Source organism: Streptomyces varsoviensis, from assembly GCF_000718635.1.
Classification (GTDB): domain Bacteria; phylum Actinomycetota; class Actinomycetes; order Streptomycetales; family Streptomycetaceae; genus Streptomyces; species Streptomyces varsoviensis.
Genome location: NZ_JOBF01000004.1, coordinates 114,605 through 227,415, shown reverse-complemented (window position 1 = coordinate 227,415; position 112,811 = coordinate 114,605). Strand labels below are relative to the sequence as shown.

General features: G+C 71.4%; 102 protein-coding genes, 4 tRNA genes and 1 CRISPR repeat array (2 of these 107 running past the window's edge). Of the genes, 56 read left to right on the top strand and 50 right to left on the bottom strand.

Translation table 11 applies throughout. The annotated features are described in order from the left end of the window. On the bottom strand, positions 1 to 33 hold the 5' portion of the coding sequence (locus IF55_RS09785) for a helix-turn-helix domain-containing protein (RefSeq protein ID WP_030892828.1). 804 nt of this gene lie to the left of the window's left edge; the window shows 33 of its 837 coding nt (coding positions 1-33); the start codon lies at positions 31 to 33; its stop codon lies off the left edge, out of view. Between the two features lie 242 nt (positions 34 to 275). Between IF55_RS09785 and IF55_RS09780 the strand changes: the two genes are divergently transcribed. Both IF55_RS09780 and IF55_RS09775 read left to right on the top strand, forming a co-directional pair. Next, positions 276 to 683 (top strand): ATP-binding protein, encoded by a 408-nt coding sequence (locus IF55_RS09780; protein ID WP_030892831.1) that lies wholly within the window; start codon positions 276 to 278, stop codon positions 681 to 683. Continuing rightward, positions 680 to 988, top strand: a complete 309-nt coding sequence (locus tag IF55_RS09775) for a hypothetical protein (protein WP_030892834.1) — start codon at positions 680 to 682, stop codon at positions 986 to 988. Before IF55_RS09780 ends, IF55_RS09775 begins: the two co-directional genes overlap by 4 nt. A gap of 138 nt (positions 989 to 1,126) precedes the next feature. Here the strand turns inward: IF55_RS09775 and IF55_RS09770 are convergent, their stop codons facing one another. Continuing rightward, positions 1,127 to 1,348, bottom strand: a complete 222-nt coding sequence (locus IF55_RS09770) for a hypothetical protein (RefSeq protein WP_030892837.1) — start codon at positions 1,346 to 1,348, stop codon at positions 1,127 to 1,129. Between the two features lie 303 nt (positions 1,349 to 1,651). On the opposite strand from IF55_RS09770, the gene IF55_RS09765 reads away from it, so the two are divergent. From IF55_RS09765 to IF55_RS09755, 3 genes are all read left to right on the top strand, one after another. Continuing rightward, the gene (locus IF55_RS09765) at positions 1,652 to 2,143 is read left to right on the top strand and encodes a MarR family winged helix-turn-helix transcriptional regulator (protein WP_030892515.1); all 492 of its coding nucleotides are present in this window, start codon (positions 1,652 to 1,654) and stop codon (positions 2,141 to 2,143) included. 136 nt (positions 2,144 to 2,279) lie between these two features. Continuing rightward, positions 2,280 to 4,796, top strand: coding sequence for an MFS transporter (locus IF55_RS09760; RefSeq protein WP_482700564.1), 2,517 nt, complete (start codon positions 2,280 to 2,282; stop codon positions 4,794 to 4,796). A gap of 259 nt (positions 4,797 to 5,055) precedes the next feature. Continuing rightward, entirely contained in the window at positions 5,056 to 5,907 is an 852-nt protein-coding gene (locus IF55_RS09755; protein WP_030892521.1) for a YceI family protein, read from the top strand. A 72-nt stretch (positions 5,908 to 5,979) separates the two neighbouring features. On the opposite strand, the gene IF55_RS09750 is transcribed toward IF55_RS09755, so the two are convergent. The 6 genes from IF55_RS09750 to IF55_RS09725 form a co-directional block, all read right to left on the bottom strand. Next, a complete protein-coding gene (locus tag IF55_RS09750) occupies positions 5,980 to 6,855 on the bottom strand; it encodes a TetR/AcrR family transcriptional regulator (protein WP_030892524.1) in 876 nt (291 codons plus the stop codon). A gap of 95 nt (positions 6,856 to 6,950) precedes the next feature. After that, positions 6,951 to 8,510, bottom strand: coding sequence for an MFS transporter (locus IF55_RS09745; protein ID WP_030892527.1), 1,560 nt, complete (start codon positions 8,508 to 8,510; stop codon positions 6,951 to 6,953). Between the two features lie 108 nt (positions 8,511 to 8,618). After that, on the bottom strand, positions 8,619 to 10,841 hold the full coding sequence (locus tag IF55_RS09740) for a glycosyltransferase family 39 protein (RefSeq protein ID WP_051776255.1): 2,223 nt from the start codon (positions 10,839 to 10,841) through the stop codon (positions 8,619 to 8,621). Beyond that, positions 10,838 to 12,217 (bottom strand): bifunctional glycosyltransferase family 2/GtrA family protein, encoded by a 1,380-nt coding sequence (locus tag IF55_RS09735; RefSeq protein WP_048831809.1) that lies wholly within the window; start codon positions 12,215 to 12,217, stop codon positions 10,838 to 10,840. Before IF55_RS09735 ends, IF55_RS09740 begins: the two co-directional genes overlap by 4 nt. 39 nt (positions 12,218 to 12,256) lie before the next feature. Continuing rightward, on the bottom strand, positions 12,257 to 13,879 hold the full coding sequence (locus tag IF55_RS09730; RefSeq protein ID WP_245661134.1) for a sensor histidine kinase: 1,623 nt from the start codon (positions 13,877 to 13,879) through the stop codon (positions 12,257 to 12,259). A 125-nt stretch (positions 13,880 to 14,004) separates the two neighbouring features. Continuing rightward, on the bottom strand, positions 14,005 to 14,748 hold the full coding sequence (locus tag IF55_RS09725; RefSeq protein ID WP_030892537.1) for a response regulator transcription factor: 744 nt from the start codon (positions 14,746 to 14,748) through the stop codon (positions 14,005 to 14,007). A gap of 206 nt (positions 14,749 to 14,954) precedes the next feature. On the opposite strand from IF55_RS09725, the gene IF55_RS09720 reads away from it, so the two are divergent. After that, on the top strand, positions 14,955 to 15,875 hold the full coding sequence (locus IF55_RS09720) for a TIGR03620 family F420-dependent LLM class oxidoreductase (protein ID WP_048831808.1): 921 nt from the start codon (positions 14,955 to 14,957) through the stop codon (positions 15,873 to 15,875). Between the two features lie 21 nt (positions 15,876 to 15,896). Further along, on the top strand, positions 15,897 to 16,439 hold the full coding sequence (locus IF55_RS09715; protein ID WP_030892542.1) for an NADPH-dependent FMN reductase: 543 nt from the start codon (positions 15,897 to 15,899) through the stop codon (positions 16,437 to 16,439). A gap of 45 nt (positions 16,440 to 16,484) precedes the next feature. On the opposite strand, the gene IF55_RS09710 is transcribed toward IF55_RS09715, so the two are convergent. Next, a tRNA-Met gene (locus IF55_RS09710) sits at positions 16,485 to 16,558 on the bottom strand. A 109-nt stretch (positions 16,559 to 16,667) separates the two neighbouring features. On the opposite strand from IF55_RS09710, the gene IF55_RS09705 reads away from it, so the two are divergent. The 3 genes from IF55_RS09705 to IF55_RS09695 all read left to right on the top strand — a co-directional run bounded on the left by IF55_RS09705 (position 16,668) and on the right by IF55_RS09695 (position 19,458). After that, the gene (locus tag IF55_RS09705; RefSeq protein ID WP_030892545.1) at positions 16,668 to 17,459 is read left to right on the top strand and encodes an alpha/beta fold hydrolase; all 792 of its coding nucleotides are present in this window, start codon (positions 16,668 to 16,670) and stop codon (positions 17,457 to 17,459) included. A 504-nt stretch (positions 17,460 to 17,963) separates the two neighbouring features. Then, complete coding sequence (locus tag IF55_RS09700) at positions 17,964 to 18,854, top strand: DUF6551 family protein (protein ID WP_245661127.1); 891 nt, start codon at positions 17,964 to 17,966, stop codon at positions 18,852 to 18,854. Between the two features lie 262 nt (positions 18,855 to 19,116). Then, positions 19,117 to 19,458: a hypothetical protein gene (locus IF55_RS09695; RefSeq protein ID WP_030892552.1), complete on the top strand. Its 342-nt coding sequence runs from the start codon at positions 19,117 to 19,119 to the stop codon at positions 19,456 to 19,458. A 294-nt stretch (positions 19,459 to 19,752) separates the two neighbouring features. On the opposite strand, the gene IF55_RS09690 is transcribed toward IF55_RS09695, so the two are convergent. The 3 genes from IF55_RS09690 to IF55_RS09680 form a co-directional block, all read right to left on the bottom strand. Continuing rightward, positions 19,753 to 20,031 carry a hypothetical protein gene (locus tag IF55_RS09690; RefSeq protein ID WP_157854607.1) on the bottom strand — a complete coding sequence of 93 codons (279 nt, stop codon included), beginning with the start codon at positions 20,029 to 20,031 and terminating at the stop codon, positions 19,753 to 19,755. Positions 20,032 to 20,160: 129 nt separating this feature from the next. Next, positions 20,161 to 20,586, bottom strand: coding sequence for an ATP-binding protein (locus IF55_RS09685; protein ID WP_030892554.1), 426 nt, complete (start codon positions 20,584 to 20,586; stop codon positions 20,161 to 20,163). Positions 20,587 to 20,632: 46 nt separating this feature from the next. Further along, the gene (locus tag IF55_RS09680; RefSeq protein ID WP_030892556.1) at positions 20,633 to 21,040 is read right to left on the bottom strand and encodes an NUDIX hydrolase; all 408 of its coding nucleotides are present in this window, start codon (positions 21,038 to 21,040) and stop codon (positions 20,633 to 20,635) included. Between the two features lie 109 nt (positions 21,041 to 21,149). Between IF55_RS09680 and IF55_RS09675 the strand changes: the two genes are divergently transcribed. Further along, the gene (locus tag IF55_RS09675; RefSeq protein ID WP_030892557.1) at positions 21,150 to 21,938 is read left to right on the top strand and encodes a GntR family transcriptional regulator; all 789 of its coding nucleotides are present in this window, start codon (positions 21,150 to 21,152) and stop codon (positions 21,936 to 21,938) included. A gap of 518 nt (positions 21,939 to 22,456) precedes the next feature. On the opposite strand, the gene IF55_RS09670 is transcribed toward IF55_RS09675, so the two are convergent. After that, a complete protein-coding gene (locus IF55_RS09670) occupies positions 22,457 to 22,939 on the bottom strand; it encodes an NUDIX domain-containing protein (RefSeq protein WP_030892560.1) in 483 nt (160 codons plus the stop codon). A 112-nt stretch (positions 22,940 to 23,051) separates the two neighbouring features. On the opposite strand from IF55_RS09670, the gene IF55_RS09665 reads away from it, so the two are divergent. The 3 genes from IF55_RS09665 to IF55_RS39285 all read left to right on the top strand — a co-directional run bounded on the left by IF55_RS09665 (position 23,052) and on the right by IF55_RS39285 (position 25,007). Beyond that, on the top strand, positions 23,052 to 24,254 hold the full coding sequence (locus IF55_RS09665; protein ID WP_211269967.1) for a helix-turn-helix domain-containing protein: 1,203 nt from the start codon (positions 23,052 to 23,054) through the stop codon (positions 24,252 to 24,254). A 103-nt stretch (positions 24,255 to 24,357) separates the two neighbouring features. After that, complete coding sequence (locus IF55_RS40485; protein ID WP_030892564.1) at positions 24,358 to 24,705, top strand: DUF6415 family natural product biosynthesis protein; 348 nt, start codon at positions 24,358 to 24,360, stop codon at positions 24,703 to 24,705. Continuing rightward, the gene (locus IF55_RS39285; protein WP_157854609.1) at positions 24,702 to 25,007 is read left to right on the top strand and encodes a hypothetical protein; all 306 of its coding nucleotides are present in this window, start codon (positions 24,702 to 24,704) and stop codon (positions 25,005 to 25,007) included. The genes IF55_RS40485 and IF55_RS39285 overlap by 4 nt, the downstream gene beginning before the upstream one ends. Before the next feature lie 1,249 nt (positions 25,008 to 26,256). Here the strand turns inward: IF55_RS39285 and IF55_RS36240 are convergent. Next, positions 26,257 to 26,682: a GntR family transcriptional regulator gene (locus IF55_RS36240; RefSeq protein WP_030892567.1), complete on the bottom strand. Its 426-nt coding sequence runs from the start codon at positions 26,680 to 26,682 to the stop codon at positions 26,257 to 26,259. Between the two features lie 89 nt (positions 26,683 to 26,771). Between IF55_RS36240 and IF55_RS09650 the strand changes: the two genes are divergently transcribed. From IF55_RS09650 to IF55_RS09625, 8 genes are all read left to right on the top strand, one after another. Continuing rightward, positions 26,772 to 27,080, top strand: coding sequence for a hypothetical protein (locus IF55_RS09650; RefSeq protein ID WP_048831806.1), 309 nt, complete (start codon positions 26,772 to 26,774; stop codon positions 27,078 to 27,080). After that, positions 27,080 to 27,277 carry a hypothetical protein gene (locus IF55_RS09645; protein WP_030892571.1) on the top strand — a complete coding sequence of 66 codons (198 nt, stop codon included), beginning with the start codon at positions 27,080 to 27,082 and terminating at the stop codon, positions 27,275 to 27,277. The genes IF55_RS09650 and IF55_RS09645 overlap by 1 nt, the downstream gene beginning before the upstream one ends. Further along, positions 27,277 to 28,689: a cell division protein FtsK gene (locus tag IF55_RS09640; RefSeq protein ID WP_398243514.1), complete on the top strand. Its 1,413-nt coding sequence runs from the start codon at positions 27,277 to 27,279 to the stop codon at positions 28,687 to 28,689. The genes IF55_RS09645 and IF55_RS09640 overlap by 1 nt, the downstream gene beginning before the upstream one ends. A gap of 40 nt (positions 28,690 to 28,729) precedes the next feature. Then, complete coding sequence (locus IF55_RS09635) at positions 28,730 to 29,326, top strand: DUF2637 domain-containing protein (RefSeq protein ID WP_245661125.1); 597 nt, start codon at positions 28,730 to 28,732, stop codon at positions 29,324 to 29,326. Next, entirely contained in the window at positions 29,304 to 29,480 is a 177-nt protein-coding gene (locus IF55_RS40480) for a hypothetical protein (RefSeq protein ID WP_157857229.1), read from the top strand. Before IF55_RS09635 ends, IF55_RS40480 begins: the two co-directional genes overlap by 23 nt. A 106-nt stretch (positions 29,481 to 29,586) precedes the next feature. After that, positions 29,587 to 31,062: a replication initiator gene (locus IF55_RS09630; protein WP_030892791.1), complete on the top strand. Its 1,476-nt coding sequence runs from the start codon at positions 29,587 to 29,589 to the stop codon at positions 31,060 to 31,062. Next, on the top strand, positions 30,989 to 31,219 hold the full coding sequence (locus tag IF55_RS36945) for a helix-turn-helix domain-containing protein (protein ID WP_078643997.1): 231 nt from the start codon (positions 30,989 to 30,991) through the stop codon (positions 31,217 to 31,219). The genes IF55_RS09630 and IF55_RS36945 overlap by 74 nt, the downstream gene beginning before the upstream one ends. Next, complete coding sequence (locus IF55_RS09625; protein ID WP_030892788.1) at positions 31,219 to 32,490, top strand: tyrosine-type recombinase/integrase; 1,272 nt, start codon at positions 31,219 to 31,221, stop codon at positions 32,488 to 32,490. The genes IF55_RS36945 and IF55_RS09625 overlap by 1 nt, the downstream gene beginning before the upstream one ends. A 102-nt stretch (positions 32,491 to 32,592) precedes the next feature. Here the strand turns inward: IF55_RS09625 and IF55_RS09620 are convergent. The 3 genes from IF55_RS09620 to IF55_RS09610 all read right to left on the bottom strand — a co-directional run bounded on the left by IF55_RS09620 (position 32,593) and on the right by IF55_RS09610 (position 33,064). Further along, positions 32,593 to 32,665 (bottom strand) — tRNA-Arg (locus IF55_RS09620). A gap of 49 nt (positions 32,666 to 32,714) precedes the next feature. Further along, positions 32,715 to 32,909, bottom strand: coding sequence for a hypothetical protein (locus tag IF55_RS40475; RefSeq protein ID WP_030892786.1), 195 nt, complete (start codon positions 32,907 to 32,909; stop codon positions 32,715 to 32,717). A 65-nt stretch (positions 32,910 to 32,974) separates the two neighbouring features. After that, a tRNA-Ser gene (locus IF55_RS09610) sits at positions 32,975 to 33,064 on the bottom strand. Positions 33,065 to 33,278: 214 nt separating this feature from the next. On the opposite strand from IF55_RS09610, the gene IF55_RS09605 reads away from it, so the two are divergent. The 3 genes from IF55_RS09605 to IF55_RS09595 all read left to right on the top strand — a co-directional run bounded on the left by IF55_RS09605 (position 33,279) and on the right by IF55_RS09595 (position 39,394). Further along, a complete protein-coding gene (locus tag IF55_RS09605; RefSeq protein ID WP_030892783.1) occupies positions 33,279 to 33,728 on the top strand; it encodes an SSI family serine proteinase inhibitor in 450 nt (149 codons plus the stop codon). A gap of 292 nt (positions 33,729 to 34,020) precedes the next feature. Then, entirely contained in the window at positions 34,021 to 38,967 is a 4,947-nt protein-coding gene (locus IF55_RS09600; protein WP_048831805.1) for a PAS domain-containing protein, read from the top strand. A gap of 55 nt (positions 38,968 to 39,022) precedes the next feature. Further along, positions 39,023 to 39,394, top strand: a complete 372-nt coding sequence (locus tag IF55_RS09595; protein WP_030892775.1) for a cupin domain-containing protein — start codon at positions 39,023 to 39,025, stop codon at positions 39,392 to 39,394. Between the two features lie 62 nt (positions 39,395 to 39,456). Here IF55_RS09595 and IF55_RS09590 read toward each other — a convergent pair whose 3' ends face one another. The 12 genes from IF55_RS09590 to IF55_RS09535 form a co-directional block, all read right to left on the bottom strand. Continuing rightward, complete coding sequence (locus IF55_RS09590) at positions 39,457 to 41,193, bottom strand: long-chain fatty acid--CoA ligase (RefSeq protein WP_030892773.1); 1,737 nt, start codon at positions 41,191 to 41,193, stop codon at positions 39,457 to 39,459. 171 nt (positions 41,194 to 41,364) lie between these two features. Continuing rightward, positions 41,365 to 42,552: a serine hydrolase domain-containing protein gene (locus IF55_RS09585; protein ID WP_048831804.1), complete on the bottom strand. Its 1,188-nt coding sequence runs from the start codon at positions 42,550 to 42,552 to the stop codon at positions 41,365 to 41,367. 232 nt (positions 42,553 to 42,784) lie between these two features. Further along, positions 42,785 to 43,264: an ATP-binding protein gene (locus tag IF55_RS09580; protein WP_048831803.1), complete on the bottom strand. Its 480-nt coding sequence runs from the start codon at positions 43,262 to 43,264 to the stop codon at positions 42,785 to 42,787. Further along, positions 43,261 to 44,232 carry an MEDS domain-containing protein gene (locus tag IF55_RS09575; RefSeq protein WP_078643994.1) on the bottom strand — a complete coding sequence of 324 codons (972 nt, stop codon included), beginning with the start codon at positions 44,230 to 44,232 and terminating at the stop codon, positions 43,261 to 43,263. The genes IF55_RS09580 and IF55_RS09575 overlap by 4 nt, the downstream gene beginning before the upstream one ends. 268 nt (positions 44,233 to 44,500) lie before the next feature. After that, the gene (locus IF55_RS09570; protein ID WP_030892764.1) at positions 44,501 to 45,031 is read right to left on the bottom strand and encodes a SigE family RNA polymerase sigma factor; all 531 of its coding nucleotides are present in this window, start codon (positions 45,029 to 45,031) and stop codon (positions 44,501 to 44,503) included. Positions 45,032 to 45,373: 342 nt separating this feature from the next. Next, positions 45,374 to 46,501, bottom strand: a complete 1,128-nt coding sequence (locus IF55_RS09565) for a DUF1906 domain-containing protein (protein ID WP_245661124.1) — start codon at positions 46,499 to 46,501, stop codon at positions 45,374 to 45,376. Between the two features lie 227 nt (positions 46,502 to 46,728). Continuing rightward, positions 46,729 to 47,895 (bottom strand): lipid-transfer protein, encoded by a 1,167-nt coding sequence (locus tag IF55_RS09560; protein WP_030892760.1) that lies wholly within the window; start codon positions 47,893 to 47,895, stop codon positions 46,729 to 46,731. Further along, the gene (locus IF55_RS09555) at positions 47,892 to 48,425 is read right to left on the bottom strand and encodes a MaoC family dehydratase (RefSeq protein WP_078644031.1); all 534 of its coding nucleotides are present in this window, start codon (positions 48,423 to 48,425) and stop codon (positions 47,892 to 47,894) included. Before IF55_RS09555 ends, IF55_RS09560 begins: the two co-directional genes overlap by 4 nt. 26 nt (positions 48,426 to 48,451) lie before the next feature. Continuing rightward, positions 48,452 to 49,552, bottom strand: a complete 1,101-nt coding sequence (locus tag IF55_RS09550; protein WP_030892755.1) for an acyl-CoA dehydrogenase family protein — start codon at positions 49,550 to 49,552, stop codon at positions 48,452 to 48,454. 1 nt (position 49,553) lies between these two features. After that, on the bottom strand, positions 49,554 to 50,561 hold the full coding sequence (locus IF55_RS09545; RefSeq protein ID WP_078643992.1) for a bifunctional MaoC family dehydratase N-terminal/OB-fold nucleic acid binding domain-containing protein: 1,008 nt from the start codon (positions 50,559 to 50,561) through the stop codon (positions 49,554 to 49,556). An 83-nt stretch (positions 50,562 to 50,644) separates the two neighbouring features. After that, entirely contained in the window at positions 50,645 to 51,934 is a 1,290-nt protein-coding gene (locus IF55_RS09540) for an acyl-CoA dehydrogenase family protein (protein ID WP_048831802.1), read from the bottom strand. A gap of 292 nt (positions 51,935 to 52,226) precedes the next feature. Continuing rightward, positions 52,227 to 52,532: a hypothetical protein gene (locus IF55_RS09535; RefSeq protein WP_030892747.1), complete on the bottom strand. Its 306-nt coding sequence runs from the start codon at positions 52,530 to 52,532 to the stop codon at positions 52,227 to 52,229. A 321-nt stretch (positions 52,533 to 52,853) separates the two neighbouring features. Here IF55_RS09535 and IF55_RS09530 point away from each other — a divergent pair, with 321 nt between their 5' ends. After that, the gene (locus tag IF55_RS09530) at positions 52,854 to 53,972 is read left to right on the top strand and encodes a bifunctional DNA primase/polymerase (protein WP_063763924.1); all 1,119 of its coding nucleotides are present in this window, start codon (positions 52,854 to 52,856) and stop codon (positions 53,970 to 53,972) included. 232 nt (positions 53,973 to 54,204) lie between these two features. On the opposite strand, the gene IF55_RS09525 is transcribed toward IF55_RS09530, so the two are convergent. From IF55_RS09525 to IF55_RS09515, 3 genes are all read right to left on the bottom strand, one after another. Further along, on the bottom strand, positions 54,205 to 54,444 hold the full coding sequence (locus IF55_RS09525; protein WP_030882518.1) for a chaplin: 240 nt from the start codon (positions 54,442 to 54,444) through the stop codon (positions 54,205 to 54,207). A gap of 449 nt (positions 54,445 to 54,893) precedes the next feature. Beyond that, entirely contained in the window at positions 54,894 to 55,295 is a 402-nt protein-coding gene (locus tag IF55_RS09520; protein ID WP_030882515.1) for a hypothetical protein, read from the bottom strand. A gap of 209 nt (positions 55,296 to 55,504) precedes the next feature. After that, the gene (locus IF55_RS09515) at positions 55,505 to 56,065 is read right to left on the bottom strand and encodes a TetR/AcrR family transcriptional regulator C-terminal domain-containing protein (protein WP_030882512.1); all 561 of its coding nucleotides are present in this window, start codon (positions 56,063 to 56,065) and stop codon (positions 55,505 to 55,507) included. Between the two features lie 76 nt (positions 56,066 to 56,141). Between IF55_RS09515 and IF55_RS09510 the strand changes: the two genes are divergently transcribed. After that, on the top strand, positions 56,142 to 57,449 hold the full coding sequence (locus tag IF55_RS09510; RefSeq protein WP_030882508.1) for an FAD-dependent monooxygenase: 1,308 nt from the start codon (positions 56,142 to 56,144) through the stop codon (positions 57,447 to 57,449). A 38-nt stretch (positions 57,450 to 57,487) separates the two neighbouring features. Here the strand turns inward: IF55_RS09510 and IF55_RS09505 are convergent, their stop codons facing one another. From IF55_RS09505 to IF55_RS09490, 4 genes are all read right to left on the bottom strand, one after another. Continuing rightward, entirely contained in the window at positions 57,488 to 58,825 is a 1,338-nt protein-coding gene (locus tag IF55_RS09505) for a hypothetical protein (RefSeq protein ID WP_030882504.1), read from the bottom strand. Beyond that, a complete protein-coding gene (locus IF55_RS40000) occupies positions 58,825 to 60,237 on the bottom strand; it encodes a glycosyltransferase family protein (RefSeq protein WP_211269966.1) in 1,413 nt (470 codons plus the stop codon). Before IF55_RS40000 ends, IF55_RS09505 begins: the two co-directional genes overlap by 1 nt. Beyond that, positions 60,203 to 61,327 carry a Fe(II)-2OG oxygenase family protein gene (locus IF55_RS09495; RefSeq protein ID WP_157857228.1) on the bottom strand — a complete coding sequence of 375 codons (1,125 nt, stop codon included), beginning with the start codon at positions 61,325 to 61,327 and terminating at the stop codon, positions 60,203 to 60,205. The genes IF55_RS40000 and IF55_RS09495 overlap by 35 nt, the downstream gene beginning before the upstream one ends. A gap of 457 nt (positions 61,328 to 61,784) precedes the next feature. Next, on the bottom strand, positions 61,785 to 63,716 hold the full coding sequence (locus tag IF55_RS09490; protein WP_078643989.1) for a B12-binding domain-containing radical SAM protein: 1,932 nt from the start codon (positions 63,714 to 63,716) through the stop codon (positions 61,785 to 61,787). A gap of 198 nt (positions 63,717 to 63,914) precedes the next feature. Between IF55_RS09490 and IF55_RS09485 the strand changes: the two genes are divergently transcribed. The 7 genes from IF55_RS09485 to IF55_RS39270 all read left to right on the top strand — a co-directional run bounded on the left by IF55_RS09485 (position 63,915) and on the right by IF55_RS39270 (position 71,045). Then, positions 63,915 to 65,144 carry an MFS transporter gene (locus tag IF55_RS09485; RefSeq protein ID WP_048831801.1) on the top strand — a complete coding sequence of 410 codons (1,230 nt, stop codon included), beginning with the start codon at positions 63,915 to 63,917 and terminating at the stop codon, positions 65,142 to 65,144. A gap of 45 nt (positions 65,145 to 65,189) precedes the next feature. Further along, entirely contained in the window at positions 65,190 to 66,623 is a 1,434-nt protein-coding gene (locus tag IF55_RS09480) for a M1 family aminopeptidase (RefSeq protein ID WP_048831800.1), read from the top strand. 1,110 nt (positions 66,624 to 67,733) lie between these two features. Further along, positions 67,734 to 68,494: a CRISPR direct-repeat array (repeat unit 29 nt; unit sequence GGGTCCACCCCCGCGTGCGCGGGGACCAC). Between the two features lie 277 nt (positions 68,495 to 68,771). Next, a complete protein-coding gene (locus IF55_RS09475) occupies positions 68,772 to 68,981 on the top strand; it encodes a hypothetical protein (protein WP_030882487.1) in 210 nt (69 codons plus the stop codon). Between the two features lie 5 nt (positions 68,982 to 68,986). Further along, positions 68,987 to 69,520 (top strand): DUF6879 family protein, encoded by a 534-nt coding sequence (locus IF55_RS09470; RefSeq protein ID WP_030882484.1) that lies wholly within the window; start codon positions 68,987 to 68,989, stop codon positions 69,518 to 69,520. Then, entirely contained in the window at positions 69,517 to 70,359 is an 843-nt protein-coding gene (locus tag IF55_RS09465) for a helix-turn-helix domain-containing protein (RefSeq protein ID WP_030882480.1), read from the top strand. The genes IF55_RS09470 and IF55_RS09465 overlap by 4 nt, the downstream gene beginning before the upstream one ends. A 150-nt stretch (positions 70,360 to 70,509) precedes the next feature. Beyond that, entirely contained in the window at positions 70,510 to 70,872 is a 363-nt protein-coding gene (locus tag IF55_RS09460) for a hypothetical protein (protein WP_048831799.1), read from the top strand. Beyond that, positions 70,869 to 71,045 (top strand): hypothetical protein, encoded by a 177-nt coding sequence (locus IF55_RS39270; protein ID WP_157854363.1) that lies wholly within the window; start codon positions 70,869 to 70,871, stop codon positions 71,043 to 71,045. The genes IF55_RS09460 and IF55_RS39270 overlap by 4 nt, the downstream gene beginning before the upstream one ends. Positions 71,046 to 71,592: 547 nt before the next feature. Here IF55_RS39270 and IF55_RS09455 read toward each other — a convergent pair. Both IF55_RS09455 and IF55_RS09450 read right to left on the bottom strand, forming a co-directional pair. Next, a tRNA-Ser gene (locus IF55_RS09455) sits at positions 71,593 to 71,679 on the bottom strand. 81 nt (positions 71,680 to 71,760) lie between these two features. Then, entirely contained in the window at positions 71,761 to 73,572 is a 1,812-nt protein-coding gene (locus tag IF55_RS09450) for a S1C family serine protease (RefSeq protein WP_030882474.1), read from the bottom strand. Positions 73,573 to 73,809: 237 nt separating this feature from the next. On the opposite strand from IF55_RS09450, the gene IF55_RS09445 reads away from it, so the two are divergent. The 3 genes from IF55_RS09445 to IF55_RS09435 all read left to right on the top strand — a co-directional run bounded on the left by IF55_RS09445 (position 73,810) and on the right by IF55_RS09435 (position 76,676). Then, positions 73,810 to 74,640 (top strand): glycerophosphodiester phosphodiesterase, encoded by an 831-nt coding sequence (locus tag IF55_RS09445; protein WP_030882471.1) that lies wholly within the window; start codon positions 73,810 to 73,812, stop codon positions 74,638 to 74,640. 53 nt (positions 74,641 to 74,693) lie between these two features. After that, positions 74,694 to 75,446: an ATP-binding protein gene (locus IF55_RS09440; protein ID WP_398243498.1), complete on the top strand. Its 753-nt coding sequence runs from the start codon at positions 74,694 to 74,696 to the stop codon at positions 75,444 to 75,446. Positions 75,447 to 75,707: 261 nt separating this feature from the next. Further along, positions 75,708 to 76,676 (top strand): DUF5926 family protein, encoded by a 969-nt coding sequence (locus IF55_RS09435; RefSeq protein ID WP_030882466.1) that lies wholly within the window; start codon positions 75,708 to 75,710, stop codon positions 76,674 to 76,676. A 364-nt stretch (positions 76,677 to 77,040) separates the two neighbouring features. On the opposite strand, the gene IF55_RS35950 is transcribed toward IF55_RS09435, so the two are convergent. Together IF55_RS35950 and IF55_RS09425 are read right to left on the bottom strand one after the other, a co-directional pair. After that, positions 77,041 to 77,784, bottom strand: coding sequence for a hypothetical protein (locus IF55_RS35950; RefSeq protein ID WP_030882464.1), 744 nt, complete (start codon positions 77,782 to 77,784; stop codon positions 77,041 to 77,043). Between the two features lie 385 nt (positions 77,785 to 78,169). Next, positions 78,170 to 78,865 carry a bifunctional DNA primase/polymerase gene (locus IF55_RS09425; RefSeq protein ID WP_030882461.1) on the bottom strand — a complete coding sequence of 232 codons (696 nt, stop codon included), beginning with the start codon at positions 78,863 to 78,865 and terminating at the stop codon, positions 78,170 to 78,172. Positions 78,866 to 79,386: 521 nt separating this feature from the next. Between IF55_RS09425 and IF55_RS09420 the strand changes: the two genes are divergently transcribed. After that, positions 79,387 to 81,189: a PP2C family protein-serine/threonine phosphatase gene (locus IF55_RS09420; protein ID WP_078643978.1), complete on the top strand. Its 1,803-nt coding sequence runs from the start codon at positions 79,387 to 79,389 to the stop codon at positions 81,187 to 81,189. Between the two features lie 180 nt (positions 81,190 to 81,369). Then, positions 81,370 to 82,827 (top strand): aminopeptidase P family protein, encoded by a 1,458-nt coding sequence (locus IF55_RS09415; protein WP_030882456.1) that lies wholly within the window; start codon positions 81,370 to 81,372, stop codon positions 82,825 to 82,827. Positions 82,828 to 83,001: 174 nt separating this feature from the next. Here IF55_RS09415 and IF55_RS09410 read toward each other — a convergent pair whose 3' ends face one another. Then, positions 83,002 to 83,409, bottom strand: coding sequence for an anti-sigma factor antagonist (locus IF55_RS09410; RefSeq protein ID WP_078643975.1), 408 nt, complete (start codon positions 83,407 to 83,409; stop codon positions 83,002 to 83,004). Between the two features lie 388 nt (positions 83,410 to 83,797). Between IF55_RS09410 and IF55_RS09405 the strand changes: the two genes are divergently transcribed. Further along, positions 83,798 to 84,562 (top strand): GAF and ANTAR domain-containing protein, encoded by a 765-nt coding sequence (locus IF55_RS09405; RefSeq protein WP_048831798.1) that lies wholly within the window; start codon positions 83,798 to 83,800, stop codon positions 84,560 to 84,562. Between the two features lie 57 nt (positions 84,563 to 84,619). Here IF55_RS09405 and IF55_RS09400 read toward each other — a convergent pair whose 3' ends face one another. Further along, complete coding sequence (locus IF55_RS09400; protein ID WP_030882450.1) at positions 84,620 to 85,381, bottom strand: GAF and ANTAR domain-containing protein; 762 nt, start codon at positions 85,379 to 85,381, stop codon at positions 84,620 to 84,622. Next, complete coding sequence (locus IF55_RS09395; RefSeq protein WP_048831797.1) at positions 85,378 to 86,109, bottom strand: ANTAR domain-containing protein; 732 nt, start codon at positions 86,107 to 86,109, stop codon at positions 85,378 to 85,380. The genes IF55_RS09400 and IF55_RS09395 overlap by 4 nt, the downstream gene beginning before the upstream one ends. A 329-nt stretch (positions 86,110 to 86,438) precedes the next feature. On the opposite strand from IF55_RS09395, the gene IF55_RS39995 reads away from it, so the two are divergent. After that, positions 86,439 to 86,825, top strand: coding sequence for a hypothetical protein (locus IF55_RS39995; protein WP_063763920.1), 387 nt, complete (start codon positions 86,439 to 86,441; stop codon positions 86,823 to 86,825). Positions 86,826 to 86,880: 55 nt separating this feature from the next. Here the strand turns inward: IF55_RS39995 and IF55_RS09385 are convergent, their stop codons facing one another. Beyond that, positions 86,881 to 87,345 (bottom strand): ATP-binding protein, encoded by a 465-nt coding sequence (locus IF55_RS09385; protein WP_030882441.1) that lies wholly within the window; start codon positions 87,343 to 87,345, stop codon positions 86,881 to 86,883. A gap of 214 nt (positions 87,346 to 87,559) precedes the next feature. Between IF55_RS09385 and IF55_RS09380 the strand changes: the two genes are divergently transcribed. From IF55_RS09380 to IF55_RS09335, 10 genes are all read left to right on the top strand, one after another. Continuing rightward, positions 87,560 to 88,405: a hypothetical protein gene (locus tag IF55_RS09380; protein ID WP_030882439.1), complete on the top strand. Its 846-nt coding sequence runs from the start codon at positions 87,560 to 87,562 to the stop codon at positions 88,403 to 88,405. Between the two features lie 98 nt (positions 88,406 to 88,503). Continuing rightward, on the top strand, positions 88,504 to 89,268 hold the full coding sequence (locus IF55_RS09375) for a YcnI family copper-binding membrane protein (protein WP_048831796.1): 765 nt from the start codon (positions 88,504 to 88,506) through the stop codon (positions 89,266 to 89,268). A 300-nt stretch (positions 89,269 to 89,568) separates the two neighbouring features. Beyond that, positions 89,569 to 90,234, top strand: coding sequence for an SCO family protein (locus IF55_RS09370; protein WP_030882436.1), 666 nt, complete (start codon positions 89,569 to 89,571; stop codon positions 90,232 to 90,234). Beyond that, entirely contained in the window at positions 90,234 to 90,716 is a 483-nt protein-coding gene (locus IF55_RS09365) for a copper chaperone PCu(A)C (RefSeq protein ID WP_030882434.1), read from the top strand. The genes IF55_RS09370 and IF55_RS09365 overlap by 1 nt, the downstream gene beginning before the upstream one ends. Before the next feature lie 6 nt (positions 90,717 to 90,722). Beyond that, positions 90,723 to 92,696 carry a copper resistance CopC/CopD family protein gene (locus IF55_RS09360; RefSeq protein ID WP_030882432.1) on the top strand — a complete coding sequence of 658 codons (1,974 nt, stop codon included), beginning with the start codon at positions 90,723 to 90,725 and terminating at the stop codon, positions 92,694 to 92,696. After that, on the top strand, positions 92,696 to 93,949 hold the full coding sequence (gene efeB / locus IF55_RS09355) for an iron uptake transporter deferrochelatase/peroxidase subunit (protein WP_030882429.1): 1,254 nt from the start codon (positions 92,696 to 92,698) through the stop codon (positions 93,947 to 93,949). The genes IF55_RS09360 and efeB overlap by 1 nt, the downstream gene beginning before the upstream one ends. Before the next feature lie 260 nt (positions 93,950 to 94,209). After that, positions 94,210 to 95,154, top strand: coding sequence for a prephenate dehydratase (gene pheA / locus IF55_RS09350; RefSeq protein WP_030882426.1), 945 nt, complete (start codon positions 94,210 to 94,212; stop codon positions 95,152 to 95,154). 608 nt (positions 95,155 to 95,762) lie between these two features. After that, positions 95,763 to 97,040, top strand: a complete 1,278-nt coding sequence (gene serS, locus IF55_RS09345; RefSeq protein WP_030882422.1) for a serine--tRNA ligase — start codon at positions 95,763 to 95,765, stop codon at positions 97,038 to 97,040. Beyond that, positions 97,037 to 97,861 (top strand): HAD family hydrolase, encoded by an 825-nt coding sequence (locus tag IF55_RS09340; protein ID WP_030882419.1) that lies wholly within the window; start codon positions 97,037 to 97,039, stop codon positions 97,859 to 97,861. The genes serS and IF55_RS09340 overlap by 4 nt, the downstream gene beginning before the upstream one ends. A 351-nt stretch (positions 97,862 to 98,212) precedes the next feature. Beyond that, positions 98,213 to 98,920 carry a hypothetical protein gene (locus tag IF55_RS09335; RefSeq protein WP_048831795.1) on the top strand — a complete coding sequence of 236 codons (708 nt, stop codon included), beginning with the start codon at positions 98,213 to 98,215 and terminating at the stop codon, positions 98,918 to 98,920. Between the two features lie 76 nt (positions 98,921 to 98,996). Here IF55_RS09335 and IF55_RS09330 read toward each other — a convergent pair whose 3' ends face one another. Both IF55_RS09330 and IF55_RS09325 read right to left on the bottom strand, forming a co-directional pair. Next, on the bottom strand, positions 98,997 to 99,851 hold the full coding sequence (locus tag IF55_RS09330) for a rhomboid-like protein (protein WP_342668291.1): 855 nt from the start codon (positions 99,849 to 99,851) through the stop codon (positions 98,997 to 98,999). Continuing rightward, a complete protein-coding gene (locus tag IF55_RS09325; protein WP_030882411.1) occupies positions 99,848 to 100,852 on the bottom strand; it encodes an Lrp/AsnC family transcriptional regulator in 1,005 nt (334 codons plus the stop codon). The genes IF55_RS09330 and IF55_RS09325 overlap by 4 nt, the downstream gene beginning before the upstream one ends. A 132-nt stretch (positions 100,853 to 100,984) precedes the next feature. Here IF55_RS09325 and IF55_RS09320 point away from each other — a divergent pair, with 132 nt between their 5' ends. Then, the gene (locus tag IF55_RS09320; RefSeq protein ID WP_048831794.1) at positions 100,985 to 102,640 is read left to right on the top strand and encodes an MFS transporter; all 1,656 of its coding nucleotides are present in this window, start codon (positions 100,985 to 100,987) and stop codon (positions 102,638 to 102,640) included. Between the two features lie 220 nt (positions 102,641 to 102,860). On the opposite strand, the gene IF55_RS09315 is transcribed toward IF55_RS09320, so the two are convergent. Further along, the gene (locus IF55_RS09315; RefSeq protein WP_030882406.1) at positions 102,861 to 103,751 is read right to left on the bottom strand and encodes a LysR family transcriptional regulator; all 891 of its coding nucleotides are present in this window, start codon (positions 103,749 to 103,751) and stop codon (positions 102,861 to 102,863) included. A 381-nt stretch (positions 103,752 to 104,132) separates the two neighbouring features. Between IF55_RS09315 and IF55_RS09310 the strand changes: the two genes are divergently transcribed. Then, on the top strand, positions 104,133 to 105,626 hold the full coding sequence (locus IF55_RS09310) for an AMP-binding protein (RefSeq protein WP_030882403.1): 1,494 nt from the start codon (positions 104,133 to 104,135) through the stop codon (positions 105,624 to 105,626). Positions 105,627 to 105,995: 369 nt separating this feature from the next. Here IF55_RS09310 and IF55_RS09305 read toward each other — a convergent pair whose 3' ends face one another. The 3 genes from IF55_RS09305 to IF55_RS09295 all read right to left on the bottom strand — a co-directional run bounded on the left by IF55_RS09305 (position 105,996) and on the right by IF55_RS09295 (position 109,949). Then, positions 105,996 to 107,114, bottom strand: coding sequence for an aspartyl/asparaginyl beta-hydroxylase domain-containing protein (locus IF55_RS09305; RefSeq protein WP_157854359.1), 1,119 nt, complete (start codon positions 107,112 to 107,114; stop codon positions 105,996 to 105,998). Between the two features lie 85 nt (positions 107,115 to 107,199). Next, the gene (locus IF55_RS09300; RefSeq protein ID WP_048831792.1) at positions 107,200 to 108,552 is read right to left on the bottom strand and encodes an MFS transporter; all 1,353 of its coding nucleotides are present in this window, start codon (positions 108,550 to 108,552) and stop codon (positions 107,200 to 107,202) included. Next, positions 108,549 to 109,949, bottom strand: a complete 1,401-nt coding sequence (locus tag IF55_RS09295) for a cytochrome P450 (RefSeq protein WP_030882395.1) — start codon at positions 109,947 to 109,949, stop codon at positions 108,549 to 108,551. Before IF55_RS09295 ends, IF55_RS09300 begins: the two co-directional genes overlap by 4 nt. Before the next feature lie 396 nt (positions 109,950 to 110,345). On the opposite strand from IF55_RS09295, the gene IF55_RS09290 reads away from it, so the two are divergent. The 3 genes from IF55_RS09290 to IF55_RS09280 form a co-directional block, all read left to right on the top strand. Beyond that, positions 110,346 to 111,491 carry a LuxR C-terminal-related transcriptional regulator gene (locus tag IF55_RS09290; protein ID WP_048831791.1) on the top strand — a complete coding sequence of 382 codons (1,146 nt, stop codon included), beginning with the start codon at positions 110,346 to 110,348 and terminating at the stop codon, positions 111,489 to 111,491. Positions 111,492 to 111,644: 153 nt separating this feature from the next. After that, positions 111,645 to 112,355 (top strand): FadR/GntR family transcriptional regulator, encoded by a 711-nt coding sequence (locus tag IF55_RS09285; RefSeq protein ID WP_030882390.1) that lies wholly within the window; start codon positions 111,645 to 111,647, stop codon positions 112,353 to 112,355. 105 nt (positions 112,356 to 112,460) lie between these two features. Next, positions 112,461 to 112,811: the beginning of a CynX/NimT family MFS transporter gene (locus IF55_RS09280; protein ID WP_030882386.1), read on the top strand. 918 nt of this gene lie beyond the right edge of the window; 351 of the gene's 1,269 nt are visible here — the first part of the coding sequence; the start codon lies at positions 112,461 to 112,463; its stop codon lies off the right edge, out of view.

Here is a 112,811-nt window from a genome sequence, read left to right as displayed (position 1 = left end):
TTGGCGGGCGGTGACGATGGTCCTCGCTGGCATGTGCCTCTTCTCGACTGTGAGTTGAAAGTACGAGTATCTCTACCGAGGTTGCGAAGGGTGATACACCACCCCTACCGTATGTGACGCACCACACACGCTGCGATTCCGGGAGCCGGAAGCGCACCGCCCCGTCACGCCAGGACGGCCGCGGCCATGCCACCGCGCTCATCGAGCCTCATCGAGCCCCATCGACCTCGGTCGCAGTGCACCCCGACATCCCCCCTCACACTCGGAGTGCCCGTATGTCTGAAAACGACGCAGAACCATGGGAGTACACGCTTTACATCCCGCACGACCCCCGTTCGGTCACCGTCTGCCGCCGCGCACTGCGGCTGATCCTCGCTGCTCATGAGTTGCCGCACCTCACCGAGGTGGCGGAGTTGCTGGCTACGGAGCTGGTCGGGAACGCCGTGCGGCACACGAAGGGGCCCGCGGCCCTGGGGCTGCGCTGGGCGGGCGGGATTCTCCGCATCGGGGCGTGGGACGCGGACCCCACGCCGCCCACGCCCCCGCTGTACACCCCTACCGACGCAGAGGAGGGGCGCGGGCTGGAGCTCGTACGTTCGTGCGCCGACGGGTGGGGCTGGCACGCCCTCAATTCCACCGGGGACAACGGAAAATACGTCTGGTGCGAACTCGCTTCAGCATGACCAGCGGAAAGTGGGACAACGCCGACCTCGACGTCGCGATGGAGCGGCGTGGGCTCTGGCGCGGGCGCTCGCCGTGGATCCGGCGGGCCGTACGGGAACTGCCGCGGCACCGGTTCGCGCCCGACCGGCTATGGCGATGGGACGGCTGGAACGGCGAGGGCAGCCGCGCGTACGTGCCGCTGGATCGGGAGGCCGAGGCCGAGGCCGGGCGATGGGCGGCCGAGGTGTACGCCGGGCCGGACGAACCGGCCGTAACGCAGGTCAGGGGCTGGCTGGCGACCACCGCCGCCCTTACTCGCGCGTAGGGTTGCGCAACCGCCCGGCAAAAGCGCCATTTCGGATGCCGAAACGGCGGCAACGGCACTCCATTGACCGATCAACCACACCCGCTGGGCCTCGCGCCACGAGGCCCAACGGTCCCGGGGGCCCAAAGCCCGCGGAAATTACTTCAAGGCCAGCCAAGCCACCGCCGCCACGACGATTACCGCGATGATCACGCCCACGATCACGCCGACCCGCGGGCCGGAGGAGGAAGGGCGGGTCACGGCGGCCGCGGGGGCGGCCGCTCGGCGCTGGGGCTCTTCGTCGACGAAGGCGCGGAACATCTGGGTGCTGCCGGCCGGGTCGTAGTTGCCCTCGGGGCCCTGCTGCTGGGGGTTAGCCATAGGGCAGGACCCTAGCGAAGAAGCGTACGACTCGGCACCTCGGGGTCGCCTAACGGCCGCCCCCCGCCCGCCCTTTCACCGCCCTCGCCCGCCCTACACCCGCCCCGCACCCCGTCCCCTCCCTCTCCCTTCCCCCTCCCTTCGCCGCCCCCACCTGCACCTTTACGCATCCCCCACCGCACCTTGACGCGCCCCCTACCCACCCTTTTCGACTCCTTTACCTCCCCGCCCCCCATTTCGTTTGCCTTCAGCAACCAAATGATTCTATGGTTGCCCTAAGCAACTGATCGTCCGAAGGTGGTGATGCCAGTGGCCGCTCGTCGAGAGCAGTACGAGGAGCTGGCGCGGCAGCTCGGCACCGTCGACGCGATCAAGCGCGACCTGGGCCGGAGGCTGCCGGTGAACTGCTCGCCCGCCTCGGTCGTCCTGCTGTCCCTCCTCAGGCGGTACGGCGAGATGCGGATGAGCAAGCTGGCCGAGCTGCTCGCGATCGACATGTCGGTCACCAGCCGGCACGTCGCGTACGTCGCCGAGCGCGGCTGGATCGAACGGCACCCCGACCCGCTCGACAAGCGGTCCCGGCTGCTGCGCCTGAGCCCCAGCGGCGCCGAACTGCTGGCCCAGGTGTCCACCCTCTACACCGAGACGCTCGCCGCGTGCCTCAAGGACTGGTCCGCGGACGACGTCGGCAGCCTCATCGACCTGCTGACGCGGCTGCGCGAGGCGTTCGGCGACTGCCGGGCGCGCGCACCGCAACCCCACGGCGCGGATTCAACTGCCCGTACACCTGCGTAAAGACGCGTCACGACGCGTGCCAACGCGTAAAGAACGAAGGAAACACATGGCTTCGACCACACCAGCCGGTGTGCGGGGCGGCCACGCCAAGCACGGAGGCGGCCACCAGCCGGCCCCCGGCTCCGACGCAGAGCCCATGACCCACCGGCAGATCATGGAAGCGCTGTCCGGGCTGCTGCTCGGCATGTTCGTCGCGATCCTGTCGTCGACGATCGTCTCCAACGCGCTGCCCCGGATCATCCACGACCTGAACGGCAGCCAGTCCTCGTACACCTGGGTCGTCACGGCCTCGCTGCTGGCGATGACCGCCACCACCCCGCTCTGGGGCAAGCTCTCGGACCTCTTCAGCAAGAAGCTGCTGGTCCAGATAGCCCTGGTGATCTACGTCGGCGGCTCCGTCGTGGCCGGGCTCTCGCAGAACTCCGGCATGCTGATCGCCTGCCGCGTGGTCCAGGGCATCGGCGTCGGCGGTCTCTCCGCCCTCGCCCAGATCGTGATGGCCGCGATGATCTCCCCGCGCGAGCGCGGCCGTTACAGCGGCTACCTCGGCGCGACCTTCGCCGTCGCCACCGTCGGCGGCCCGCTGCTCGGCGGCGTCATCACCGACACGAGCTGGCTCGGCTGGCGCTGGTGCTTCTACGTCGGCGTGCCGTTCGCGATCATCGCGCTGATCGTGCTCCAGAAGACCCTGAAGCTCCCGGTCCTCAAGCGGGACGTCAAGGTCGACTGGTTCGGCGCGTTCTTCGTCGCCGCCTCCGTCACGCTGCTGCTGGTCTGGGTGACCCTGGCCGGCAAGAACTACGACTGGCTCTCCTGGCAGACCTTCGTCATGGTCGGCGGCGCGATCGTGCTCGCCCTGATCTTCGTCTACGTCGAGTCGAAGGCGAAGGAGCCGATCATCCCGTTGCGGCTGTTCCGCAACAAGACGATCACCCTGGCCTCCCTCGCGTCGCTGTTCGTCGGCATCGCGATGTTCAGCGGCACGGTCTTCTTCTCGCAGTACTTCCAGCTCGCGCGCGGCAAGACCCCCACGATGTCCGGCATCATGACGATCCCGATGATCGCGGGCCTGTTCATCGCCTCCACCATCTCCGGCCAGGTGATCACCAAGACCGGCCGGTGGAAGTACTGGCTGGTCTCCGGCGGCGTGCTGCTCACCGCGGGCCTCGGCCTGCTCGGCACCATGCGGTACGACACCCCGTACTGGCACCTGGCCATCTACATGGCGTTCATGGGCCTCGGCATCGGCATGATGATGCAGAACCTGGTCCTCGCCACGCAGAACCAGGTCGCCCCGCAGGACCTCGGCTCCGCCAGCTCCGTCGTCACCTTCTTCCGCTCCCTCGGCGGTGCGGTCGGCGTCTCGGCGCTCGGCGCGGTGCTCAGCAACCGGGTCACCCACTACGTCCAGGAGGGCGTCGCGGAGCTCGGCCCCAAGGGCGCGGCCCTGGGCCACGGCGGCACCGGCGGCGGGGGCATACCCGACCTGTCCCAGCTCCCCGCGCCCTTCCGCACCATCATGGAGAGCGCGTACGGGCACGGCGTCGGCGATGTCTTCCTGTACGCGGCGCCGTGCGCGCTGCTCGCCTTCCTCCTGACCCTGTTCATCAAGGAGGTCGCGCTGCGCAGCAAGTCCGGCACCGAGCGGGCGCTGGCCGGTGACGACTCGACGCCCGCGACGGCCCCCGCCGCCGCGGCCGCGACCACCGCCGCCACCGCCGCGGACTCCTTCGAGAACACCGCCGAGCTGGAGCCCGCCCTCGTCGGCGCGCCGAGCACGACCGACGGCGACCAGGCACTGGCACCCGCCGCCCCGGCCGCCGCGCCCGCCGCCGACGCGCAGCGCCTCGCGGCGTTCGCCTCCGCCGGCGACGGCCCGGCCCCCGGTGGCACCCCCATCCACGGGTTCGTACGGAACGCCGACGGCCAGCCCGTCGCCCGTTCCGCGGTCACCCTGATCTCGCTGAGCGGCAGCCAGCTCGGCCGCGCCGTGGCCCAGGGCGACGGCTCGTACGCGCTCAGCGCGCCGGGCTCCGGCTCGTACGTGCTGATCGCGGCGGCCGACGGCCACCAGCCGCAGGCGTCCACCGTCGTCGTCGGCGACGAGCCGCTCGGCTACGACATCCTGCTCTCCGGCACCAGCGGCCTTGCGGGCCTCGTCCGCGCCGCCGTCACCGCGGCGCCGGTCGACGCGGCGATGGTCGTCGTCACCGATGTACGGGGTGAGGTGCTGGCCACCGGGAAGACCGGGCCGCAGGGCGACTTCACCTTCGACGAACTGGCTCCCGGCACGTTCACCATCGCCGTGAACGCGCCCGGCTACCGGCCCGCCGCCCTCCCCGTCGAGGTCGGCCACCAGGGCGTCACCCGCATGGAGATCGAGCTCCAGGCCGGCGCCCGGGTGCAGGGCACCGTACGGGCCGGGGCCGACCGGCGTCCGCTGCCGGACGCGCGGGTCACGCTCGTCGACGCGGCCGGGAACGTGGTGGCCACCGCCACCACCGGTGAGGACGGCGCGTACGCCTTCACCGACCTGGACGCGGGCGACTACACCGTCATCGCGAGCGGCTACCCGCCGGTCGCGGGGGCGCTGAACGTCGCCGGGCACGGCGTCGACGGCTACGACGTCGAGCTGGCCCACCCCGGCGACTGACCGGCGGCGCGCAATACCCCGGAGGCCGGGGCGCGGTTCGAGCGGAGACGCGCCCCGGCCCCCGGTCCGGGGCCGGCACGGACGGTCCCAGGGGCCCCGGCGGCGGGCGGCGAACAGGCAGGGGACGGCCTGCGCGCCGCCGCCGGGGCTCCCCATCCACGACGGGCCCCCACGCCCCTCACACACATTCACCCCCACACATTCATCCCCCACACGTCCCACACGTACGACGAGCGAGCGATCGGGAGCGGGAACGGCAATGACCACCACTGGGGCAGGACTGCGGGCGCGGGTGCGCACCCGCGACGGCTGGGCGGTGCAGCACGCGGTGCTCACCATGACCGACATGCAGGGCGCGCAGGTGCTGCGGGTCCAGGCCGACGAGGACGGCGCGGTCCACTCCGACCAGCCGCTGGCGCCCGGCCCGTACACGGTCATCGCGACCGCCGTCGGCTACGCCCCGGCCGCCTCGACCGCCATCGTCACCGCCTCCGGGCGCGCCGACGTCGGCACCGTGGTCCTCGCCCGGCAGGGCGGCGTGGAGCTGCCGCCGCCCGGGGCGTGGACCATCGACCCGATGCACTCCTCCGTCGGCGCGGTCGCGCAGCACCTGGGGATCTCCAGCGTGCGCGGCCGGTTCACCGAGTTCTCCGGGCGCATCGAGATCGCCGAGAACACCACGAGCCCCGAGGGCCTGGCCAAGTCGTCCGTCGAGGCCGTCATACGGGCCGACTCCATCGACACCGGAAACGCCATGCGGGACGGCCACCTGAAGTCCGCCGACTTCCTGGACGTGGAGTCCTTCCCGGAGATCACCTACCGCTCCACGGGGCTGGAGCCGGCCGGCGCCGACCGCTGGACGGTCCACGGCGACCTGGCCCTGCGCGGTGTGCTGCGACCGGTGGACCTCGACCTCACCTACCTCGGCACCGGCCCGGACCCGTGGGGCGGCACCCGCGCCGCGTTCCGCGCCACCGCCGAACTGCGCCGCGAGGACTTCGCGATGAACTACAACCAGGTCGTCGCGGCGGGCATCGCGGCGATCGGCACCACGCTGCGCGTCGAACTCGACATCCAGGCGGTGCAGGGGACGGAGCTGCCGGGGCTCTGACGTCCGGCGGCGGCAGTACGGGGAGGGGGCGTACGGATTTCCGTACGCCCCCTCCCGCATTTCCACCGGTGACTACCGCTCCGCGTTCTCTCTCCGCGCGCCATCGTCTCTGCGCGCGCCGTCGTCCCTGCGCGCCCCGTCGCCTCTCCGCGCCCGGTCCCTGAGCACCTCGATGCCCGCGATGGCGCAGTCCAGCGCCACCTCGAAGTCGTGCGCGCGCATGGACGCGACGTCGGTGCTGGGGCGGGCTTCCATGAGCCGCTGGGACTCCTCGAACTCCGGCCGCCCGTCGACGGTGGCCATCACCGCGTCGAAGTACTCGTCCTCGGTCAGCCCCGCCTCGCGGCAGTTGGCGGCGTAGCGGGACTCGATCGTGCCGAAGCCGTAGACGAACTGGTAGACGAGGGCCAGGGCGCCGGGGATCTGCTCCATCGGCAGCCCGCTGCGGATCACCACGCGCTGGGCGGCGGTGGCGAAGGCCATGGAGTTCGGGCCGATGTTGAGGTACTCCCCGATCAGCCGGGAGACCCAGGGGTGACGCACCAGCATGGCGCGGTTGGTGGCGGCGAGCTGGCGCAGTTGGTCGCGCCAGTCGGCGGCTGTGTCCCCGTCGGCGTCGTCGGCCTCGTCGTCCTCGTCGTTTACTTCCGGCAGTTCCAGCTCGGCGCCGGCCGCGTCGACGGCGTACTCCAGCAGGTCGTCCTTGGTGTCGACGTACCAGTAGACGGACATGGCGGTGACGCCCAGCTCGGCCGCCAGCCGCCGCATCGAGAACTTCGCCAGGCCCTCGGCGTCGAGGAGGCGGACGGTGGCCGCGACGATCCGGTCGAGGTCGAGGCCGGCCGGCTGCTCGGCGGGATGCCCGGAGGGTTCCGTCCTGCGTTTGGGGGCGCGTCGGTCGCTCAGCCACACACTGGCCCGGACGGTGCGGGTGCGGCCGCTCGCCATGACGCGCTCTCCTTCTGCGATGCGCTGGTGGTACGTATCCGATGCTAAGGCCCGGACCGGACGAACCCGCCCGCCCGGTCCGGGTCCGGCGGCGCTCAGCCCCCGGCGGCGGCGCCCGCCTCCGCCTCCCGCTCGCCCTCCGGCGGCGCGGCCTCGGCGCTTTCGGCTTCGGCGCGCTCGGCGCGGCGCAGGAGGAGCGCGGCCAGGACGCCGCCGAGGAGTACGGCCCCGGCGCCGGCCAACTGGCTTGTCTGGACGCCGGTTGAGAAGGCGTCGGCGACGGCGGCGCGGTCCGCGTCCGTACGGGCGGCGGCCAGCGCGGCGGGCAGCGAGCCCGCGCCGGCGGCGACGGCGGGTACGAGCGCGGCGAACCGGGAGTTCAGGACCGCGCCGAGGACGGCGACGCCCAGTCCGTTGCCGAACTCGGTCAAGGTGCCATTGACGCCCGCGCCGACGCCCGCCTTCTCCGGCGGTATGGCGGACATGATCGCGTTGGCCATGGCGGGCATCGCGAGCGCGATGCCCGCGCCCATCAGGACCAGGCCCAGCAGCATCCCGGCGTAGCCGTGGGCGCCGAGTACGGCGACGGCGGCGAGGCCGGCGGCCAGCAGCCCCATGCCGCCGACGATCGTCAGCGGGGTGCCGAGCTTCGGCAGCAGCCGGGCGCCGGCGCCGGTGAGGTTGAGGGCGACGATGACGATGGCGAGCGGCGTCATGCGCAGCCCGGTCTCCAACGGCGCGTAGCCGAGCACGAATTGCAGGTGCTGGGTGAGCAGGAAGAACGAGCCGCCCATGCCGAAGGCGACGAGGATGCCGCCGGCCACGGCGCCGACGAAGCGCTGGTTGCGGAAGAAGTGCATGTCCAGCATGGGGTACGGGGCGCGGCGCTCCCAGAGCACGAAGACGGCGAGGCCGACGACGCCGATGAGGGCGGACAGCAGCACGGAGGACGAGGTCCAGCCGTCGACGGGCCCGGAGATGATGGCGTAGACGACGCCGGTCATGCCGATGGTGGAGAGCAGGGCGCCGAGCAGGTCGGGGCGGTCTCCGGCCGGATTCTTCGACTCGGGTACGAGCCTGAGGACCGCGATCAGCCCGAGGAGCGCGACGGGGATGTTGACCAGGAAGATCGAGCCCCACCAGAAGTGGTCCAGCAGCGCGCCCCCGATCAGCGGCCCGGCGGCGAAGCCGAGCGAGCTGACGGCGCCCCACAGGCCGATGGCCTTGGTGCGTTCGGCGTCGTCGAAGACCTGGACGATGACGGCGAGGGTGGTCGTCATCAGCAGCGCGCCGCCGACGCCCATGCCCGCGCGGGCGGCGATGAGTTCGCCGGTGGTCTGGGAGAGGGCGGCGGCGAGCGACCCGAGGCCGAACAGGGCGAGCCCGGCGGCCAGCAGCTTCTTGCGGCCGTAGCGGTCGGCGGCGCTACCCGCGGTGAGCAGCAGCCCGGACTGCACGAGCGAGTACGCGTTGATCATCCACTGGATGTCGGAGGTCGCGGCGCCCATCTCGGTGGTCAGGGAGGGGATGGCGACGTTGAGGACGGTGTTGTCCAGGAGGACCGTGAGCTGGGCTAGACAGATGACGCCGAGAATGAGCCACCGCTGGGGGTGGCCCGACCCGGCGGGCGGCCGGATGGCGACAGGCGCGGACAACTGGACTCCTTGTACGGCGTATGGTCGGGGTTGGATTTACACCGTACAACAGCGACTCATACGCCGTACAAGAGATTTTTCCATTCCCCCCGCCTTCTGCCCGGGCCCCTACCGCGACTTCGGTTTCGTCAGGTCGTAGAGCGTGCTCTTGCCGACCTTGACCTTCTCGAAATTCGCCTTCACCCATTCGGTGATCTGCGCGCCGTAGCCGCCCTGCCGCTGGCCGCTCACCCGCTCCACCTCGGCGAAATAATGGATCTCCCCGCGCCGCACGGCCTCCTTGAACGCGTCGAGCGTCGGCGAGGGATCACTGCCGTTGAACCCGCCGATCGGCATCGCCGGCTTTCCGGTGGCGAGTTGATAACTCGCCGCGTTGTGCGAACCGACCGTGGCGAGCGCCCAGGTGTAGTCGTCGGCGTCGGCCTGGACCGCGGCCTTCGCCTTGGGGTCGATGTCCGGGCCGTCGAGCAGCCCGCCGATGCCCACGAGCACCGGCCCGTTGCCGCTCTTGTCGCCCCCGGCACCGCCGTCCGGCCCGCCCTGCTGCCCGCCCCGCGCCTGCGGACCGCCGCCCTGCTGACCGCCGGGAACGTTCTTGGGCCGCTTGCCCCCGCCGAAGATGACGCCCCCGAGGGGGGAGCCCTTCTTCCCCCGGATCACCATCCCCATCCCCGGCTGCCCGGAGGCCGGGCCCGCCGTCACGATCGAGCCGCTGTGCGCGGTGCCGACCGTGTTGACCACGTACGCGACGGGCCCGCCCAGCGACGCGGCGACGCCCGCGGCCGCCGCCCACCACGCCAGCCGCCTCCCGAGCCGCGCCACGAGCAGCAGCCCGAGCGCCGCCGCCGCGCCACCCGCCAGCACGGACCAGCGCAGCCACGGCAGCCAGTGCGCGGTGCGCGCGAGGAGCACGTACGACCAGCCGGCCGTCAGCGCCAGCGTCGCGGCCAGCGCCACGGCCGCGCCCCGGCTCGCCCGCCGCCGCCACAGCACCACCGTGCCCATGCCGACGAGCGCCGCGATATACGGGGCCAGCGCGACGTTGTAGTACTGGTGGAAGATCCCCGACATGAAGCTGAACGTCAGGAACGTCATCAGCAGCGCCCCGCCCCAGGCGAGGAACGCCGCCCGCTGACCGGAGGGCAGGGCCGCGCCCGTACGCCGCCCGCGCCAGGCCAGCCACACCCCGGCGAGCAGCAGAACAAAGGCGGCGGGCAGCAGCCAGGCGATCTGGCCGCCGTTGTCGGTCGCGAAGAGCCGGCTGAGGCCCGTCAGCCCCCAGCCCGGCCCACCGCCGCCGCCCTTTCCGCCGCCCACGCTCCCGGCCTCGTCGCCGGTGATCCGGCCGAGGCCGTTGTAGCCGAGGGTCAGCCCGAGGAAGCTGTTGTCCTGCGAGCCGCCGATGTACGGGCGCGAGGACTTCGGCCACAGCTCGACGATCGCCACCCACCAGCCCGCCGAGACCAGCACCGCCAGCCCCGCCCACAGGAGTTGGGCCAGCCGCCGGCGCAACCGGGTCGGCGCGCACAGCACGTACAGCAGGGCCAGCGGCGGCACGATCAGCCACGCCTGGAGGGTCTTCGTCAGGAAGCCCAGGCCGAAGCAGACCCCGGCCAGCACCAGCCACCTCGTGCGCGCGTCGTCCAGCCCCCGCAGCACGCAGTACACCGCGCAGACCATCAGCAGGCACAGCAGCGCGTCGGGGTTGTTGAAGCGGAACATCAGCGCCGCCACGGGCGTGAGCGCGCAGACCGCCCCGGACAGCAGCCCCGCCGCCGGCCCGAAGTGCCGCCGCACGGCCGCGTACAGCACGCCCACCGTCGCGACGCCCATCAGCGCCTCCGGCACCAGCACCGCCCAGGAATTGAGCCCGAAGAGCCGTACGGACAGGGCCATCGGCCACAGCGCGCCCGGCGGCTTGTCGACGGTGATGGAGTTCGCCGCGTCGGACGAGCCGAAGAACATCGCCTTCCAGCTCTCGCTCGCCGCCTGCACGGCGGCCGAGTAGAACTGGTTGGCGTAGCCGGACGCGCCCAGGTCCCACACGTAGAGCACGGCGGTCACGGCCAGCAGCGCCAGCAGCCCGGGCCGCGCCCAGCCGGGATCGTCGAGGTGGCCGCGCCAGACGCGGCGCGGCAGCCCACGCAGCCCGCTCGGTTCGCTAGCTCCGTGCGGCCGGCTCGATCCGCTGGGCCCGTTCGTTCCGTTCAGTCCGTTCGGTCCATGCAGCCCGTTTGATCCGGTACGTCCGTGGCGCGGCAGCCCTCGCAGGCGGGCCCGCGGCGTGGCGGCATCGGCGTCGGCGTCGGCGTCGGGGCGGTGGGTGGTCATCGGGTGCTCCTCGGGGCGTAGGCGGGGCCCCGGTCGGGGTGGCTCAGAGGGTGGCTCAGAGGATGGCCGTCGCTGCTCGCGGGCCGGGCTGACGTGCCCTCATCGGGGCCGTCCTCCCGCCCGGCCGGGAAGACCCAGGCGCGGAACAGCAGGAAGCGCAGGACGGTCGCGGCGAGGTTGGCGGCGACCAGGACCGCCAGCTCGGCGCCGTGCGAGACGCCGGCGCCGGAACCGTCCGCACCTGCGCCGCCCGCCGCCGCGTTCAGGGCGGCCAGCGAACCGCTCGTCAGGGCGAGCCCGATGCCGAAGACGACGAGGCCCTGGGCCTGGTGGCGCACCGCCCGCGCACGCCCGCGCACGCCGAAGGTCAGCCGCCGGTTGGCGGCCGTATTGGCGAGGGCGGAGACGAGCAGGGCCAGCCCGTTCGCGGCCTGGGCGCCGACGCCGAGCCGGAAGAGCGAGTACAGGCCCAGGTAGAACAGCGTGCTCAGCGCGCCCACCACACAGAACCCGACGAGCTGCCGGGCCAGCCCGCCCGGCACGCCGCTCAGCTCGCGGTCGCGCGGGTCCGTGCCGAACGGGCGGCTGAGCCGGTCCAGCGGCAGCGCCCCGGTGGCCAGCGCCCGCCCGACCCGCCACACGCCCTTGAGGTCCTCGGCGGCCGTACGGACGATGCGGACCGTGCTGTTCGGGTCGTCCACCCAGTCCACGGGCACCTCGTGAATCCGCAGCCCCGCGCGTTCCGCGAGTACCAGGAGTTCGGTGTCGAAGAACCAGCCGGAGTCCTCGACCATCGGCAGCAGCCGGTCCGCGACGTCCTTGCGGATGGCCTTGAAGCCGCACTGCGCGTCCGAGAACCGGGCGGCGAGGCTGGAGCGCAGGATCAGGTTGTACGCGCGCGAGATGAACTCCCGCTTGGGGCCCCGCACCACCCGCGAACTGCGCGCCAGCCGGGAGCCGATCGCGAGGTCCGAGTGGCCGGAGATCAACGGTGCCACCAGCGGCAGCAGCGCGTTCAGATCGGTGGAGAGGTCGACGTCCATATAGGCGAGGACCGGGGCCTCGGAGTGCGACCAGACGGTGCGCAGCGCCCGTCCCCGGCCCTTGCGCTCCAGCCGGACGGCCGTGACCTCCTCGATCGCGTCGTCGAGCCGGGCGGACACCTCGGGGGTGCGGTCCGTGCTCGCGTTGTCCGCGATGGTGATCCGGAAGCCGTACGGGAAGGTCGCCGAGAGGTGGTGGTGGAGCCTGCGCACACAGGGTTCGAGGTCGGTCTCCTCGTTGTAGACGGGGATCACGACATCGAGCACCGTCGCCGTACGCCCGAGCAGCAGATGCTCCCGGGCCGGCAACGCGTCGATAGGGGGATGAGTCATGCTGCGACTCTCGACAAGTCGCCTGTCACAACGGTGTGTTCAGCCTGTGGAACGACTGTGAGCGCCGCCGTCCGCTTGTTGGTCATGGCGGCTCTGGGCCGCTGCGGCGCCGGCGGGAGAAGCCCCCGCGGCGGGGGCGGCGGCACCACCGGCAGCGGCCCCGTCGGGCACAACCCCCGCGGCAGCGGAACCGGCCTCGACGTCGACGGCGGCCTTCACCGCCGGTAGGTGCACGGCGAAGACCGTACGGCCGGGGACGCTGTCCACCGTCACGCGCCCGCCGTGCGCCTCCACGACGGCCTGCACGATGGCGAGGCCCAGGCCGGTGCTCCCGGCGTTGCGGGAGCGCGAGGCGTCGCCGCGCGCGAACCGTTCGAAGACGTGGGGGCGCAGCTCCGCCGGGATGCCCGGCCCGTCGTCCTCGACCGCCAGTACGAGCCGCTGCCCGCGCCGTTCGACGCGGGCGGTGACCTTGGTGCCGGGGGGCGTGTGCGTACGGGCGTTGGCGAGGAGGTTGACCAGCACCTGGTGCAGCCGGGCGGGCTCGCCCGACACGAGGGCGGGCCGGTCGGGGAGTTCGAGTACCCAGCCGTGGCCGGGCCCGGCCGCCCGCGCGTCGCTCACGGCGTCGACCACGAGCGGAGAGAGGTCGAGCTCCGTGCGCGAGAGCGGACGGCCGGCGTCCAGGCGCGCGAGCAGCAGCAAGTCCTCGACCAGGCCGGACATCCGGCGCGCCTCGGATTCGATGCGGCCCAGCGCGTGCCGCGTGTCGGGGCCGGCCTCTTCCCGTCCCCTGCGCGTGAGTTCGGCGTAGCCGCGGATGGAGGCGAGCGGAGTGCGCAGCTCATGGCTGGCGTCCGCCACGAACTGCCGTACCCGCGTCTCGCTCTCCTGCCGTGCGGTGAGCGCCGAACCGACGTGCCCCAGCATACGGTTGAGCGCCGCGCCGACCTGACCCACCTCCGTGTTCGGGTCGGCCTCCGCCGCCGGTACGCGTTCGTGCAGCGCCACCTCGCCGCTGTGCAGGGGGAGTTCGGAGACACGGGTCGCCGTCGCGGCCACTCTGCGCAGCGGGCGCAGCGCGATCCGTACGATCGCGGTGCCCGCGAGGGCGGCGGCGACCAGCCCGGCGGCGGTGACGCAGACCTCGGCGACGATGAGGGTGCTGAGCGTGTCGCGGGCCTCGCGCGTCGGGATGCCGACGAGGTACGTGCCATTGGCGCCGCTCGCGGACCGCACGCGGTACTCGCCCTGGCCGGGCACGTCGGCGGTGTGGGCGCGGCCGTCCCGCTTGACCCCGGTCAGCGCCCGGATCTGCTCGTCCGTGAGCGGTTCGCGGGCCACGGGCGCGGCGGTGCGCTTGGCGGACTTCTGCTGCACGCTGATGGCGGACGCGACGACCGCGCCGCTGTTGTCGACGACGGCGCCGATGGTGCCGAGCGGCTGGCCGCCGCTGGAGACGAAGTGCAGGGATTCGTCGGTGATGAACACCGGCTCCCCGATGTGGCGCGGCGGCCCCGCCGCCCGCCCGGCCACCTCCGCGAGCCGCGCGTCCAACTGGTCGTACAGCGAGGTGCGCAGCGCGATGGTGGTGACCGTGGCGATGACCGCGCAGACGACGGCGACGAGGAGGACGGCGGAGACGACGAGGCGGGTGCGCAGCGACCAGGTGCGACGAGGGCGGCGGTTGGGGTGGTTGCGGCGGTTGCGGCGGGCAGGAGGGCGGCTGCGGCGGGCCGCCGCGGATCCAGAACGGTGGAACCGCCGGAGCTTCACCGGCACACGGCTCAGCGGGCCTCGGCGGGCTTGATGAGATAGCCCGCGCCGCGCCGCGTGTGGATCATCGGCTCCCGGCCGGCGTCGATCTTCCGGCGCAGGTAGGAGATGTACAGCTCGACGACGTTGGCCTGGCCGCCGAAGTCGTACGACCAGACCCGGTCGAGGATCTGGGGTTTGCTGAGCACGCGCCGGGGGTTGCGCATGAGGAAACGCAGCAGTTCGAACTCGGTCGCGGTCAGATGGATCTCCCGGCCGCCGCGGGCGACCTCGTGGCTGTCCTCGTCGAGGACGAGGTCGCCGACGGCGAGTACGGAGTCGCTGCGCTGGGCGGCGGCGCCCGAGCGGCGCAGCAGCCCGCGCAGCCGCGCGACGACCTCCTCCAGGCTGAACGGCTTGGTGACGTAGTCGTCGCCGCCCGCCGTGAGCCCCGCGATGCGGTCCTCGACGGAGTCCTTGGCGGTGAGGAACAGTACGGGCACCTCGGGGCGCTCGCGCCGCAGCCGCCCCAGGACCGAGAGGCCGTCCATGTCGGGCAGCATCATGTCGAGCACCACGGCGTCCGGCCGGAAGTCGCAGGCGGCCCGGACGGCACCGGCCCCGTCCGCCGCGGTCCGTACGTCCCAGCCCTCGTAGCGCAGCGCCATCGAGAGCAGGTCGGACAGCGCGTTCTCGTCGTCGACGACGAGCACCCGCACGGGGCTTCCGTCGTTTCGCAGCAGCTCGGTACGCCCCTTGGGCGAGGTCGCGGTCATGCTTCCGACCTTGGGGCGGCGGCCTGAGAGACCCCTTTCACCTGTCTGTGAATCACCTGAGAATCCGGCGGGGTGCTGTCATGGGCTACACAGACCCACTGAGGCAACCGAGGCGACCGAGGCGACCGACGGGGGTGGACGGGCCTGACGGGGCGGGAGCGCCCCTCAGAAGAAATAATCCGGAAAGCCCCCCTGGTTGCCTTGGTATGACTTCCACCACGCCCACCACAGCGACGGAATCAACCGCCCGCCTCGGCCGGATCGGCGTCTGGAGCGCGGCGCTGCACTCCGAGGACCCCGACCGGCGCCGCGAGATCGCCGACGCCGCGGCGGAACTGGACGAGCTGGGCTACGGCACGCTCTGGGTCGGCGGCAGTTCCTCCCCCGACGACGTCGCCCACCTGCTGGCGGCCACGTCGCGCGCGACGGTCGGCAGCAGCATCATCAGCATCTGGCAGCACGAGGCGGCGGCCGTGGCGGCACGGGACGCGGAGCTGGCCGACGCCCACGGGGACCGCTTCGTCCTCGGACTGGGCGTCAGTCACGCGGAGTTCGGCGACCGCCAGGACCGCCCGTTCGCCGGCCGCCCGTACTCGGCGATGGTCGCCTACCTCGACGCGCTCGACGCCGCGCCCCGGCCCGTACCGGCGTCCCGGCGCGCGCTGGCCGCCCTCGGCCCGAAGATGCTGCGCCTCGCCCGCGACCGCTCGCTCGGCGCGCTGCCCTACCTGACCACCGCCGAACAGGTCGCCGAGGCCCGTACGGCCCTGGGCCCCGACGCCGTACTCGCGCCCGAGCTCAAGGTCGTCCTCGACCCCGACCTGCCGCGCGCCCGCGCCACCGCCCGCTCGTACCTCACCGGCTATCTCGGGCTGGTCAACTACACCAACAACTTCCGCCGCCTCGGCTTCGGCGACGACGACTTCACCGGCGGCGGCAGCGACCGCCTCCTGGACGCCGTCTTCGCCCTCGGCGACGCCCCGGCGATCCGCGGACGCGTCGACGCGTTCCTGGCGGCGGGCGCGGACCACCTGGCGATCCAGGTCGTGACCGAGGACACCCGCGGCACCCTGCCGCGCCCGCAGTGGCGAGCCCTGGCCGAGTCCCTGCCCCTGAAGCGGGCCTGACCGGGCAGTACGGTCTCCGCCATGAACCTCCTGGCGATATCAGGCAGCCTGCGCCGGCAGTCCTCGAACAACGTGGTGATCGAGACCGTCCGCGACCTGGCGGCGGCGGCCGGCCACCCCACCTTCGAACTGGCCGACATCGGCGCTCTCCCGCACTTCAACCAGGACTTGGACGGCGAGGACGCCGACCCCATAGCCCCGGTGGAGGCGCTGCGCGCGGCGGTACGGAGGGCGGACGCGCTGCTGTTCGTCAGCCCCGAGTACGCGCACGGGGTGCCCGGAGTGCTGCGGAACGCCATCGAGTGGCTGGTGAGCAGCGGCGCCCTGGGCGACAAGCCGACCGCGGTGATCACCGCGTCCCCGCACCCCGGCGGGGGCTCGTACGCGCAGGCGCAGCTCCGCGAGACGCTGTCGATGCTGACGGGGGCGCTGGTGGAGGAGGCGTGCCGGGAGATCGACGCGATCGGCCCGAAGATCGACCGCGCGAGGAAGAGAATCACGGACGAACGCACGCTGGAAACACTGCGGACGACACTGACAGGTCTGCGTGCGGCGACGAGATAGGCAACAGGCCCGGCACTCAGAAGAGTGCCGGGCCTGTGTGCGCAGTAGCGGGGACAGGATTTGAACCTGCGACCTCTGGGTTATGAGCCCAGCGAGCTACCGAGCTGCTCCACCCCGCGTCGGTGAAAAGAACACTACGCGAAGATCGCGCCAGACGGAAATCAACGGCCGGCCCAGAACGTTTGAGGCGTCAGGCAACAACGAGAACGGCACAGCCTGGAGGTCTGGGTGACGAAGTACACGGAGCATGTGGACAAGGCGGCGGGGCGCATACGCCTGGCGTACGAACAGGCCGGGGCGCTCGCGGACGGCCCGCCCATGCTCTTCGTCCACGGCGCGTCCTGCGACCGCTCGCACTTCGAGCCGCAGTTCTCCTTCTTCGCCGGGGCGCACCCGGTGGCGTCCTTGGACCTGCGCGGCCACGGCGAGAGCGACTGCCCGGACCCGGCTATCCCCGGCGCGTACGAGGTCGAGACCTTCGCCGACGACGTACTGGCCGTGGCCGACGCCGCCGGCTTCGACCGCCCGATCGTGGTCGGCCACAGCCTCGGCGGCCTGGTGGCCCTGGCCTGCGCCACCCGCCCCGACACCGTACGGGCCGCCGTACTGGTCGACCCGGCCCCGATGCTCGACGAGAAGTTCAAGCAGGTCTTCGCCGACACCACCGACGACATCGCGGCCGACGAGGACGGCTCCTTCCGCCGCGACTTCATCACCAACGCCGTGCCGCCCACCGACACCCACCGCCGCGAGGAGATCATCAACGGCTTCGCGTCCCTGCCCCCCGCCATAGCCGCCGCCAACTGGCGCGCCATCACCGCCTTCGACGCCGCGTCAGCCCTGGCCAAGACCGAGGTCCCCCTCCTCGCCCTCTACGCCCGCACCCCGGAACCCGGCCTCCGCGCCTACCCCAACATCACCCTCGGCCAAACCGTAGGCTCCGGCCACTTCAACCAACTCCAGGTCCCCACCCAGGTAAACGCCATGACGGCCCGCTTCCTGGAAACCACCCTGAAGTAACCCCAACCAAGCCAGCCCGGGGAGCCGGAGAACCGGGGAGCCGGAGAGCCGGGGAGTCGGGGAGCCAGAGAGCCGGGGAGCCGGGGAGCCGGGGAGCCGGGGAGCCGGGGAGCCGGGGAGCCGGGGAGCCTGCCCCGCAGGCCCCCGGGCCCCCCGGTCGGGGCACCGGCCAGTACGCCGAGCCCCGCCCCTCCCCACGGCCGCTGCCGTCAGCGTTGCCGTCAACGCAAACGCCAGAGGCCCCGTTCGAATTCGAACGGGGCCTCTGGTCTGCTGTGCGCTCGGCAGGATTCGAACCTGCAACCTTCTGATCCGTAGCTCTATGTGGGGCAGGCGGCGAAGGGCAAACGGGTTCCACCCGGGCCTTGCAGGGGCGACGGAAGACATGAACAGTTGCTCTAGTTGCGGTACTTCGCTGCTGTACGGCCATCCAGAGGGGTGTTCACCCCGGCGCGGTCGACCTCGGGCGAGGAGGGATTGAGCATGGGGGATAAGTGTGATTACATGTTCACCGCGCTGTATCCCAAAATCCCGGCTTTAGCCGCAAAATCCCCTCAACGCAGCGCTGGAAGAGGCACAGCTATGCCTAAGGCTCGATACACGTTCGAGCTGCCTGAGCATGATGTCGACTACGGCGTCGAGATCCCCATCAAGGACCTCAACATCGATCCACAGGCTCAGAGGACTCTCGGCGAGAAGCGCGCGCAGAACATCGCCAACAACATGGTGCGCGAGGCGATCGGTTCGATCATCGTGTCGAAGCGCCCTAACGGAGATCTCTACATCGTTGATGGGCAGCACCGGTGGCGCGCCTGCGCTCTCGCGGGCATCCCGGTCATCATGGCGGAGATCCATCACGGCTTGTCGCAAGCGCAGGAAGCCATCCTCTTCCTGATCAAGAATCGAGAGTCCCACAAGCCGCGTCCCATCGACGAGTACCATGTGGGGCTCACTGGCGGCGTCCCCCTCTTCGTCGACACGGACCGGATTCTCGACAAGCACGGACTCACGTTGGGCTCCACATCCACGAACGGAGTGGGGGCGGTCTCCGGCGTCCTGCAGATCGTCGACCGCTACGGATCCTCCGTCTTCGATCGCACGCTCACCGTGGCCGAGGAATCCTGGGAACGTTCCGCGGAGACGTGGGATGGCATGCTCTTGGGCGGCATCGGCATGTTCCTCGGGCGGTGGGGCGACCTCGTCGACGACAAGGAACTCGCACGGAAGATTCAGGCCATGGGTACTGCCGCCAAGTGGCGATCCGAGATCCTCAGCCAGTCATCCCGCGGCGGGTTCAATAACAGCGGTACAGGTTCCCGTGTTTCGACGGCATACCGTCTCGTAGCAAGCGCGTGGAACAGGGGCCGCAGGGCTGAGAATCGCATTGAGGCGTAACTCGACGCTTAGCCGGCGCCTTCAATGATGAACGAAGGCGATAGTTCACCGGCTTGACCTGAGCGTTCGCTGCTCAATTCGCGTGCCCAGTGGGTCCCTTGGTGCCGCGATCGGGTCAGCGTCCCATCCAGATTGGGCATACCTTGGACCGCGTCAGAGTCGTGCCTATTTTTGGTAGATTCCAATGCTTTTGCACCCATGTGTGAAGCAAGCCATCAATACGCTCATGTCTTGCCGACCTCGTTGAAAAGGGTCTGCAGTCGTGTTCTTCCAGCTCTTTGACGGTTCTTCGTCCGTGGAGACCGTCCTCATTTCCGGTGTCGCGGTCGCGATGCTGGCCGTAGCTCGGGTGGTTAAGAACCTCCCCAAGGATTCGTTCAGCAAGTTCTTCGAGCACCGGACAACCAAATATCAGATCATTGCCGGGGATACGAAGGGCCGCGTGGCGGTGGTGCAGAAGCAGCGATTGCTGTTTCTCGCTTTCCTCTGCGTGTGCGTCGCTGTCGTGGTTCTGGTTCTTGTCAGTCCTGAGAACAAGAAGGCTGAAGTTCCAGCGTCGCCGCCCACGCCGACGACCGCGCATGCGGCTCCGACTCCCCAGTAAATGCGTTGCGCTACTCCCGGGGTGCCACCACGAGTGAGGGCACCCCGGGTTTTGCTGCACCCCGGCTCCCATCCCGTCTGCCGTCGACCCACACACCGTGGAGCGGGCGTGGTTCATGGCGTCCAGGTGGAGCGCGCCAGGCATCTGTTCTGAGGTCAAGCGGCTCTCCGCTGCTGTTGCGCGGCACGGTGGACCGGCCCGGAGCGGGGCGGAGACAGGAGCGGCGGGCCGGGGAGCCGGGCCGCGCGCGGGGAGCGGAGCGAGCCGCCTTGAACCTGTAGAGAAAGTTGTAACTCACCGGGTCGGGGATGGGCTGCTCGTGGTCTTGTGTGGGGCGGGGCGGCTGGTGAACTGTTCGGCGCATGGCGGGAGTTGCTTGGACTCGCGGTCGGCCAGCGGCAGGAAGATGACGGGGCGGACGTACCAACCGATGCGGGTGCCCTGCTGCGTGAGGGCGAATGTCGAGTCCTCGCCCTGCTTCAAGGTGTGCTCCATTTCCAGATAGCCGCCCAGGACCCATTCCCCCGCCTCTCGGCTGGCTCCGGCATCGAGAGCTGGGGCAATGGTCTGCACGGTGATGTGAATCCACTGGGTTGCCTGACCGGTCCTATCGGCCACGAGGGAGGCCAGCACCGCCGGGTGCTCCCGTCGACGGGGAGAGGATCGTGCATTCGCACCAGTAGCCGTGGTGCAGGGGGATGTTCACCATGATGCTGTTCCTGCCAGGGGTGGGCGGAGTTCGGCGGTGACGGTTCGGCCGTGGTCGTTGCCGGTGATGTCGAGTCGGGCCGCGAGGGTCATGACGATGCTCAGGCCCCGGCCGTGGGTGGCGTCGTCGGCGGCGTGGGTGACGCGTGGTGCGGTGGGGTGTCCGCCATCGTCCGTGACCGAGATGGCGACGAACAGCGGGGTCACGGCCAAGGTGATCTGGAGGGTTCCGGTCTCGCTGCCGCTGGCCGTGTGGGTGAGGGCGTCGGTGCTCAGCTCGCTCACGATCAGTTCGGCGTCGTCGGCGCACGGGTGGTCGCTGAGGATGTCGCGTATCCAGCGGCGGGCGCGGGCTACCTCATCTCGGGAACCTGGGCAGATCAGGCCCCAGACCCTCACTCTGCTCGTATACTCGTCCATACAAGTCACTCCGTGCTGGTAGGCGACTATGGATAGCGGTTTTGTGCTAGACGAGTCGCACGCCGTCGTGGGCGCGGACGGCCGGCGGGGATACGTTGTCGAGTGCGTCAAGGACGCGGATCGCGTACGCCTCGTCGGCAAGCTCTGCGACCTCGTCGCGGGCGGCCCAGCGCAGGGCGCGGGTCTCCGCTCCGGTGGTCGGGGTGCCGTCTATCGCCTCGCAGCGGAAGACCATGGAGACGATCAGGCCGGTCATGTTCTTGTAGACGCCGGTGAGGGTCGCGGGGAGCGCGATCTTGAGGCCGGTCTCTTCGAGGACTTCCCGTTGCAGGGCGTCGTGGATGGTTTCCTCGCGTTCGAGCACTCCGCCCGGCGGTTCCCACTTACCGTTGTCCCGTCGCTTGATCAGCAACGCACGGCCCGCGTCGTCGACGATCACTCCGGCGACGCTCACGGAGTGCGGGCGATCAGTGCTCACGTTCTTCGGTCCCCTCGGCTGGCTAGGCTTTCCACCGTAGCAACACGGGTCAGCCGCTCGTCTAGATATCTAAGGGAGTACGTACATGCCTCCTCTCGCCTCGGGCCTCCTGGGCGCGCTGGACCCGACCAGTGACCGCGCGGTGTTCCGGCAGATCGCCGACCAGCTCCGCGAAGCGATCGACAAGCAGCGCTTCCGGGAGGGCGACAAGCTCCCTTCCGAAACAGAGCTGGTCGAGCACTTCGGGGTGTCCCGGATGACCGTCCGCAACGCGTTCTCCCTGCTCCAGGGGGAAGGGCTCGCGGTCTCCGAACACGGCAAGGGTGTCTTCGTACGGCCCCGGCCTCCCGTGCGGCGGTTGGCCTCGGACCGCTTCGCGCGCCGCCATCGCGATCAGGGAAAGTCGGCGTTCACCGTGGAGGCGGAAGCCGCGGGAAGCCGTCCCGAGGTCGACGGCCTGGAGGTGAAGGAGGAACGGCCCTCGCAGGACATCGCGGCCCGGCTGGGCTCGCCCCGCAAGGTCCTCGCCCGGCGGCGCCGCTACCTGCTCGACGGCCGGCCAGTCGAGTTCGCCACCTCCTACCTCCCGCTCGACCTGGCCCGGAACACCCCGATCGCCGAACCCAACCCCGGCCCCGGCGGCATCTACGCCCGGCTCGAGGAGATGGGCCACCGCCTGGACCACTTCGAGGAGGAGATCCGCGCCCGGATGCCCTCACCCACCGAGGTGCGCACGCTCCACCTCGCCTCGGGCGTCCCGGTGATCCATCTGGTGCGCACGGCCTTCAACACCGATGGCCGGGCCGTCGAGGTCTGCGACACCGTGATGGCGGCGGACGCGTACGTCCTCGCCTACCAGCTCCCCGCCACCTGACGGGCACGACTCCGGATGCCGCGCCGCTTGGCGCTCCCCGGACTCGTACACACCAACACCCACAGCCGTACAGACGAGTTGGTGAGCAGTGCGGTTACTGGGTATCTACAAGCCCGCCTTACGGGCCTGCTGCGACTGCCACCCCGGGAAAAGGGCCAGTGGACATCGCCCCCAAACCGAACGACTCCCGAGCGTTCACGCCGCCTCTCCGACGGCCGACATGACACCGATGATCATGACGGTGCGCGCGGCACCCCCGCTACGGTCCGACCTCCGACTCGACCGTTGATGTCAGCGTTGATGTCAACGCAAACGCCAGAGGCCCCGTTCGATTTCCGAACGGGGCCTCTGACCTGCTGTGCGCTCGGCAGGATTCGAACCTGCAACCTTCTGATCCGTAGCTTTGGGCAAGGCTGTGCAGCGTCTAGATCTGTAAGGCCGACTTGGGTACTGCGAGCTGTCGCTGTTGGCCCCGATGTGCCGTCGTTGCCGTCAAGGTTGCCGTCACCTCGTGTCGGCTACCGAGACGGGAACGCACCATGTTCGAGGTATGCCGGGTGCCCTTGGTGTCGGCTAGCCATCGCATGCTTCACTCGGCGGGCAAGCCTCGGGATCAGAAGCTGGTCAAGGTCTTCAGCGGAGTGGAACTCGGCGGCCAGCAGCTCGTCAGAGTCGAGTTTGATCGACGCTGTGGCATCGGGCGTCAGCTCGCCGCCGTCGAAGACGTACAGGACTTTGTCCCCCTCGGCGGGGCTCGGTGCCCAGTCGATCACCAGCAACTGGCCAATGGCGGGCGTGAGACCTAGCTCCTCCTCGACCTCACGCCGACACGCGGCCAGAGGCGACTCCCCCGTCTCGACGTACCCGCCGGGGATCTCCCACTTCGGCTTGTACGAGGGGCGGACCAGCAAGACGCGGCTTGGGTCCCGGCTGTCGAAGAACAGGGCTCCTGCGGCCATGCGCGGTCGCGACATCCGTTGCTCGTGCTCGTTCTCGGCCATGTGTCGAGCCTACCGACCATGATCCCGATGGCTTGCGCTGATCGTTGCGTACGCCCCTGTCCCCCGTGTGACACTCTCCTGGATCGAGTGAAGGGGCGGCACAGTGCGTGGCATGGAGCATCTCCCGTTCGGCAAACGCGTGCGGTTCTACCGGGAGCGCAGAGGGCTCCCCCAATGGCAGCTCGGCGTTCTGCTGAACCGCTCGGAAGACTGGGTGTACCGGGTGGAGACCGGAAGAATCCCGGTGAACAACGTCAAGATGCTCGCTGACCTGGCGGACGCTCTGCGGGTTCACATCGAGGACCTTCAGGGCGCGCCTGCGCTTCTGGATGATCACAACGATCACAGAGGAAGCGTGCCGGCCATTCGAGCCGCGCTGATGCAGTCGCGACGGCTGGCAGGGTCCCTTTACGACGCTCGGGAACCGGTACGGCCTGCGCGCCTTGCCGTTGAAGTCCACGAAGCGTGGGACCTGTACCAAGCTTCCAAGTACTCCGAACTCGCCGAACGTTTGCCATCGGTCCTGGTCGATACCCGGCTAGCCGTGCATGAGGCGTCCACGGGAGAGGAGAAGGAGCGGTGCCTGACGCTCTTCGCGCTGGCATGCCACGCCACCGGGGCGCTCCTCCGCAAGCTGGGCGAGACGGATTTGGCCTGGGCAGCAGCCGATCAGGGCGACGTCGCCGCGAGTGAGACGGAAGATCCCGCAACCATGCTGGCCTTGCGTAGGTGCGTCGCACACGTCCAGCTCGGGGCTGGGATGGCTGCCGAAGCTGTCGGGGTCACGCTTGACGCGGCCGGGAATCTTCCCGTCGGGTGGTGGTGCTCCTCGCCAACCGCGCTGTCGCTGTACGGAACGCTCTTTCTGAACGGGGCTGTTGCGGCGGCACGCTTGGGTGACCGGGGGCAGGCGGACGACATGCTCCAGGAAGCGCAACGGGCGGCGGACCGACTCGGAACCGATGCCAACGAAATGTGGACGGGCTTCGGTCCGATGAACGTGGATATCCACCGCCTCGACTTGGCTCTTGAGTTCGGGGATGTTCAGCTTGCCGTGGACAGCGTGCCGAGGGTCCGGCCTGTGAGGAACCTGCCGACGGAACGTCGCGCCCGGGCCGCTCTTGACGTCGCACGGGCATACGGAGAGGCTGGCCGAACCGATGATGCGGCTGATCATCTGAAACGAGCGTTCAAGACAGCGCCGGAGCAGATTCGCGCCCACGCGTTCGCTCGCGACTTGGCGCGTCGGCTGCACCAAAGGAGTCGCCGACGGGACGTGCGTGAACTGGCGTTGAGTCTCAACGCACTCAAGTAGCCGCGCAGCTCGACCGAAAGGGGCGCACCCGGAAAATTTTTCCGGGTGCGCCCCTTCTTCGGCTTCTAAGGTCTCCTCACCGATCCCACCAAACACCGTGAGGATGGCCGTGGTTGACGTTGCCGAGGTCGAAGACGTGATCCGTCGCGCCCTGGCTGAGAGGCCGGTGCTCCCCCCGTACGCGGACCTCTGCGCCATACATGCGTCCTTGCTCCACCACATCGGATGTCTCATGCCCTTGACCACAGCTCAGGTTGACGGTCTCGGGCATGGGTCCGCGGAATGGTCGCGTAAACAGACCTACCTGAAGCAGATTCCCCACCAGATTGATGAAGGGCTGGGCTCCGGGCTGGTTTCTGCGTCCTGCCGAGTACAGAGCCTGGGGTACACCCTTCGATTTCTGCTGGAGAACTCCGGGCTAGTGGAGGTGGCCGGGGGTGTGAATCCGTGACCACGTATTGCTTCTCTCTGGTGCGGCTCTTCACCGGGCGCGCGTGTGATGCCAATGACAAGGTGGCGGATGGCCTGGAAAACCCGTGGCTCCACTGCGAGTTAGAGGTTCACCCGGGCCCGCATTACCAAATGCTGCATGAAATGGACGCCAATATCGGATTGTGGGCTCGGTGGCTCGACGGGGAGGCGGTTCTGATCCCTCTACCGCACTGCGGCTTGCTCACCCCTGGGCCCAACCCGTATGCCTGCTGGTTATTTGATGGGCATGGTGGCGGCCATAGCTGGGAGAAGTACCAGTGAGGCGACTTTGGCGCTATGTATGCCGGTTCGCTGGGGTTCTCTACATCTTGATGATCTCGGTAGGCATCGGCTTGGTCTTGGCCCTGGCGGTCATTGCTGGCCGGTCCCCCTAAGCGGGCGGGAGTCGTCGTGACGGAGAAGTTGGCGACTCCCCGCCTACCAACCCCTCGTCGAGTGCGACCGTTGGGCGGCGTGCCGTCGAGGGAAAGCGGTGGGCCCTCGTTCCAGCCCATCGCCAGTGGTCCGGCTCTTCTGCTGATTAACCCCTGGGGGCAGGGGGGCCGGACCACGCTGGACAACTACAGATGCAAGACCGGACCACCCCTCAAACCCTGGCAGGCGCGGGGTGGTCCGGTTGAGAGTCCCTGCTCAGGAACCCCGGTGCCGATGGTACCGGGGCGGTCGTCGTGTTCTCGATCGACATCGCGTCTCGGGTGTGCAGCGACAAGAGGACGGGGCTCGGACAGATGAGCAGGGTACGAGAAGCGGCCGGCGGGGGCTCCCCTGCCTTTTCGTCGGTCCCCTCGGAGCGGGGAATCTGGATCTGGTTACTGATACCTCGGGTCGGGAAAGTCAGCCACGACGGCGGGAGAGGTGACGGAGCACCGGCACGTGTGCGCCTCAGCCACCCACCCGCAATGGGCCCGCCTCGATGTCTTCGATCTTTGACGGACGGCCGCCCTGGCGCCGCCCCGGCCTCCGTCTCAGCGATGGCGCGACCGGCCCGCAGTCCACGGCGAAACCTGGCGCCGCGCCGCGGACCGCTGATGGCCTGGAGTGCGAGCAGGGCGGTTCGAGCTGCCGTGCTGGGCATGCGGGCTGCTGCTCGGGGTCGCGCGCTGAGTGGGCCGGGGCCGCCGCAAACGGGGCGGCAGACAGGAGTGCGCGGCGGCCACGGGCCGCCAGCGCGCGCGGCCCGCGCATGCGGGCCGCCTTGATCCAGTAAAGAAACTCTGAACAGCCAGCTCTGAACTGGGCTGATCGGCGCGTTCGCTGGGGCCTCGTGGTCCTAGTGCTCATCGAACATGCCCGTTCTGTTCAAGGTGCGCAGGCGCATCACATGTGAACCCGCTTCGTCCGGCCGGTGTTGCGGGAACGAAGGAACGTCACGTCGGTGGGCGGAACCGACGCGGAAAGAGGTAGTGCGAAATGCTGGGCGAGTCTGATGACGCGCTGTTGGCAGAGATCACGGCTATGACTGAGCGGCTGCGTGCCGAGCTGGCGGACGTGCGCGCTGATCTCGCTGAGGTCAGGAAGTCGGGGGCTGCCGACGCTGGTCCTTCAGCTCCGATACCTCCCGCTTGAGCGTTTCCACTTCCGCGTTCAGGGCCCGGAGCTGGTCACGGAGAGCCACCAGTACTTCAGTGACCGGTCCCTCCGCCCCGGCCTCGTCGGGGCCGGGTTGCCCCATGCCCTCGCTGGGGCCGTCGTCTGGTGAGGGCGGCGTGTCGGTGACGTAGCTGCCACGCCCCTGAACCGTGTAAATCAGCCCTTCATCGCGCAGGACGCGAAGGGCACTGCGGGCCGTCATGTTGGCAATGCCGAATCGCTCTTCCAGCTCGCGATTAGAGGGAAGCCGTTCGCCGGGTTTGAGCCTGCCGGCCGTGATGTCGTCCCGGATGGCGTCGGCCGCCTGCTGGTACGGCGGGCGCTGGTCATGCATCGGCGTCGGCATGACCCAAGGGTAGCCCGCGTTAGCTCACCTAACACAGACAACCCACGGACTCACATAGCTAGGTCGCTTGGCAGGGCTAGCTGAGCTAGGTGAAGCTGGATCACGTCGCAGAGAGCGGCCAAGGCAAAGGAGAGTTCGTAGACCGGGACACGGGGGAGACCCTGTTCACGATGACGGTCTTCCTGATGGAGGAGGGCCGCGCGGAGCAGATGAAGATCACGGTTCCTCAGTCGGGCTTGCCCGATGGCCTTCAGCCGGGTGTGCCGGTCCGGCCGGTGGAGCTGTTCGCCACGCCGTGGGCGCGCATGTTCAACGGCCAGCTTTCCGACGGTGTTGCCTACCGGGCTGCGGCGCTGGAGCTGGCGACCCCGATGCAGGCTGCGGCGGTGAGCGAGTGATGGCCGCTATCCCTCAGCCTGCCTACCCGGTCAGCCCCGAGGGGGACGACGACCCTCGGTTCACGACGGGGCTCGCCTTCGATGTGGCCTTCGTCCTGGAGACCCACGGTTTCCCGAAGCTGACCAACGGCCTGGACTTTGTGCACCTTCAGGAAGCGCTGTTCCGTTTCCTCTACGAGGGGGAGGGTCGGCGCTGATGGTGCAGGAAGCGATGGGGGCTGCCTCGATCATGATCGGGGTGGTCCTCGCCCTGGGGGCCGGATGGGCCCTGTGGTGGCTGGTCCGCTACATACGCGCCGACACGATGACGCGGGCGAGTATCCGGCAGGCGGTCCGGGTTCGCCGTGGCTGGCGGCGGCTGGCCCCGATGGCCGGGCTGTCGGTCACGGACAAGGTGCAGCCCGCCCAGACGGTGGTGTTCGCGTCGGACGGCAAGGTTCCCAAGCCTCGGGTTCTGACCCCCCGGATCAAGGTCACGCCGGACCGGTACGGGGTCGTGGTCCGTGCCGTGTGCCTGCCCAAGGTGAGCTTGTCGGAGTTCCAGAGGGCGGCCCCGTATCTGGCTGATGCCTGGCGGTGTACGCGGGTCTCGGTCTTGCTGGAGCAGCCGGGCCAGCTCGTGATCCGGGGCGTGCGGGTGGACCCGCTGATCACCCCGACCGATCACACGCCTTCCGGTCTGGTCCCGGATGAGCTGGCCCGGTGGCACTTGGGCGTGGACGACTACGCCGTGCCGGTCAGCGTGAGCCTGGCGGACGTTCCCGGCGTGACGGTGGCGGGCCTGCCGGGCTACGGGAAAACGTCGCTGATCAACCGATTCATCTGCGATACCGCGCCCTCTGATGCGATCCAGTACGCCATCGCTGACGGCAAGGTGACCTCGTCCTACGAGGGGGACTACGCCGACCTGGAACAGCGGGCGTTCGCGTTCGTCGGTGACGACCTGGCGGAAGCCAACACCCTCTTCAAGCGGCTGGTGGACCTGCGACGCGACCGGTCGGCCTCGATCCGGGCCGTGCTCGGGGTCAAGAACATGTGGCACGTCGGGCCCTCGGCCTCCTGGCCGCTGGTGGTGCTCATCGTCGATGAGGCACACACCTACTTCCGCGAGCACAAGGGCTCGGACCGCAAGACGAAGGATCTCGCCGCGCTGGCGTCGGAGAACGCCCGGCTCGTGGAAGACCTCGTCAAGAAGGGCCGGAGCGTCGGCCTCCTGGTGCTCATCGCCACCCAGAAGGCGACGGGCGACGCGATCCCCACGTTCATCCGGGACGTGTGCCCGGTGGGACTGTCCTTCGCGCAGAAGACCGCTGAAGCCGCGGTGGTCGCCCTGGGCGAAGACATCCGGAACTGGCCCGACGCCAACCCCACCGCCCTGCAAGATCCGGCCTATGTCGGCGTCGCGTCCATGGCCCATCAAGGCCGACCCGGCTTCACCCGCGTCCGTACGCCCTACGTCGCCGACGACGACGCGGCCCGCATCGCGGCCGACACCGCTCACCTGACGCGGGACCCTGCCGACCTGCTGAAGGAAACCTCCGGCCGGCATCTCCGGCGACCCGTTCCGCTCGTCAAGGAAGACGTGGCCGACGCGACGGAAGCGGCCTGACCACGCCCCGCCCGGACCTCGATGAAAGGAGGTGAACCCCGTGAACGAAGACCGGTTCACCCAACGCACCATCACCGCCGTCATGGTCGTCATCGCTTCCCTGGCCTTCGTGTTCTCCTTCGGCAACGTGCGCTCCCTCGCCCTGCGCCTGGGCGTCCCCGGCTTCATCGCCCCGCTTATCGCCCCGATGGTCGACCTGTCGGTCGTCGGCCTCCTGGTGGCCCTGCGGTACCTGTCCCTGCGCGGCGTGGCCACGAGCAAGCTCAAGAGCGCAACCCGGCTCATGCATCTGTCCGGCCTGCTGACCCTCGCCCTCAACATCGCCGAACCCGTGATCGCCGGTCACTACGGACGCGCCGCCGTGGACGCCGTGGCGCCCCTGCTCCTCCTCGGCTGGGGAGCCGTCGGCCCCCAACTCCTCGGCCACTTCCAGCAATTGCAGAACCAGGAACAACCACTCCCCACCGCCGACGCCGACCCAACCCCGACTGCTGCCCCCGCCCCCGCCCCCGCTCCGGCTCCGGCTCCGGCTCCGGCGGAAGCTCCCGCCCCCGCCGCTCCGGCACCGGCGGCCACCCCCGCCCCCCCGGCACCACAGCCCGACCGTTCCCGCTGTGCGGCAGACGGCTCCCGCTGACGCGCTGCCCGTCGCCCTGGTGGACGCGGCCCGCTCCATCGCCGCCGCGCACCTGGCCGAACACGGGCGGCCGATCACCCCGGCGCAATTGCGGGCCCGGCTCGGCGTCGCCCTGCCGCTGGCCACCGCCGCACACGCCCAGCTCACCCCCTGAGCCTCCGCCGACTTCCCGGCCCCCCTTTCTCCCCTCCCCCGCCCGGGCTCGCCCCGTCATGCCCTCGGCCGCTGCTGCGGCCCTGCCCGAAGGAAGGAACGCCCCGATGGAACGCCCCTTGGACCTGCGCCACGTGGCGAGCCTGGCCCTGCGGGACCTGATCGAACTGGCCCACCTGCCCGACTTCGACCGCGTCCAGGACCAGATCCGGCAAGTGAGGGGCTGCACCCGCCCCGTGAACCTCGTCGGCACCACCGCCACGCTCGACACCACCGCAGGAACGATCCTGCGCTCCTACAGCACCGCCGACGAACCGACCGGCCGCCTGCTCACCGCCTGCGGCAACCGGCGCTCCTCCCGCTGCCCGTCCTGCTCCCGCCTCTACGCAGCCGACACCTACCACCTGATCAAAGCGGGCCTCTCCGGCGGCAAGGCCGTACCCGAAACCGTCCGCGAACACCCCCGCGTCTTCGCCACCCTCACCGCCCCCTCCTTCGGCCCGGTCCACAACCGACGCACCACCGAAACCGGCCGGGCCCTCACCTGCCGCTGCGGTACCCGGCACGCAGCCGATGATCCCGCGCTGGGAACACCGCTGAACCCGGCCACCTACGACTACGCCGGGGCTGTGCTCTGGAACGCCCATGCAGGGGCCCTCTGGGCACGCTTCACCACCTACCTCCGACGGGCACTGGCGGCCCAACTCGGCATAACCCAGCGGGCATTGCACGCTGCGGTGCGTCTCTCGTTCGCCAAGGTCGCCGAGTACCAACAACGGGGCCTGGTCCACTTCCACGCCGTGGTGCGCCTCGACGGACCCGACGGCCACACCACTCCCCCGCCGGCCTGGGCGACCGCCGACGCACTCACCCTCGCCATCACCGCAGCGGCCCAACGAGCCGTCCTCACCATCGCTTCGGATGCCGTGGGGGAACGCGAACTGAGGTGGGGCCGCGAGATCGACATCCGGGAAATCACCAACCTGGACGACGGCGAACTCACCGATCAGAAAGTGGCGGGCTACGTCGCCAAATACGCGACCAAAAGCGCTGAGGACTCCGGCACCGTGGACCGGTCCCTACGCTGCCCCCGCTGCACCGGAAACGGCCACGTCACCGGCCCCGACGGCTTCCGCGACCTCTGCGACGACTGCGAAGGTACGGGCTCCTCTGAACCCCTCACAGACCTTCGCGTGCACCAGCACGTACGCCAGATGATCCGTACCGCCTGGGCCCTCGGCCACCTACCGGAATTCGCTGACCTCAAACTCTGGAAATGGGCCCACATGCTCGGATTCCGGGGCCACTTCTCCAGCAAATCCCGCCGCTACTCCACCACCCTCGGCGCACTCCGCGACGTACGCCGCGCCTGGCGCACCGCACAAGCACACCCCACCGACGAGACACCGGAAGACAACGAGGAAACCACCCTCGTCACCGAATCCTCCTGGTCCTACCTCACCTCCGGATACCGCCCCGGCGAAGAACTCCTAGCCGCCCAAGCCCGCTATGAAATCGCACAACAGCGTCGGTTCCGCCATGAAGAAGGTGACTCAGGTGCCTGCCACTCTGCTGACCGTTGACCAGGTCGCCGACCGGCTCCGTGTAAGCCGCTGGACGGTCTACAACCTCATACGTTCCCGGCAACTCGCCTCGCTCACTGTCGGCCGTTGCCGTCGCATCACCGAAGCGGCCCTGAGCGAATTCATATCCCTCCGCGCTGAAGAGGAAGCCGCCTGATGGCCAAGCCCAAGAAGAACGCCAATAACGAAGGCACCATCTACCAACGCAAGGATGGCCGCTGGGAGGGCAGTGCGTTCGTGCTCACGAGTGACGGCACGTACAAGCGGCGGAGCGTCTACGGTCAGGACTGGGACGAAGCACACGAGAAGCTGACCAAACTCAAGGCCAACTCTCTCGATGGTGTTCCGGTTGCTGCCAGCAAAATGACTCTGCGTGCCTATCTGACGTATTGGCTCACCGACGTCGCCAAGGGCAAGGTACGCAGTACGACTTACGTCAACTACGAATCCTTGGTGCGCAATTACATCACTCCGGAATTCGGCAGGAAGAAGCTCGCCCGGCTCACTTCCCGCGATATCCGCGCCTTCCTGACCAAGACGGCCGCCACCTGCCAGTGCTGCGCACAGGACAAGGACAAGAACCGTCCCCAGCACAAGCAACGCTGTTGCGCCCTCGGTAAGTGCTGCAAGAAGCGTCCGTCCGACCGGACCGTGCGTTTCCTGCTGGTCATCCTGCGCGCCGCCCTCCAGCACGCCGTACGCGAGGATGAGCTACCGCGCAACGTGGCCCGGAACGTAGAGCTGAGCATGGGCACGAAGCGCGAGATAGAACCGCTCACGGTCACGGAGGGGCGGCAGCTCCTGTCAGCGGCGCGGGGCAACCGGTTGTGGGCCGCGTACGAACTGGCGGTTCGCATCGGTCTGCGGCGGGGTGAGGTGCTGGGGCTGCGCTGGTCGGACGTGGATCTGTACGAAGGCGTCGTCACCGTACGGCAGGCGCTTCAACGGGTCGGCGGTGAGCTGCTGGTCGTCGCGCCCAAAACGCAGCGCTCTGCCCGTCGCGTGGCGCTGCCGGCCGAGTGCGTGACAGCCCTGCGCGCCCAGCGTGCCCAGCAGATCGCCGACCAGAAGGCGGCGGGCGACAACTGGAGGGGGACAGAACACGGGCTGATCTTCACGACGAAGAATGGGACTCCCATCGAGCCGCGCAACCTGAACCGCTCATTCGACGCGCTGTGCGCTCGCGCCGGAGTCCGCAAAGTCCGCTTCCATGACCTGCGTCACACGTGCGCGTCCTTGCTTCACGAGCGGGGCGCTGACGCTCGCATGATCATGGAGGTTCTGGGTCACAGCTCGATCCGGGTGACCATGGACATCTACACCTTCGTGCGGCTCGACTCGCAGCGTTCCGCCTTCGATCGCGTCGGGGACGCTCTGAGAGGTGACGGCAACCTATCGCCCGGTGCCGGGGCACGGCCGACGCCCTGAGGAACGTTACTTCGCCCCGCTGAGGCGGTTGCCGTCAAACACTGCCGTCAAGAGATACACCAGAGGCCCCGTTCGATTTCGAACGGGGCCTCTGGCCTGCTGTGCGCTCGGCAGGATTCGAACCTGCAACCTTCTGATCCGTAGTCAGATGCTCTATCCGTTAAGCTACGAGCGCTTGGCTTTCCGGCGGTTTTTTGTGGCCGGTCGGCGTTGCGGGAACAACATTACATGACCTGCGCCGAGAGGCGAAATCCGATTCCCGCACCGGCGCTGACCTGGGCAAATGGCGCTGGGGCGAGCTCGGGGGCCGTGCGTACGGCCGTGGTGGGCGCCGAAGAGGTAGACGCGTAGACGCGGCGCGAGTGGTCGTAGATCAGGTCGTCGGTGGCGTCGCGGACCAGTTCCGTGGCCTCCCGCACGGCCGGATCAGGGCGAGGTCGCGAAAAAGCCCCGTCCGCGGTGCGGGCGGGGCTCTTCGAACGAGCGGAGGCTCCGGGATTTGAACCCGGGATGGGGGGTTACCCCAAACCGCATTAGCAGTGCGGCGCCATAGACCAGACTAGGCGAAGCCTCCAGCACCCCCGCGCGAGCGCGAGGTGGTGCGTGCAGATGATGACACAGGCCAGCGGCCCGTCACCAATCGGAGCCTACGCTACCGGGCGAGCGCCCAACGGGGCAAAGTCGGCGCGAAGAGCGAAACGCGCGGGCGGGAGGCGCGTTAGTGGGGTTGAGGGGCCACAGGTACATGACACCGGCCCCGTTCGGTCCCGTACACCTGGAGTTCCCCCATGTCGCTCCGTCGTCTCGGCGTCACCGCCGCCGTGCTGCTCCCGGCCGCCCTGCTCGCCCTCCCCACGGCCGCCTCCGCCGCCGACATCCCCGCCCGGCCGCTGCCCGTGCCCGCTCCCGCCCACGACGACCACCTCACCGTCACCGTCACGGGCAGCGGCGCCGCCGACGGTACGTACGAGCTCTACTGCCACCCCGCCGGCGGCACCCACCCGCACGCGAAGGCCGCCTGCGACCAGCTCGACCGCGCCACGGTGTGGGGCACGGACACCTTCGCGCCCGTGCCGACGAACAGGATGTGCACGCAGATGTACAGCGGGCCCGAGCAGGCGCACATCTCCGGCAGTTGGGCCGGGCGGCCCGTGAACGCCGACTTCAAGCGGACCAACGGGTGCGAGACCGCCCGCTGGAACAAGTTCTCCAGCGTGTTGGGGACCTCGCGCGGCTGAGCCACGGGTAAGCCACGGCCCGCCCGCCCCGTCGTCGTAGCTCCGGCGTGCGCCCCCGTCAGCCGCGGGCGCACGCCGTCCCGCCCCCGCCCGCCCCCGGTGCTTCCCCTCTCCACGCTCCCCCCGCGCCACGCCCGCGCCACGCCCGTATCCACCGCCGTACCCCGTCATCCCCCGACGCGCCCGCATCCGCAGCCCGTAGACTTCTTGTCAGTGACACGGCGCGGGGCCGACGGCAGGACAGGGCCCGCGGACGTCGGCAGACTGTGGTGACCAGGGAGGAACGTCCGTCGTGAGCAGCAGGCCATCCCGAGGCGCTGCTCGCCTCGCAGCCATACTCGACGCCCTCCCCGACGCGCTGCTGCTGGTCAACTGCAACGGCACCGTCGTCAACGCCAACCACATCGCGCTGGAGGCCTTCGAGGCCCCCGGCACCGGGCTGGTCGGCCGCGGACTCCTCGACCTGCTCCCCGACTTCGACTCCCGGCGCATCCCCGGCTCGATGCGGCGCGTGGACGAGCACGAGGGCGAGGGCGGCCGTACGAAGCCGACCCGGATGGTCGCGCGGCGTACGGACGGCACGCAGTTCCCGGTCGAGGTGACCAGCGCGAATCTGGAGGACGGCCGTACCCCGTACGCCGACCACCACCCGTACACCGGCGACGAGCTGCTGATGCTCGTCGTACGCGACCTCACCGGCACCCTCGACACCGAGGCCGAACTCGCCCGCCAGCAGCGCCAGACGGAGATGATCCTGCGCGCCGCCGCGGAGGGCGTGGTGGGCGTGGACACGGCCGGCAAGGTCGTCCTCGTCAACCCCTCGGCCGCGCAGATCCTCGGCTACCGCGCCAGCGACCTCGGCGGCCGGGAGCTGCACCCCCTCATCCAGCACTCGCGCGCGGACGGCTCCCCCTTCCCGTACGAGGAGTCGGCGATCGCCGACACGCTGCGTTCCGGGCGCAAGCACCGGGTGCGCGGGCAGGTGCTCTGGGCCAAGGACGGCCGTTCGGTGGCGGTCGATCTGACGACCGCGCCGGTACGGGACGGGGACCAGCTCGTCGGGGCGGTGATGACGTTCACGGACCGGCGCGCGTACGACACGCTCGCCGAGCGGCACGCCCAGCTCCTGGCCGTACTGGACCAGTCGCTGCGCGGCCCGCTGGAGCAACTCCGGGCCGAGCTGGGCACGCTGGCCGCCGACCCGGCCGGGCAGCTCTGGCCCGAGGCCAACCAGGTGCTGCACCACCTGACGGCCGGTTACGCCCGGATGACCACCCTTGTCGACAATGTCCTCAGCTTCCAGCGACTCGACGCGGGCGCCGACCGGCTGGAGCGCGAGAAGGTCTCGCTCGACACGGTCGTATCGGCCGGCGTCGAGGGCGCGATCGAACTGATCGGTCCGGGGCGCGCGCAGTTCGCCGTGCACGCCCCCCCGATAGAGGCCGAGGTGGACGCGGAGCGGCTGGCGCAGGCGCTGGCCCATCTGATCGCCGACGTCGCCGGCGTCGACTCCACCGGCAACTCGCCGGCGCAGTCGCCGATGGGCGCGGGCCCCGGGGCCGCCGACTCGACGATCGTCGTCGCGGCGGCGCAGCGCGGCGAGGTCGTACGGATCGAGGTGCGCGGCCCGTACCCGGGCGGCGACCCCGTGCACGGGCCGATCGTGCGCGGCATCGTGCGCCGGCACGGCGGCGTGCTTCAGACCCACGAGATGCCGGGCGCGGCGGGCGGCAGCGCGTACGTGCTGGAGGTGCCGATCTCCGCGAAGGGCGGCCCGGTGCCCCTCGGACCCGAGCGCCTGGCGGACCGCGAGAACGCGACCACGGTCATGCCGCTGCCCGCGCAGCGGGCGCGGGGGACCGGGGCGGGGCACGACGCGGCGGGCGGCGGTTCCGCGCGTGGTGCGGACGGCGCGCGCGCCGCGGAGGGGGGCGTGCAGCCTCCTCGCGCGCCGCACGGGGGGCAGGCGGCCGACGGTTCCCAGGGGTCTCAAGGGGAGCAGGGGGCTCGGGGGGATCAGAGGGCTCAGAGGGCTCTTGGGTCCGGGCCCGGTGGGCAGCAGGATCAGGCTTCCGCTCAGGCTTCAGCCCAGTCTCCGGCTCAGTCCTCGGCCCAGTCCCCCGCTCCCGGCAGTGGGCGGCGCGGCCGCCGCGGGCCCGAGGCGGGCGACGAGGGGAACGGCCCGGACGACACCTCCGGCGGCGGCGGTGGCCAGCGGCGGCCCATCGGTCCGCAGCGGCCCGGCGGCGGGCCCGCGGGCGCGGCCGGCCCGCAGGGCGGCGGCCCCATGCCGCCGCTCGCCCAGCACGCGGAACGCCCCGAGCACCTCGGCGGCGGCCCGGCGGCCGGGGCGGGACAGCACGGTACGGACGCGCGGAACGGCTCCGGGAGCGACGGCGGGAGCGACGCGGGAAGGGCCGGGATCGGCGGCCGTACGGGCGGCAGTGACGGTTCCGCCGGTTCCGGCGGTCAGGCGTACCGGCCGCAGCGGCCCGGCAGCAGCGACCCGGCGTACGGGCCCGGGCCGCAGGGCGGTCCTCATAACGGGCCTCAGAACGGACCGCAGAGCGGGTCACAGAACGGGCAGGGCCCGCAGGGCGGTGGCCCTGGTGGGCAGGGTTACGGGCCGCAGGGCTCGGGACCCGGCGCCGGGCACGTACAGCCGCCTGCCCAGCCGCAAGGACTGGACCAGCCGCAGCCGCAGCCGACCGGGCGGCGGCGCGCCCGGCGCAGCCCGCAGGAGGAACAGCTCGGCGCGGGCGATGCCGAAGCACAACCGCACGGACGGCCCAACCGGCACGGCCGGAGCGGGGGCCTCGACCCCTCGGCGGACGCGGCGGCGGACGGGCGTACCGGCCACGGCGCACCCGGCGGCGGCGAGTCGCCCCACGAACTCCCCCCGCCGACCGGTCGCCGCGCCCGACGGGACGCGGCACGGCAGGCAGAGCTCGCACGGCAGGCGGCACAGGCTTCGGAGCCGCCGGCCGGGCGGGCCGTTTTCGCGTTGCCGCCCGCCGAGGCTGACCGCACCCCGCAGTCGGAGCTGCCCAGCGCCCTCGGGCCGACGCCGCCGGGCGGCCTCGCCCAGTACGAGCCGGGTCAGTACGGGCCGGGGCCGGGTCCTGGGGCGGGCCCCGGGCCGGGTGCCATCCCTGGTCAGCAGAGCCCCGGCGCGTACCACGAAGGGCCGCGCGGCGACGGCTCGTACGGCGGGGGGCCGTACGGAGACGGATCGCACGGTGACGGATCGCGCGGCGAAGGTTCGTACAACGACGGCTCGTATGACGCGGGCCGCCAGCAGACGCCGGCCCGGGCCACGGGGCGGCGTGCTCGGCGTGCGCTGGCGGAAGCGTCCGAGCGGGCGGTTCCGGGGCAGGAGGAGAGCGAACCGGCCGCGCCGCGCGGGCCGTTCGCGCTGCCGCCGGCGGCTGCCGACCGTGCTCCTCAGCAGTTCCCGGAGGCTCAGGCGGAGCACGGGGGGCCGTACCCCGGCGGGCCGTTCCCTGGCGGCCCGCTGCCCGGGGACCCGCTGCCCGGCGGTGCGCTGCCGCAGGCGCGTTCGGGCGAGACGGAGGGCGCGGCCGGGCCCCGGGCCAGGTCAGGGAGCGAGGAGTCGTCGGCGGCCGTGGGCGGTGCGCCCGGCGGTTCGGGTGCGGGGGCGCAGGGCGGCCAGGGCCCGTGGGGCGGCGCGGGCGGCGGCGAGCAGCCGTCGGGCCGTCGTCGGGCGCGGCGGCCGCTGGCCGAGGAGCCGCGCGGGGAGCGCGGCCAGCACAGCGAACACGGCGACCCCAGCCAACGCGGCGAGCCCAGCCAACACAGCCAATACGGCCAGCACGGCGATCGGAGCGGCCACGGTCCGGGGGCCGACGGGCCCGTCCTGCCCCGCCAGATGCCTCCGCACCAGCAGCACCAAGCGCACCAGCAGCCGCATCTGCCGCCGCAGCCGCTCCCCGCCGAGACCGCTGCCGACCCCAACGCGCCCGCCCCCGCACCGGGCCAAGCCGGTCAGGGCGGCCAGGCCGGTCAGGGTCGCCAGGGCGGCCAGGGCGGCCAGGGCCAGCAGCGCTCGATCAGCGTGCGTACGCTCGGCCAGGGCGCGCCGTTCGCGCGGCAGATGGACGATGGCGGCCAGATGGACGGCGGACAGCGGCAGTCGTCCGCACAGGCCCCGACCCCCGCGGGCGGTACGGCCACGGGTTCGGGCTCGGGGCGGCGGCGCAAGCTGAGTACGCCGCCGGACACGGCCGAGCGCGGCGGCGTACCCGGTGCGCAGCCCACCGGGCCGCAGGGGCAGCCCCACGGCCCCGCTCCGTCACAGCCGCAACCGCAACCGCACCCCCAGCAGCCGCACCAGCCGGCGCACCAGCCGGCGCACCTTCTGCACGCCCCCGAGGGCCGCGCCTACGCCATCGGGGCGCCGGACGCGGGCGCGGCCGAGGGACCCGAACCGCTGGACGGTCCGAACGGCGCGGTCGAGGTCCACGACGACCAACGCCCCCCGATGGACGACGAGTTGCCGCCGGAGCCGCTCGACAACCCGCGTCGGCTGCTCGTCTGGCCCGCCCCCGACGTCACGACGCAGCAGGCGCTGAGCGACCGCGGCTACCGGCCCGTCATCGTGCACTCCCGGGAGGAGGTCGACGCGCAGATCGCCGCCTACCCGGCGGCGCTGTTCGTCGACCCGCTGACCGGGCCGATCACCCGCAAGGCGCTCCAGTCGCTGCGCCAGGCGGCGGTCGCCGCCGAGGTTCCGGTGCTGGTCACCGCGGGGCTCGGGCAGGCCACGCGGGAGGCCGCCTACGGGGCCGACCCGGCCGTACTCCTGAAGGCGCTCGCCCCGCGCGACAGCGAGCAGCACCCGCCGCGCGTCCTGCTGATCGAGGAGCAGGAGCCGATCGCGGCGGCGCTGACGGGCACGCTGGAGCGGCGCGGCATGCAGGTCGGGCACGCGACGACGGACGCGGACGCGGTGGCGCTCGCGGCGCGCCTCCGCCCGAACCTGGTGGTCATGGACCTGTTGCAGGTACGCCGCCGACGCGCCGGCATCGTCGACTGGCTGCGCGGCAACGGCCTCCTCAACCGCACCCCCCTCGTCGTCTACACCTCCGCCGACCTCGACCCGTCCCAACTGCCGAGGCTCGCGTCGGGCGAGACGGTCCTCTTCCTCGCGGAGCGCTCGACCAGCACCGAGGTGCAGGGGCGGATCGTGGACCTCCTCGCGAAGATCGGCAACAACTGAGCCGGCGGTGCCAAGCGCCCGTCCGGCCGGGTCCGCCCCCACTAACCTCCGCTCCATGAACGACAGCGTGTACGTGGGCAACGCGGGCAAGGACGCGACCCTGGACCGCGGCTGGCTCCTCGGCCACTTCAAGAACGCCGGCGACCCGCGCCACAGCGATTCCGTGGAGATCAAGTGGGGCGTCCACCCGCGCGGCGACGAACGGCCCCGCTGGGTGCGCGGCGAGGAGCGTACGGCCCTGCTGGTCCTCATCAGGGGCCGCTTCCGCGTGGAACTGCCCGGCCGCAGCGTCGTGTTGGCCGAGGAGGGGGACTACGTGGTGTGGGGGCGCGGGGTCGGCCACTCCTGGTTCGCGGAGGAGGAGTCGGTGGTGCTGACGGTGCGCTGGCCGTCCGTACCGGGATACGCGGAGCCGACGGACGGATAACCGGCCGGGCGGGCCGAAGCTCCCCTGCCCCGCCCGACCTGGGTCCCCAGCGCCCCAACCCCCTACGCCCCCAGCTCCGTGACCTCCAGTTCTCCCGCGGCGTGCTGGCGGCGGAGGACCTTTTTGTCGAACTTCCCCACCGAGGTCTTCGGGACCGTGTCCACGCGCGCCCAGCGCTCCGGGAGCTGCCAGCGGGCGACGGAGTCGGCGAGGAAGTCGCGGAGTTCGGCGAATTCGGCGGTGGCGCCTTCCTTGAAGACGACGGTGGCCAGCGGCCGTTCACCCCATTTCTCGTCGGGGACGGCGACGACGGCGGCCTCGGCGATGGCGGGGTGGGCCATGATGCGGTTCTCCAGTTCGACGGAGGAGATCCACTCGCCGCCGGACTTGATGACGTCCTTGGCGCGGTCGGTGAGGGTCAGATAGCCGTCGGGGGTGATGGTGCCGACGTCGCCGGTGCGGAGCCAGCCGTCGGGGCTGAACTTGTCGTCGGGCCGAATGGGTTCACCGGCGGCGCCGCCGTAGTAGGCCCCCGCGATCCACGGCCCGCGTACCTCCAGTTCGCCGGCGGACTCGCCGTCCCAGGGCAGGATCTCGCCGCCGGGCCCCGCCAGCCGGGCCTCGACCGGGGCGGGCAGGCGGCCGGCCGTGACGCGGTACGGCCAGGCGTCCTCGGCGCTCACGCCGTGCGGCGGGAAGGCGACGGAGCCGAGCGGTGAGGTCTCCGTCATCCCCCACGCCTGCACCACGGTCAGCCCGTGCCGTTCCTCGAAGGCCCGCATCAACGACGGCGGACACGCCGAACCCCCGCTGACCACGGTTTTGAGGCTGGAGACATCGCGCGGCCGGGCGTCCAGCTCGGCCAGCAGCCCCTGCCAGATGGTGGGCACACCGGCCGTGAACGTCGGGCGTTCCGCCTCGATCATCTCGGCGAGCGGCGCGGGCTGGAGATAGCGGTCGGGCATCAGGATCGACGCGCCGGCCATGAAGGCGGCGTGCGGCAGGCCCCAGGCGTTCACGTGGAACATCGGCACGACCGGGAGGCAGACGGCGCCGGGGCTCAGCCCGAACGCCTCAGCACTGTTGACCTGCATGCAGTGCAGATACATGGAGCGGTGCGAGTACACGACCCCCTTGGGGTCTCCGGTGGTGCCGGAGGTGTAGCACATGGCCGCGGCGGCGCGTTCGTCCAGCTCGGGCCAGTCGTACGAGGTGGGGCGGCCGGCGATCAGCTCCTCGTACTCGTGCACGGTGACGGCGGCGCGGCCCGGCGCGGCCCCGCGTACGCCCCCTCGTACGGAATCCGGCGCGGACTCCGACTCCTCCCGTACGGAATCCAGTGCCGTGTCCAGTACGGAACGGTCGCCGGGGCCGCTGACGACCACGTGCCGTACGGCCGGCAGCCGGGGCAGCGCCGCGGCGAGCATCGGCAGCAGGCTGCCGTCCACGAGGATGACGGGGTCCGCGGCGTGGTTGGCGATCCAGACCAGTTGCTCGGGCGGCAGCCGCAGGTTGAGGGTGTGGAGCACGGCGCCCATGGAGGGGATGGCGAGGTACGCCTCCAGGTGCTCGCAGTTGTTCCACATGAGGGTCCCGACGACATCCGACTCGCGTACGCCCAGCTCGTACCGGAGCGCGTGCGCGAGCTGCGCGGCCCGGGCGCCGACCTCGGCGAAGCTCCGCCGCCGCGGCTCCTCCTCCCCGGCCCAGGTGGTCACGCGGGCCGCCCCGTGGACCGTCGCCCCGTGGTTCAGAATCCTCGACGCCAACAGCGGTACGTCCTGCATGGTGCTCTGCATCGGGGGTGCCTCCCGGTGGCCTGTTACGCGCGAGTAGGTAGACCCGATTCTGCTTCCGTACCGCCGGGTATGTCACTACCTCGCCGGGCGCGGGCGCGGGGCCGAGGCGGCGCCGGAGTCAGGTACCGGCCGGCGGCGAGGCGCACCCGCCCCGCACCGCCGCCCCCGCACTCACTTGCACAGAGCGGTGTCCACCACGGCCTGGACGTCGGCCGGGCCCCGGGCGGAGGAGGGTCCGTCGGCCGTGACCGCGACCGTCACCGCGCGGCCGCCGTCTGTGACGCCGCCCAGCGTGTGGTAGCCGGATATGTCGCCGCCGTGCCCCCACATCAGGCCGCCGCAGCTCAGCGGGGTGCTGATCACGCCGAGCCCGTACCGCGCCCCCGGCCACAGACCGGGCGCCGGGACGGTCGTACGCATCTGCTTGAGCTGCGCCGGCTTCAGGAGCTTGCCGTCGAAGAGTGCGGTGAAGAAGCGGTTCAGGTCGCTCGGCGTGGAGATCAGTTGGCCGGCCGCCCAGGCCGCCGACGGGTCCATCTTCGTGATCTTCTCCAGCGGCGCCCCGGGCTTCACGGCGAGGTAGCCCTCGGGGTGGGCGCCCCGGATGGACTCGTCGCCGGGGGCCGGGAAGTAGGTGTGGTGCAGCCCGGCGCGCTGGATGACCCGGTGGTCGATCTCCTCGGCCAGCGGGCGGCCGGTGACCTTCTCGATGATCAGCCCGGCCAGCAGGTAGTTGGTGTTGCTGTACGACCAGCCCTTGCCGGGTTCGAAGTTGGCCTTGTGGGCCAGCGCCAGGTCGAGCATGGAGCGGGGCTGTACGTACAGGTGGCGGCCCTTGCCGTTCGGGGCCTCCATGAACTGGGCGTAGTCCGGCAGCCCGCTGGTGTGCTGGAGCAACTGGTGGACCGTGATGCGGCGGCCGTCGATCCCCTCGCCCCGTACGAGGTTCGGCAGATACCGCTCGACCGGCGCCGCAAGGTCGATCTTGCCCTCCCCCGCCAGTTGCAGCACGACCGCGGCCGTGAACGGCTTGGTGTTGCTGCCGGCCCGAACCTGCCCGTCCACCGGCACCTTCGCCTTGGTCTTCAGGTCCGCGACGCCCGCGGTGTAGTTGTGCGTACGGCCGTCCCGCCCGGTCGAGGAGGCCAGGGCGGCCGGGTAGTCGTCCTCGTGCACCAGCCGCTCCAGGCCCTTGCGCACGCCGCCGTCCCCCGGCCCGCGCGACTGCGCGTTCGCCACGGTCAGCGTGGTGCAGACGGCCAGCCCGGCGGCGATCGCGGCCGTCAGCGCGATCCTCCGCCGCCGCTTGGTCCACCGCGATGCGCGAACGCCGCGAAGCCGCTGGGAATCGTCGGACATGGGGGCTCTCCTTGAACGAAGGACGACGGGAGGTGACGCCTTCAGCTTCCGCCCCCGCGGACGCCCCCACCATCCCCCCAACCCGCCGATCAGGGGTGTACGTAGCCCCCTGCTCCTCTGGTGCCTCACACGCACCAACGGCCACCAACCGCACGGCCCATCGCCCCATCAACCCGTCACGGCACGTCCCCCCACAACCCGCCTCGGCACGGCACGGCGGGCCCGCGCGGCGTCACACCCTTATCGCCAGCGTCACCACCGCGCCCACGGCCTGGACGCCGTCCGGCGCGCCCCCCTCCCCCATCGCCTCCGACGCCCCCGCCGCCCCGCCGTCTATCACCAGCCGGTCGGTCACCAGCCGGGCCAGCCACAGCCCCCGGCCGGTGTGCGCGCCGTCGAGGCCCGGCAGGAGTTCGGGGATGACGGACTCCGGGAAGCCGGGGCCGTCGTCGGCGATGCGGCACTCCAGCTCGCCGCTGCGCCGGCGCAGCGTCAGGCAGCCGCGACCGCCGCCGTGCTCGATCGCGTTGGAGGCGATCTCGTTGACGGCCAGCACGAACTCACCCCAGCGCGGTTCCTTGAGCCCCGCCGACGCCGCGCACTCACCGACGGCCACCCGCAGGCCCGGCAGGTCCTCGCCGGTGAAGACGCACTCCAGCAGCCATTCCTCGGCACCGTCGCCGCCGGAGAGGTCGCGGGGATCGGACCTCATCGCTGCCTCCCCTGAACCGACCCCTCGCCCAGCCCCTCGCCCGGCCCGTCGCCCGGCTCGCCGCCTACCCCCCGGTCCAGGCGTTCGCCCGCCGCCTCCGCCACCGCCAGGCGGCGGTTGGAGCCCGCGCCGAGCCTGCGCAGCGTACGCGCCTGAAAGGCGTCGCACCGCACCTCTATCCGTCTGCCGCCCTCGGCCCGTTCGGCCACGAGCAGCAGGTCGGCGGCGCAGCCCACGCCGAGGAAGTTCAGGTCGGTGAGGTCCACGAGCAGCCGGCCGGCCACCGGCGTACGGGCCATGGCCGCCTTCAGCGCGGCCGTGAACTCCGCACGCGTCGCCAGGTCCGCGTCACCGGTCAGCCGCACCACGCCGTCATCGGCGTGGACCACCCGCAGCGACCCCAGCCGCTCCAGGAGGTTCCTGGGGTGGGCCGCGGCCATGGCGTCCAGCACCTCCCCGCTGAACGCCCGGCGGTCGTACGCGCAGATCTCGCTGTACGGGGCGGTCTCGAAGAGATGGTCCGCGTGCGTCTCGCGGTAGAGCATCGTCTCGATGTCCGCGTCGAGATCCGCCACCCAGTGCATGTCGATGTACGCGCGGAACCCCTGGTAGCCCTCCCGTACCGCGCGCTCGGTCTCCGTCGTGATGCCCTCCCACTGCCGCTCCGGCGTGAACTTCCGATGGGGGAGGATCAGCGACCGCATGCTGCTGAGCACGATCTGGCCCCTGCGCCGCGCGGCCGACGCGGCCGGCCCCCAGGCGTCGAGGCGGTCGAGGACCTCGCTCTCGGGCAGCCCGGGCGTCGGGAAGAGCATCACCTTCTCGCCCCGGCCGAGCCCCGTCCACGCGAACGCGGTCAGGACGCCCCAGGGGCCCTCGTCGTCCTCGTAACTCACGAAGGCGTGGTCTCCGGGCCGCATTCGCTGTACGGGAATCACGCCGGTGCTCTCCGTGTCCCAGGCAGCCATCCGCCTCCGCCCTCTCCCGTTGACGGCGCCGTCCGGCGGCCGGTTACGCGGAGGCTACCCAGAGGGGAGGGGTTGACAGACCGATGACCTCAATACCCCCGGTAACTGTCTCAAAGAGCCCGGGAGCCACCGAGAACGGTCCAGGACTGCCCGTAAACGGTCGCCGAGCACCGCAATCTGCCCAGACCCGGACCCGGACTGTGTGGCAGGGACGGCACCACCCGTACCGCGCGGCACGGCACGGCACCGCCCGGAACCCGGACGGCCGTCAGGCCGCCTTCACGAGTTCCGGGTCCTCCCGGAGCTTGCCCAGCGCCCGCGACACCGCGCTCTTGACCGTCCCCACGGAGACCCCCAGCAGCTCGGCCGTCTGCGCCTCCGTCAGGTCCTCGTAGTACCGCAGGACGACCATCGCGCGCTGCCGCTCCGGGAGCTTCCGCACCGCGCGCCACATCGCGTCCCGCAGCACCTGCTGCTCGGCCGGGTCCGGGGCGGGCGCTGTCTCGCGCTCCGGCAGGTCGTCGCAGGAGAACTCGTCGACCCGCCGCTTGCGCCACTGCGAGGTCCGCGTGTTCACCAAGGCCCGCCGGACGTAGCCGTCCAGCGCCCGGTGGTCCTCGATCCGCTCCCAGGCCAGGTAGGTCTTGGCCAGCGCCGTCTGGAGCAGGTCCTCGGCGTCGCACGGGTTCGAGGTCAGCGAGCGGGCGGTGCGCAGCAGCACCGGTCCGCGGGCCCGTACGTACGACGAGAACGACGGGAACACGGCAGTGGATGCGCTCGTGCACACAGGCGTGGTCATGGCTCAACGCTAGAAGCGCGCCGGTACGCGGCGGATCGCCCGAAGGTGCCGAAGAACGATCCCTCTCAGGTCGTACTGGTCGGGGTTTCCCCACCTCCTCCAGGGGGAGAGCGATCAGGGTCCCTCAGGGTGGGCGCCCCGAGTGCCCAGGGCCCCGCGGGCCCCGATCGCTCCCCCCGGACCCCGCCCCCGGCCCCGTACCGTCCGCACGGCCCCGCCCTGGATGACGCGGGCAAGCCCGGAACGGATGACAGCCGGTCATCCTTCGGGGGCAGGGGGCGGGAGATGGGGGGCAGGAGATGGGGGCGGGGGCGAGGCTCACCCGCCGCCCCCGCCCTCCCCTCACTTGATGACCGCCACCGGCGCGTCCACCGCGTTCCGGTCGATCCTCATCCGCCGGCCGCCGTGCGTCTCGGTCACGTCCCCCGCGTACTGGTGGATCCTGCGGTGCGGCTGCCACGCCCCGCCCGCCAGCGACCGCTCCTTGTTGACGGACGGCCCCATGTGCCAGCGGGCGAACCACATCACGGCGGGCAGGTCCTTGACCCCGGCCCGGCGCGCCGTCTCCATGTGCCGTACGCCGGAGTCGGCGCTGCTGTAGAAGCCGGGCAGGTAGCCGTGGGCGCGCACCGTCCTGCTCCAGCCGCGGATGAACGCGAGGGTCGTACGGGCGCACCCCTTCTTGCGGAAGTTGTACGCCTCCATGTCGAGGTAGAGCGCGCTGCGCGGCGCCATGGCCATCGCCTTGGCCCGGCGCACCGCGTCCCGCCCCTCCGCCTTGCCCTGCGTCCAGGGGCGGGCGCCGATGGGCACGTGCTTCTTGTGGGCGCTGCCCACGCACCGCGACTGCGAGCCGACGTACACGGGCAGCACCCGCCAGCCCATGGCGCGGGCGCCGCGCATCCAGCGGGGGCCGAGGTACGGCTGGTTCGGGCAGGCCCGGCCGCGGCCGCCGTAGTAGACGCCGACGGCGCGGTACGGAGAGGAGCGCCAGGCGCGGAGGGTGGTCAGCGACGGGGCGTGGCAGGTGTCGAAGGCCCGGCCCTTGTAGACGGTGGCGCCGGCCGCGCGCGGGTCGCCCGTGGTCGCACGGGCCGCGGAGAGCTGCCCGGCGCCCGTCCGCTCCTCGCCGGCGCCGGGCTTCTCCCGCGTATCGGCCGCCTCGGCCCGCTCGTCCTCCAGCGCCCGGCCGATCTCGTCGCCGATGTCGCCGGGGCCGGGACCGGGGCCATCGAAGTCTCCGGCACCGGCGGCGTTCGCGGCGTCGGTCGCGTCGGCGATGGCGTCCGCCACGGGGTCGGGGTCGTCGGCCGGCCGGGGGCGCGGGGCAGCGCCCGCCGCGTGCTCGGCGACGCCGGCCGTCCCCGCCGCGGAGGCGGACTGCGCGTCCATGGCCCCGGTGAGTGAGACGGCCGTCGCGGTCAGCGCGGCGGCGCACCCCAGGAAGTGCTTCCGCCGAGTCAATGGCATCCGGCGGCCCAGCGGGGCTAGACGGGCCAGTGAGACTAGACGTGCCCGCAGACCTAGGCGGCCCAATGGAACTAGGCGGCTCAGTTGGATCAGACGGCTCAGTGGGATCAATCGGCTCAGTGGGACCAAGCGGCCGAGTGAGACCAGGCGACTCAGTGAGATCAGTCGGTTCATACGCCGAATGAAAGTGCCGACACAGCGTCATAGCGTGCTGTGACGCCGCCCGTTCAGCCGTCTGCGCCGAGAAGCAGCCCGGACGTGGGAACGCCCGTGCCCGCCGTGACCAGTACCCGCTCCGCCCCGGCCACCTGGTTGACGGAGTCGCCCCGGAGCTGGCGCACGGCCTCCGCGATGCCGTTCATGCCGTGCAGGTACGCCTCGCCGAGCTGGCCCCCGTGCGTGTTGAGCGGCAGTTCGCCGGCGGCCACGAACCCCGCCCCCTCCCCCGGCCCGCAGAAGCCGAACTCCTCCAGTTGCATCAGCACGAACGGGGTGAAGTGGTCGTAGAGGATGCCCACGTCGATGTCGCCGGGCGCCAGTCCGCTCGTACGCCAGAGCTGCCGCGCCACCACGCCCATCTCCGGCAGCCCGGTCAGCTCGTCGCGGTAGAAGCTGGTCATCTGCTCCTGGCCGCGGCCCGCGCCCTGGGCGGCGGCGGTGATGACGGCGGGCGGGTTCGGCAGGTCGCGGGCGCGCTCCACGCTCGTCACGACGAGCGCCTGGCCGCCGTCGGTCTCCTGGCAGCAGTCCAGCAGCCGCAGCGGCTCCACGATCCAGCGCGAGGCGGCGTGCTCGGCGAGCGTGATCGGTTTCCCGTAGAAGTACGCGGCCGGGTTCCGTGCCGCGTGGCGGCGGTCGACCACGGCGACCTCCCCGAACACCTCGGGGGCCAGCCCGTACGCGTGCAGATACCGCTGGGCGGCCATCGCTACCCAGGACGCCGGGGTGAGCAGCCCGAACGGCAGCGCCCAGCCGAGCGCGGCGCCCTCCGCGGAGGGCTCGCGCCGCTGCACCCCGGAGCCGAAGCGGCGGCCGGAACGCTCGTTGAACGCGCGGTAGCAGACGACGACCTCCGCGACCCCCGAGGCGATCGCGAGCGCCGCCTGCTGCACGGTCGCGCAGGCCGCGCCGCCGCCGTAGTGCACGCGCGAGAAGAAGGACAGCTCCCCGATGCCGGCGGCCTGCGCCACGGTGATCTCGGGGCTGGTGTCCATGGTGAAGGTGACCATGCCGTCCACGTCGGCCGCCGTCAGCCCGGCGTCCGCCAGGGCCGCGCGCACGGCCTCGGCGGCGAGCGTCAGCTCGCTGCGCCCGGAGTCCTTGGAGAACTCGGTCGCCCCGATGCCGACGATCGCGGCCTTCCCGCCGAGCGCGTCGGCGCGCCGCACGCTCATGCGGCACCTCCGTTGCGGAAAGGGCCGCCGTCGCGGGAAGAGTCGCCGTCGCGGGAAGGGCCACTGTCACGAGAAGAGTCGCCATCGCGGGAACGGCGGTCGCCGTCCTCGCGGGAACGGCGGCCGCTGTCGCCGACGAGTACGGTCGCGGCCCCCGTGACATGGTGGCCGATCCCGTTCCGGCCGCGCACCGCCACCGTCACGGCCGTCCCGCTCCCGTCCGCCGCCTCCCCGGCCACGTCCGTCACCTCGCCGGTCAGCACCATCTCGTCCCCCGGGTAGTTCGGCGCGCCGAGCCGGATCGCGACCTTGCGCAGCACGGCGTCCGGCCCGAAGTAGTCGGTGAGGTAGCGGCCGACCAGGCCGTTGGTGGTGAGGATGTTCATGAAGATGTCCGGGGACCCCTTCTCCTTGGCCGCTTCCGCGTCGTGGTGCACGTCCTGGTAGTCGCGGGAGGCGATGGCGCCCGCGACGATGAGGGTGCGGGTGATGGGGACGCGCAGCGGGGGCAGCAGGTCGCCCGTCCGCACCGCCTCCGGGTCCGGCCGCCGGCTGTTCACGCCGCCTCCCGATCGTCGTCGGTCAACAACTCGCCCAGTTCTTCCAGGAGTTCGGGGCCGGAGCCGAGGTACGCGTCGAGCTGGCGGCCCCAGAGGAAGTGCCGGTGCACGGGGTGGTCGAGGTCCGCGCCCATACCGCCGTGCAGATGCTGCCCCGCGTGCACGACGCGTTTCCCCGCCTCCGACGCCCACCACGCGGCGGTCAGCGCGTGCGTACGGGCGGGCAGGTGCTCGTCGTGGCGCCAGGCCGCCTCGTAGGCGGTGACCCGTATCGCCTCGGTGTCCATGTAGGCGTCGGCGGCCCGTAGCATCACGCCCTGGTTGGCGGCGAGCGGCCGCCCGAACTGTTCGCGAGCCGTGGTGTATTCGACGGCGCGCGCCAGCGAACCGGCGCACACCCCGGCCTGGAGACCCGCGAAGGCGGTACGGGCCACGGCCAGCACGGAAGCGCAGGTGTCCGCGGCCCCGAGCCGTTCGGCGGGCGCCCCGGCCAGTGTCAGCCGCCCGGCCGACCAGGGCGCGGTCAGCTCCACGGGCGCCACGGGATCAACGGGATCCACGGGCCCCCCGGACCGCGCCGCGCCGACCTCCGTCAGGAAGCACCCGGTCTCGACGCCGTCCGGCAGCCGGGCCGGTACGAGCACATGCGTCGCCTCGCGCAGCCACGGCACGGCGGGGAACGTGCCGGTCAGCCGCCAGCCGCCCTGGTCGTCGCAGGAGGCGTCCCGTATCGCGGTCGCCGCGCGCGGCGGGAACGCCCCGGCCGCCACCAGCGTGCCGTCCCGCAGCCCCGGCAGCAGCCGCGCCCGCTGTTCGTCGGTGCCGTGGGCGGCGACGGGCAGCAGGCCGTACGCGCAGGTGGACGCGTACGGCACCTGCGCCGTCGTCCGCCCCTGCTCCTCCAGCAGCAGTACGAGCCCGAGCAGGCCGACCTCCTCCACGGCGCCCGGCAGCCCGGACGCGCACAGGGTCTTCCACAGCTCGGGGTCGCAGCCCGTGCCGGCGGCCTTGAGCCGTTCGTGGGTCGACAGGTCGCCGAAGATCGACGCCGCCAGCTCGCGCGCGGCCCGCTGCTCCGGCGTGGGGGTGAAGTCCATGTCAGCGGCCCTTTCCGGACGTGGCGGCGCCGGTCTCAGAGGGGCCGGTCTCAGAGGGGCCGGGCCCGGTGTCCCCCGTCGCGCGGAAGACCGGGAGGGTCAATTCCGCGTCCACCCGCAGGAACTCCAGCTCCACCGGCATCCCGACGCGCACCTTGTCGTACGGCACCCCGGTGACGTTGCTGATCATCCGCACCCCTTCCGCCAGCTCGATCAGGCCGACCGCGTACGGCGGGTCGAAGGCCGGGAAGGGCGGGTGGTGCATCACGACGTACGAGTAGACGGTGCCCGCGCCGGACGCCTCGAACGCCGTCCAGTCCGCCGAGCCGCAGCCGCCGCACCCCGGCAGCCAGGGGAAGCGCGGCGTCCGGCAGGCGTCGCAGCGCTGAATGAGCAGCTTGCCCTCCGCGACGCCGGCCCAGAACCCGGCGTTGTCGCGGTTGACGACGGGCCGGGGCCGCTGCGGGGCCGGCCCCGGGGCGCTCTTCCCCGGCCGCTTGGCCGCCGGGGTGTACTTGAGGATGCGGAAGCGGTGCGTGCCCGCCGTCTCGCCGTCCACGCGTACGTCCATGCGCGTCGTGACGAAGTACCCCGTGCCCAGCTTCGTCGTCTTGCGCGGCGACACGGACTCGATCGTCGCGTCGAAGGTGACCCGGTCGCCGGGGCGCAGCGGCCGGAAGTACTCCTGCTCGCAGTCGGTCGCGACGATCGAGGTGTACCCGGCCTCCTCCAGGAGCGCGAACAGCTCGTCGTACACGCCCGTCCGCCCGGCGTTCCCCGACAGCCCGCCCATCGTCCAGACCTGCAACATCGTGGCCGGGGCGACCGCGGGGTAGGCGGGGCTGGCATCGCCCATCGCCTCGCACCAGTGCCGGATCATGGGCTCGTTGACGGGGTCCTTGCCGACGCCGGAGTTGGCGGCGGCCTGCCCTTCGTAGGCCCGCAACCGCTCGTACAGGGGGTCCTCCTCGGCCGCGGCAGCGGCGCCCGCGGCCGGTCCCGCGCCCATACGCACATCCGCGCTCCCGCCCGTACGCCCACCAGCATTCCCGCCCGTACGCACGTCCGCGCCCCCGCCCGTACCCGCTGCCGTCACCGCTCGCCTCCCCGCCGCCCGCTCCGTACGTTCGCCTCCGCGCCAGAGCGCTCCCTGCGAGAAGGCCCCTTCCGCATGCCGAGCCGCATCATGGCGAGGATTTCGCGCTGCACCTCGCTCACGCCGCCGCCGAAGGTGTTGATCTGGGCGGCGCGGTTCATCCGCTCCAGCTCGCCGGCGGCGACGAAGCCGTCGCCGGCCACGCCCTCGCCGTCCACGCCCTCGCCCGCGCCCCCGCCGCTCCCACCTCCGAACGCGCCGGGGGACCCGGCCCGTATCAGCCCGGTCTCCCCCACCGCCTCCTGGCACATCCGGTACACCTCCACCGTGCTCTCGGTGCCCAGGAACTTCACGCCGCTCGCGTCGCCTGGGCTCAGCGTGCCCGCGCCGACGTCGTCGACCAGCCGCCAGTTGAGCAGCCGCGTCGCCGCCAGCCGCGCGTGCGCCTCCGCGAGGCGGGCCCGTACCCAGGGCCGGTCGGCGGGGCGGCGGCCGGTGTCGGGGTCGGCCGTACGGGCGTGGGCGAGGGCCGCCGCGTAGAAGTCCTCGGCCTGCGAGCCGATGGCGGCCAGAGCTACGCGCTCGTGGTTGAGCTGGTTGGTGATCAGCCCCCAGCCGGCGTTCTCCTCGCCGACGAGGTTGGCGGCGGGCACGCGCACCGCGTCGTAGTACGTCGCGGTGGTGGTGAGGCCGCCGACGGTCTCGATGGGGGTCCAGGAGAAGCCGGGCGCGTCGGTCGGCACGAGGATGATGGAGATGCCCCGGTGCTTCGCGGCCTCAGGGTCCGTACGGCAGGCGAGCCAGATCCAGTCGGCGTGCTGGGCGTTGCTGGTGAAGACCTTGTTGCCGTCGATGAGCCAGTCCTCGCCGTCCCGTACGGCCCTGGTCCGCAGCGAGGCGAGGTCGGTGCCCGCGTCGGGCTCGGTGTAGCCGATGGCGAAGATGGTCTCGCCGCGCAGGATGCGCGGCAGGAAGTACTCCTTCTGGCGCGCGGTCCCGTACTTCATCAAGGTCGGGCCGACGGTGTTCAGCGTGACCATCGAGACGGGGGCGCCCGCCCGGTACGCCTCGTCGAAGAAGACGAACTGTTCGTCCGGGCCGCGCCCCTGGCCGCCGTACTCCTTCGGCCAGCCGATGCCGAGCAGGCCGTCCGCGCCGATGCGCCGCAGCAGCCGGCGCTGCTCGGCGGGGTCGTCCGGCGGGCCGCCGGGCGGCAGCAGTTCGCGGAAGTACGCGCGGAGTTCGGCGCGCAGCCGCTGTTGGGCGGGGGTGGGGGCGAGGTGCACGGGCGCGTACCTCCGCTGAGCGGGAATCAGGGTTTCTGACTGTCCGTCAGATTCCCGACGCCTGTCAAGGTCCGTGCGTCCGGTGCGCGAAGAAGCCCGTACGTCCCGCGCCGAAAGGCCCGTCCGGCTCACGGAGGGCCCATGCGTCCGGCGCGTGAAAGGTCCGTGCGTCCGGCTCACGGAGGGCCCGTGCGCCCCGCGCACAAAAAGGCGGTCGCGCGGCGGCACCGGAGTGCCGCCGCGCGACCGTCAGACCTCGACCGCTCCCCTCGACTCTCATCGAGTCATGGGCTCACCACAGCTTGGTGAAGTTGATGGTGGTGGTGTCCTGGTCGATCGCCGTGAAGGCGGAGCCGTTGACGTTCGCGGTGTTGTTCTGGTTGGACGCGCCGGTACCCGTGGCGACCTGCTGGGTCGTCGTGGAGTTGCCGAGGTTGTTGCCCCCGACGCCGCTGCCCACCACACCGGCTACCGCCGAGTTCGAGCCCCTGCCGGCAAGGGCGCCGTTGTCCGCCTGGGCGACGCCCGTGAAGAGCGCGGCGGCCAGCGGGAGAGCGGCGACAGCGGCGAGAACGCGGGCGGTGCGGGTGCTTGCCATGTCTGTTCCTCCAGGGATGTTGCAACTGCTGCTTGGTGGCGCCAGGCGGTTGGCCGACTGCCTCGGCGGGGGGTACGACGTCGCGTCCACAGAGTTGCCCACCGAATCCCCCGGAGGCCACCCGTCCCGGTCCGATTCGCTCGCAAGGGGAATGAACTCGTGTCAAACCTCCGCCGCGCCAGCAACCCTCCGCACACCCCTCAGCCCCACTCGTATCCCTAGCCCCACCTGCGGAAAGACGGTCGGAAGAACTGTCCGGAACGGCGGGAAAAACTGTCCGCGCCACTTCCTTTCATCGAACGCACGTACGAACATGACGGCATGGCCTCCGACGACCGCACGGCCTGCTCCGACCCCACCGACCCCACCGGCCCTCTCGCCGACCCCACCGACCCCACCGACCCCACCAATCCCCCCGCCGACCCCACCGCCCCCCTCGCCGCCCGCTCCGAGCGCCGCGCCAGAGCGCCGGCCCATGTCAGAGCCCTGGCCCACGCCAGAGCGCTGGCCCATGCCCTGGCCGCCGCGGACCACGGACTGGCGGTGATCCCGCTGACGAGCGGCAAGCTCCCGGCGGTGCGCTCCCCGCACCGGGCGGACGGCGACGCGGCGTCCGTGGGCCACGCCCAGTGCCGCGGCGAATGCGGCCGCCCGGGCCACGGCATCCATGACGCCACCGCCGAACCCGCGGCCGTACGCGCCCTCTTCGCCGCCGCCCCCTGGGCCACCGGCTACGGAATCGCCTGCGGTACGCCGCCGCGGCACCTCATCGGCGTCGACCTGGACATCAAGGGGCGTACGGACGGAACGGCGGCCCTCCGGAGGCTGGCCAGGGCGCACGGGTTCGCCGTACCGCTCACGGTCACCGTGCTCACGCCGGGCGGCGGGCGCCATCTGTGGTTCACCGGGCCGCCCGGCCGCGAGGTGCCCAACGCGGTGGGCCGGCCCGCCCCCGGAATCGACATCCGGGGCGCCGGCGGCTACTTGGTCGGCCCCGGCTCGTACACGCCGAGGGGCACGTACCGGCTCTCCCCCACGGGCCCGAGCTGGCCCCCGGCCCCGGTACCCGCCGCGCTGCTCGACTTGGTGGCGGCCCCGCCCCCGACGGCGAACCGCCGCCCTCCACCGCGCCGCCCCGCCCCCGCTCTTCCCGACCCCGCTCTTCCCGACCCCGGCGCGCGGCTGGTCGACTTCGTGCGGAACTCCCGCGCGGGCCACCGCAACGACCGGCTGTTCTGGGCCGCCTGCCGCGCGTACGAATCCGGGGCGGGCGACGAACTGGCCCCCGCCCTCCTCGAAGCCGCCCTCCGCACCGGCCTCCCGGCGCGCGAGGCCCGCGCCACCATCGCCTCTGCGGCTCGTACGACGGCCGCCCAGGCTGCTCGTACGACGGCTGCCCAGGCGGGCTCGTACGACGGCCGCCGGCCCGGCTGCTCGTAGGAGGGACCGTTCAGCGGCGCCCCGAAACGACGCGTGGCGCTCACCACGATCGTGGTGAGCGCCACAGGCGCGAGGAGTGCGCGGCTTCATGCTGCACAGCAGGTGGTACTGGATTCCGGCCGCTTACCGACACCGACTGCTTACGGAGGCGGGCGCCGCCCATTGCCACGGGCGTCACCCATCGCCGAAGGCACCGCCTATTGCTGAAGGCACCGCCTATTTGCCGCCGGTATTACTTGTTGATGCAGGTGTTGCCGAAAGCGGGGTTGAGCAGACCGATGATGTCGATCGAGTTGCCGCACAGGTTGATCGGGATGTGGATCGGGATCTGAACCTCGTTCCCGGAGATGACACCCGGCGACCCGACAGCACCGCCCGCGGCACCGGCGTCCGCGGAGGCGACTCCAGCGGCTCCGGAAACAGCGGCTCCGGCCGCGGCGGTCAGGATGGCGGCCTTGGCGATACGCGACATGGCATTCCCTTTCCATACGTGTCACAACGTGTTGGTGAACAGCCTCGACGCTTAGCACCCCAGATCTCCTCCAACAGGGCACCGCCACGCGGGTTTACCCCCAAAGGGATTAATGAAATGGGCAGCGAAGCGGCACGAACCAACGCCAGGCGATCAATGGTTCGCATTCCGCGGGCCTTTCGTACGACCGAGCGCCCGACAGTGATCTGCCCCCGACCGGCCCCCGCCATGCCGCCGGCTCCCTCCCCGTACCGGCGGCCTTTGTCCGCGACGCGTTCCCCGAACGCCCCAATACCACCGGGTGAAGACGATCCGACTTATCACCCGACTGGCCGGAAAACCCTTGCGGGTATACCGGTTTCCCGGATTCCCGGGCGCCTGGGTTTCCGGATTTCCGCGTCACGGCTTCAGGGCCTGCGGCCGCGGAAGGTGCGGCGGAGGCCGCTCACTCACGCGTCGGGGCACTTCCAGGGGGTGAAGTGGCCGCCCTCGTCATGGGCGTTGACGTTGACGTGGTTGAACCATGCGCCCTGCGGACCGGTCTTGAACGCCCGTACGCGCTCGTGGGCGGTGTGGGCCCCGGGCGGGTTCTCGCACGCGACGAAGGTGAGGCCGACGGGGTCTTGGACGACCGGGGTGCGGTCGCGCGCGAAGACCCACGCCGAGCCGGCTGGAGACGACCCCGCCGATATCGCCCCCTCCGGCGGCGTAGTTCCGTCATCAGCGTGCCAAAGGCCCGACTCTTTCCAGAAGTTGATGTCCGGAAATTCGATGAGGCCCGGGTGCTCGTAGGCATTGATGGCGGCCTCGGCCGCAGGCCGGTCGTAACCGTCCCGCCAATACTCGGCCATCTCACGGACGTAGCCCTCCGGGGCCCCGTACGAGCAATCCGCCGCCCCCTCGTCCAACGGCCCGCATCGCTCGCAACACGAGCCCCCCGCAGATCACCGAGAACGTCGTCGGACACCCGCATCGGAGTGGGCTTGAGCGGAAAGTCGCGGAGGGTCTGCGTGGCGTAACTACGTGAATGCGAGGGTGTTTGCCCCTCAAGCGGAGGCCGTCAGCTCGCGGCCCGCCGCGCCAGGCCGTCCAGGATGAGGTCGAGGCCTGCCTCGAATGCCGCGTCGTGGTCGATCACCGGCACGTCGGCGGGCAGTTCCGGGGCGTCGCCGGGGGCGGGTTCGGCCTGTTCCTCCAGGACGCTGCCGACCGTGAAACGGCCCGCGGCGAGCATCGCCATCTGCGCGTCCCGCTCGGGCACGCCGGAGGCGGTGAGGAAGGCCATCTTGCGGCGGACCCGGTCGAGGTCGCCGGCGGGGGTGGTGCCGGCGTGGAGCCGTGCGCCGTCCCGGCGCGCCAGCAGGGCGCGGCGGAAGCTCCGCGTGTTCTCCCGGAACCAGTCGCGCCAGTCGTCCCCGGCCGTCGGCAGCGGCTCGGCCATGTGGGGGGCCATCGCGGCCTCCGCCATGGCGGCCAGGAGATCCCTCTTGGTGCGGAAGTGCCAGTAGAGCGACGGCTGCTCCACGCCCAGGCGCTTCGCCAGCCGCCGCGTACTGACGGCGTCCAGCCCGACCTCGTCGAGGAGGTCCAGCGCCTCGGTGATGACAGTCTCGCGGTTCATCTTGGTCACGTTGACAACCTATCGCTGATAGGTGACGCTGAAAAAACCATTCACCGATAGATTTCGGAGTGCGACGATGGTCGGAGCAGCGGGAGCCCCCTCCCTGCGGATACTCATCGCCGGCGGCGGCGTCGCGGGCCACGCCTTGGCCTTCTGGCTCACGCGGGGCGGCCACCGGGTGACGGTCGCCGAGCGCTTCCCGGCGCTGCGGGCCGCCGGCGCCCAGGTCGACCTGCGGGGACAGGGCATAGAGGCCGTACGCCGCATGGGCCTCCTCGACACCGTCCGCGAGGCGCTCGTGGACGAGGCGGGCGTCGCGTTCATCGACGCCCGCGGCAGGGCCAAGGCGACGATCATGGCCAACACCTCCGGGAAGGGCCGGCAGACCCTCACCTCGGAGTACGAGATCATGCGCGGCGATCTCGTCCGCGTCCTCCACGACGCGACGAAGGACGACGCCGAGTTCGTCTACGGCACGAGCGTGGACGGCTTCGAACAGGACGACACCTCGGACGGCTCGGGCGCCCCGGCCCCCTCGGCCGCTGCGGCCGCTTCGGACGAGCCCAAGGTCACCGCGCGCTTCTCCGACGGCTCCTCGGGCGACTTCGACCTGCTGATCGGCGCGGACGGACAGGGCTCACGCATCCGCCGGGCGCTGCTGCCGCGGGGCCACGACCCGTACTGGCGCGTCGGCATCCACATGGCCTACTGGTTCGTGCCGCGCATCGCCTCCGACACCAACATCCGGGACACCTACATGGTCCCGGGAGGCCGCCAGATCATGCGGCGCAGCCACAACGCGACCGAGACACAGGTGTACTTCGTGCTGCGGGAGGAATCCGAGGAAGCCTCCGCGATTCACCGCGCGCCCGTCGAACGCCAACGGGAGTTCTGGGCCGACCGGTTCCGCGACGCCGGCTGGCAGACCGGGCGCTTCATCGAGTCCATGAGCACCAGCCCGTTCTTCTACTCCCAGGAGATCGTCCAGGTCCGCACCGACACCTGGTCCAGGGGCCGCGTCGCCCTGGCCGGCGACGCCGCGCACTGCGCCTCCCCCTACAGCGGCATGGGCGTCTCCGGCGGCCTCGTCGGCGCCCACGTCCTGGCCGGCGAGATCAACCGCCACCCCGACGACCTGCCGACCGCCCTGGCCAACTACGACAGGACGCTGCGCCCCTTCGTCGACGAGATCCAGGGCGAGGTCAACCCGCGGCTGCTGCGCCTGGGCATGCCGCTGACCCAACGCGCGATCGACGCCTTCCACGCCGCCACCGGGATCGCTTCCTTCCTTCACATACCGGAACTCGCCGCCCGCTTCTCCAAAGAGGACCGCGGCGGCAATTGGCACCTCCCGGCCGACCCGGCCCCGCTCAGCGCCGCCTGATTTCTCTTTCCCCCCACCCGTTCTTTCTCGACCCTTTCCTACGGGGCCACTTGACGTACGTCGCCGGTCGACACGGGCGTGCTGTGCGCGGAGGTCGCGTTCCGCGTGAGCGCTGCCGCGATGAGCATGGAGAGCACCAGTACGAGGCCGAGGGCGGTCATCGCCACGGGGAAGGAGGCCGGCCCGGCGGACCGTATGACGTACCCCATGTTGCTGGCCACCAATGTCGAGCCGAGGGTGCTCGCGAGTGAGGCCATGGCGATGGCCAGATACCCGGAATGGGGAAGGCTGCCGAAAATCGAGAGGACCGCGGGGTAGATGGGGCCGATGAAGACGGCCAGTACGAGAACCGGGGCGAAGCCCAGGTTCAGGCAGGCGAGGGCGGAGGCCAGCGCGACGAGCGCGGCGGACGCGATGCCCAGGACCTCCTTGGGGATTCGCCGGTACTTTCCCATGACCAGTACGGCGGCGCTGCGGCCGATCGTCACCATGCCCCAGAAGTAGGCCAGCAGCAGGAGAGGTTCCGTCGTCCGGCCGGAAGCGCCCGCTGTCTGGGTGAGCCAGGTGTAGAGCCACCCCGTCCAGCCGTTCTCGACGCCCGCGTAGAGGAAGACGGCCCCGTACAGCGGCACGTAGAGCAGGGCCATGGTTCTCATCCGGGCGGGCGCGACACCCCGGAACCACGCTCGGGGGCCGGGCGCCTCGGGGGCTCTTTCCGTTCGCTTTCGAGAGGAGACGGACAGGCGCCATGCGGTGATGGCGGTGACTCCGCTCATTCCGCTGTCTTCACGGATTCCGGTGATTCCGGCGATGCCGGCGATGCCGGTGATTCCGGCCATGCCGGTGATGGCGGCGAAGGAGATCAGCAGGGCGCCGAAGACGGTGGTTGATACATGCCAGTCCGCCGGCGCGAGGTGGAGTGATTCCATGACCAGGGAGAACGTCGCGCCCAATCCGAACGAGGCTTGCTGGATCGTCACGGCGAGCGTGTTCGGCGTGCCGTCGGGTGAGCTCACGGCCTGAGTGGAGAGATAGACCAGGCATCCGCCAGTCGTCAGGCCGAGGAGGAAATCGCCGGAGAGCGTCACGGGAAGCACGGAGTTCCCGAATACGAGCATTGCCAGCGCCGCCGTTTTGGCGGTCAGCAGCATGTTCAGAACGGTCGGGCCGGCGACCCACCGGCAGAGCACCGCGGGGGCGAGGGAGCCGAGGAGCGCGCCGGTGAACCTGACCTGTAGGACGGTGGAAGCGACGGATGCCCGGCCGAAAATCTCCGCGGCCTCGTAGGCGTGGACGCCGATGACGGACACTGAGGCACCGAGCAGCCCGAAGATGATGTTCGTGCGTATCAGCCGGGCTTTCGAGCCCTCGCCCATCAGGTGCCGATGCTGGTGCTGGTGCAGGTGCTGGTGCTGGTTCCGGGGCGGGGGCCGGGCCCGGGGCCGGGGCTGGGCTCGGCTCCACGGCTGGTGCCGGCCCTGGTGCCGATGCTGGTCAGGCAGGCTTGCGTGAACCGGCCCGCCTCGGCGACGAACGACGGCGGCTCCTTCGTTCCCGAAGCGCCGCAGCTCAACGCCGCTTCCAGCGTCTTCGCCAGATCGCCCGGGGTCCTGTCCGTAAAGGCGTGGGAGTTCGGCATGCCCTCGTACTGCTCGCGTACCGGCGGGATGTCGTAGTAGACGTGTTGCACGCTCGGGGCGCTGAACTTGATGGCCTCCGCGGCCGTGAGCATGTAGCTCTCGAATTCGCTGGCGAACACCAGGCCGCGCAGTCTTGCCGATGCCAGCATGGCGGCCGGGAGTTCGTCCGAGAAATCAAAGACCGGGGTGACGGACTGCGGGCCGAGGTTGTCGCACCGCTTCCTCAGCTCCGCTACGTGGTCGGCCGGCGCGACCGCGCTGGGCATCAGCAGGACCAGGTGCTCCGTCCTTTCGGGACACTGCCTCTGGTATTCCCCCCAGCCGTCGAGAATGAGGTCGAAACCCTTGCTCGGGACGCACCGCCCCCAGGAGAACACCAGGTCCCGGCCCGCCGGAATGCCGTACTGGTCGAGCACCTGCTGCGAACGGGCGGTGTCGGTCCTGTACTTGGGGTCGTCGGCCCAGATCCCGTTCAGAAAAGGGATGAGGCGATCGTCGGGGATTCCGTACGAATCGGCCAGGAGGGACCGGGTGAACATGCTGACGTACGCGACCTTGTCCCCGGGCGTCCGGCACATCGCACCGAAACCGGCTGTCTCCCAGGCGACGCGCTGCTCGGCCAGTTTGTCGTTCCCGGCCATGCCCAGGCTGTGCGCGACGAAGAAGAGGCGAACGCTGTCGTCCTCTTGAACGTAGGACCGCAGATTCGCCAGCATGATGCCGTGCACCATCACGGTGACTCGCTCGAAGCGCTGCGCGATGCCGGAGATCAGCGCGCTGGACTCGACGCAAGCCTGCTCCCACTTCGCGGGGCTCGCGAGGCCCCACGCGGCTTTGAGGGAGGCGTCATCCGGAACAGGATAGGTACCGAGCGAGCCCCCCGTTCGGTGGCAGAGGGCGGAAATCTCGCGCACCAGGTCCGGTCGGTAGTCCGGTGATGTCTCGGCGACACGCGGGCCGATCGCGAAGAGGCTGATCGGCTCGGCGGCGGAGATCCCCGCCGCCGCCAGCACGGCATCGTACGCCTTGAAATACTGCGAGACGGCCACTCCGATACCGCATTCGCGCGTGGTGACGCCATCGATCGCCAGAACGATGACCGCGTGGCCCCTGCTAGCCATTGACAATCCGATCTCTACCCGGAACAAAGTGGTGTGCGTGCTGCTGCGAATCCGCTACGTTCACCGTCTTCTGCAGCCAACGGTGCTGTAGCGCCTCGGTCGACGGCGTGTAGATGATCTCCTTGCAGTGGATGCTCTCGTTGTTCGCCTCCCCGAGGAAGAACCCCGGGAGAATACGGAAGCGCCTCTTGTGCCGGTGGAGGAGCTTGACGAGGGCGTAGACGGCCTGCTGCGCGTCGGGCGTCAGGCCGATCGTCCTGTTCTCGAAGACGCGGATGTCGTACTCCGACGCCCCACCGAGCACCGGATGCTTTTCCGCCTCGCCGAGCTGCACATTGTTCCCGGCCACGGTGAGGTCGTCGAAAGGCGTGTAGAAGTTCGGCTCGGAGAGCACTTCCCGCTGACTCTCGGAGAGATCATCGAGAACGTCTATATTCCGCGTGTACGACGTGGAGACGAAGGTCTCCGCCGATTGCCGGAGCCCCAGCAGATTGACCCAGTCGGGCCGCACGAAATGATTCGCGAGGTCCTTGTGGAACCCGATATCGGCGAGCGCCTTCTGCGACTGGGTATGCGCGAGCCGGTCCCACGGGTGGATGTCCTGGAACACGTCCCCGTCGTTGACATTGGCGTAGCCGATCGGCTCCTGCTTCATCAGCAGGGCGTAGACCAGCAGAAACGCCTCCGATACGTACGTCTTCTTGCGCCGCCGCTTGTCGACGACCGGGTCGGAGAAGTCCAGGTAGGGCAGGTCCGGATCGATCGGGCACCCCTTCAGCGTGATGACGGGGTGCTCGGACTTCGGCCATTCCCGCGCCTCGTCGCAGAACTCCTTGAACCGCTGCGGGATTCGCCCGTCATCGAGAAGGCCGGCCACCGCGGTCTCGAAGGCGGGGTAGCCGGCGTCGGCGTAGGGATCGGTGTCGATCTGCAAGAGGAGGTCACTGAGCTTCGCCGTCTCCTCGCGCTCGAAAGCGAAATCCGTATCCGTGATTTCTTCGACATTGACCCACATGTGAAAAACCTCCGCAGGACGATTCGTTCGAGCTGGACAATGGCCGAGCACGCGCACGTTCTGGAAGTCACCGCATACAGGAAGAACACTCGCGACCTGCATCGCAGCCGTGATGAGCTGGGGAGCATTTCTCGAAGATGGGAGAGGGCAGACCAAGGACCCAGAGGGGGCAGGCCAAGAAGGGAATCGCGCCGGGGGCGGGGTCTCCGGTTCCCGGTCATCGACTTCTCGGTGGAGAAGATGACGCAAAGGCTAGTCAAACCGTCAGTTACCCGTCAACACCGCCATGAATCGCTCCCCCGGAGGGTTTTTCACCCTTTGCTGCCGTCGTCTCCCCGTTCGACACATCTGAAGAACGACGAAAACTTCAGCGAAGTTCCATGCCCGAAGCGCTGAGGCGCTGAGGCGCTGAAGCGCCAGAGCACGGGAGCACGGGAGCCCCGGAGCGCCGAAGCGCCGGAGCACGGGGGCCCCGGAGCGCGGGAGCACCGGAGCGCCACCATCGACGAACCCGCCACCACCGACGAGCCCGCCACCACCGACGAACCCGCCGCCCTCCTCACACGGTCTGCGGGATCAGGCCGGGCGCCGGTTCGCGCCGGGTCGCGTCCAGCCGGGCGACGAACTCCCGGAGGATGCGCGCGAGCGGCTCGGTGTCGGTCGGCCGCATCCGGAAGGTGCACCCTTCCTCGTCCCCGGCGGCGGCCGACGTCACTTGCTCGGCGAGGTACGGCGAGCCCGTGTACGCGGACAGGGCGGCGGCGATGACATCACCGGAGTACAGGCAGACGTCATCGGCCCCTCGTACGCCGTCGCCGGCCCCGGTCTCAGCGTTGCCGCCGACCCTGTGGCCACGGGCCCCTTTGCCACCAGCCCCGTTCCCCACCACCCGCTGAGTGGCGCAGAAGCACCCCTCCGGATGCGTACGGATGAACAGCGCCGCGTCCCGCACGGTGAAGTCCGTGACCAGCGCGGGCACGTCCGGGCGCCGGCCCGTCGCCTGGAGCGCCCGGCTGGCGGCGACCAGCCGACGCGCCGCCTCGTCGAGCGGGACCGCGCCCCGCTCCCGGCGCAGGCTGCCTTCCGCGAAGTATTTCGGCCACAGGGCCATCGCCTGCGTGACCACCCAGGCCCAGTACATCTCGCGCGCCGACAACTTCCCATTGCCGAAAGCGAAGTTGTACTGGTCGAACAGCGCGGGCTCGGTGAGCGCGTCGATGAGGCCCGATGTCAGGCACGTCTGATAGTCCGGGGAGCCGGGGATCGGATAGAAGGGGTTCGTGTAGAAGCGGACGCCGGCCAGCGCGCAGTTCACGGAGTCCTGCGCTATCTCGCCCAGGCTCTGGGCGGGCAGCCCGACGATAAGCGATCCGTTGACATCCAGTCCGTAGCGGCGGAAGAGAGATGCCCCGGCGGCCACCTTCGACAAGGAGGTGAAGCCCTTGCGCATCTGCCGCAGCCGTGCCGCGTCGGTCGTCTCCAGGCCGAAGAAGAGGCTTTCGAAGCCGGCTTTCACCATTGTCCGGACCAGGTCTTCGGAGAGTTTCACCACCGTGATGCCGTTGGGGAGCCGCATCCGCACATCGAGCCCGCGGTCCCTGATCACACGGCAGATCTCATGGACGCGGTCGATGTCGAAGGTGAAGTTGTCGTCCTCGATGAGGAATCGTCGCACCCCGAATTCTTCCACGTAGCGCTGGATTTCCTCGACGACGTTCTCCGGGGACCGCGCCCGGAACTCCCGCCCCACCGTGGCGTGCACGGTGCAGAACGTGCAGGAGAAGGGGCAGCCGCGGCTGGTGATCAGCGTGGCCGCGTCGTCGTACCGGGAGAAGTCCAGTTGGTCGGCGGCGGGCATCGGCAGCGTGTCGAGGTCGGCGACGAACGGCGCACGGGGCCTGACGTGCGGCGCGCCCGGCTCCGGGCACGCGCAGCGGCCCTCGCCGCAGCGGAAGGCGATGCCGGACAGGCCGTCCAGGCGCCGGCCGTGTTCGAGGGCGGTCACGAGCGGGCCGATCGTCGTCTCGGCCTCCCCGAGCACCACCGCGTCGATCTCGGGCACCTCCAGGACGTGCGGGAAGCAGACCGTTCCGTGCTGCCCGCCCAGCAGGACGGTGGCCTCGGGGTGTACGCGTTTGGCCAGCCGTGCCAGGTCGTAGGCGGGTTCGTAGAACGGCGTGAACATGCAGGAGATGCCGATGATGTCGGGCCGGCGCTCGCGCAGCGCCGCCTCGATACGGTCCCAGCGCGCGCCCCAGTGCATCACGTGCCGCCAGCGCGGATGGTGCAGGAGTTTGGTGCGCTCGATCTCGGTGAGGTCCTTCTCGCCCACGATGTGGTTGTCCTCCACATACGCGAGGGAGTCGAACACCTCGGTGTGGTGTCCCTCTTTCCGCAGTACGGCCGATAAATAGGCCAGCCCGACGGGAACGTGCCGGCCGACCTCGACCATGCAGGCGCGAATGGGCGGCTTGATGAGCAGCACTCGCATGGAAGTGCCCCCCGTGGGAACGACGACTTGGACCCTTTCCCAGTCTGTGTCACAGTGCCGGAGCGGGACAGCAGGTTTCGCGCCTCGTACCACTGGCGGACACGCGCTTGTGGAGGGAGCAGGTGAATGGGGAGAAGAGAGCGGACTTCCCGGACTGAATACCCGCACCGCTCACCGGAGTTACGCACGTTGCGGAGAATGCTTTATGCGTTCTCCGCACTGAACGACCTGATTCCCTTTGTTCCCGTCGCCGCTCTCCGCTTCACGGATTCCGGGCTGAGCGCCTGGGAGGTCTCCTCCCTCTTCGGTCTGCTGGCGGTGTCCGCCCTGGCGCTGGAAGTCCCTTCGGGGGCCTGGGCGGACGTCGTTTCGCGCCGGGCGCTGCTCGCGCTCGGCGCTGTGCTGCGCGCGGCGAGTTTCACCCTCTGGATATTCCTGCCGACCTATCCGGCGTTCGTCGTCGGAGTCCTCCTGTGGGGCGCGTGCCACGCGCTGACCTCGGGGACGCTGGAGGCCCTGGTTTACGACGAGTTGGCCGAAAAGGAGGCCACGGCGAGCTTTCCGGCGCTGCTGGGCCGCGCCCGTACCGGCGCGCTGGCCGCGAACGTCGTCGCCACCCTGGCGGCGACACCGCTGCTCGCCCTGGGGCACTACGCGCTGGTGGAGGCCGCCAGCGCGCTGGTCTGCCTGGCCACGGCCGCAGTCGCGGCGCGTCTGCCCGCGCCGCCGCGGACACCGGCCGAGGGCGATGGTGGCGTTGGCGGAGCCCGTACGGTACGGGACCGCGCGGGCTTCCTCGCGATGCTGCGCACCGGCCTGGCCGAACTGCGCGGCAGCCCGGTGGTCCGGCGCGCGGCCGCGGTGGCGGCGGTCCTTCCCGCGGTCCTCGTCATCGACGAGTACCTTCCGCTGCTGGTGAGGTCGACCGGCGTGGCCACGGCCGTCGTGCCGGCGCTGGTGGTCCTCGCGGTGGCGGCGAAGGCGCTGGGCGGCTGGCTCGCCGGCCCGCTCGCCGGCCTGCGCCCGCGCTCTCTCGCGCTCGCGCTCCTCGCGGCCACGGCCCTGCTCGCCGCCGGTTCGCTCAGCGGCACCCCCTGGGGCATCGTGCCCGTGGCGCTGTGCCTGGGGATCGTCCAGCTCTCCATCGTGCTGTCCCAGGCGCGCCTCCAGGACGCCATCGAGTGCGGCGCGCGGGCCACCGTGACCTCGGTCGCCGGCCTCGGCACCGACGCCGTGGCCATCGTCTTCTACATCGCCTACGGCGTCGGCTCGTTGTGGGGCGGCGTCCCCGTCGTCATCGCCGGATTCGCGGTGGTACCGCTGCTGCTCGCCCTCGTCATGCCCCGCTGGCTGCCGTACGCCCGTACGTCCGCGAGCCTTCCGGCCGACGGAGCCGCGCCGTTGCCGGGAACCGTCATACAGCGGTGACTTCCTCAGCAATACCTGATCACTTGACGCTTCTACCGTACGGTCATGAAGTACACACGGCACGTGATCCTGGCAGCCGCTATCAGCCTGTGCGCGTCCATGGCCTGCGGCAGTGCGGCGCTCGCTGACGACGGGCGCGGGCGCTCCGCGAACACCGGGGAATACGACGCGCTGGACTACGACGTGTCTTTGGAATACAAGGACGACACCCGGGACATGTCAGGCTCCACCACCATGAAGGCCAAGGCCGCCGAAGACCTCAAGGACGTCAGCCTGGACTTCGCGGGAGGCCGGGTCGGCGAGGTCACGGTGAATGGTCGGCCCGCCGAGTCCGTTACCGAGGGCGAGAAGCTGAAGATAAAGACCGAGCCCTTGCCCAAGGACTCCGCCTTCACGGTCCGCGTCGATTTCGTGGTGACCAGAAAGAACCCGGACGACCCCGAGCATCCGGGAAAGCAGCAGCACATGCCGTGGCTGGAGACCGACCGCGGTTTCATCATCGAGCCGCAGAGCCCTGGAACAGCGCATCGCGTTTTCCCGTGCAAGGACGACGTCACCGACAAGGCCACCTACACCTTCCACGTCACGGCCCCCTCGGACCTCGCCGGCATCGCCAACGGCGACCTGACCAGCACCAAAAAGGCCCCGGGCGGCACCACCACGCGCACGTACCGGCTGAGCCACCCCGTGCCCACGATGGACAATCAGCTCGCGGTCGGCCCGTACACCCAGGTCAACACCCACACCAGGCAGGACGGCGTCACCATCCGCGATGTCGTCCCCACCGACCAGGCCGACCGGCTGCGGCCCCTGCTCACCCCCCGCACCGACCGGCAGTTGGACTGGCTCACCGCCAAACTGGGCCGCTATCCGTTCACCACCTACGGCACCTTCGCCGCCCTCGCCCCCGCGGCCTTCGAAAGCGCGACCCTGGCCACCCTCCCCCTTCCCGAGCCGGGAAAGGATTTCGGCGGCTACCTGATGGTCCATGAAATGACCCACCAGTGGTTCGGCGCTTCCCTCACCCCGAAGGACAACTTCGGCGCCGACCTCTGGCTCGCGGAGGGCCACGCCCACCTGTACGGGCAGTGGTACGCGTCCGACCCGGAGAACCCCGGCTCGGAGAAGGCCCTTGAAGCGGCCATGCGCGAAGAGTACGGAATAGACCAAGGCATCCGTGACGAGGAAGGAGCCCCCGCCGAACCGGGCGACTACTCGAAAACCGGAATAACCCAACGTACGGGCGGAGCCCTCGCCCTCTACGCCCTGCGCCAGTCCGTCGGCCCCCAGACCTTCGAAAAGATCGAACAGACCGCCGCGAACCGGTACCAGCACAAAGTGATTTCGACCCAGGACTACATCAACATCGTCCGCGAGGTCTCCGGCAGCGATTCCGCCACCACCGTCCTCAAAAACTGGCTATACAACCCCAAAACACCCCCCATGCCCGGCCACCCCAACTGGCACCCGACCCCCTGAGGCCCCTTCTTCGCCCCCCTGGGTGCCCCTTCGGCCGGCTAACGCGCTGCCCTCGGCGGAGGCTGAGGGATTTGAACCCTCGGTGACATCGCTGCCACGACGGTTTTGAAGGTCGTTCGACCAACGCAACTGACAGGGCCTTGACCTGCGGTGATGCCCTATAGGGGCAAGCAGGTGACGTACCTCTGGCCGCAGGTTGGCCATGCTGCGGGCCGGGCTCGCCCGCTGGCCTGCCAGTCCACACCCTCTTCCTGACTGTCGGCTCACCGAGAAGCCGCAGACGCCCAGGAAATCGGCGAGCGCCGCCGAGACCGTACCGGGCGCCGCACGTCTGCCGACCGCAGTGGCTCCCGTACGAGAAGCCGCTCGTCTCGCCCGCGCCGTGGCATCTGGCCGCACCACCCGCGGAGAGGCCGAACGGCTCGTCACCCTCGTAGCCAAGGCCGCCCACCGAACGAGCACCACGTGGCCAGCCCGCCAGCGATACCGCCCGGGCTGGAACACTCCCGTGGCCATCAGCCTGATGAACGCCGCGGGAAACCCGGCCGTCGTGTCTACCGCAGGCAAGATCCGCGCCCCACATGTAGAGCGGCACACGAAGCCCCACTCGACTACGCGGCCGTGGATACGGCGGGAGGCCGGGCCCGCAAGGCGCACACCGAATTCATTCCGGCCGCAGCCGCCGCCCCGCGCCGCTGAGCCACAGCCCGGATCGAATCCGGCCCGGGGCACGCCCTGCTTTCGACAACCACCGTACGAAAGCGGGCCGTCATGGGCCTGTTCAGCCGTAACGCCGCAGCCCTCAACGCGACGGCCGGAGCCCTCCACCGCGCCGGCAGGAAGGTTGGCGGGCAGAAGGGCGGGCGTTCCGGTGATGCGCTGGCCACCGCCGTCCTCGGCCCCTCCGTGACCTGTGCCGCGAAGACTGCACCTGCAGGGACTGCGCCCGCCGTCGACCATGCGGGCGCCCGTCCCGCCCGTCCGGCCGCCCTCGATCGTGCCGTGCGGGCGCGGCGGGGGGCCGAAGACTCCGGCCCGGCAGGAGCAGGCCATGGACAAGGACGGGACGCATAACGAGATCAGCTCGGCCCATCGCTGTCCTCGGGGTGAGTGCCCACCCCCGCGGGCGCGGGGATCACCAGAAAGCCACGCACGGCAGCGTCGCTTCCTCGGGTCCACCCCCGCGTACGCGGGGACCACGTGCAGACCTCCCTGGCTCACACGCGCGCCACGGGTCCACCCCCGCGTGCGCGGGGACCACGCGCTGATGCGGCGCCTGGTCGCGCCCGTGCTGGGTCCACCCCCGCGTGCGCGGGGACCACACGGGGCCGCGGTAGGAGGTCGGCCAGACCCGGGGTCCACCCCCGCGTGCGCGGGGACCACGCAACCTGGGTGGCCAGTTCCAGGGCCCGGGCGGGTCCACCCCCGCGTGCGCGGGGACCACTACCCATCACAAAATCCTTACGGTGGTCGGTGGGGTCCACCCCCGCGTGCGCGGGGACCACTGGCCGGCACCAACCTGCCCGTTGCCATCATGGGGTCCACCCCCGCGTGCGCGGGGACCACACGCTCTGGATGGCCTCATCGGCACTGCCCAGGGGTCCACCCCCGCGTGCGCGGGGACCACCTCGTCACGAGCAACGTTCTCCATCTCGGGTGGGGTCCACCCCCGCGTGCGCGGGGACCACAGGCCACGGGCGGCGTCGATGTGCTGGTGCAGGGGTCCACCCCCGCGTGCGCGGGGACCACGGCGTACGCGATGGCGACTTCGGCGCGGATGAGGGTTCACCCCCGCGTGCGCGGGGGCCACGGTTCTGTCGGTCGCTGCGGCTCTTGCGGGCGGGGTTCACCCCCGCGTGCGCGGGGACCACAGGCCGTGACCTGCAGTGCTATGCGGGATGGTGGCCGTTTTTACTCACTTCTACAGAGTCCGGCATTCGGGGTAAATACACAGGTAATCTCCGCCCTTCCCAGAGCAGCGCATAGGCAGGGTACCGACCAGCCCAAGTGATGCGCCCTATGTGGCGTGGGTGCACGTGCGGCCAGCACCAAGGTTGTGCATCACTGCCGCGCTGGTGCGTTTCTCGCTCGTGGGTCTACGGTGCGCTCCACGTCGGTCAGGAGGCCGGCCAGGACGTGGAGGACATCATGGCCCGGAGGCTGGAGATGATCGGTACCACTTCGGAAGAGGGGAAGTGCCCGACGCTGTACGAGGACCTCGACAGCGGCGAGATCCTCGTACAGGGGGTGGCGGTGACCGACCCCGAGGACGTCAAGCAGCTCAAGGACGTCGCTCCCCATGAGGGGTTCGTCGTCGTGCCGCGGGAGCTGCTCGTACGCTTCGGGCCCAAGGAGTAGCCGGCGTGCCGGAGTTCATCGATGACGCCACCTTCGGCGACTACTTCCGGGAGTTCGAGCACACCGCCTGGCGGCTGGAGACCCGCCGCTCCTACGCGTCCGACGTAGGCGGTGAACGCTACGCCCAGTTCCTGCGCGGCCAGGATCTCGGGCTGGCGCCGTCCGCGTGGACCGCCAACATCGAGGAGCAGGTCGCGCAGGGCAAGCGGATCGAGCGGGTGCGGGTGCTCGACGAGCCGCCCAGCGACGGGCAGCGCTTCCTGTTGGCCAGCGCGGTGAACAACATCGCCGCAGGTGAGGACATCCGGCACCTGTGGCGCGCCGACGCCGACAAGCTCGGCCTGCCCGCAGAGGACTTCTGGCTCTTCGACTCCCGCCGGGCGCTTCTGCTGCACTTCGACGAAGCCGACGAGTACCTCGGAGCAGAGCTGATCGAAGCTCCTCCGCTCATCGTCCGCTACTGCCAACTCCGGGATGCTGCCTGGCACTACGCGCTTCGGCGCGAGGAGTTCGTCGACCAGGTACGTTCCCGTGTGTGAGCACTGATTTCCAGCAGGCCCGGGTCGCCCTCGGTGCGCGGCTGCGTGAGCTACGTACCGAGGCCGGGCTCACCGTCAGGCAGCTCGCCACCCAGTGCGGGTGGGCGCCGTCGAAGGTCTCCAAGTTGGAGAACGGGCGGCAGACCGCCACCCTCGGCGACCTCGACTCCTGGGCCCGGGAGACCGGCCAGCCAACGAACGCGGACGAGCTCAAAGGCCGGCTGCGCGGCCTGGAGACCCGCCAACGCAGTTGGCGCCGACAACTGGCCGCCGGGCATCGCGTGGTCCAGGAGCTCAACGCTGTCCAGGAGCAGCAGGCCCGCAGCATCCGCCTGTTCGAGCCCGCGATCGTCCCCGGCCTCTTCCAGACGCCGGCGTACGCCCGCAGCGTGCTCACCGATGTCTCCGAGCGGCACGGAACGCCCCGCGATATCGAAGACGGGGTCCGGGCCCGCATGAAGCGGCAGGAGGCCCTGTACCAGCCTGGGCACCTCGTGCAGGCCGTGGTCTGGGAAGCCGCGCTTCATACGCTCCGGTGTTCCCCGGCATCCATGGTCGCGCAGCTCGACCGGCTTGCCGGCCTTCCGGGGATGGACACCGTCACGCTCGGGATCATCCCCTTCGGCGTACGGATGCGGGTCTCGCCGAAACATGGGTTCTGGGTCATGGACGGCAGTCTCGTCATCGCCGACACCTGGAACGCCGAGCTGTGGCTCGACGCGGCCGACGACGTCGCGCTCTACCTGAAGCTCTGGAATGAGCTGAATTCCGTCGCGGTGTACGGCCAGCACGCGCAGCGGCTCATCGCCCGCGCGAGGGCGACGCTGGACCTCGCGTGAGCAACATCCCGAAATTCGCCACAACCGACGAGAAACTCCGAGAAACACGGCGGATTCGGAGAAACACCGCTCTCTACCTTGCTCCCTATGAGGCCAGCACGCAGATTCTCACCCCTCAGCATCCGTCCGCCGTGGCTGCCGCTCGATGGCGTGATCGACGCAGTGGCCGCGGGGCTATGGTGGGACGCCATCGTTGTCGACGGCTCCCTCGGACGTGTCGTCGCTGCTCAGCTCCAGCACGCTGCTGGCGAGCACACCGGCCCAGTCCTGTGCGACCCCGGCGGCCCCAAAACCCGCGTCTACTTCCTGACTCCCGCCGGAACCGCTGATCGGTGGTCAGTGCCCGGGACTGTCGCCTTTGGGGAGTGCTGCTACGTCGTGCTCAACGGCACGCTCGACGCCGATACGGCCGGCCTCCACTGGCTCGTCGCTCCTCGCTGCCGCCACCCCGAACCGCTCGTCGCCCCGCAGCTCCTGCGCACGCTCCTGACGGAACACGGGAGCAGGCCATGACCTCGCCCGGCAACGACTGGCTCCTCTCCTGCGTGCCCCACCCTCGCCACGTGCAGTGGTCCTGGGAAGCGGGCGAGTTCGCGCTCGTCACCTCCACGTCGTGGACCGTGGTCGAGGCGTCGCTGCTGCGCTCCCACGTCGTACTGCGGGAGCTCCATCGCATGGACAAATAGACCGGCCCCGTGCTGGCCTACTCGGAACACCACCTCGCCTGGCGGCTCGTAGGCGACGGGGCCGGGACCGGACCCACCTCGCCGACGTGAAAGAACTCTCCGTCAAGCCCTCGGGCTGGGAACTCCCCTGCCCTCCCGCACACATGACCTTCCAAGGCATCGGTTGGCTGGAGAATCCCGACGGCTCCGGTCAGCTCACCGACGTATGCGACCTCCGCTCCGCCGCCGGAAGAGCAGCATCCTTCTCAGGCTTGCGAAGAAGTTGATCCGTGCTGTCGAGGCGAATCATCAAGCACGTCGCCCCCGTCAGCGGTGAGACGGCGTCCTTCTCGCTGCCGCGTGGGCCGGTCCATCCAAGTTGCCGAGCGACCAACATGACCTGGGCTTTCTCGGGTCCACTCGGTCAAATTCTGGTCCACGCCGGTCCACAAACACTGGTCGGCAACGTGACAGGGGCGGGGCGGATCAGAGGGAGACAGGACACATGCGAAAGGGGCGCCCCTTGGACTGGGGCACCCCTTCTGGCCAGTGCATACGCCGACCTCGGCGGAGGCTGAGGGATTTGAACCCTCGGTGACATCGCTGCCACGACGGTTTTCAAGACCGTTCCCTTAGGCCGCTCGGGCAAGCCTCCTCGCCCCGCCTACCTGCTGCGGAGCGGTTACAGCCTAGCGGTTCGGGGATTGTGGGCGGGGTGGCGGGGGGCGAGGGGCGGTTAGCTGTCGCCGGTGCGTTGGCCGAGGGTGACTTGGGTGGTGGACTGCTTGCCGTCGCGGGTGTAGGTGAGGGTGACCTTGTCGCCGGGGTGGTGGGTCCAGATCTCGCTGATCAGGGTGGGCCCGCTGTCGATGATCGTGTCGTCCATCTTCGTGATCGTGTCGCCGGGCTTGAGCCCCGCCTTGTCGGCCGGGCCGCCGGGGGTGATGGCGGGCGTGCCGTCAGTGGTGCCGTTGTTGGCGATCGTGGCGCCGTCGCCGGTGCTCTTCATGTTCACCGTGGCCTCGATGACCGGGTAGACCGGCTTGCCCGTCTTGATGAGCTGGTCCGCCACGTCCTTCGCCTGGTTGATCGGGATCGCGAAGCCCAGGCCGATGCTGCCGGCCTGCTGCTGGCCGCCGAAGCCGCCGCCACCGCCGCCGCCCGCGGGCTGTATGGCGGAGTTGATGCCGATCACCGCGCCCTGGCCGTTGAGCAGCGGGCCGCCGGAGTTCCCCGGGTTGATCGAGGCGTCCGTCTGCAGCGCGCTCATGTACGAGGCCGAGGCGCTGCCCCCCGCGCCGCCCCCCTCGCTGGACGAGACCGGGCGGTTCTTCGCGCTCACGATGCCGGTCGTGACCGTGCCGGACAGGCCGAAGGGCGCGCCGATGGCGACCGTCGCGTCGCCCACCGCCGTCTTGTCCGAGTCCCCCAGAGGCAGCGGGGTGAGCTTGGCGTCGGAAGGGTTCTTCAGCTTGATGACGGCCACGTCGTAGCCCTTCGCCCGGCCGACGACCGTCGCCTCGTACTTCTTGCCGTTCGAGAACGTCACCGTCAGCTTGCCGCCCTCCGCTGCCGAGGCGACCACGTGATTGTTCGTCAGGATGTGGCCCTGCTTGTCGTAGACGAAGCCCGTGCCCGTGCTGCCGTCACCGCCCTGGCCCTGCGCCTCTATCGTCACGACGCTCGGCAGCGCCTTGTTCGCGATGCCGGCCACGGAGTCGGGCGCCCTGCTGTCCGTCTTCGCGTCCCCGGTCGACGCCACCGTCGTGGAACCGGAGTTGTCCCGCTGGTCCGCGGCCCAGAACCCGACCCCGCCGCCGACACCGCCCGCGATCAGCGCCGCCGCCAGCACGGCGGCCACCAGGCCGCCGCGTCGGCGAGGGGGCGGCGGCATGGGCCCGGCGCCCCACGGGCCCCCGGGCTCACCCGGACCGCCCATGCCACCGGCGCCGCCCTGCGCCCACCAGCCGCCCGCCCCACCGGGCGCACCTGGCACACCTCCCGGACCATTGGGCACGCCTGCACCACTAGGCACGCCTGCACCAGCGGCTCCGCCAGGAGCACCGGGAGCACCGGGTCCGCCAGGTCCGCCGGGTCCGCCGGGCGCTCCCGCCCCCGGATGGCCGTACTCCGCCATAGTCGTCGGCTGTACGGGCTGCTGGTACGGCCCGGGCGGCGGCGAGGCCGGCGGCTGAGCCGTAGCCGGAGCCGGAGCCGGGCCCCCTTGCGGAGCCCCAACCGGAGCCTGCGCCGGAGGCTGACCCTGGCCCTGGCCCTCGGCCTCCGACGGGCCCTGGCCCCGGCTCTGGGCCTGGCCTTCGGCCCCCGACGGAGCCTGCCCCCGCCCCTGACCCGCCGGCGCGGCCTCCTCCCCCGCCCCCGGCTCCGCCGGCCTCGGCGGTGCGGGCGGGGTCGGAGGGGCCACAGGGGCCGGCGGGGCGGCCGGGGTGTGGGGAGCGGTGTGCGCCGACGCGGTGTCCGGCGCCGGAGGTGCCGTACGCGGCGCCGCCGCAGGCGTAGCGGCAGCGCCCTCGTTCTCGGTGCTCACAGCTCTCTCCTCAGGTGCACGTCAGTGGTCATCATGGCCTCGGCCCACGTGTTTCGAGCGTCCGTCCACAGCCTTTCCCATCAGGCGTCAGGGCGCTGTAAACGGAGACTGTGCCTTTCGCGGACGCCCTTCGTCTGTCTTTATCTCCAGTCATTCCCCGCGATCCTCACCATCTCGGATCAGCCGGGCATAAGGGACCGCATGCGCGACTACGCCTCGCGATGGCACCATAACTCGGTGACCTACGCACGCCAGGCCAGGGACGTCCGTCCCGAGCCCCAGCCCCTGTCCGTAGTAGCCCACCGCGGAGCCTCCGAGGAAGCCCCCGAGCACACGCTCGCCGCCTACCGAAGAGCGATCGAGGACGGCGCGGACGCCCTGGAGTGCGATGTCCGGCTCACCGCCGACGGCCACCTCGTCTGCGTCCACGACCGCCGCGTCAACCGCACCTCCAACGGCCGCGGCGCCGTCTCCGCCCTGGAGCTGTCCGACCTCGCCGCCCTCGACTTCGGCTCCTGGAAGGGCCAGGCCGCCGATCACGAGGCCCCGGACCGGGACGCCACCGCCGTGCTCACCCTGGAGCGCCTGCTCGAACTCGTCGCCGACGCCGACCGCCGCGTCGAGCTCGCCATCGAGACCAAGCACCCCACCCGCTGGGCGGGCCAGGTCGAGGAGCGGCTGCTCGGCCTCCTCGGCCGGTTCGGCCTCATCGAGCCGGCCGCGGCGCACGGCCCGCCCTCCCAGGTGCGCGTCATGAGCTTCTCCACGCGCTCCCTGCACCGGGTACGGGCCGCCGCGCCCACCATTCCCACCGTCTACCTGATGCAGTTCATCTCCCCGCGCCACCGCGACGGGCGGCTCCCCGCGGGCGTACGGATCGCCGGGCCGAGCATTCGCATCGTGCGCAACCACCCCGATTACGTACGCCGGCTGCACCGCGCCGGGCATCGCGTGCACGTATGGACGGTGGACGAACCGGCCGACGTCGAATTGTGCGCGGACCTCGGCGTGGACGCCGTGATCACAAACCGCCCCAAGCAGGTGCTGTCACAACTCGACCGCCGATAGGAACCATTACAGGGTGTGCACCGGCGCGTTCGTTGCGCATTCCTTCGTTACGAGTGCCTCCCCGGATCACTATTGGCCGGTTTCCGGTCCAGTCCATTGGGGCATTCATCCCCTGGCGTGGGGCGAAGGAGGTCTCGGGGGTGGCGTTGGTGGTGGCACAGGAGGTGCCCACGTCGTCGATCATGGCCGTACCCCATGGTCCGTCGGCCGTGGGAGTGGCAAGGCACCGCATGCGCGAGGATCTGCGCATGAGCGGAGTGGCGGACTCGGTCATCGACGACGCTGTACTGATCCTTTCGGAACTGCTCAGCAACGCGTACCGGCACGGCCGCCCGCTGAGCACCGACGACAGGCGCAACGGCAGCAGCAACGGCCACGTCAGCGGCGGCAGCGGAAGCAATAGCGGAAACGGCCGCGCCAGTAACGGAAACGGCAGCGACGGCAACGGCCACGCCGAGGGGTGGGGCCCCGACCGCGACGGCAGCATATTGGCGGCCTGGCGCGTGGACGAGCGCGGCCGGCTGACCGTCGAGGTCACCGACGGCGGCGGTCCGACCCGCCCCCTTCCGGCCACCCCGTCCATAACGGCCCGCGGCGGCCGCGGCCTCAACATCATCCGGGCGCTGTCCCAGGAGTGGGGCGTCCGCGACGCCTCCGGCGAGGTGACCGTATGGGCTGCTCTTTCCGCACGTGAGAGCTTCGCTACGCGCGTCGATCTCGGCCCCGCCGCGCCGCCGCGGGTGGCCCCGGTGCCCTCGATCGCCGCGATGCCTGCGGCCTTCGCCGACATCGACGAGCTGCGCTAGCCCCGGCCCACGGGGGCGACGAAACGAAGGCGGGCGCGAGAGCGAAGGCGGGCGCGAGGGCGAGGCCGACAGCGAGGGCCAGGACGAAGGCGCGGGGCGTACGGGCGTACGCCCCCCTGCCGTCGACCGGGCATCGCCCGCCCGCACAGCAGCCGCCCGCACAGCCGCCGCCCGCCCGCCCAACGCACCCCGCCGCCCGTACGCTCCCGACCGCTAGGCTCGCGCCCGTACGAGCCGGACCGATCGGGAGACACGCACGCCATGGCCAAGAAGCGCCGCCCCCAGACGAAGGCCGCCCGGCCGCAGGCCGACGACGCGCAGATCGCGGTCGTGGGCGCCCGCGAGCCCTGCCCCTGCGGCTCCGGCCGCCGCTACAAGGCGTGCCACGGCCGCCAGGCCGCGCAGGCCGTCACCGAGCTGGTGCAGCGCCCCTTCGAGGGGCTGCCGGGCGAGGCGGACTGGGTGGCGCTGCGCGAGCTGGTGCCCGCCGCCACCGTGGAGCTGCACCTCAAGGACGGGCTGCCCGAGGGCGTGCCCTCGGTCACCCTCGCCACCGTGCTGCCGATGGCCTGGCCGGCGCTGCGCCGCGACAACGGGGCCGTGCTGCTGGGGCTCCAGAACGACACCGCCTCCGGCGACATCAGCCGCGACCTGGCCGACACGCTCCGGCGCGCGCTGGCCGCCGAGCCGGGGAGCCCGGTCGCCGCCGAGCGCGTGCCCGCCGACGGGCCGCGCCTTCAGGACCTGCTCGACCCGGAGGGGCCGTTCGCGCCCGTCGTGCACGAGGGGTTCGAGTTCTGGATCGAAGATGCCCAGAACGCGACCGGCGAGGTCGCCGCGTCCCTGGAGCGCGCCAACGAGGCCGCGATCCCCACCGCCCGGCTGGCGGGCGTCGACGCCGCGTACTGGTGCGAGACGCCGGAGAAGAACCACCTGCGCTGGGTCATGACGCACCCGGAGGAGCGGCTGCTGGACGCCCTCGCCCGGCTGCACGCCGCCGGGGCGGCATCGCTCGGCGAGGGGACCCGGCTCGTCGGCTCGTTCCGCGCGCACGGCCTGACCGTGCCCGTTTGGGACCTGCCGGTCGCGATGCGCGCCGCGGACGTGGAGAAGCCCGCCGCCGCCTTCGCGGAGCGGCTGGGCGAGGCGCTCGCCTCGGACGCCCCGCTGACCCAGGAGGAGCGGCGGGCGCGCGGCGGCCTCACCAACCGACAGGTGACCCTGAGCTGACCGCCGTATCGGCGGCCCATCGACGTGACTCCTGTCACAACTCCCGCTCCTGGCCTGGAAACCAGGAAAATACGCGACCGGATTTCCGCGATGGAATTTGCGAACCGCCGATCTCTTGTTACGGTTCTAGGAGCCCGGTCGCTGGTGCATCCCCCGTCGCCAGCGACCGGGCGTTTCCATGCCCCGGAATAATTGAATCCGGGGCTTCTCGCTCAGCCCCGGCCCCTCGTGCTCCGCACCGGCCGCCCGCTCAGCACCAATCTCTCGCTCCGCACCGGCCCCACGCCCCTCGGTGACGAGCATGGCCCGGCTTCGGCTCCGGCTTCGGCTTCGGCTTCGGCTTCGGCTTCGGCTTCGGCTTCGGCTAATCCTCCGCGTCGTCCGGAGAGTTGCTGCCGGACCGGAGCAGCAGCCTCCCGTCCGCCGAGGCGATCTCCGACACCGCCGTGTAGCCGTCGTGCGCCCCCGGCCCGCTCCGGCCCCCCTGCTCGCCGTAACCGCGCACCGTCCGCTCGCGCGGCGTCTGGCAGGACCCGCGGCCGACGGAGCCGGCCACCTCGCAGTGCGCCTGGAGCGTCCGCCCGTCGGGCTGCATCAGGGTCAGTACGGCCTTCAGCGGGCCGCCCGTGGCGTTGCGGTAGTAGAGCCGGGACCAGGTGTCGCGGCCCTGCGCCAGGACGCACGTCTGCGCCTCGACCCGGCCGCGCGCGGAGAGTTCGGCCGAGGAGAGGGCGGGGCCGCACCGCGCGGTGTTACGGGCCTTGGCCGGGTCCGCGGCGAGCCCTAGCTCCGAGAGCATCCCGTGCCCGCCGTCGGCGGCGGGCCGCTCGCCCACGGCCTGCGCGCCGCGCCGGGAGCCGGCGGCGTCGGGCTCCGCCGACGGCTTCGCGGCGTCGCCCGCCAGGCCGTCGCCCGCCGGGCCGTCGGCGGGCCCGTCAGGGGCGCTCTCGCGGGCTTTCTCACCGGTCCGCTCGGCGACCGCCGGGTCCAGCCGGCCCGCCGGCCCGGCCACGGCCGCGGCGAGCGGCAGCACGACGGCCAGCGCCACCGCGCTCGCGAGGGCGACCACCCGAAGGTTGGCGGCACGGGGCTGGGGCGCTCGTTCCATGGAACCCACCTGCAACTCGCCGGGGAAGCTTGATCGGTTGATCGGTATGCCGAACATAACCACCGAAGCGGCGACTTCCCCGTGCCAGCAGGCCCATTTCCCGTACAACTCGGGTCCGCTTACACCCGTACGAGTGAGGGCGCGTGCGGCTCCCGCCCGTACGCGCCCCTCTGCCCCAATCCGCCGCGACGCACCTCGATCCACCGCGGCACGCCTCGATCCACCGCAGCGCGCCTCCATCCACCCCGACGCGCCTCGATCCACCCCGACGCGCCGCCCGGCTCGTCCCCACGGGCCGCTTCACCGCCGCGTAAACGATCACGCGACCAGCAAGCACCCAGCAGGCGCTCAGCGGCAGCGCTCGGCAGCCGCGCTCAGCAGCCGCTCAATGCGCCAGTCGGCTCCCGCCGCCCGGGGTTCCCGCGCTCTCCTCGACCAGTACGTCCACGACCGTGGCGACGTCCGGCAGCCATGGCGTCGTCCCGGCCCCCGCGCCGGCCGCCGCCGGCCGCGGGGCCCGCTCCCATCGCACTCGGCCCGCTCCCGTACGCGACGGCGGCAGCGCCACGTAGCCGCCGTCCCCGTGGAACCGGAGCGATCCCGGCACCCAGTCCTGGCTGTGCAGCAACTCGCCGAGCACTTCGAGGGAGTACGGGGCCACCAGCAGCGTCCACCGGGTGGGGGTGGCGACCACCGGGCCGAGCCGCACGCCCTGCCGGTCGAAGGCGGCCAGCGCCCGCGCGCCCGCCACCGCGGGCAGGCTCACGGCGCAGGGCGCGGCGCCGCCCGTGGCGAGCACGACGGGCGCGTCCGGCCGGTTGGTCCACCACCAGCGGATCATGCGGGCGTCCGTGGTGGCCGCCAGCAGGCCCGGGTCGAAGGGGTGGGCGCCGGGCACCACGCAGTCGGGGTGCGGGCAGCCGCACTCCGGGTCCCGGCCGTGGCCGGGGCGTAGTCCCACGCCCGGGAGCACGGGCCACTTCCATTCGGTCGCGCAGGTCAGGGCTGCGGCGAGCAACGTCGACCGCCCGCCGCGACGCCGAGGGGAGAGCTTGCGTCGCCTTCCGAGGAAATCGCGCATGAGCGCTCGTTCCTTTCCGTGAACGCCGAGGGCTGGGGTCCGCCCGCCGGAGGCAGGGGACGTGTCCATCGCACTACATGTCCAACGCACTACAGGGCACTTCGCATGGCACTTCGCGGCGGTCCGGTGTGCTCCGTGACACTACGGAGCCCCTCACACCACGTGGATCACAGGTCACAGCGCGTACTAGGCAGCGCATCACGCCGCAGGCCGAGCGTGGAACGTGGCGAGGGGTGGCGCGTTGATGGCGCTTCGCGCTGTGCCCAGTGCTCCCATGACTTCGCCAGGGGAACCCCGCCGCCACTCGGGGATGGGGCACGGCCGTCGCCGTTTAAGACGCGATGGCCGTCCGCCGGGTTCCGGGGCGATCTCAACTGCCCCTGCCCTTCTCCGAGTACGTACCCACCTCGGTGGATATGACGCGTTGTCGAATGACGTCAGTCGACCTCCACTGGACACTCCCATGGTCATTTTCCGGCCAACTTCGAATCCCCACAGACACCATCAATCCCAATAGTCCAATGCTGGACATCCCCTTACTCGGGCGTGTACATGTGGAGACATTGATAGCGGCGCAACATGACATGGGGGTTTGCGATGCTATTGAGCAATACACAGAGGCCGGACGGTCGGGCAACGGCGCTCGCCAGCACCCCGGACACCGCCTTCGAGCCCATACTCACCTGCGACGACGCGCGGACCGAGCCAGGCAGCCGGCCATGACCGCACCACAGTTGCCGAAAGTGGCCGGAATCAATCCCTCACTTCCCACTCCCGCGCACACTTCCGTGCCCGAAAGCGCAGACGGCGTTTCCGATTCCGCCGACCGCTCCGCCGACCGCGCGGGCCCCGACGGGTCCGCCGGTCCCGACGGGTCCGCCGGCGTCGGCGCACCGGGCGTCCCCGGCGCCGCCGTCCCGCCGCCCGCCGCCCCCGGCGCGGTGCTCCAGGACCGCCTCGCGGGCTGGGTCTCCGACCTCACCACCCTCCACGAGCTCACCGAGCGGATCGCCCGCGCGGGCACCCTCGAAGCCGCCCTGCACGAACTGCTGCGCGGCGGCTCCTCCCTCGTCGGCGCCCGGCGCGGCCTGATCACCCTCCAGCCGGCCGACGGCCTCGGCCCCGTCACCACCGTCGGCCTCGGGCTCGGCCGCGCCGACCTCGGCCACATCGAGACCATCCCCCGCGCCTCCGTCGCCTACGGGCGGCTCCTCGACGGCCTCCCCGAACCCGGCGCCACGGAGGAACCGGAGGCCGAAGCGGAGTCCGGCGCGCGGGCACCGGCCGGCGCCGCCCCGGACCCCGGCGCCCAGCCGCCCGTACGGCCCGGCATCGCCCACCCCGACATCGCCGGCGAGCCGGGGCGCGACCCCCGCCACCGCGAGGTCGCCGCCCGGCTCGGCTACGCGGCCAGCTACGCCGTGCCGCTGGCCACCGACGCCACCGGCCGGCTCGGCGCCGCCGTCTGGCTCTACGACGAGCCGGCCGAGCCCACCGCCCGCCAGCGCCACCTCGCCGGCCTCTACTGCGCGTACGCCGCCGAACACCTCGCCCGCCACCTCGAACTCGACCGCGCCCGCGCCATGGTGGCCACCCTCCGAGAGGAGTTGCTGCCCAGCCGGCTGCCGCGGGTCACCGGGGTCCGGCTCGCCGTCCGCCACCGCACCGGGCCGCACGGCGGCGGCGACTGGTACGACGCGCTGCCGCTGCCCGAGGGCGCGCTCGGCCTCGCCGTCGGCGGTGTCACCGGCTCCGGCCCCAGCGCCGTCGCCGCGATGGGACGGCTACGGGCGTCCCTGCGCGCGTACGCCGTGATGGAGGGCGAGGACCCCGTCGCGGTCCTCTCCGACCTCGAACTCCTGCTCCGGCTCACCGAACCCGCCCGCTCCGCCACCGCCCTCTTCGCCTACTGCGAGCCGGCCCTCGTCCCCCACCCGGACGGCACCCCCGCCCACAAGATCGTCCTCGCCGGGGCCGGCCACTGCCCGCCGCTGCTCATCGGCGACGACCGCGTCGAGTACGTGGAGACGTCCCTCTCCGCACCGCTCGGCATGCTCTCCTGCTGGGAGGCGCCCAGCGTCGAGCTGGAGCCCGGCTCCGGCGAAACGCTCCTGCTCTACAGCGACGGGCTGCTGCACCGCACCGGCGACTCCATGGACCGCGCCTTCGCCCGGCTGCACTCCGCCGCCGCGGGCGTCCCCACCGCGCTGCGCGGGGACCCCGAGGCGGTCGTGGACCACGTGCTGCGCACGGTCCTGCCGGACGGTCTCGACGAGGCCGACAGCGACGAGGACGTGATACTTCTCGCGGCCCGCTTCGACTGAGGCCCGGCTGTGGGCCGGCCGAGACCCGCTCCGGCCGAGGTCCGGCCGAGGCCCGTCTCCGACCGGTTCGGCGCACGCCCCACCCCCGCCCCACAGGGCTTCTCACAGGTGGGTCACGCCCTCTCGGCCCTCCGCCGCCCGCACATACGATGGAAGGCGGTCCAGATCGAGGAGGATGTCGTGACCGAGGAGCCCACCCCGCAGACCCCGGCGGCAGAGGAGCCCATCAAGCAGCGGAAGAACGGTCTGTACCCAGCCGTGTCCGAAGAACTCGCCGAGAACATGAGGTCCGACTGGGCCGACACGGAACTGCGCGACCTCGCGCCGATCGCGCAGGCCCCCGACACCGCCCGCCGCCGCGCCGCGCTCTCCGCGCGCTTCCCCGGCGAGCGGCTGGTGATCCCGGCCGGCAACCTGCGCACCCGCTCGAACGACACCGAGTACGCCTTCCGCGCGTCCACCGAGTACGCCTACCTCACCGGCGACCAGACGCATGACGGCGTGCTCGTCCTGGAGCCCGCGGCGGGCGGCGGCCACGACGCCACGCTCTACCTGCTGCCGCGCTCCAACCGCGCGAACGGCGAGTTCTGGCTCGACGGCCAGGGCGAGCTGTGGGTCGGCCGCCGGCACAGCCTCGCCGAGGCCGAGCAGCTCCTCGGCATCCCCGCCGAGGACGTCCGTGACCTCCCGGACCTGCTGCGGGGTGCCACCGGCCCGGTCCGCGCCGTGCGCGGCCACGACGCCGGGATCGAGGAGGCGCTGCGCGACAAGGTCACCGCCGAGCGCGACGAGGAGCTGCGCGTCTTCATCAGCGAGCAGCGCCTGGTGAAGGACGCCTTCGAGGTCGGCGAACTCCAGAAGGCCGTGGACGCCACCGTGCGCGGCTTCGAGGACGTCGTGAAGGTGCTCGACAAGGCGGAGGCCACCTCGGAGCGGTACATCGAGGGAACGTTCTTCCTGCGCGCCCGCGTCGACGGCAACGACATCGGCTACGGCTCCATCTGCGCCGCCGGCCCGCACGCCACCACCCTGCACTGGGTGCGCAACGACGGCCCGGTCCGCTCCGGCGAACTGCTCCTCCTGGACGCCGGCGTGGAGACCCACACCCTCTACACCGCCGACGTCACCCGCACGCTGCCGATCAACGGCACGTACGACGACCTCCAGCGCAAGATCTACGACGCGGTGTACGAGGCCCAGGAGGCGGGCATCGCGGCGGTGCGGCCCGGCGCGAAGTTCCGCGACTTCCACGACGCCGCGCAGCGCGTGCTCGCGGAGAAGCTCGTCGAGTGGGGCATCGTCGAGGGGCCGGTCGAGCGCGTTCTGGAGCTCGGCCTCCAGCGCCGCTGGACCCTGCACGGCACCGGCCACATGCTCGGCCTGGACGTCCACGACTGCGCGGTCGCCCGCACCGAGGCGTACGTGAACGGCGCGCTGGAGCCGGGCATGGTGCTGACCGTGGAGCCCGGCCTGTACTTCCAGGCCGACGACCTGTCGGTGCCCGAGGAGTACCGCGGTATCGGCGTCCGCATCGAGGACGACATCCTCGTCACCGAGGACGGCAACCGGAACCTGTCCGCCGCGCTGCCGCGCACGGCCTCGGACGTCGAGGCGTGGATGGCCCGCGTCAAGGGCTGACCGCCCCCGCGCCCGTACGGCCTCCGCGCCCGTACGGCCTCCGCGTCCATACGGGCCCGTGGTCGTATGGGCCCCCGTGCTCGTACGGACACCGCGCCCGTACGGCCGTACGCACACCGGCGGGCCGCGTCCCCTGTTACGGGGGGCGCGGCCCGTCGCCGTACGCCCTCGCGGTCAGGAGGCGCGCGCGAGCGCCGCTTCCAGCGTGGGCGCGGGGCGCAGCCGCTCGTCCATGCCGACGATGCGCAGCATCCGCAGCGTCAGCGGCTGGTCGCAGACCAGGTACAGCCGGCCGCCGCGCTCGGTGATCCGGTTGTGGAGGCGGGACAGCAGCGACAGGCCCGCGCAGTCGAAGAAGGTCGTGGCGCGCAGGTCGACCGCGAGGGTCGGGGCCGGCCCTTCGGTGACGGCGTCCAGCAGCGGGCGCACCTCGCCCACCGTGGCGATGTCGATCTCGCCCAGCGGCTCCGCGACGGTGAAGCCGTACGTGGCGTGCGTGCGCAGTCTCAGATGGCTGCCGGCCCGGTACTCAAGGTCGCCGGCCGGCGCCGTCGCGTATCCGTCGTGATATCCCCCGCCCATGGCGGCACCCCCTGGAGCAACGCGCCCCGTCATTCGTGTACTACAGGGATCTCGCGTACGGACATCTCGGGTGCGAGAACCTCACGTACAGGAACCGGGGCAAGCGACAGTAGCGATGCGGTGGCCACCGGGGTCCGGGATGACTTCGGCAACCGTAGCGGCGCGGTGGTCGCCCGCGAGCTGCATAAACGATTCATACCCGCTCCCAGCCACTCGGTCGAGTGAATTGCTGGAATTCTGCTTGAAATTACGCTCCCAGGCTTTGTCGAAGACTCACCCGAACGTTCCGCACGGGCCGAGCCCCGGCGCCGGCCTCCGCTGCCGGGCCCGGGCGGCGAGCGGCCGTCCCGGCGTTGCGGGAGCAGCACCGCCTGCCTACGCTCGCCCTATGGGTACCTCCCGCGAGCAACGGTTGTCCCAGGCGTTCGTGGAGCTTGCGGGCACCCTCGTCGACGACTTCGACGTGGTCGAGCTGCTGACCACCCTGTCCCTGCACTGCGTCGACCTGCTGGGGGTCCGCTCCAGTGGTGTCATACTCGCCGATCTGGAGGGAAACCTGCATGTCATCGGGGCTTCCAGCGAGGAGGGCCACGAACTGGACATCCGCGAGATCCAGTCCGGCCAGGGGCCCTGCCTGGACTGCTACCGCACCGGCCTGATCCAGTACACGGCCGATCTGGACACCGAGACGCGCTGGCCGCTGTTCGCCCCCGCGGCCCGCGTCCTGGGCTACCGGTCCATCCACGCCCTGCCGCTGCGGCTGCGCGGCCAGGTCATCGGAGCGCTCAACCTGATGCACACCGCGCCCGGCCGCCTGCCCGAGGACGACCTGCGGACCGCTCAGGCCCTGGCCGACATAGCCACCGTGGGGCTGTTCTCGCACCGCCAGGCCGTCCAGCCCGCCCGCTTCACGGACCAGCTCCTCACCGCCCGTACGAGCCGCTCCCACGTCGAGCGGGCGGTCGGCATCGTCGCCGAGCACCGACGGGTCGACACCGCCACCGCGTTCCGGGCCCTGCGGGAGCGTTCCCGCCGGGACGGTGTGCGCATGAGCGAGCTCGCGCACGACATCACCCGCGGGGACTTCGATGTCGCCGCGCTCGCCGACCTCACCGACGAGCGGGACGGACGGGACCACCGGGAGACCGGCTGACCCGGCCGGCCCGCCGCCGGTCGCGGACGTTCACCGCCGCCGTCCGACGCCCCTCAGTCATCGGTTTTCTCCGTTCTCCGAGGCGATGGGCTCGCCAAGTCCGGAGGGGGCCTCGTTGTCGATGACCTTCCCCGCCAGCACGGAGATCTGCATGCCGTGCCCCCGCGCATAGCCGCGCAGGGCGGTGAAGGCGTGGTCGGGGGTGGTGTCCCAGCGCTCGGCCAGGATGCCCTTCGCCTGCTCGATGAGGATGCGGCTGGTCAGCGCGGACTGGAGCTGGGCCCGCTCGGTCAGGGTCCGCTCCAGCGTGCGCTGCTGGAGGATGCCGATCGTGGCGACGTCGGCCAGCGCCTGGGCCAGCGCGCTGTCCTCCGCGCCGAGCGGCCGGCGATCGGCGTGGAAGAGGTTCATCGCCCCCACGACGTGCTGGCGCAGCCGCAGCGGGAACGCGTGCGTGGTGGTGAACCCGGCGTCTCGCGCATGGTGGGCGAACCGCGGCCAGCCCGCCGTGTGCGTGGCATTGGCGAGGTCGATGTTGGTACGGGCGACCCCCCGTGTGTAGCACTCCACGCACGGCCCCTGTTCGTGCTGGAGGGAGAACAGCTCCAGCAGCCGGGTGTGCTCGTCGGACGCCGCGATGGTCTGCAACCTGCCGTAGGAGTCCGCGAGAAGAATCCCGGCGGCCGTGACGTCCAGCAGTTCGACGCAGCGGGCGGAGAGCTTCTGGAGGAAATCGATGATGTCGAATTCGTCCACCAGGGTGTCCGCCAGTTCGACGAACACCTGAGAGACCTGTTGTTGGCGGGACATGGGCGTCATCCCCTGTTCTCTTCCGGACCCTGCGGCCCGCACGTAGATTCGCTGAACCGCAGCCGACGCGCCACCACGTCCCGGGACAGCTCCACGATCGGCTGATCGCGGCTGAAGGCCATCGCGCGCAGCCTGACCAGTGCCTCCGCCAGGGGCACCGAAAGCTGCACGCTGATCATGCCCGTCGCCTGGTGCACCACCGCCTGCTGCCACTCCCCCGGCGGGTCCGGCTCCAGCAGGCCGCTCGCCAGGCCGGGGCGGCCGTTGTCGAGCACGGTCGTGGTGAGCGCGGCCGCCAGGGCGAACGCGTCGTCCAACTGCTCACCGGACAACGGGCGCGGCTGGGTGCGCAGCAGCGTCAGTGCTCCCAGCCGGATCGCCCCGACGCCGAGGGGGAAGCTGAACACGGCCGCCACCGGCAGGTCGGCCGCGGCCGGCACCAGCAGCGGCCATCTCTCGGCCTGGACCGCGTCGAGGTTCGGGACCAGCACTGCGCTACGGCTGCGGACGGCGTCGATTTCCGGCCCCTCGCCCAGCATGTTCTGGAGGTCGCTGAACGCGACCGCGACATCGCCGTGGGACCACAGTCGCTCGGTGTGCGCGGTACGGCCCGTGTCCACGCTCACGGAGACCGTCACGCCGTCCACGTCCAGGACCTCGGCGAACAGTTCCGTCGGGTCATCGCGGTCCGCGCCGTACAACATGCTCAGTACCCGGGCCATCCGGTCGCTGATCATGCCTTCGCCCCGCTCCGAGTTCGGCAATGCCTTCGGACGCGGCACCGATACCGCACCGACAACATTAGCGGCAGTCGACGATGGGCGGCATACGCGGCTGCGTTTCCCAACCGGCCCCGGTGCGCACATCGCCGTACGCGTCGCCGCTCCCCTCACCACGCGGCGGCCCGCGTACTACTGTGAGGGCAGCCGCCCCGGCCCCGGCTCGTAAGGGCGCGAGGGCCCCTCATTCCGGCTGCCCGGTCTCCCGGCCCGCCGGACGCCGGCCGAGCACCGTTCCGCGCTCGGCGCCCCACCGCTCCACACCACCCAGTACGTGGAGAACCGTCATGATCCCATTCGTCGTCATGCTCTTCGCGGCGCTCATCGCCCTGGGCTTCGCCTACCCCATCCTGTGGGTGGCGGCGGCCCTCCTGCTCTTCGCCCTCACCCGCTACGGCACCCTCGGCGGACTGCGGCTGCGCGATGACCCGGGCTACCGGGAGTACCGCGAGCGCCGCGTCCGCCAGGACCGCTACGACCGGCGCTTCCGCCGGGAACAGGCGCTCTGGGGGCGCCGGGCGGGCGGCCTGCCGGGCGGCCGGGGCGGGGCTCCGGACCAGACCGATCAGACCAAGGGGCAGGGAGCCACATCCGGCGCGTCCGGCGGTTCATCCGGCGGCGTGTCCGGCGGCAAGGAGGAGACGGGGCCCGGAGGACGGAGCCGGGCCCGGTAAGGCGCGCGGCGGTCCGCCGCCCCGCGCCGCGGAAACCGGCGCGGGCGGGGGCCCGTCACACGGCTCTGAGCAGCGCGCCCTCCCGCCACTTGAGGATCTTGTCGAAGCTCACCACCGCGCCCGGGCTCCCGGAGCGGTTCCGTACCCGGACGTGATCGGTGAGGGATTCGATGAGAAACAGCCCCCGGCCGTGTTCCGCACGGTCGGAGGCTGATTGGTGCGGTCGCGTGGGCGTACGGCGACCGCGGGCCCGGAGCTTGTCGGCGAAACCTGGACCGGAGTCGATGACCTCGATACGGCATGTGTCGCCGTCGATGCGGGCCGTGACGCGATAGTCCTCGGCGGACGCGTCACCCCCGTGCTCGACCGCGTTGGCGCACGCCTCGCTGAGGGCCACCGAAAGGTCGTAGGAGATGTCCGGGTCGACCCCGGCCGTCTCCATGGTGCCGAGCAGAAGCCGCCGGGCGAGCGGAACGCTCGCAGCTTCGCGCCGCAAATGGAGTGACCACCAAATGCTCATGTTCCAGCCTCCTGGCTGCGGCTCGACATACCGATACGTATAGCCCGCCGCAAGGGGCCGTAAGCGTACGGCGGCTGTGAGACCGCTCATTCGGCGGATGTGGAAACTTGACGCGCGGGTGTATAGCGCCGCGTCCATGTGCGCCGGTATGCCCCGGCTCATACGCCCCCCTGCCGTAGGACGGCGGCACGCGCGGTGGGATGATGACGCAGCCATGTCTCCCCCCGCCACCGTCCCCGTCGCGCGCGCCGGCGCCGATCTGCGGCTGCTGCGGACCGCGGTGTTCACCGCGGTCTGCGTCCTGCTGTCCGCGGGCGGGCACGCGATGGCGTCGTGCGCGAGCGTCCCCGCGTGGACCCTCGCCGCCGGGTTCGTGGTGCTCTTCGCGGTCGTCGCGCCGCTCGCCGGACGCGAACGCTCGCTCCCCGGCATCGCGGCCGCCCTCACCCTCGGCCAGCTCGGCCTGCACGCCCTCTTCGGGCTCGGACAGGGCGCGTTGGCCATGGCCATGCCGACCCCGGCGTCCGACGGCTCCGAGGGCCGGCTCATCGCGTTCGCCGCGCAGCTCGTCTGCAACCACCCCGGCCGGCTGACCGCCGCCGAGGCGCACCGCCTGGTGGAGCAGTCCGGGATCAGCCCGGCCACGATCCACTCCATGAGCGGCGCGGCGGGCGCTCCGGCGGACGCCGCGGGCATGTCGCACCTCACCCTGGTCCAGGGGCTGCTGCCCACCCTCCCCATGGTCCTCGGCCACCTGCTCGCCGGGCTCGCGGCGGGCTGGCTGCTGCGCCGCGGCGAGGCCGCGCTGTGGCGAGCCGTCCGGCTCTCCGCGCAGGCCGCGCACCTGGTCGCGGACGCCGCGCTCGTCGCGGCCCTGCGCGCCGCGCTGCGTCTCGTACGGGCCGCCCTGCGCGCCGGGGCGGGCGAGGAGGCGGCCGCGGCCACCGTACGCAGGCCCGCCCGGCGCTCGTACGAGAACGACGAAGCCGCTCCGCGCGAACTCGCCCTCACCCACAGTGTGGTCCGGCGGGGACCGCCGCGCTGCGCACTGGCGGCCTGACCCACGCGACGCAGCCCCGGCGACCGGCCGGGCGGGCGCTCGCGCGGCCGCCGTACGCGCGCACGCCCCCCATCCCCCTCCGTGAAGGGTCCGCCGTCATGACCACCGCCCACGCCACGCACGCCACGCCGCCACCGCGCACCGCGCGCCGCACCGTGCCGCGCCGCCTCCCCCTCGCCGCCGCCCTCGCCGGCGGGACCGTACTGCTCGTCGCCGGCCCCGCCGCCGCGCACGTCAGCGTGCAACCGGGGACCGCCGAGAAGGGCGGCTACACCACCGTCGCCTTCAAGGTCCCCAACGAGAAGGACAACGCCTCGACCGTCAAGCTCGAAGTCACCCTCGACCCCAAGCACCCCCTGCCGTCGGTCTCCACGCAGCCCGTGCCCGGCTGGGACGTCAAGGTCGACAAGGCCAAGCTGGACAAGCCCATCAAGACGGCCGACGGCATGGTCAACGAGGCCGTCACCAAGATCACTTGGTCCGGCGGGAAGATCGAGCCGGGCAGCTTCCAGCAGTTCCCCGTCTCGATGGGCCCGCTGCCCAAGGACGCCGACCAGATCGTCTTCAAGGCGCTCCAGACCTACTCCGACAACGACGTGGTGCGCTGGATCGACGCCAGCACCCCCGGCGGCGAGGAGCCCGAGCACCCCGCACCGGCCCTCAAGCTCACCGCGCCGGCCGCCGACAAGGGCGGCGGGGACGCCAAGAACGACCGGTCCGACACGAACGCGACGGCGAGTTCGAAGAGCGCCGCCGGCGGCTCCGACACCACCGCCCGCGTCCTCGGCATCGTCGGCATCGTCGTCGGCGTGCTCGGCGTCGCCTTCGCCGTGCTCACGGGCCGCCGCCGCTCCCGCACCTGACGGGCGGGGGCGCCGCCGTGCCCGGCCGGCCGGGGGCCGCTTCCGTGTCCGGCGGGCCGCGGGACGTACGTTCACGGCTTCCCGGACCGTACGTTCACGGTCCCCCGGGCCGTACGTCCGGTAGCCCGCCCGGAGTCCCCCGGGCCGTACGTCCGCGGCACGCGGGCGGGGCCGGCTGACCGGGCGCGCCGGGCCCCCGGCATACGGTCCGAACGGGGCGGCGGAACCGAGCCCGCCGCCCCGCCACCCAGCCCCTCCCATCCATCCCACACACCCTTCACGCTGACGGAGAAGAACTCCATGCGCACCAAGATCCTGGGCGCGGCACTCGCCGCCACCGCCGCGCTCTCCCTGACCGCCTGCGGCTCCGACTCCGGCTCCGACGGCTCCAAGGGCGACAAGCCCGCGATGTCCGTCTCCGGGGCCGACAAGAGCACCGGCGCGATCACCCTCGACACCACCAAGGACAAGCCCGACCTGGTGGTGACCGACACCGACGACAAGAAGTACGACCTGGTCAAGGAGACCAAGGGCCGCCCCGTGCTGCTCTACTTCGGCTACACCTACTGCCCCGACGTCTGCTCCACGATCGTCGCCGACATGGCCGCCGCCGCGAAGAAGCTCCCCAAGGCCGAGCAGGACAAGCTCCAGATGGTCTTCGTGACCACCGACCCCGCCCGCGACACCCCCAAGCGGATGCGCGAATGGCTCGACGCCCAGGGCGGCCAGAAGGTCATCGGCCTCACCAGCGACTTCGCCACCATCCAGGCCGCCGCCAAACCGCTGGGCATCTTCGTCGAGAAGCCGAAGAAGCAGAAGGACGGCTCCATCACCGTCAGCCACGGCGCCGAGGTCGTCGCCTACTCCCCCAAGGACGACAAGGCCCACTGGATCTACACCGCCAAGAGCACCGCCGCGGACTACACCCGCGAGCTGCCGAAGATCGTCAAGGGGGAGAACCCCTGATGCGCAAGGCCGCCGTCGCCACCGCCGCCGGCCTCCCGCTGGTCGTGGCCGCATCACTCATCGCCATCGCCGGGTGCGACTCGGGCTCGGGCCAGGCCGACTCGAAGCCGGACCGCGCCGAGCTGTCCGTCAACGGCAGCTATCTGCCCAAACCCGCGATGGCCGACATGGCCGCCGCGTACTTCACCGTCAAGAACGACGGCGGCAAGGCCGACCGGCTCACCTCCGTCAGCAGCCCCCTCTCCCCCGACGTCACCATGCACGTCACCGAGGGCTCGCAGATGAAGCAGGCCACGTCGCTCGACGTGCCCGCGGGCGGCAAGCTCACCCTCTCCCGCGGCGGGAACCACCTGATGCTCGGCAAGCTCGACCACCTCCCCAAGGTCGGCGAGAAGGTCGAGTTCACGCTGCACTTCGCGGAATCCAAGTCCATCAAGGTCCAGGTCCCGGTCGAACCCCCGACGTACCGCCCCGAGGACTGACGTGCGATGACCCCACCCACCGCCCGACGGCCCCTGCCGATAGCCGGGGCCCTCCTGGCCGCGCTGGTCTGCGCGCTCCTGGGCACGCTCGCCCTCGGCGCGACGCCGGCCGCCGCGCACGCCGCGCTCACGGCCACCGACCCCGCCGACGGCTCGGTCGTCAAGACCGCGCCCCAGCGGGTCAAGCTCACCTTCTCCGAAGGGGTGCTGCTCAGCGCCGACTCCCTGCGGGTACTCGACCCGCGGGGCACGCGGGTCGAGGAGGGCCGGGCCGCCCACGCGGACGGCGCGTCCGACACCGCCGCCGTCGCCCTGCGCGGCGGGCTCGCCGACGGCACGTACACCGTCGCCTGGCAGGCGGTCTCCGCGGACAGCCACCCGGTTGGCGGGGCCTTCACCTTCTCCATCGGCGCCCCGTCCAAGACCACCGTCAAGGCGCCCGCCGCCGACGTCGACCCGGCTGTCGGCGCCCTCTACGGCATCGGCCGGTACGCCGCGTACGCCGGGTTCGTCCTCCTCGTCGGCGGCTGCGTCTTCGCGGGCGTCAGCCGCTCCTCGCGGGCCGTACAGAAGATCGCCGTCGGCGGCTGGGTCACCCTGTTCGCCTCGACCACCGCGCTGCTGCTGCTCCGCGGGGCCTATACGAACACCAAGGGGCTCGGCTCCGTACTCGACTTCTCACTCCTCGGCGGGGTGCTCTCCACCAAGCCCGGCGCGGCCCTGCTCTCCCGGCTGCTGCTGCTCAGCGCCGCCGCCGTCTTCCTCGCCGTGCTCTTCGGCTCGTACGCGCCGGGGGACGCGCCGACCGCGGCCGCGCGCGAGAAGGGACGCAAGGAAACGGAGGGGGCAGGGGAAGGGGCCGAAGGGGACGGCAGGCGCGGGCTCGCCTACGGGCTCGCCATCGGCGGCACCATCGTCGCCGCCGGGCTCGCCGCCACCTGGTCGCTCGCCGAGCACGCCTCCGTCGGCATCCAGCCGTACCTCGCGATGCCCGTCGACATCCTGCACCTGCTCGCCGTCGGCTGCTGGCTCGGCGGGCTCGTCGCCCTCCTGGTCACCCTCCGCACCGACACGCCCATCCGGCGCGCGGCCGTCCAGCGCTTCTCCCGGCTCGCCTTCGCCTCCGTCTGCGTCCTCGTCGCCACCGGCACGTACCAGTCGTGGCGGCAGGTCGGCACGTGGGGCGCGCTCACCGGGACGGCGTACGGCCGGTGGCTGCTCCTCAAGATCGGGCTCGTCGCGGTCGTGGTCGGGCTGGCCTACTTCTCCCGGCGCTGGACCAACCGGCTCGCGGACCGTACGGATACCGGCGGGAAGAGCGGGAAGAAGGAGAAGGCTGCCAGGCCCGCCAAGGCCGCGGAGAAGGCGAAGGTGGCCGTCGGGGGCGGCGGGGCCTCCGCCGAGCGGACCGCCCAACTCGCCCGGCAGCGCGCCGCGATGGACCGGGCCGCCGGGCAGCGCCGCCGCGACGCCGACGAGAACCGCACCGGGCTGCGCCGCTCCGTCCTCGCCGAGACCGGCGTCGCCGTCGTCCTGCTCGCCGTCACCACCGTGCTCTCCGGCACCCAGCCGGGCCGCGCCGAGACCGAGCAGAAGCAGGCCGCGGGCGGGGGTTCCGCGTCCGGGACCGCCTCCGCCGGGCCCGTCGACGTCAAGATCCCCTACGACACCGGCGGCGCGGACGGCCGCGGCACCGCCCGTATCACCATCGACCCCGCCCGCTCCGGCGACAACACCGTCGAGGCCCGCGCCGAGGGCCCCGACGGCCGGCCCGTCGACGTACCGGAGCTGGACATCTCCCTCACCGAGAAGGAGAAGAAGATCGGCCCGCTGCACACCTCGCTCAACCGCCTGTCCGCCGGGCGCTGGAAGGCCACCGGCTTCCAGTTGCCGATGGCGGGCGACTGGCAGCTCACCCTGACCGTACGGACCTCCGACATCGACCAGGTCACGGAGATCAAGAACGTGAAGATCAACTGATGACGACCGAACACCCCATCACCAGGCGGCGGCTGCTCGGCACCGCCGGCGCGGCCGGCGCCGCGGGGCTCGTCGCGGGCGGCGCGAGCGGCGCCTTCACCGCACAGGCCGTACGGGCCGAACCGCCCACCGCCCTCACCACCGTCGGCTCCACCGCCGTCGCCTTCCACGCCGACGACCGCGCCGCGCACCAGGCCGGCATCACCACCCCGCTCCAGGCCACCGCCCACCTCGTCGCCTTCGACCTCGCGCCCGGCGGTGACCGCAAGAGCGCCGCCGCCCTGCTGCGCCGCTGGTCGAAAAGGGCCGAGGAGCTGATGGCGGGCAAGGCGGCCAAGGACGACAGCGGCGTCGCGTACGACGCCGGGCCCTCCTCCCTCACCATCACCTTCGGCTTCGGCCGCACCTTCTTCGACCGCACCGGGCTCACCGCCAAACGGCCCGCCGCCCTCGAACCGCTGCCGCACTTCACCGCCGACGTCCTCGATCCCAAGCGCGGCGAGGGCGACCTGTGGATCCAGATCGGCTCGGACGACGCCTTCGTCGCCTTCCACGCGCTGCGCACCCTCCAGAAGGACGCGGGCGACGCGGCCCGGCTGCGCTGGCAGATGAACGGCTTCACCCGCACCCCGGGCGCGACCGCCAAGCCCATGACCGTACGCAACCTCATGGGCCAGGTCGACGGCACCAACAACCCGCACCCCTCCGACAAGGACTTCGACGCCCGCGTCTTCGTCCCCGCCTCGGGCGGGCCGGCCGCCGAGGCATGGATGGCGGGCGGCTCGTACGCCGTCGTCCGGCGCATCCGGATGCTGCTCGACGACTGGGACCACCTCTCGCGGGACCGGCAGGAACGGGTCATAGGACGCCGCAAGTCGGACGGCGCGCCGCTGTCGGGCGGCACGGAGACCACACCCGTCGACCTCGACAAGTTCAACAAGGACGGCTCCATCGCCATCGCGGGCGACGCCCACATCCGCGTCGCCGCGCCGGAGTCCAACCACGGCGCGGCGATGCTGCGGCGCCCCTTCTCGTACCACGACGGGTTCCGCGACGACGGGGCGCCGGACGCCGGGCTGCTCTTCATCTGCTGGCAGGCCGACCCGATGAAGGGGTTCGTGCCGGTGCAGCGGAAGCTCGACCGGGGGGACGGGCTCTCCCGCTTCCTGCGGCACGAGGCCAGCGGCCTCTACGCGGTGCCGCCGGCGCCGAAGCCGGGGGGATATGTGGGGCAGGCGTTGCTGGAGGGGTGACCCTGACTGGGCTCTCGTCCGCTCGGCCGTACGGCGCGGTCGTACGGGCACCCGGCGCGGTGGTCGTACGGGCATCCGGCGCGGCCGTACGGCCTGGTCGCCCTCGGCGGTCGTCCGTCCGCCGGCCGGACGGCGAGGTGGGCGGGGCGGGGGCTGAGTATCGTGGCGAGTTCCCCTTGCTTTCCTCACCTCCGTTCGTTCTCTGCTCCCTTCTTTGCCCCCTCTTCGATTCCCTCTCTGATCCACGAGGAGCCAGCGTGATGTCGGCCAGCCGTTATACCTATCTGGGCCCCGAGGGCACCTTCACCGAGGCCGCTCTGCGGACGCTGCCGGAAGCGGCGACGCGCGAGCTGGTGCCGATGGTGTCGGTGCCGACGGCGCTGGACGCCGTGCGGGGCGGCGAGGCGGCGGCGGCCCTCGTGCCGATCGAGAACTCGGTGGAGGGCGGCGTCACCGCCACCCTCGACGAACTCGCCACCGGCGAACCGCTGATGATCTACCGCGAGGTGCTGCTGGACATCGCCTTCGCGCTGCTGGTGCGGCCCGGCACGGCGCTCGGCGACATCAAGACCGTCACCGGGCACCCCGTCGCCCAGCCCCAGGTGCGCAACTGGCTCGCGGCCAACCTGCCCGAGGCCGTGTGGGAGTCGGCCGCCTCGAACGCGGACGGCGCCCGGCTCGTACAGGAGGGCCGTTACGACGCGGCGTTCGCGGGGGAGTTCGCCGCGCCGACGTACGGGCTCCAGCCCCTGGTCACCGACATCCACGACGCGCGGACCGCGCAGACCCGGTTCGTACTGGTCGGCCGCCCGGCCCGGCCCGCCGCCCGGAGCGGCGCCGACCGCACGTCGCTGGTGATCTGGCTCGGTGACGACCACCCGGGCGCACTGCTGGAGCTGTTGCAGGAGTTCGCGGCGCGCGGGGTGAACATGATGCGCATCGAATCGCGGCCCACGGGCGAGGGGATCGGGCGCTACTGCTTCTCCGTGGACTGCGAGGGGCACATCACCGACCGGCGGGTGGGCGAGGCGCTGATGGGGCTCAAGCGGATCTGCCCGAAGGTGCGGTTCCTCGGGTCGTACCCGCGGGCGGGGGTCGACGCGTCGGACCCGGCGGTGCGGGGGGAGCTGCGGCCGGGGACGTCGGACAGCGAGTTCGAGGCGGCGGCGGACTGGCTGGCGCGCTGCCAGGACGGGCGGGGCTGAGGACGGGGGGCTGAGGACGGGGGCGGGCGTCCGCTCTCGGCCGTTGGGGCGGCCTGTTGATGGCTCTCCGTGTACCTGTGCACAACCCTGCGAGTTATCCACAGGGGGTTCGTCACCCTGGGGACAAGTCGACACTGCGCCTCGGAATCGTCGACAAATCTCTCTAGCCACCGCCCCGCCATCCACAGCCCCGCCCCCCGTGACCGTCACCCCAATTCCCTCGTTCAACCCTTTTGAGCGATCCATTCCCACCCGAATGAGGGCGTGAGCCCGGTTTGAACCGGAAATTCCCCGCCTAGCGCGGAACGGACAGAACGATCACCGTCAACATCCACAGAACTTGCTCACACCCTGTGGATAAAAGAATTGCGATCCCCACGGCCTGTGGACAACCGCCCCCAACTACCGCCGCACGCAAGGCGGGACGGCGCTCGACCCACAACCCATTCGCCCCTTTTCGGCCACTGCCCGGAAATTCCCCGGCCTCGCTCCGTACACCACTCCGCACGCCGCATTCACCGCTTTTTGACTTCCGGCAAAACGGTCATAACGACACGCAAAGGAATATCGCGTCGCTACCCCGAAGCCCGCGAAGGTAACCTGAGGGGGTGATTGACCTTCGCCTGCTCCGTGAGGACCCCGACCGTGTTCGCGCCTCCCAGCGCGCCCGTGGAGAGGACGTCGCACTCGTCGACTCACTCCTCTCCGCCGACGAGCGGCGCAGGTCGTCCAGCGTGCGCTTCGACGAGCTGCGCTCCGAGCAGAAGTCGCTGGGCAAGCTCATCCCCAAGGCGACCGGCGACGAGAAGGCCGAGCTGCTGAAGAAGGCCGGCGAGCTGTCCGCCGCCGTCAAGGCCGCCGACGCCGAGCAGGACGAGGCCGCCGACGAGACCCAGCGGCTGCTGCGGCAGCTCGGCAATCTCGTCCACCCGGACGTCCCGGTGGGCGGCGAGGAGGACTTCACCGTCCTGGAGACGATCGGCACGCCGCGCGACTTCGGGAGCGAGGGGTTCGAGCCCAAGGACCACCTGGAGCTCGGCCAGGCGCTCGGCGCCATCGACGTGGAGCGGGCGGCCAAGGTCTCCGGCTCGCGCTTCTACTACCTCACCGGGGTCGGCGCGCTGCTGGAGCTCGCGCTGGTCAACGCCGCGATCGCGCAGGCCACCGCGGCCGGCTTCGTACCGATGCTCACCCCCGCGCTGGTCCGTCCGCACGCCATGGAGGGCACCGGGTTCCTCGGCCAGGCGGCGGAGAACGTGTACCACCTGGAGAAGGACGACTACTACCTGGTCGGTACCTCGGAGGTGCCGCTCGCGGCGTACCACATGGACGAGATCATCGACGCGTCGCAGCTCCCGCTGCGCTACGCGGGCTTCTCGCCGTGCTTCCGCCGCGAGGCCGGTACGTACGGCAAGGACACCCGCGGCATCTTCCGGGTGCACCAGTTCGACAAGGTCGAGATGTTCTCGTACGTCGATCCGGACGACTCCGAGGCCGAGCACCAGCGGCTGCTGGACTGGGAGAAGCAGTGGCTGACCGGACTGGAGCTGCCGTTCCAGGTCATCGACGTGGCCACCGGCGACCTCGGCTCCTCCGCCTCCCGCAAGTTCGACTGCGAGGCGTGGATCCCCACCCAGGGCAAGTACCGCGAGCTGACCTCCGCCTCGAACTGCAATGAGTTCCAGGCCCGCCGGCTCTCCGTCCGGATGCGCGACGGCAAGCACGTCAAGCCGCTGGCCACGCTCAACGGCACGCTGTGCGCCGTACCGCGCACGATCGTCGCGCTCCTGGAGAACCACCAGCAGGCCGACGGCACCGTGCGCGTGCCCGAGGTCCTGCGTCCCTACCTCGGCGGGCGGGAGTTCCTGGAGCCGGTCGCCAAGTGAGCGCCGCCGCCCCGCCGCCGCTGCCGCTGCCGTACCGCCTCGTCGCGACCGACCTCGACGGCACGCTGCTGCGGGCCGACCACAGCGTCTCGGAACGCACGCGCGAGGCGCTCGGCCTGGCCACCGGCGCCGGGGCGGCGCACATCGTCGTCACCGGCCGGGCCGTGCCGTGGACCAAGCACATACTGGACGCCCTCGACTACCGGGGGCTCGCGGTGTGCGGCCAGGGCGCGCAGCTCTACCACGCGGGCGAGCAGCGGCTGCTGACCTCGGTCACCCTCGACCGGCAGCTCGCCGGGCTGGCCCTCGCCAAGATCGAGGCGGAGGTCGGCCCGCTCTACCTGGCCGCCAGCCGCGACGGCCTCGACGGCGCGGTCGTCGTCGGCCCCGGCTACCGCAGCCAGGAGGGCCCGCTGCCGGTCGTCCCCCTCCAGGAACCCGCCGACCTGTGGTCCGCGCCCCTCAACAAGATCTACCTCCAGCATCCCAGCCTCTCCGACGACGCCCTCGCCGAGATCGCCCTCGCCGTCGCCGGCGGCCTCGTCGGCGTGACCATGGCCGGCGCCGGCATCGTCGAACTCCTCCCCCTCGGCCTCACCAAGGCCACCGGCCTCTCCCTCGCCGCCCGCCGCCTCGGCGTGAAGCCCGCCGACACCATCGCCTTCGGCGACATGCCCAACGACATCCCCATGTTCGGCTGGGCCGCCCACGGCGTCGCCATGGCCAACGCCCACGACGACCTCAAGGCCGTCGCCGACGAGATCACCGCCTCCAACGAGGAGGACGGGATCGCGGTGGTGTTGGAACGCCTCTTCGGCTGAGGCCGGGTGAGGGCTGGGTGACTGCTCGAAATGGCTTTCGAAGGGACACGTTGTCCCTTCGAAGGGGTTTTCGAGCAGAGTTATCCACAGGCCCTCGGCCCAGCTCAGGCGGGGGGTCCGAACCGGCCGTCAACGAGAGTGATCGCCTGTTCGCAGTAACCGTACGTTTGTCGGCTCGTTGTCCCTAGTGCGCGGAGGCAACTGGAGTTCGAGGCGTCGAGGGTTCGTGAAGTAGAGGAAAGCCGGGCGACAGAACCGGTCATTGGGTTTGTGGACACGTGAGCAGCTTCCGCTCCTGCGCCCTGGATACGGGCTTCCACCGAACCGTTCCGGAACAAGGAAGGCATCCTCATGCCACCGGAAGCTGCGCTACTGGAGTCGCGCGCGATGCGCGACAGCGTCATGGGGCACGTAGAAGTGCTCGACAAGGTGGGAGCGCTGCGGCTGCTCCCCGACGGCATCCACATCACGACGGAGGACGTGGCCGCGTTCTTCGATATCCACAGGGAGGCTGTGCAGAAAGTCGTACAGCGCCACCGCGACGAGCTGGAGGACAACGGGCTTCGCGTTGTTCGAGGCGATGACCTGCGGATGTTCGAGATGGACAGCTTGTCCATCTCGAAGGGAAATTCGAATCGCAGTTATCCACAGGTTCGCTCGAACCTGACCCTCTTCACCCGGAGGGCCGTCCTCAACGCTGCCATGCTGCTCCGCGACAGCGCCGTCGCCCAGCGCGTGCGTACGTACCTCCTCGACACCGAGGAGTCGCACCGCACGGGCGGGCAGCAGGAGCCGCCGCCCGGCTACGCGTCGCTCGACCGGCGGGTGACCGCTCTGGAGGCGTGTATGGCGGGCGTCGGCACGGCGTTGCAGGAGCTGGGGCCGGTCATCGGGCGGATCTCGGCGCGCTTGGACCGCATCGATCAGCGGCTCGACGGCATCGACAACCGGCTCGATGATTTCGACCGGCGGTTGCACGCCACGAACCGTGTCGTCTGCGCGATGAGTGAGCGCTTGGCCGCGCTCACTCCGCCGCCTCGACGGCGGCGGCACCGCTGACAGCGGCGCCGGTAACGGGGTGAGACCACGGCGGCTCGGTTCCGGCCACTCGGCCGGGGCCGGGCCGCCGTGCCGTTCAGCGGCGGAGTCGGGGGCGCTGGAGTCCGCGGAGATGGCGGAGCACGGACAACGGCGCGAAGCGCCACGGGCGGCGGCCGCGGGTCAGAGGCCAGGCGGCGAGGCCGATCGCGAGCGAGATGGCGTGGCCGACGTCGGTGTAGGTGGCGTCGGCGAGCAGGGGGAGGGCGAAGAAGAGGATCGCGCCGGCGGCGTAGAGCCAGCGCCAGGGGTGCGGGAAGCGGTAGGTGAGGACGCCAGCGGCGGCGGCGAGGCCGTAGGAGACGCCGATGTCGACGACGTGCTTCATGGAGTGCGGCAGGGAGTGGTCCCGGATGGCCAGGAGCAGGACCTCCTGGCTGACGAGCGTGGCCGCGATGTGGGCGGTGGCGACCGTGAGGAGCCAGCGCAGGGTGCCTACCCAGCGTTCGACGTTGGCGTGGACGAGTTCGAAGAGGCCCGCGTAGAGGAGGAACGAGGACGGGCTCTCGATCCAGAACCCGCTGATGAGCAGCGCTTGCGAGGGGTGCTTGTTGAGTTCGTGGATGTTGCTGCTGGTGCGGTGCAGGAGGAAGGTCTCCAGGCCCTGGCTCGCAGCGGCGATCACCAGGCTGGTGATGCCGATGATGAGCAGCCAGATGTGGGTGCCGGGGGCGGACCGTACCCATGCCCGTACCGCCCGTACGGCGCGGGCGCTCAGCGGGAAGTCGGCGGAGACGGCCCGTGCGCCTCGGGCGAGCGGGTCGAGTTCCTTCCGCTCCGGGCCGGCGGCCCCTTCCCGGCCACCGTGCTCCCGCTGGTCCCGCGGTTCCCCGTGGTCCCGCGATTCCCGCTGGCCCCGCCGTTCCCCCCGGTCCCGCTCACCGTCGATCATGGCCGGCCGCGCCGCCGTGGTGCGGCGAAGTACGGGCCCGCTGCCTTGACCTGGCGGATGACCGGGGAAGTCTCCATCCGCTGGACGGCCGAGAGCGAGGCGATGCTCGACGTCAGATAGGTGTAGAGGGCCTTGACGTCGGCGCAGATGGCGACGGCCATCAGGTTGTACGGGCCGGTGATGGCGCACGCGAAGGCGATCTCGGGGTGGCGGGCCAGCGCCTCCCCGGTCTCGTGCAGGGCGGCGGGCGACACGGAGAGCATGAGGGTGACGTGCGTGCCGTGGCCGAAGGTCCGGGGGGCGTAGTCGACGTCGAAGAACAGGGCCCCTTGGCTCCGGAGTTCGGCGAGGCGGCGGCGTACGGTCGACTGGGACCAGCCGGTGACGGTGCTCAGTTCGGCGAGCGGGGCGCGGCCGTCGCGGGCGAGCGCCGCGCAGAGCCGTTCGTCGGCGGCGCTGAGCGAGGGGGCGGGGCCGGTGCCGCGGTCCGCCGCCGGTTCGTAGGCGGTCAGCCGCTCGACCTGGTCCGGGGTCAGCGACTCGGACTTGTTGACGAGCCCCTGGGCGCCGCCGAAGTACTCATGGATGAGGCAGTGCGCGGCGACGCCGGTCACCTGGGGGGTGCGCGGCAGCTTCTCCAGCAGCAGCGCCTCGCTGTCCCGGTCGCTGGCGACGCGGGTGACGGCGGCGATCTCGGTGCCGCCGGAGAGCATGCTCACCCAGGAGGTGTCGGCGCGGCGGGCGAGGGCCTCGGCGACGGGGGTGGCGGCGTCGGGCGTGCACTGGACCCGTACGAGCCAGACGGTCTCGCCGAGTACGCCCGGGTCGGTGAGGCCGAGTACCTTGATCGCGCCGCTGGTGCGCAGCCGGGTGTAGCGGCGCGCGATGGTCTGGTCGGAGACGCCGAGCACGTCGGCTATCCGGCTGAAGGGGGCCCGCCCGTCGAGCTGGAGCGCGTGGACGAGCCGCAGGTCGAGTCCGTCACGGCTGTCGGTTTTCACCACACGAGGCTAACTGGTGTCGGAAATCGCCGCCCAGAAGAGGCCGGCTGTGAGCGGGGGCGGGGCGCGGCGGACGGTGGTGTCCACAGGGCCCGCGGCAGTGGACGGGCCGTCTCTCTTCGGGAGCTTCAGATGCACAACCCGCGCAGCCATCCGCCCGGCGGCCCGGACGGCGCGGTACGCGGCAAGTGGTGGCCGCTCGTCGCCATCACGCTCGGCAACTTCATGCTGCTGGTCGACGTCACCATCGTGAACACCGCCCTGCCCCAGATGGCGCACGGCCTGAACACGTCCTTCTCCTCACTCCAGTGGGTGATGGACATCTACGCGCTGGCGCTGGCCGCGCTGCTGATGGTGGCCGGTTCCGCGGCCGACCTCTTCGGCCGCCGCCGGCTGTACGTCCTGGGGCTGGTCGTCTTCGCGGTGTCCTCGCTGGCCTGCGGGCTGGCCCCGGACGGGACCGTGCTGATCGTGGCGCGGGCCGTGCAGGGCGTGGGGGCGGCGGCGATGTTCGCGACCAATACCCCGCTGCTGATGGCGGCCTACCAGGGCCGGGACCGCGGCGTCGCGTTCGGCGTCTGGGGTGGTACGGGCGGGGCCGCGACGGCGGTCGGGCCGCTGCTGGGCGGGTTGCTGACCGAGTACGCGGACTGGCGGTGGATCTTCTGGGTCAACCTGCCGCTGACCGCCCTCGCGGTGTGGGCCACCCTCCGTTCGGTCAAGGAGTCGCGCCTGGAGGCGACCGGTCCGCGCGGCGGACGGCCGGGCATCGACTGGCCCGGAGCGATCTCGTTCACGGTCTGCGCGGGCGCCCTGACGTACGGGCTGATGCGCGGCGGCGAGCACGGCTGGTCGGACTCCGGCACCGTGACGGCACTGGTGGTCGCGGCCGCCGCGCTGATCGTCTTCCTCGTCGTGGAGCGCCGGGCACGGCAGCCGCTGCTGGAGCTGAAGCTGTTCCGCCGCCCGTCGTTCGCGGTGCTGATGGCGGCGGCCCTGCTGCTGCAGGCGGCGGCGTTCCCGTACCTCACGTACGGCGGACTGTGGCTGCAGACGGTGCTGGGGCTGTCCCCGATGCAGGCGGGGCTCGCGGTGATGCCGATGGCCGCGGTGTCGCTGGTCGTGGGCGCCGTGGGCGGCCGGGTGCTGCACCGGGTCGCTCCGCAGCTCCCGCTCGGCATCGGCCTGCTGCTGATCGGCGCCGGCGCGCTGACGCACTCGCTGCTGCTGTCGGCCGACTCGGGCTGGGCGACGCTCGCGCCGGGCCTCGCGCTCGGCGGACTCGGCGTCGGCATGTCCATGCCGGTCCTGGTCTCCGCCGCCCTCGGCGCGGCCCCGCCGGAGCGCGGCGGCATGGCGAGCGGCGCCGTGAACACCTTCCGGCAGATGGGTTACGCGCTGGGCATCGCGGTCCTGGGCATGGTCTTCGCGAGCCGGGTCCGCACCGTGATCTCGGGCAGCGACGCCCTCCCGGCGGACGCGGCGGGCCGGGCGGCCGAGGCGATCAGCGGCGGCCACTCCGGCGACATCGTCGCCTCGGCCCCGGCGGGCGCGGCCCGGCAGGGCGTCGAGGCCCTGGTCCACGAGTCGTTCGTGGCGGGCCTGGACCGCATCTGCCTGGTCTCCGGCATCGTGGCGGTGGTCGCGGGGCTGGTGGTCCTGGCGGTGGTACGCCCGTCCGAGCAGCCGGGGTCGGGTGCGGGGGCCGCTTCCGGGCCGGCGGCGGCACGGCCCGGGGGCGGGGACGGCTCCGCGCCCCGCTCGGAGTCGGAGCCGGTGGGGGCGTAGGAAGGAAGTGGGGGAGCGGGGGTGCGGGGGATTCCGAAGGCCGGGGGGTGCGGGGCGCGTGTGGGGACGCGGGCCCCGGGCGGGGGAGCGCGCGGGCGCTCGTACGGTCGTGACCACCGTACGAGCGCCCGGTGCCGTTCCAGGGCCCGGGGCCGTACCAGCGCCCGGCTCCGTACCGGCTCTCCAGCCCCCTACCGGCCCCCTCGCCCCTCCCTCCCCCTCAAGGCTCCGGCCAAGGCCGGCCCTTCCGTTCCATGGCGAGGGACCTGAACTTCCGGGCGGCGGCGGACATATAGGCGTCGTGGCGCCAGACGAGCGTGAGGGTGCGGTGGCAGTAGGGGGCGTCGAGGCGGAGGAGGGCGACGGGGGCGTTGGTGATCGAGCCGCGCGACATGGCGGGTACGAGGCAGACTCCGAGGCCCGCGCTGACCAGCACCGGGGCCGCGCCGGGCTCGTCGCCCTCGCAGCCGATGGTGGGCACGAGCCCTTCGGCGGCGAACATCCGGTCCAGGAGGGCGCGTTGCCAGTGGCCGGGGCGGGTGGCGATGAAGGGCTCGTCGGCGAGTTCGCGTACGCCGACGTGTTCGCGGCCGGCCAGGGGGTGGCCGAGGGGGACGGCGAGGAGCACGTCTTCGCGGAGCAGTTCGGCGGAGCCGATGGAGGTACCGGTGAGGGGTTGCGAGGCGAGGCAGAAGTCGACTTCGCGGGAGCGAAGTCGGCGGCTCATGGCCTCGGCCGTGGACTGGAAGAGGCGGACCCGGACACCGGGGTGGCGGTCGCGGTACTCAGCGAGCAGCCCGGTGAGCGAGAGCAGCGTCTCGGAGGCGAGGGCGAGCGTGCCATGGTCGAGGCCGGCCGCGTCGGCGAGTTCGCGGCGGGCGTCGTCGAGTTCGCCGAGCGCGCGGTCGACGCGGCGCAGGAAGGCGGCGCCGTACTGGTTGAGGCGCACTTGGCGGCCGTTGCGGTCGAAGAGCCGCACGCCGAGACCAGCTTCCAGCCGGGCGATGGTGCGGCTCACGGAGGGCTGGGCGACGCGCAGTTCGGCCGCGGCCCGGCTGATGTGCTCGTGGCGCGCCACGACCTGGAAGCAGCGCAGGGACAGGAGGTCCATGGATGTCCTCGTCTCATGCCTTTCCGGACATGATCACATGGCGGAATTGGTCATGGAACGCATGAGGTCCGTGACCTAACGTCGATCTCGCGGTCCATGACGGACGGTTACGGACGCACACCGCCCCGTCATCCGCACGGCGACTCGCGGAACGGCGATTCGCGGACGGCAACAGCTAGAACGACAACTCGTAGAACGGCAACACCTAGAACGGCAACGCAACTCGTAGAGGGGTCTCAGCACATGAGCGGTACCGATACCAGCGCCACCACCACGTCGACGGCTTCCACGCCCGCTTCCCCGCCCGCTTCCACCTCCGGCACTCCTGCGGCCTCCGCCTCCGCCTCCCCTCCCCCGCCCGGTTTCGTGAGCTATGTGGAGATGATCCTCGCGGAGATGGCGCGGGAGCCGGGCCGTACGGTGGTGACGACGGCGGACGGCGAGCGCGTGACGGCGGGCGAGTTCCGGGACGAGACCTACCGGTTGGCGGCGGAACTGGCCGCGCGCGGAGTCGGCCGCGACTTCACCGTCGCCATGCTGGTGGGCAACCGGCCCGAGGCGCTGACCGCGCGGTACGCGGCGAACCTGCTCGGTGCGCGCGTGGACTACCTCTATGTGGGCATGGCGCCCGAGGTGCTGGCGCGGGTCGCGACGAGCGTCGAGACGCGGCTGCTGCTGGTCGACCCGGAGCTGGCGGAGGGCCCGCGGGAGTTGGTGGCGCTGCTGCCGGAGGTGCCGGTGGCATCGTTCGGGCCGAGTGGGCTGGGCGACGATCTGCTGGCGTGCGCGGCGCGCCGGCCCGCCGACCCGGTGGCGAACGCGGCGCACCCCGATGACGACTGGTCCATCCGGCAGACGGGCGGCACGACGGGCGTGCCCAAGGGGGTGTGCATGGCGCAGGGCCCGTACGCCGAGTCCCTGAAACACCCGGTCACCGGCGCGGGCCGGCCGGCCCGCTTCCTGGCCGCGACCTCGCTCGCCCACCTCTCGGGGGTCCTCGCCGACATCACGCTGGCGGCGGGCGGCTCGGTGGTGCTGCAGCGGTCCTTCGACGCCGGCCGGGTGCTCGCGGCGATCGAGCGGGAGCGGATCACGCACGTATGGGTGCTGCCCCCGCTGCTCTACGAACTCCTCGACCATCCGGATCTGGCCACCACCGACCTCTCCTCGCTCGGCCGCGTCACCTACGGCGGCTCCCCCGCCTCGCCGAGCCGCCTGCACCAGGCCCAGGAGGCGCTGGGGCCGGTGCTCTACGGCGCGTACGGGCAGTCGGAGGCGGGCTGGATCACCGAAGTAGGGCCCCACGAGCACGGCCGTACGGGCCACGGCGGCCAGGTCACGGTCGGCCGGCCGATGAGCGGCGTACGCGTCGAGATCCGCGACGAGGCCGGGAACGCGCTGGCCGCGGACCGTATAGGGGAGATCCACGTAGCCACTCCGCTCACCATGAGCGGCTACTGGAAGCAGCCCGAGCTGACCGCGCAGACCCTGCGCGACGGGTGGGTGCGCACCGGCGACGTCGGATACCTGGACGCCGACGGCTACCTCTACATCGTCGACCGGATCAAGGACATGATCATCGTCGTGGGCGGCCACGTCTACCCCGGCGAACTGGAAGACCTGCTGCTCACCCACCCCGCCGTCGCCCAGTGCGCCGTCTTCGGCATGCCCGGCCCCGACGCGGAGGAACAGGTCCACGCCGCGATCGTCCCCACCCCCGGCCACACCGTCGACCCCGACCTCATCCGCGCCTACGTCCGCGACCACAAGGGCCCCATGTACGCCCCGACCGGCGTCCACCCCCTCCCCCGCATCCCCCTGACCTCCGTCGGCAAGCCGGACAAGAAACTGCTGCGCACGACGTTGGGCAAGTGACGCCGGGACTGTAGCCGAAGCGCGCGGCAACGCGGCCGTTCCGTTCCGGTGGCCATCATGAGGGCGGGGCCGGTGGTCACCACAAGGGGGGTGCCGGAGCCGTTCGAGGTGTGCGGGAGGGCAGCGGCGCCTGGGCGAGAACCTCTTGGATCTTGCCCAGGCGCCGTTTCCGGAGGATTTTCTGGGCCATGATGACGGCGCAGGCCCCCGCGGCCGCTCCGGTCGCCGCCACCGCGCCCCACCGGACGGCACTCCCCGCCCGCCCCCTGCCATGCGCCCGGGGCCCGCCCGCCCTCGCGTCCCCGTCGCGATCAGCCTCCGGGCCCGAGGGCGCCGGAAACACGCCGCGGCGCCCCAGCCTCGCCCGCATCACGCCACGGCCCCGGACTCAATGGCCGAAGAACGCACGGAGCCGATGACCGAAGAACGCGTGGAGCCGATGGCCGGAGAACGCGTGGCTGGAGAACACGTGGGGCCGATGGACGGCGAACGCACGCTGCGCACGACCCTGACCTGCTCATCGGTGAACCGGCCGCGGCGCACACGGAACCGGGCCACCGGGTCGGGGCGCATGAGATCGAGAGCCACGGTTCGTTCGTCGGTCCAGCCCTGGAGCCGGAATTCGGCGTTGCCGATGTGGACCAGGCCGAAGCGGGGCTCCCCCGCGATGCTCAACACCAGCCTGTCGTCCACCATCTGTACGGCCCCGGGGAGGCTGTGCGCCGGGTCGGCGCCGGAGTCGTCCGACCAGTCGGGGAAGTTGGCTGGTACGTCGATCTCGCAGCACAGGTCCTCCTGCTCGAAGCGTTGCAGCGGCACGGTCTCGCGTGCCAGCAGCACGTCGCTCCACGGCAGTTGGGCGCGGAAGTCGGCGGGGAAGAGCGCCATGAGCGCGAGGGTGGGGACACAGTCCACGACGAGGTGGACGCGCCGTCGTGGGCTGCGATTCCGGGCTACGTGGAGGCGGTCGAAATCCGCGTACCACAGCCGCCCCGCCGGCCAGTGGTACGTCCGCCCGCCGACGACGAGTTCGGCTCCGGGCTGGGTCACGACGGGTATGTGCAGGCGCAGCGAGCCCCACGGGAAATTGGTGCGGCCGTCCCGGTGTTCGTGGGTTTCCGCTCCGGGGCCGAGCGCCATCAGGCGCACGCTGTGCAGTGGCGCGGGGATTTGGGACAGGACCTCCGCGTGGTAGGGGCACCGGGCGAGCGCGGCGGTGTCGCGGTGGTCTTCGAGGCCGGCGCCGCCGGGGTCGGTGCGCCGGGCGCTGCCTCCCGGGCCGCGCAACGGGATGATCTTCCAGTCGAAGGCGTCCTCGGCGCCCAGCCCGCTCTGGCTCACGGGGCGGTTCGCCCGCCAGGTGAGGTCGGACAGGGCGGCGACCTCCTCGGCGAGCCGTACGGCATCCACGGCGAGGTCCAGCGGCGCGGCGGGAGGAAGATGGGACCAGGGGGCCTCGGGCATCGACGGGCGGGTTCGAGGGGACACGAGCGGCCATCACCTTTCGATTCAGCCTTCTAGCTTTCGGATTTCAGCTTTCGGTTTCCGGCTTTCGGTTTCCGGCTTCCGGCTTTTAGCTTTCGGCGGGAGGGGTCGGGTGGGTGGGGTGCGGAGATCCGGCGGGCCCGGCGGCGAGTTCGGCGGCGGGTGGCCCGCCGTCGGCTTCGGCGGCCGAGCGGCTTGCCTTCGGTTCGGGGAGACGGGCGGGTGGCGGAGCGTCCGCGCCGGATTGCCAGGGCCGGTGCCGCCCCGCGAGGCACGCCGCCGCGAGAGCCGCGAGCCCCCCGGCGGTGAACACCCAGGCCATCGGTGCCCAGTCGGCCATGAGCCCGCCGACAGCCATCGCGACGCCTTGGACGGCGATCGAGCCCGCGCCGCTGAGAGTCATGGCACGGCCGCGGAGCCGACTGGGCACCCGCTCGACGAAGAGCTGGTCGAGGGGGAGCGCGAAGGCGGTGCCCACTCCGCTGATGAGCAGGAGCGTCAGCGCGACGGGGAGCGGGGGCGCGGTGGCGAAGCAGAGGAGCGGAGCTGCGGCGAGCAGGATGAGGGCGGGCACCCGGCGGGCGCGTTCCGCCGGTGCCCAGAAGCGCGCCACGACAGCCTCACCGAGCACGGTGCCCACGGCGGGGAAGGCCAGGAGCAGGCCGACGGCTTGAGGGCCCCCGCCGAGCTCCGCGGCATAGGGGGCCGCCAGCCCCTCGGGGAGGACGATGAACGCTGTCGGCAGCCATTGGAGCAGCAGGAGGCGCCGCAGCAGCGGATCGCCGAGGATCGCGCGGTTGCCCCGGAGCGTCGCGCGGACGAACCCGTCCGAGGAGCCGGGCCGTCCCGCCGCACCCGCCGGGCGGGGCCTCACCAGGAGGACGACCGCCGAGATGGACAGGGCGAACGTGGCGGCGTCGATGAGCAGCGCGGACCGCGGAGTGAGAGCGACGAGCAGCAGGCCGCCCAGCCCAAAGCCGAGTGTCTGGCCCAGTTGAACCGTGGCCGAGAACATCGACCGGCCCAGCGCGTAGCCCTCCAGCCCCACGATCTCGGGCAGCAGAGTCTGCCGGGCGGCCCGGAAGAGGGGGGACAGCGCCCCGGAGACCGTCACCAGAAGCAGCAGGGCCGGTACGGGCATGCCGGGCACCGTCATCACGAGTACGCACGCCATCCGGCTGAGGTCCCCGACGAGCATCAGCCGCCGGGCCGGCACCAGATCCACCACGGAGGACGCGAGCGCCGCCGTCAGGACCTGCGGCATGAAGCCGAGCGCGTACGTGATGGCGGCCATCAGCGCGGAGCGCGTGCGGTCGTAGACGAGGACGGAGAGAGCGACCTTGGTCAGGACATCGCCGAGTATCGACACCGTGTGCGCCGCGAAAAGCCCGGCGAACTCGCGATTCCGCAGCAGCGTCCCATAAGTGGCCGCCCCGCTCACGGCGCCGAGCCGCTGCTCATGGGGCAGCCGAAGTCCGCGACGCGGCCCGTGCCCCCCGCGGCGACGACGCCCGTACGCTCCCGGGGCCGGGCCCGGCGGTCGCGCCGGGCCGCCAGCCGTACGGTCAGTCCGCTGGGCGTCAGTTCACGGGCGGGGTCGGGCACCACCGTGGTGCCCGGTACGGGCCGCAGCGTGAAGTCCCGCACCAGCAGGGCGGTGGCCAGCGTCATCTCGATCAGGCTCCACGACAGACCCATGCAGACCAGCGGCCCCGCCCCGAAGGGCAGGTAGGCGTACTGCGGCGCCGCGGGACCGGACCCGTCCGGAAGCCAGCGGTCCGGGTCGAACCGCAGCGGGTCGGGGAACCAGCGGCCGTCGCGCTGGATGACGTACGAGGGCACCATCACTTTGGTGCCCGGCTCCAGGACGTAGCCACCGAGTGTCGTCCGGTGGAGGGCGTGGCGCGCGTACACCCAGTTCGGGGGCCACAGGCGGAGCGCCTCACGGACCGTACGAGCGGTGTACTCCAGTCCGCTGTAGTGGGCCTGGGTGATGGGCCCCGACGCCGGAAGCACCGCCGCGGCCTCGGCGGCGATCCTCTCTTGGACCTCGGGGTGCCCGGTCAGTTCGTGGACCGTCCAGCCGAAGCCGGACGACGGGGCGCTCTGGGCGGCCAGCAAGGTGGCCGCCAAGGTCTCGCAGGTGACACGGTCGGACAGCGGGCCGTGGCGGCCTGTCGGCCTCGCCAGCACACCCAGGAGGTCGTCGCTGTCGGTCCGGCCCTCCACGCGGCGCAGCTCGATCACTCGGCCCACGGCCCGTTCCAGCGCCCGGTTGGCACGGCCGACGCGCCGGTGGCGCGGGAGGGGCAGCCAGGAGGGGAGTGCGATGGGGCTCCGGATGACCGGCAGCAAGGCGTCGAAGAGCTCCTGTTCCAGCCCGTCGACGAGGTGGGCGTCCCGCGAGAAGCAGAGCGTCGACCCGAGCCCGGAGGTGAGCGTCCGCATCCGGGCGACGACATCGATGTCGCCGTCGTCGCCCCAGGCGGTGATCGCCTCCGCCATCCGGGCGGCGATCAGCGGGATCTTCATCTGCATCGCGGATGGACGCATTCCGCGCATGCGGGCCGCGCGAGAGGAAGCCCACTGCCGCTGGGTCGCGGCATTCTCCTTCTGCTTCCGGTGCAGGAAATCGACCTCGCCGCCGAAGTCGGTATTGGTCCGCAGCAGGACTTCGCCGGCCGTCGCCGGGTCGGCGGCGACGACGATATGACGGTCGAAGGACCAGATAGCTCCGTACCGTTCGGACATTTCCACCATGAAGCCGAGGCGGTCCCGGTCGTAGGCGGGGCCGTTGCCGGCGAGGCGGTCGCCGGGCGGACCTGGCGGTCGGTTCATCGTTTCCCCCCAGTGGACGAGGCTCCGGTCAGTGGCCCCTTGGGCCGGGGCGGGGGCAGGTCCCGCCCCGGCCCAAGGAATGGGTCCCTGAATTCAGGGGGGTTTATCAGTACTTGTAGAAACCGGCCAGAGCCGTCATCTTCGTGCGGCGGGCAATCGCGTACGAGGCAGCCTTGAAAATCGCCATCGTCAATACCTCTTCCATGAATGGTCCACTCCGGCAGCAGGAACAGCCGAGCGGCCTCTAATTCAACTCCCGGACTTTTTCCGCGAGTTCCTTGCGCCTCTCAAGAGTGCCGAGCGGCCGCGTCCCTGGTCCAGCCCGATCACCCCGCATTAAGCTGCATACAGCAAACTTCTAGGGGGTAAATGATGACAAAACCGCCCATCGAAACCATGGCTCAGCTCAGCGACGTGGAGATCGGCGTCTTCCGCTGGGCAGCGCACCACGGGCACTTATCCGCCGAAGCCGCGGCCCTGGCGCTCGACCTGCCGCCGGAGAGCGTCCGGCAGGCCGCGTCCACGCTGGTCGCACGGCATCTGCTCCGCCCGCTGCCCGGAGCCGCCGGAACCTCGGAGGGCCGGCTCGTCCCCGTCGCCCCGGAGGCGGCGGCCGCGACCCTGCTGGCCCCGCTGGAGACCGCGCTGCGCGAGCAGTTGGCCCATACCGAGCGGCTCCGTGGGGAGTACAGCGTGCTCGCTCCGCTGTACTCCGAGAGCCGGCCGAGCCGCCACTCCCAGGCGGCGACCGTCGAGGTACGCGACCTCAAGACCGTCATCGGATTGATCGACGACGCCATGGCGCGGTGCACCGAGGAGATCCTCACCTGCGAGCCCCGCCGAGGCCGGCCGGCGGACATGGTGGAACACGCCTACACCCGCGATCTTGGTCTCCTTCAGCGAGGCGTGCGCATGCGCACCCTCTACCAGCACACGGCGCGACACGACACATCCCTCCAGGAGAACGTGGAGCGTCTCGTCGCAGCCGGAGCCGAAGTACGTACGCTCAGCGAGCTGTTCGGCAGGATGATCGCCGTCGACCGGGAAACCGTGTTCATCCCCCACTGGGACGAGCAGGACGGCGCCGCCGTCATCCGCGACCCCTCCACGGTCGGCTACCTCTGCCAGGTCTTCGATCAAGCCTGGATACTCGCCACGCCCTACCGCCCCACCCACTTCGGCAACCCCACCATCACCAGCGATGCCAAGCTGGCGATCGTGCGGCTGCTCACCGAGGGCATGAAGGACGAGGTCATCGCCCGCCGGCTGGGCATGTCCCTGCGTACGTGCCGCAAGCACATCGCGGAGATCATGGAGAGCTTCCGCGCGGAGAGCCGGTTCCAGCTCGGCTATCTCATCCGCGCGCGGCTGGGGGCTCCCGGCACCACGGGCGCGGACCTCGACCACGTGGTGGACGCCGTCTGCGGCTCGCGCGGTCTCAAGGGCAGGGGCGAGCGCAAGGCGGCGGTCCGGGAACGCGCCGCCTCCGAGGCTGACAGGGGCGGCGGGGGCGGGGCTCCCCCCGCTCTCAGCCAGGCGTGAACGGAGCGCTCCCCTGCGGCCCGGACCCTCCCGAAGGGGTCCGGCCCGCGTCTCCTCGCCATTGGTTGTAGGATGACTGAGCTTGTAGGATGACTGGGCAACCGGGCCAACAGGGTCCGGGTTCTTTTCGACGTTGGCGTGGGGAGCGGGCGCATGGCATTGCAGGCGGCGGGGCGGAAGTCCCTGGTGGACACCGTCGTCGATCAGTTGCGCGCGCAGTTGGCGGCGGGCGAGTGGCGGGTCGGGGAGCGCATTCCGACCGAGCACGCGCTGGCCGAACAGCTCCAGGTCGGGCGAAACACCGTCCGCGAGGCGGTGCGGGTGCTCGTACACGCCGGGATGCTGCGCTCGCGGCAGGGCGAGGGGACCTTCGTGGTCTCCAAGGCCGACCCCGGCGACATCATGCGCGGGGTGCAGCGGGCCGGGGTCCGGGACGTGCTGGAGCTGCGGATCGCGCTGGAGACGGAGGCCGCGCGGCTGGCCGCGCTCCGCCATGAACCCGCCGACCTGGAGCGGATGGCCGCGGCGCTGGAGGCGCAGACGCGGTTGCAGGACCAGGAGGGCCAGCCCGCCTCCGGGAGCCTTGAGCTGTACGCCGATCACGACATCGAGTTCCACATGGCCGTGGTCGAGGCCGCGCACAACACCGCGCTGACGGCCACGTACGGCTGGTTCGCCAGCTCGGTGCGGGAGGCGCTGGTCTCCTCGCTCGGCGACCACGAGATGCCGAAGGTGCTGCACGGGGACCATCGGGCCGTCCTCGACGCCATCGCCTCGGGCGACCCCGAGGCCGCCGAGCGCGCCGCCCGCGAACTTCTCGCGCGCCCCAAACAAGCCGTCGAGGCGTTGCTGGCCGAACTCTGACGCCGGCCGCACCGCCCCTTTGTCCATCCACCCCGCTGTCCATCTGTCCGCACCTTCCAATACGTGCATCCACCACCTAGGTACTTTCATTCGGAGAGGCGAACCATGTCGGAGACGAGGTCCGAAGCACCACTGATCGACGCGGAGGAGGATCTGTCGCCCGCGCCACCCGTGGCCGAGGCCCGGCGTCGGCTGCGGGCCCACCCCGCGCTCGTCCTTCTCGGCATCGTGCTGGCCTCGCTCAACATGCGCGCCGCCCTCTCGGGCGTATCGCCGCTGGTCGGCGAGATCGGCGACCACTTCCACCTCACGGCCACCGTGAGCAGCCTGGTCACCACCATCCCCCTGATCTTCATGGGCCTCGGCTCGATCGCCGCCCCCAAGCTGGCCCGCCGCTGGGGCACCGAGACGGTGCTCTTCGGCGCGCTCGCGCTGCTGTGCGGCGGCATCCTGCTG

What these genes read in the sequence shown, in the direction of transcription:
- IF55_RS09780 (WP_030892831.1), top strand. Translation starts at nt 276, where the DNA reads ATGTCTGAAAACGACGCAGAACCATGGGAGTACACGCTTTACATCCCG.
- IF55_RS09775 (WP_030892834.1), top strand. Translation starts at nt 680, where the DNA reads ATGACCAGCGGAAAGTGGGACAACGCCGACCTCGACGTCGCGATGGAG.
- IF55_RS09770 (WP_030892837.1), bottom strand. Translation starts at nt 1,348, where the DNA reads ATGGCTAACCCCCAGCAGCAGGGCCCCGAGGGCAACTACGACCCGGCC.
- IF55_RS09765 (WP_030892515.1), top strand. Translation starts at nt 1,652, where the DNA reads ATGCCAGTGGCCGCTCGTCGAGAGCAGTACGAGGAGCTGGCGCGGCAG.
- IF55_RS09760 (WP_482700564.1), top strand. Translation starts at nt 2,280, where the DNA reads ATGACCCACCGGCAGATCATGGAAGCGCTGTCCGGGCTGCTGCTCGGC.
- IF55_RS09755 (WP_030892521.1), top strand. Translation starts at nt 5,056, where the DNA reads ATGACCACCACTGGGGCAGGACTGCGGGCGCGGGTGCGCACCCGCGAC.
- IF55_RS09750 (WP_030892524.1), bottom strand. Translation starts at nt 6,855, where the DNA reads ATGGCGAGCGGCCGCACCCGCACCGTCCGGGCCAGTGTGTGGCTGAGC.
- IF55_RS09740 (WP_051776255.1), bottom strand. Translation starts at nt 10,841, where the DNA reads ATGACCACCCACCGCCCCGACGCCGACGCCGACGCCGATGCCGCCACG.
- IF55_RS09735 (WP_048831809.1), bottom strand. Translation starts at nt 12,217, where the DNA reads ATGACTCATCCCCCTATCGACGCGTTGCCGGCCCGGGAGCATCTGCTG.
- IF55_RS09725 (WP_030892537.1), bottom strand. Translation starts at nt 14,748, where the DNA reads ATGACCGCGACCTCGCCCAAGGGGCGTACCGAGCTGCTGCGAAACGAC.
- IF55_RS09720 (WP_048831808.1), top strand. Translation starts at nt 14,955, where the DNA reads ATGACTTCCACCACGCCCACCACAGCGACGGAATCAACCGCCCGCCTC.
- IF55_RS09715 (WP_030892542.1), top strand. Translation starts at nt 15,897, where the DNA reads ATGAACCTCCTGGCGATATCAGGCAGCCTGCGCCGGCAGTCCTCGAAC.
- IF55_RS09700 (WP_245661127.1), top strand. Translation starts at nt 17,964, where the DNA reads ATGTTCACCGCGCTGTATCCCAAAATCCCGGCTTTAGCCGCAAAATCC.
- IF55_RS09685 (WP_030892554.1), bottom strand. Translation starts at nt 20,586, where the DNA reads ATGGACGAGTATACGAGCAGAGTGAGGGTCTGGGGCCTGATCTGCCCA.
- IF55_RS09675 (WP_030892557.1), top strand. Translation starts at nt 21,150, where the DNA reads ATGCCTCCTCTCGCCTCGGGCCTCCTGGGCGCGCTGGACCCGACCAGT.
- IF55_RS09670 (WP_030892560.1), bottom strand. Translation starts at nt 22,939, where the DNA reads ATGGCCGAGAACGAGCACGAGCAACGGATGTCGCGACCGCGCATGGCC.
- IF55_RS09665 (WP_211269967.1), top strand. Translation starts at nt 23,052, where the DNA reads ATGGAGCATCTCCCGTTCGGCAAACGCGTGCGGTTCTACCGGGAGCGC.
- IF55_RS40485 (WP_030892564.1), top strand. Translation starts at nt 24,358, where the DNA reads ATGGCCGTGGTTGACGTTGCCGAGGTCGAAGACGTGATCCGTCGCGCC.
- IF55_RS36240 (WP_030892567.1), bottom strand. Translation starts at nt 26,682, where the DNA reads ATGCCGACGCCGATGCATGACCAGCGCCCGCCGTACCAGCAGGCGGCC.
- IF55_RS09645 (WP_030892571.1), top strand. Translation starts at nt 27,080, where the DNA reads ATGGCCGCTATCCCTCAGCCTGCCTACCCGGTCAGCCCCGAGGGGGAC.
- IF55_RS09640 (WP_398243514.1), top strand. Translation starts at nt 27,277, where the DNA reads ATGGTGCAGGAAGCGATGGGGGCTGCCTCGATCATGATCGGGGTGGTC.
- IF55_RS09630 (WP_030892791.1), top strand. Translation starts at nt 29,587, where the DNA reads ATGGAACGCCCCTTGGACCTGCGCCACGTGGCGAGCCTGGCCCTGCGG.
- IF55_RS36945 (WP_078643997.1), top strand. Translation starts at nt 30,989, where the DNA reads ATGAAATCGCACAACAGCGTCGGTTCCGCCATGAAGAAGGTGACTCAG.
- IF55_RS09625 (WP_030892788.1), top strand. Translation starts at nt 31,219, where the DNA reads ATGGCCAAGCCCAAGAAGAACGCCAATAACGAAGGCACCATCTACCAA.
- IF55_RS09605 (WP_030892783.1), top strand. Translation starts at nt 33,279, where the DNA reads ATGTCGCTCCGTCGTCTCGGCGTCACCGCCGCCGTGCTGCTCCCGGCC.
- IF55_RS09595 (WP_030892775.1), top strand. Translation starts at nt 39,023, where the DNA reads ATGAACGACAGCGTGTACGTGGGCAACGCGGGCAAGGACGCGACCCTG.
- IF55_RS09590 (WP_030892773.1), bottom strand. Translation starts at nt 41,193, where the DNA reads ATGCAGAGCACCATGCAGGACGTACCGCTGTTGGCGTCGAGGATTCTG.
- IF55_RS09585 (WP_048831804.1), bottom strand. Translation starts at nt 42,552, where the DNA reads ATGTCCGACGATTCCCAGCGGCTTCGCGGCGTTCGCGCATCGCGGTGG.
- IF55_RS09580 (WP_048831803.1), bottom strand. Translation starts at nt 43,264, where the DNA reads ATGAGGTCCGATCCCCGCGACCTCTCCGGCGGCGACGGTGCCGAGGAA.
- IF55_RS09575 (WP_078643994.1), bottom strand. Translation starts at nt 44,232, where the DNA reads ATGGCTGCCTGGGACACGGAGAGCACCGGCGTGATTCCCGTACAGCGA.
- IF55_RS09570 (WP_030892764.1), bottom strand. Translation starts at nt 45,031, where the DNA reads ATGACCACGCCTGTGTGCACGAGCGCATCCACTGCCGTGTTCCCGTCG.
- IF55_RS09565 (WP_245661124.1), bottom strand. Translation starts at nt 46,501, where the DNA reads ATGCCATTGACTCGGCGGAAGCACTTCCTGGGGTGCGCCGCCGCGCTG.
- IF55_RS09560 (WP_030892760.1), bottom strand. Translation starts at nt 47,895, where the DNA reads ATGAGCGTGCGGCGCGCCGACGCGCTCGGCGGGAAGGCCGCGATCGTC.
- IF55_RS09550 (WP_030892755.1), bottom strand. Translation starts at nt 49,552, where the DNA reads ATGGACTTCACCCCCACGCCGGAGCAGCGGGCCGCGCGCGAGCTGGCG.
- IF55_RS09545 (WP_078643992.1), bottom strand. Translation starts at nt 50,561, where the DNA reads ATGGGCGCGGGACCGGCCGCGGGCGCCGCTGCCGCGGCCGAGGAGGAC.
- IF55_RS09535 (WP_030892747.1), bottom strand. Translation starts at nt 52,532, where the DNA reads ATGGCAAGCACCCGCACCGCCCGCGTTCTCGCCGCTGTCGCCGCTCTC.
- IF55_RS09530 (WP_063763924.1), top strand. Translation starts at nt 52,854, where the DNA reads ATGGCCTCCGACGACCGCACGGCCTGCTCCGACCCCACCGACCCCACC.
- IF55_RS09525 (WP_030882518.1), bottom strand. Translation starts at nt 54,444, where the DNA reads ATGTCGCGTATCGCCAAGGCCGCCATCCTGACCGCCGCGGCCGGAGCC.
- IF55_RS09520 (WP_030882515.1), bottom strand. Translation starts at nt 55,295, where the DNA reads ATGGCCGAGTATTGGCGGGACGGTTACGACCGGCCTGCGGCCGAGGCC.
- IF55_RS09515 (WP_030882512.1), bottom strand. Translation starts at nt 56,065, where the DNA reads ATGAACCGCGAGACTGTCATCACCGAGGCGCTGGACCTCCTCGACGAG.
- IF55_RS09510 (WP_030882508.1), top strand. Translation starts at nt 56,142, where the DNA reads ATGGTCGGAGCAGCGGGAGCCCCCTCCCTGCGGATACTCATCGCCGGC.
- IF55_RS09505 (WP_030882504.1), bottom strand. Translation starts at nt 58,825, where the DNA reads ATGGGCGAGGGCTCGAAAGCCCGGCTGATACGCACGAACATCATCTTC.
- IF55_RS09495 (WP_157857228.1), bottom strand. Translation starts at nt 61,327, where the DNA reads ATGCAGGTCGCGAGTGTTCTTCCTGTATGCGGTGACTTCCAGAACGTG.
- IF55_RS09490 (WP_078643989.1), bottom strand. Translation starts at nt 63,716, where the DNA reads ATGCGAGTGCTGCTCATCAAGCCGCCCATTCGCGCCTGCATGGTCGAG.
- IF55_RS09485 (WP_048831801.1), top strand. Translation starts at nt 63,915, where the DNA reads ATGCTTTATGCGTTCTCCGCACTGAACGACCTGATTCCCTTTGTTCCC.
- IF55_RS09480 (WP_048831800.1), top strand. Translation starts at nt 65,190, where the DNA reads ATGAAGTACACACGGCACGTGATCCTGGCAGCCGCTATCAGCCTGTGC.
- IF55_RS09475 (WP_030882487.1), top strand. Translation starts at nt 68,772, where the DNA reads ATGGCCCGGAGGCTGGAGATGATCGGTACCACTTCGGAAGAGGGGAAG.
- IF55_RS39270 (WP_157854363.1), top strand. Translation starts at nt 70,869, where the DNA reads ATGACCTCGCCCGGCAACGACTGGCTCCTCTCCTGCGTGCCCCACCCT.
- IF55_RS09435 (WP_030882466.1), top strand. Translation starts at nt 75,708, where the DNA reads ATGGCCAAGAAGCGCCGCCCCCAGACGAAGGCCGCCCGGCCGCAGGCC.
- IF55_RS35950 (WP_030882464.1), bottom strand. Translation starts at nt 77,784, where the DNA reads ATGGAACGAGCGCCCCAGCCCCGTGCCGCCAACCTTCGGGTGGTCGCC.
- IF55_RS09425 (WP_030882461.1), bottom strand. Translation starts at nt 78,865, where the DNA reads ATGCGCGATTTCCTCGGAAGGCGACGCAAGCTCTCCCCTCGGCGTCGC.
- IF55_RS09420 (WP_078643978.1), top strand. Translation starts at nt 79,387, where the DNA reads ATGCTGGACATCCCCTTACTCGGGCGTGTACATGTGGAGACATTGATA.
- IF55_RS09410 (WP_078643975.1), bottom strand. Translation starts at nt 83,409, where the DNA reads ATGGGCGGGGGATATCACGACGGATACGCGACGGCGCCGGCCGGCGAC.
- IF55_RS09405 (WP_048831798.1), top strand. Translation starts at nt 83,798, where the DNA reads ATGGGTACCTCCCGCGAGCAACGGTTGTCCCAGGCGTTCGTGGAGCTT.
- IF55_RS09400 (WP_030882450.1), bottom strand. Translation starts at nt 85,381, where the DNA reads ATGACGCCCATGTCCCGCCAACAACAGGTCTCTCAGGTGTTCGTCGAA.
- IF55_RS09395 (WP_048831797.1), bottom strand. Translation starts at nt 86,109, where the DNA reads ATGATCAGCGACCGGATGGCCCGGGTACTGAGCATGTTGTACGGCGCG.
- IF55_RS39995 (WP_063763920.1), top strand. Translation starts at nt 86,439, where the DNA reads ATGATCCCATTCGTCGTCATGCTCTTCGCGGCGCTCATCGCCCTGGGC.
- IF55_RS09385 (WP_030882441.1), bottom strand. Translation starts at nt 87,345, where the DNA reads ATGAGCATTTGGTGGTCACTCCATTTGCGGCGCGAAGCTGCGAGCGTT.
- IF55_RS09380 (WP_030882439.1), top strand. Translation starts at nt 87,560, where the DNA reads ATGTCTCCCCCCGCCACCGTCCCCGTCGCGCGCGCCGGCGCCGATCTG.
- IF55_RS09375 (WP_048831796.1), top strand. Translation starts at nt 88,504, where the DNA reads ATGACCACCGCCCACGCCACGCACGCCACGCCGCCACCGCGCACCGCG.
- IF55_RS09370 (WP_030882436.1), top strand. Translation starts at nt 89,569, where the DNA reads ATGCGCACCAAGATCCTGGGCGCGGCACTCGCCGCCACCGCCGCGCTC.
- IF55_RS09365 (WP_030882434.1), top strand. Translation starts at nt 90,234, where the DNA reads ATGCGCAAGGCCGCCGTCGCCACCGCCGCCGGCCTCCCGCTGGTCGTG.
- IF55_RS09360 (WP_030882432.1), top strand. Translation starts at nt 90,723, where the DNA reads ATGACCCCACCCACCGCCCGACGGCCCCTGCCGATAGCCGGGGCCCTC.
- efeB (WP_030882429.1), top strand. Translation starts at nt 92,696, where the DNA reads ATGACGACCGAACACCCCATCACCAGGCGGCGGCTGCTCGGCACCGCC.
- pheA (WP_030882426.1), top strand. Translation starts at nt 94,210, where the DNA reads ATGTCGGCCAGCCGTTATACCTATCTGGGCCCCGAGGGCACCTTCACC.
- IF55_RS09335 (WP_048831795.1), top strand. Translation starts at nt 98,213, where the DNA reads ATGCCACCGGAAGCTGCGCTACTGGAGTCGCGCGCGATGCGCGACAGC.
- IF55_RS09330 (WP_342668291.1), bottom strand. Translation starts at nt 99,851, where the DNA reads ATGATCGACGGTGAGCGGGACCGGGGGGAACGGCGGGGCCAGCGGGAA.
- IF55_RS09320 (WP_048831794.1), top strand. Translation starts at nt 100,985, where the DNA reads ATGCACAACCCGCGCAGCCATCCGCCCGGCGGCCCGGACGGCGCGGTA.
- IF55_RS09315 (WP_030882406.1), bottom strand. Translation starts at nt 103,751, where the DNA reads ATGGACCTCCTGTCCCTGCGCTGCTTCCAGGTCGTGGCGCGCCACGAG.
- IF55_RS09310 (WP_030882403.1), top strand. Translation starts at nt 104,133, where the DNA reads ATGATCCTCGCGGAGATGGCGCGGGAGCCGGGCCGTACGGTGGTGACG.
- IF55_RS09295 (WP_030882395.1), bottom strand. Translation starts at nt 109,949, where the DNA reads ATGAACCGACCGCCAGGTCCGCCCGGCGACCGCCTCGCCGGCAACGGC.
- IF55_RS09290 (WP_048831791.1), top strand. Translation starts at nt 110,346, where the DNA reads ATGGCTCAGCTCAGCGACGTGGAGATCGGCGTCTTCCGCTGGGCAGCG.
- IF55_RS09285 (WP_030882390.1), top strand. Translation starts at nt 111,645, where the DNA reads ATGGCATTGCAGGCGGCGGGGCGGAAGTCCCTGGTGGACACCGTCGTC.